The sequence below is a fragment of the Paenibacillus silvae genome (assembly GCF_014639235.1).
GTDB lineage: Bacteria > Bacillota > Bacilli > Paenibacillales > Paenibacillaceae > Paenibacillus > Paenibacillus silvae.
In genome coordinates, this window is sequence record NZ_BMFU01000002.1 from 864,718 (window position 1) to 980,060 (window position 115,343).

Genomic DNA, 115,343 nt, shown 5'->3' on the forward strand with positions numbered 1-115,343 from the left:
ACATTTTCACACCCCGTTTGATATCGTGTTGAAGTTCCATGCAGCCTGCTTTAAAGTCACATGCCTTTCATGGATCACTTCAACTACTATACCATATGGATGTCAAGTGCATTACGTTTACACAAGCACTTTTGACATTCGGTACATCGATACGGCTGGTTTGTTGATTTCTCCAACCTTCTGGTATCCAAGACGTTCATACAGCTTGATTGCACCAGCGTTTTCCTTTTTGACGGTTAATGAAGATTTCGCAAAACCTTGCAGCTTCGCCTGCTTCTCCGCATGCCGGATTAACTCCGTGCCTACCCCAAGTCCCCTGCTCTCTGGCAGGGTAGCAATTGTACCGATATGATACTCGTCTTGCTCCCCTTCTTTCAATGTAACCATGGTATAGAACTCTTTGAAGTGACGCAGGTTGTAAGCAATCAGCTCCCATTTGTGCAGATCAAACAGCTGAGAGAACGTAGGCATCGCCAGCTTGTTCATTAGAGTTGTCGGATAACACATAATCATGCCCAGTGTTGTGCCGTCCCGCACAGCTTCATATGCATGCTCGTGACTGAAGCGATTATTCCGAGCCTTCCACAGCTTCTGAAATGTTCTATTAATGACAGCAGGCTCTCTTGATCCGGCCAAGGAAAATTTCATATAATCAAGAGCCATTTCAGTTAATTTACCTCCAACTTCTGACTCTGGGCTTGCTTTCAAAATGGCGGTTTGCGGGTTTGCTTTTACAATATTGGTTTTGCTCATAGCTCTCACTCCTGTAATCTTCTCTTGGTATGGGTGTCTGTTATTTAGTTGACGCCAAGTCAGGCGTAATGCCTTCCACGATGACGTTTACCGCCTGGATCGATAAGCCTGTAAAATGTTCAACCTGCTCGATAACCTTATGCTGCAATTCTCTGCAAACTTCATGTACCTTGCTGCCGTAACGCATAACCACTCTGACATTAATCTCTACACGGTCGTCTACTCTTCGAATGGCGATTCCATTCTGAAGGCTGCGACCACTCCATATTTTGCTGATGCTTTCAACCAATCCGGCAGACATCGAAGAAATCTCACGGGTAGCACTGGTTATTTTGCCGACCATTTTGGAGATAACCTCATCCGATATCTGGATATGACCTAATGTTTGTTGTATCAGCATGTGAATCGCCTCCAATTTTTTTTGATAGATAAAACTATCATTTAATTAAAATATATATCATCCAAGAACGAATTACAACTTTTTCTGTAAAAAGAAAAAAAACCGCTGTAATTGCGGTTTTTGGTGTTCAATCTATGTTAGAAAATATATAGCCGGAGATTAATCCCACAAATTCATTCATGATCTGATGTGCTACAAATATGCTTTAAACCAGGCCTTCACCTGTTCAAAGCTGTCCATACGCAGCGAGGGTTTGCCGCTTTTGAGCAAGGAATGGTTGGAGTCTGGATAACGAATCAGTTTTGTTATTTTGCCATAACGCTTCAGTGTTGTATACAGCTCTTCAGCCTGAGCAATCGGCGTTCGATAATCCTGCTCACCATGCATAATTAACAACGGTGTTTCGATCTGATGTGCATGAGCCAGCGGAGAGCGAGACCACAGATAGGCTGCATGCTCTGCCGGATTGCCCCCGATTACACCTTCGACATAGGAAATGCCGATATCACTTGTTCCGTACATGGACAGCCAGTTGGAGATACAGCGCTGTGTAACAGCTGCCTTGAAGCGATGGGAATGAGCGATAATCCAGTTCGTCATGACGCCTCCATAACTGCCACCTGCCACACCCAAACGTAATTCATCAAGCTCATTATATGATGCAAGCGCATAATCCACGGCCTCCATCAAGTCCCGATAATCTCCACCAGCAAAGTCTCCACGGCATGCCCGGGCAAAATCCTGCCCGTATCCTATGCTTCCACGCGGGTTGACCCATAAAACGGCATATCCTTCTGCAAGCAGAGTCTGCATCTCATGGCTGTACGTTCCGGTATACATCGCGTGCGGACCTCCATGAATCTGTAGAATCAAAGGAAGCTTGCTCCCGGATCGTGAATCGGGTATAGCCAGCCACCCTTGAATCAGCCAACCGTCCGAGGATGAGAACTCAATTCTTTGAGGTACGTTAACCTGCCGTTTAGCCATAAATTCATCATTTCGGCGGGTGAGTCTGAACATTTGTCCTTTTTCGAGCTCTACGATGTATAACTCACTCGGGTGTGAATCCGTCAACGCCGCGATCACCAGTGTTTTCTCATCAGCAGATACCGTATATTGATATACATCCTTCTCACCTGCCGGAGTGACTGCTTCGCAGCGTCCGTCTGTATGCACTCGATATACATCCACATTGCCGTGATGCGTGCCCAGAACATATACACCCTGCTGCGGAAAAGATTGACTGATTCCCGGTGAAGGTGAAGCACTGGCCGATTTCATATCACTTAAAGCAGCATTGCCGATATGCATGTCCAATTCAGGTGCCATTAGCCTGGGTACCCCCCGTTGTACGGGAACGGTAAACAGTTGATTGTGACTTCCGCTTCCGTATTGACGGTCACTGGCAATAAGAATGAGCTGACTGCCATCCGGTGTAAACGAAAACTGGCTGATCTGAAGACTGGAATCTGTGACCTGGTATGGCTCTGCCTCCTTCCGTTCATTCATGGAGACAATATATACGTCCGAGTGGTACAGCAGATCCGGGTCCACATGCTCTTCTTGCGTTTGTTTGGAAATAAATGCGAGCTTCAGACTATCGGGAGACCATATCGGCATACTGACGCTCCAGCAGCCAGAGGTGATCTGTGTGATTTGCCCGCTGGCAATCTCGTAAACAAATAAATGGGTGTACTGACCATCCCACCAGCCCGATCCTTCAGCCTTTGGTGTCGTACGTTCATAGACCTTACCACGTAACACAGACGTCGGTGCAGCAGATAATGCAGCATTGGAGCTGTTCACCGCTTCATCGTCTTTGGATTGGGCTCTATGCCCAGCTGCATCGGATTGAATTTTACTGGTAAACGCAATATAACTCCCGTCGGGAGACCAGATGTAACTTATGATTTTACGTTCAGGAGATATGAGCATTACCGCTTCCGCCTCTCCTGTTGGAAGACACCACAGCCCCTTACCCGCCTCAGTCGAACGCAGGAAAGTCAGCGCGCCTCCATCTGGTGACCAGGCAGGGGACGAGTCTTTCGTGCCATCGGTCAAAGCTACATCTTCCGTTCCGTCCAGGGAAATTCCACGAATCTGCGTGTTATATTCATTCTTTACCTGATCAATCGTCTGTTCAACGTATGCAACCTGCCCGTTTATACTGATCACAGGCTGACTGATCCAGCGGTACTGATTCAGATCCTCCGGCATAATCTGGCTTTTTTTCATCACTCTGTCTCCCTTCCGTTTTATTTATGAGCAGACTCTGTTCGAGGATCAAGCACATCCCGCAGCCAATCACCGAGGAAAATAACGCCCAGCACGGTAAACGTAATCGCCAGTCCCGGAAAAGTCGCAACCCACCAGCTTGTGGCTACATACTGCCGCCCATCGCTTAACATGCCTCCCCAGGATACATCCGGCGGTTTGATTCCCAGTCCGAGAAAGCTGAGCGAAGCTTCCATAATAATGGTTGTGCCCACATTCATACCACAGATGACGATAAAGGATGATAATACGTTAGGCAAAATATGCTTTAATATGAGCCGTCCATTTTTGGCACCAATCGATCTCGCAGCGAATACGAAATCTCGCTCTTTGATACTGAGCACCTCACTTCGGACTACACGGGTGAAGGGAACCCAGTTCGTCACACCGATCACCAGGATTAATGTTGTCATTCCGGGGCCTGCAATTGCCATCACAACAAGCATGAACAGAATCGTCGGGATCGCCATAAACGCATCGCCTACCCGCATAATTATGGCATCCAGCCATTTTCCATAGAATCCTGAAATCAAGCCCAGAATCGCTCCAATTATGCCGGAGACAATCACTGCTCCCATTCCTACAATGAGCGATACACGTGCACCATACACGATACGGCTCCACATGTCTCTGCCCAGATTGTCGGTTCCCAGCCAGTATTCGGCTGTCCCGCCTTCTAGCCATGCAGGTGGTTTGAGCCGGTTGAGCGGACTGACTGCTGCCGGATCATGACTTGTAAGCAGAGGTGCGGCAATAGCAATCACAACAACCACCATTACCAGCACAGCACCGAATAATCCGGTCTTGCTAACCAGCAGCTGCTGCCAGATGGAACGAAAGCCAACAAATACACGTTTATGATTAGAATCATCGTTACTATGGTTGTTGCCCGGTTCTGCGCCCTGAATGGACATTTCATTGCTGTCTCTCATGGATCGCACCTCCTTCTAGTCATATTTGATACGCGGGTCTAGCAGTCTGTAAGACACGTCCGTCAGAATGTTGACAAGCACGACGATAAAAGCAATCACAAACACAGCCGCCTGCACGATAGCCATATCATGGGTATTAACTGCTACTACGAGCAGCTGGCCCAGACCCGGCCAAGAGAATACCGTCTCGGTAATCAGCGTACCTCCGATCAAACTGGTAAATTGAAGGCTCATAATGGTCACGACCGGAATCAGGCCGTTGCGAAAAGCATGTTTAACAATGACCGTCAAGCGGCCGAGCCCTTTGCTCCGTGCCGTGCGAACATAGTCCTGGTTCAGAATTTCAAGCATGCTGGAGCGAATCAATCGTGTCATCTGAGCGGCTAAACCAACGCCTAGAGTAAATGCGGGCAGAATCAGATGTGACAAGCCCCCGCGCCCCGAGACGGGCAGCACGCCAAGCATGACAGAGAATAGCAGAATCAGCATAATCCCCATCCAGAAGTTTGGCATCGCCTTGCCAATAACCGAAATGCCCGAAATGAGCAGGTCGGTAAACGTATTTCGTTTCACCGCAGAGATGACCCCCAGCGGCACAGCCATCAATACGGCAAAAAGCATGGCTGCCGCAGCCAGCTCAAAGCTGGCAGGCAGTCGCTCCAGCACCAGCTCAAGTGCAGGCTGATTGTATCGGAAAGATTGGCCGAAATCCCCCTGGATTGCATTGCCCAGAAACTTCACATATTGTGTATACAGAGGCTGATCCAGACCCAATGCCTGTGTTAAAACCGCCCGATCTTCCGCTGTAGCTGTCTCAGGCAGCATCAGCGCAACAGGATCACCTGTGACTCGAACCAGTATAAATACGATCAATGACACGATAAAAAGCACCGGAATAATCTGTAACAGAGATTTGAATACGTATTTGCCCACTTCCGGCTCACCTCCCTTTTCAAAAAAAGAACGGCAGGAACCAGTTCATCCAGTCCCTGCCGCTCACGGCTTACTCATGCAATGACAGGTGGTATAAGCCTGATGTTACTTTGCAGCAGGTGTAATTTCGTCAGCGTAGAACATTTCATCACTGCGCGGTGCAAAGTTCACTTTGTCATTGGTTCCATAGACGCCTTCCATCTGATACAGATACACAGCCGGACGCTCTTCGGCAAAAATCTGCTGTACCTGCTGGTACTGCTTCTCACGAGACTCAGGGTTCATGTTTACCAGAGCAGCTTGCAGCAGCTTCTCCACCTCCGGATTGTTGTAATCCGATTCACCTTTGGCTTCTTCCACCATGTAACGGTTGTAGTTGTTTGAAGCATCGAACAAGGAGTTACCAATACCAATCATGAAAATTTCCTTGAATGATTTGGAGCTGTAGCGCTCGCTGAATGCACTCGGCTCAAGCACGTCCAGATTGATTTTGAATCCGGCTTGATCCAGCATCGCGGCTACGACTTCAGCTTGCTCTTTATATTGGGAGGAGACCGAAATCGTCATCTCTGCTTGCCCTTCAGCATATCCCGCTTCCTTCAGGAGCTGCTTCGCCTTGTCCAGATCATACAATGATGTTTTGTACAATGACGGATCGGCACCGAAGTTGCCTGGTGTCACCGAAGTCCGGGTAACAATTCCTGCTCCGCCAGCAATGCTGTCCACAATGCCTTGTTTGTCAATCGCGAGGTCAATCGCTTCACGTACCTTAGGATCAGCGGTAATGCTGCCCTCGGTCTGGCGGAAAATCAGCTGAAGCACACGCTGAATCGGTGCTTTCACAATTTTCTTGCCTGCTTCGCCTTCGATACGAGCAATGTCTGTGGACGGAATCGAAGCTGCAACATCAACACCGCCAGCAAGCAATTCGGATACACGAGTAGATGCTTCAGGGATGACACGGAAAACAACTTCATTCCACTTCGGCTCACCGCCGAAGTATTTGTCATTTTTCACAAGCTCTACACGGTCGTCTTTGGTCCACTTACTGAACTTGTAAGGGCCTGTGCCTACCGGCTCTTTCAGAAACGCATCCATACCCTTGTCTGCAATATACTTTGCAGGCAGCATGCCAGCACCCATTTTGGACAACCGATTAAGAAGCAGCGGGTCTGGTCCTTCTGTGATGATGTCGACGGTATGCTCATCAACTGCTTTGACTTCAACGATGTTTTTGAAATAACTGTTTTGTTTCAACGTATTGTCTTTGGCTACACGCTCCAGCGTGAATTTCACATCCGCTGATGTGAACGGATCACCATTGTGGAAGGTTACGCCTTCACGCAGCTTGAATCTCCATGTCGTATCATTCACTTGCTCCCATGATGTGGCGAGCGCAGGTACTTTTTTCTGCTGGCTGTCGTTTTTGACCAGATAATCAAACACGTTCACAAGCACCGCTTCGCTGGCCGTATTGTTATTGTTGTGCGGATCGAAGCTTTCAATATCGGTTGCCGCTGCAATCGTTAATGTGCTGCTGGCTGTCGCTTCACTGCCGCTTCCCTCTGATGCCGTATTGTTCTCTGTACCTTTGCCGCTTCCTCCGCAGGCACTTAGCACCATCACCATTGCCAGCAAGGTAATCCACAGACCTGTCCATTGTCTTTTTCTCATTGTGATTCTTCCCCCTTAGAAGTCGTATTTCTTGCCAGATACTCAAGTGCTACAGCGGATAACAGGCCGACACCATAAGGCATAACCTTCTCATCCAGATCAAACATCGGATGGTGAAGCGGATATCGCGTGCGCTGCTCTTCGTTTCCCGAACCTAGTCGGAAGAACACACCCGGCACGTGCTCACAATAAAAAGCAAAATCTTCACCGCCTGTAGACGGCTTGATATAACTCCACCCCTTCTGTGCATTCACCTCGTCACAGACATCCGTCAAGAGATCAACCATGCCCAGATCATTGACTACAACCGGATAACCGTCACCATAGATCACTTCACATCCTGCGCCAAACGAACTGCATACACCGTTTACCACTTGTTTGATCAGATCAGGCATCCGTTCACGCAATTCAGGTGATAAGGTGCGTACAGTGCCCACCATTTCCACTTCCGGTGCGATCGCCGTTCCCATATAACCTCCGGTAATTTTACCTATGGTCACCACAACAGGTTCCAGCGGATCAACCATGCGGCTGGCTACATTTTGCAGTGCGGTAATGACTTGTGCCGATACGGCGATTGCATCGATGCCTTCATGAGGACGTGCCGCATGTCCCCCCTGACCATGAATTTTGATCACCAGCCGATCAGCCGATGCAAAGGCAACACCCTGACTCACACCTACGGTTCCTGTATCCTGACCAGGGGTCATATGCAAGCCCGCAATGGCATCCACCTTGGGATTCTCCAGCACTCCGTCCTGAATCATCGCTCTTGCACCAGCGAGACCTTCTTCGGCAGGCTGAAAAATAAATTTGATATTGCCCGACTTCGGTCTGCCAAGACTCGTAAGCAGTTCAGCTGCCCCCATCAAAATGGAGGTATGCGCATCATGACCACAAAGATGAGCCTTGCCCTGTACTGTCGAGCGGTATTCTACATGCTTCTGATCCTCAATCGGCAAAGCATCCATATCAGCCCGCAGTGCAAAGGTAGGTCCATCCGTCTCTCCGCGAAGCAGACCTGTCACACCTGTCTGTCCAACATGACGTGTTACCTCCAGTCCAAGCTGCTCCAGATGCTCGGCTACAATTGCTGAAGTACGATGCTCCTCATAACCAATCTCCGGGTGGCGATGCAAGTCTCTGCGCCAGGCACTTAACTTGGCTTGCAATGGCTGAGCAAGCTCTATTAATTCGGATTGTTTCATTAAACGTCATTCCTTTCCTTTTCCTCTGACTCAGACAACAGCCGTGCATAGATTGCATCCGCCGAGAACTCGATATGCCTTTTCATCGTTTCCCGAGACCGTATGCTGTCCCGAGACTTCAGCGCTTCAAGAATCTCCATATGTACCTCGTAGTTCACTGAACGAATTTGCTCATTATAAGGCATCAGATCCAGTGCCGGGTTAATCTTGGTACGAATCTGCCTCACAGCTCTCTCGCAGTATGGATTGCCAGAAGCTTTAGCTATGGTCAGATGGAATTTGACATCCAGTGCCCTGAACCACTCCCGCGTACAGTCCGGCTCAATACTTTGTTTCATATAGTCATGCAACAGCTCAAGCTCGCCTGCGGTGATCCGCTCAGCAGCCAGGAAAGCCGCTTCTGGCTCAATGATCGTCCGATATTCAAACACCTTGAGCATCTGCGCCCAATCGCGCTTGATCTCTTCTCTTGTACGTTTATGGGAGTTGGCCGTCAGCGGCAGGACAAATGTTCCACCTTTAGCCCCCACTCTCTTCTCGATTAATCCCTTATCCTCAAGTGCAGAGAGTGCTTCGCGTACGGTAATGCGGCTTACATCAAACATCTCGGCCAAATCCCGCTCGGCCGGGAGCTGCTCTTCACTCATCAGCTCTTTCAGAATGATAGCTTCCTCGAGCTGTTCCCGAATAAATTCACTAACCTTTTTCGTTGATACTTTTTCGAATCGAAAGGAGAATGGATTAGACATCTGAACACTCCCATCTGTTTATGGTCTAGACCTTATACCATTAATATAATTCCGACTAAACTGATATGCAATACTTTTTTTTCTAAAAAACAACATTTCTTTCGTTTCCTGCTCCAGAGTCAGTCCCTTCATGTCGAGAAACACTTGGTAAACAAAGAAAAAAGAGGCTCTGCCGCCAGGCAAAACCTCTTTATCATTAAAGTGTGAACTTTTGGTTAATCACTGACGGAATGATTTAATGTACCTGCTCGTCAGAGATGTATATCCATCTGCTAAGGTTCTTTGTTGGCAAAAGGTTTGAAATTCCTGGTCACAGCAAGCCGCTTGCTGCCTTCAAGATAGAACTGATCCTCCGCCCTCCAGGTATGACTTGCCTTGTTCTGCCTGCGAAGATACACATAGTTGTAAGGCGAGGTCGCATAAGCTTTGTATCCCCTCTTCCTGCATTGCCTGAGAAACGTTACATCCTCTCCAACCGAACGGTCGGTGAAGCGAACTCTTTTTAATACCTTTTTACGGAATAACAACGTTCCTCCTTGTACGAATTCCACAGGTTTGTTTTCCTCGCCAGGAGATCTTACCAGCAATGCTCGTGAAGCCTCCAGATAAACCAGACAAGAGTGCTTGCCCACAATATCACTTCCGGTTCGCCGGAGCGCATGCACCTGTTCTTCAAGATAGTAAGGAGAGTAATAGTCGTCATCATCCATTTTGGCTATCAGTGAAAAGCGGGCTCTGGTTATTCCGGCATTCAAACACTGCCCCAGCGAGACCCTCTCAGGTACCCGGTATACGTGAACATGAGTATATTTCCGTATCTTTTTCTGAACCACTCGCATGTCCATGCTGTCCAGATTCAAAATAATAATCAGTTCTTTCCCCTTATAACGCTGACGACTATAATTTTGCAGGATGTTATCGAGAAATTGCGGCCGATTGGTACAAACAACAATAGACACCGGATGAGAAAGCTGGCTGCTCAACGTATCCCCTCTTTCAGCTTGTTTTCCCTCATCCTATGTACACGCATCCTGCCCGGTATAGACTGCTTTCTCTACTTTTTAACAAAATGCACAAAAAAACCTCTTCCCTTGTGAAAAGGATAGAGGTTTGGGAGTTAAACGTATCAGTTATTAAATTTTAGTTATCAAAATAAACCGCTTTGCCTGTACGCGCAGACTCGTAGATGGCCTCCAGAATCTGGGAAACCACCAGCGCCTGTTTAGGGGTAACCACCGGCTCGATATCCTTGTCGATCGCTTCGATCCATCTTCGCATCTCGATGTCTGGTGCATTTTCTGAAGCTCCTTCATAAAAATCTACCCCGCCTGAGCTCAGCTCAATCCCGTTTGTGTACAGGCGGCTGAACTTCTCGCCATTAATACGGAGTCCGTTCTTCATATCCGCACCCGCTTCTGTACCGCTCAGGCTGCATTTGGCCTCATCCACATCCAGAGAGTTCAAGGCCCAGCTGGATTCCAGCATGATGGTTGCCCCGTTTTCCATCACAATCATGCCAAAAGCCGAATCCTCAACCGAGAATTTCTGAGGGTCCCACGGTCCCCACGCATTGGCTGCATTTTCTCTTTGGGAAAGCTCGTGATGTGTCGTGCCGAGCACCACTTTTGGCTGATAATTATTCATCATCCATAATGTCAAATCCAGTGCATGTGTTCCAATGTCAATCAACGGTCCGCCGCCCTGCTTCTCTTCATCCAGAAACACACCCCAGGTCGGCACGGCTCTTCTGCGAATGGCATGGGCTTTGGCAAAATAAATCGAACCAAGCTCACCTGCATCACACAGCTGCTTCAGATACAGACTGTCCTGACGGAAGCGGTTATTGTATCCGATGGTCAACTTTTTCCCCGTGCGTTCTGCGGCTTCCAGCATAAGCTGCGCTTCTGCTGCCGTCTTTGCCATCGGTTTTTCACACATGACATGTTTGCCTGCCTCAAGCGCTGCTATCGAAATCTCCGCATGGGAAATGTTCGGTGTCAGCACATGCACAATGTCCAGCGAAGCATCCTTCAGCAGCTCCTGATAATCCGTGTATATCTCTGCACCTTCGGAACCGTACTGTTTCCTGGCCTCCACTGCACGCTCCTCGACAATGTCACAGAAAGCAGCCAGTTCAACGTTATCCAGCTTGCTCAGGCTCGGCAAATGTTTGCCATTCGCAATCCCGCCACAGCCAATAATTCCAATGCGATATACTTTACTCATGCTAGTCACCCTCACTTTGGTATTGTTGTTTTATTTTATGAAAATGGTTGTTTTACTTCATGGAAATGGGTTGTTTCATTTTGCGAAAAGCCGACGGAGTCATCCCGAGCCGCTTGCGAAACACGGCATGCAGATAATTGGCGTTGTTAAAGCCGGAAGCCAGAGCAATCTGCTCAATAGAAGCATTGCTCTCCTGCAAATTATTGCACACTGCCCGCAAACGAATATCCTCCAGCACACGGCTGAATGGCATATCCGGCCGCACCTGATAGAAAATGCGCTGCAGCTGACGGCTGCTGATGTGCAGCTTCTCGGCGACATGCTCCAGCGTCACAGCCGAAGCGTGATTGGCTTCCATGTACTGCACGGCAAAATCATACCGATATGCCGTCATGTCCCGCACAGGTGCTTCAGCCCGGATACCACCGGTATCATATGCGCGAACAGTTTTAAGCAAAATGCTGACCACCAGCTGCTTGATCGAGGTATAATATCCGACCATTTTATGATCACATGCTTCATAGGCTTCAAGAAAACAGGTCATCGCACGATGATAGTCCTGAACAGGAATATGCGGAAGTGTTCTCAGCTTTTCAATGGTCTCCTCCGATTCGGCTGCTTCCCAAGGATCGACATACTCTCGCGGCTTGTGCATAATGTCCACGTGAAGACACAACTCATCCATGTCCTCTGCCGCATCTGCCTCCTGATAATGAACAACGCCAGGCCCGGTCAGATATAACATGCCTTCAGACAACGCATGAGTCTGATCATCAATAATCACCTTGCCTTTACCTCTGGGGATCAGATGGAATTCATATTCTGCATGGTTATGAAAATCAACTATACGTCCCGCTGGAAACGTTGTCAGATGGAAACGCAGCACACGAATTTCGTAATGTCCCCATACCACCGTAATATCAAGCCGCTCCAGCAGATCCTGCCGGTCAAGCATTTTCCCATACGGATACAGACTCAAGCTGCCTTCCTCCTTAACATTACTTAACACCGAGCCTTTTTTATATATATAAATAGAACTAAAGAAACGACATTATGCCGCTTAACGATCCATGATCGTCAAAGATCGCTGAATTGAGGCAAGATACCAGCCTTGGCAGGCTGTTTAAGTCGAAGAGGGAAGGCTAACGATCCCCATAGAGCTTATTTTCCCTGAATCAGGAACATTTGAATTCTAACGATCTCCAGGAAGCTTATTCCGTTCGAAATCCTGAAAAATGAGCCTGATCAAGCTGGTTTCAGCACAATAGCGTCTCTGGGGATCGTTAGAATTTTCCAAAGCCCGAATATGCCGAAATAAGGCTTCTCCTGATCGTTAGCGCTCGCAGTAGAGGGTGGCAGACTTGCACTTGCCACTTGCCATGAGCGATGGACGATATTTGACTAATATGCCTGGATTGATGAGCATATTGGAGTGGATTGTGTACATTCTTTAGTTCAACTTATCTATATAAGTCGAACTATTTATTAGCACGTTAACGAAGAGGACAGAAAAAACCTGAAAAAGCGGAGCTAAACGCTTTCTGAAAGAAAGCTACATCGGAAGCATAGGCTTAGCCTTTGTCACCGGATTTTCCCCATTTGAAAAAGGGAATCCAAAAAATCTGGGGAGAACCGCGACTCTCCAGGTTGTTCTGTCATCGGAGTAGATGGTGTAAAATTTTCACTTCAATTTATATTGCTGTCCAGCTCTACGAGAGCAATACGCCGCCCTTCCTTCGCTGAACGATTCGCCGCTTCCATCAGGCGGGTTAATTCCATCGCCATATCCATGTTTTCAGTGGCCTCAGTATCCTGCTGGATGTGAGATACCCATTGATTGAATGCGCTTTCCATACTTTCAGCAACAGGAAGCTCTGTCCATTCGTTATACTGCTTCTCCCCCTCTTTTGTGCGAATTAGCAATTTATCCTCAGGTGTGCCGTACAGCAGTGTCCCCTGTGTACCATGCACCTCAATAACAAACGGCGAATGACTGTTTACAAACCCGGCCTCCACTACGCCAATCGCTCCCGATGCCGTTGATAGTGTTGCTACCGCATTGTCCTCAACTTCTTTGCCTGTAATATATCCAAAGCTGGCGTTTACCTCTGTAATATCCTCATTCAGAAACAATCGGGTCAAGTACATCGGATGACAGCCCAGATCAATCAATGCTCCACCCTGGCAGTCCTGCAAACTGTAGAAATGCTGCGGCAGCCAGTCTGTAATTGCGCCATCATGAGACAACCGCACTCTGACATACGTAATTTGTCCGAGCAGCCCGCGTTCAAGCACCTCCTGAATCTTTGCTGTATAGCCAGCGTAGAGGCGTGGCAAAGATATGGTCATTTTCACCCGGTTAGCCTGAACCTCTCTCAGAATCATATTGGCTTCTGCTTGTGTAGCAGCAATAACTTTTTCCGTAAAAATATGTTTGCCTGCCTTGGCGGCAGCTGTAATAACCTCTTCATGCAGTCTTGTTGGTGCGTCTACGATCACTGCATCAATGTCATCCTGATCCAGCATATCGGCAAGTGACGCATAAAAAGGGACGTTCAGGCGGTCAGCCGCTTCCTGCCCACGCTTTGCATCTTCATCCCAAACGGCAGCCATAACCGTATCCTGATGCTCCTGTGCTTGTTTGATGTAATCCCATGCATGAACATGCCACAAGCTGATTTTACCTATACGAATGGTCACGAATGTCTTCCCTCCATAGTATATAATATTCTGACATTTATCTATAAGGTATCATATGATGCATCTATTTTTAATCGAAACTCACGACAAAAAATATATAATATTACGACACTCGTTTGTTTAAATGAAACTTATGGTGTATACACGCTATCCCATTCCCTTAATATATACAAGCAATTGCCAGATACCCTGATAATATAAAAAAGCCGCACATAGGCGGCTTCTCATATGGTCTAGCTCATCAAGCTTCTGGCAATTGAGATTACCGTTCAATGCCTTAACCCAGTTTAACGCAGTGGATAACCTTGTGTAACAATTTTATGCCCCGATACCGTCTGAGACATCTCTTCAAGTGTATCCTTCACTCGCTCAAGCACATCGCTCTCATATGCGGCAGTACACTCAAAACCTGTCTGCACCTTCAGCTCGGCTGGATCAGCAGTCAAGTTAAACCAGCGAGCAATAACATCGCCCGTTTCTTCTGCGATTTTGAAGGTGGAGAAAGCGAGTGTTGAACGTTCGCTGTTCCAGTCAAGCCACTGTTTGCAAGGCGGTAATGTCACTTCTTCTCCATTCATTCCGTCTACCGGCTGAGCTTCCTTCGCATACGTATGAGCAAGTGTTCCCAGCTGTACTGTCGTCCAAGGTATAGGGTACATATAGGCGCTTGCACAAGCGCCTGATTTCGCTGCATCTCCTGCAAACGGAATAATCGCATATTCCACCGATTGAGGGCCTTGGCATTGGGCTTCCGGCGTCTCAAATACACCCCAATCCCCCAGCTCGGATGAAGCACGAAGCAAAGTGACAGCAATGCTGCTTCCCGAAGAAGTCTGCAAAATCTCGTATTCATTCAGCCCTTTGTTCGCTGCCATCAGTCCTGTGCTTCCATCGGTCACATATACGAATGCCTGCTGGTGCTGCGCATTGCTGGGATTCACCCACTCCTTCGCCGGAGCGTTCGGACGTTTGGCGACTTCAAAGATGGAATCGGCATAATGACTATCGGTCACAAGGCCGAACGGGAACAGTGCACGCAGACGATGATCCGTAGCCTGATTATCAAAATCAGTTCTCACCTTGAGCAGATCGCTGCCAGCTTCCAGTGTATACGTGGTTGTGATCTTGAGGGGAACCGTCTGCTGAACACGCTGCGCCTTCCGCTCCGTAAACGGAACCATATAGCGCTTCTCCTGCTCGAACAGCTCATCTGCCCCGGCCGGAATGTTCCAATGCAGTACACTTTGGATAACAGCACGATACGGTGAATGCTGCACAAGACGGAGCTCAGCCTTGAGATGCTCCGTTGTAATCGCCTGCTCCCCTTCTGGCTGGCGGTACACATACTCGTTACCGATATCACCCGTATTTTCATAGGCATTCAGTCCAACATACTCCTTGCCGGACCGTTTATCCAGCAATGTGACCGTTCCGTTATCCTCTACAGTGACACGCAGATATTGATTTTCCATCACATTCCCTTCAGCTTGCACGGCGTGCACCGAATCGCTTTCCTGTTCCCTGGCTGGCACCAGACCATAGGTCTGATAACCCAGGGCGGGAACCTGCTTCGCCTGAAAAGTCACCTTGACCTTACGGGCCATATATGGCTGCCTGAAGCGGTCTTTTGGAAGCTCATAACCGAAGTGAACGCCGAGATCCACAATCTCTGCTTCATACAGATTGCCTTCTGAATCGACGATCTGATATGCTGGCAGCGCGGCTTCTTCAAGCGTGCGCGCAAGCGCCTGCGGATTCGGTCCTTCCGGGAAAAAGGCTTTATCTACAATAAGCTCCTGTTCAATGATGCCGTTTCTTGTCCACCCCGCTGTGTTCAGAACGGTGAACAGCACCGCATCCTCTCCCCAGGCCTCGTTCTGCTGCACATCAATGGATTCGCCAATCGCCTGAGCGGTCTGGGACACCAGCTTCTCTGCCAGCTGCCTGCTCTTGGCAAACCGGGTAACCATCTCGCGGTGCACCTCATCTACACTGCAGCCGCAGATGCTGTCATGCGGATGATTCTGCATAAGCATCTTCCAGGCATGGGTGAGCAGATGATGCGGATATGATTTTACCCCGGCAGCATGGGCCATGGCTGCAAGGGGCTCCGCTACCTTTTCCAATAACGTCTGACCTTGCTGGTTTAGCTGCTTCAGATATACCCGCGCAGAAGCTGTATTCACCAGTGTTCCCCATCCATCCGTATGCTGACTGCGAAGCTCCCCTTCGATGGTTGCCAGATTATCTGGTACGTGCCTTGATACCGCCTCAATATAATCATCAAAATTGGAATGTATAAATTTCACGTCAGGATAAAGCTCGGAAGCGGTACGAAGAGCCGCAGGCAGATCCGTCTGAATTGGCTGGTGATCACATCCGTTCATGAATAGCAGATGTGGTGTCGAAGCAAACTTTTCGGCATCCTGCAGATTTTTGTCCCAATACACTTTGGCCTGCTCCGGGTCCACAGGAACCTCCATTCCGTTGCAGTACCAGTTCGCAAACAGAATACCGAGCACCTCCGAGCCGTCCGGGGAACGCCAGATCATCTCTGAATACGGGGATTCATACGCTTCTGCATCCACAACTGCGTTGTTGAATCCGGTCGGCTTCACGCCGCGCCCGAAGATTGCATTCTGAATGTCTGCCTGCTGCAAAATCTGGGGAGCCTGTCCCATATTACCGAATGAATCGGGGAAATAACCGGTTTTGGAGATGACCCCGAAAGGTTTGGCATCCCGATGCCCGATAAGCAAATTTCTCAGATTGGCTTCACTGCTCGTCAGAAACTCATCCTGCAGGACATACCACGGTCCAAATTGAATGCGTCCCTCACGAATATAACGATCCAGTCTCTCCTGCTGATCCGGTCTCACCTGTAAATAATCCTCACGGATAATCGTCTGCCCATCCAGATGGAAATAACGATATTCCGGGTCCTGATCGAGTGTATCCAGCAGCTTGTCCATCAGTTCCACCAGCAGCACATGATGATGCTCATAAGGCATATACCATTCCCGATCCCAGTGAGTGTGTGAGATCAGATGGGCTGTTTTTTGGTTTGTCATCTGTTTTTCCTCCTATCCTTTTGTTGCTCCGCCCATGCTGAAACCTTTGGACATATAACGCTGGGAGAAGATATAAAGCACAACGGAAGGCATCGTGTATAACATCGAGAAAGCGGCAAGTCTGCCGTACTCTACCATGCCGTGGCTGCCGAAGAATTGATAGATCGTAACGGAAGCAGGCAATTTCTCCGGAGTCTGAAGCAGTATATACGGTACAAAAAAGTTGCCCCAGCTGCCTGAAAAGGTAAAGATGGCGATTGTTGCAATGCCTGGCAGCATCAATGGAGCGACAATACTGCGCAAGCCTCTCCAGACTGACGCACCGTCAATCCAGGCGGATTCCTCCAGATCAATCGGAACCGAATCCATGAAATTTTTCATCATCCAGATACCATAAGGAAGCGAGGAAGCCGCCAGAAACAGCATCGTCGCCAGGATGGAGTTCTGCATTTTGAAGAATAGAAACATCTGAAATACGGGAACCATCACCGCTGTAATCGGCAGGGCCGTCATAAACAGAATGGATAACAAAAAGCTTTTCTTAAACCTCATCTCGTAACGGGAAAGTGGATAAGCCGCCAGAACAGATACAGCCACCACAAGTACCGCCTGTCCTCCTGACAGAATCAGACCTACACCGAACGAGCGCAGATTGCTTTCATCACCAAGCACATCCTTGAAATTTTGCAGCGTCCAGGTTGCAGGCATCTTGATGCCTTGCTGTGCATTGGGATCAAAGGCCGCGAGAATAATCCAGAGCAGCGGCAGCAAGAAGCACAGGCCGAGGAAAACGAGAATGCCGTACTGTATTTTACGTTGCAGACCGTGTTTGACCATCATAAGCACACCTCCTTCATCGTTACACTTTCACTTTCATGGAACGGATATAGAACAGGCTTGCAACAATGCCGATAAACAGCAGCACAAGGGATATTGCCGTTCCGTAGCCAAATTGATAGTTTACAAACGCCTGATTATACATAAAAATAGGCAGGGTCTGTGTAGACGTGCCAGGGCCACCCCCGGTCATCGTATAGATCAGAGTAAAGACTCCGAGCGTCTGCAGTGTAACCAGCATCATGTTGGTCACGATAGAGCCTTTCACCATCGGAATGGTGATGTGGCGTATAATCTGAAATCCGGTGGAGCCGTCAATAATCGCGGCCTCTTCGACTTCTTTGGGAATATCATCCAGTGCCGACTGATATACCATCATGGAAAATGCCGTTCCGTGCCAGATGTTGGCGATAATGACACTGACCATCGGGAAGCTGAACAGCCAGGAGATTGGACTCACGCCGAACCAGCCCAGAATCTGATTCAAGGAGCCGTTATCACTGAAAAAAGCGACCATACAGAACGCCACAACAATCTCGGGCGTTACCCAGCCAGCGATAACGATAATGCCGATGATGCGGCGAAACGTTATATTTTTTTCCTTCATTAGCAGTGCAAGAATAAATCCGAGCACGACCTGACCGATGACCGCGGAGAAGATCAGAAATACAAGTGTACGCCACACGCTAATTCGAAAATCCGGGTCCTGAAACATGTTTACAAAGTTCTGGAATCCGACGAATTCCAGACTCTTGGCTGCTGCACCGGTCAAAGCCATATTGGTAAAAGCAAAACAGATCGTTAATACAATCGGCACGATAAAAAACACCAGCAGCAGTGTAACGGAAGGCATCAGAAACAGAAATGCTCCCGGGGCTTTTCTTTTCATACGTCACTCTCCATTCGAACCGGAAAAAGGGGAGTTGTTCGCTCCCCCTCCGACTATATTGCAAGTCATTACTTCTCTTCGATATGCTCTGCTCCAACTGCACGCGAGACATTATCCTTAAACTGCTTGATTGCATCTTCTGGTGTCAGTTTGCCTGAAGCGATGCTCTCCACAATGCTCTGCAACTGTGCAGATACCGCTGCATATTGATCGTTCGTTGGGCGGAAGTGAGCCACATTCAACAGCTCCTGTGCTTCCTTCGTATACGGACGATCCGTATACCCTGCCACTTCTGTTGAATCATTGCGTGAACTCAGGCTGCCTTCGGCTACGACACGTGCCGTTGCATTTTCTTTATTCATCAGGAACTCCATGAACTTCCAGGCTGCTTCCTTGTTTTTAGCCTGGGCAGGAATAGACCACGCCCAGCCTCCCGACATTGTTGTTGCTCCTGGCGCCTGACCATTCTGTGTCGGGAACGGTGCAAATCCGATTTTATCCTCTACATTCGGAATCGGAGCAGCGCCATTCTCCGCCCAGGTTGAACCAGCCCAGCTTCCGTCTACCGCCATCGCCAGCTTGCCCTGCGGAAATTGCTGCTGGAACGCTATGCTTCCTGCTTGTCCGTTAAGCGCCACTTGCATAGTAGGTCCTGTTTTATCCTTATTGAACACTTGATCAATGAATTTGAAGGAGTCCAGCAAGCCCGGGCTGTTCACAATCCATTTCTTCGCTGCATCGTCATATAAGGTGTCGGCCGTTCCATACAGCAGCATTTCGAGCGTCTGCATTGTAACGCCTTCACCGTTTGCTTTGCCTACAATGAGGTTCAGCGGTGTTACGCCTGGAAGCTTCTGCTTGATTGTACGTGCTGCTTCAAGAACCTCATCCCAGTTCGCCGGCTTGAAAGGAACAGGCAGTCCGGCCTGCTGAAACAGCTCTTTGTTATACCAGATGCCGCGTGTATCCGATGTCGCCGGAATGCCGTAAACTTTGCCATCTTCCCCGGTAACTCCGGCCTTGAGGTTATCAATGATCTTGCCGTTCCAGTCGGACCATCCCTTCACCTGCTCGTCCAAAGGCTGCAGATAACCTGCCGCTGCATCCGATTTAAGGATGGAAGTATCCTCCGCAATAACGTCAGGCGCTGTATCAGGCGACTTCATCTGTAATACCATTTTGGAGGTGTAGTCACCTTCGCTTGCAAGCACTGGCGCGATATTGATCTCAATGTCGGGATTGTCCTTCTCAAACTGCTCTACGAGTCCAGACTTGAAAAACTTCGTCAGTGTATCCTCCGACCCGGAGGAACGGAATGACACGGTCACTTGTTTTTTGCCATCGCTGGACGCACCCGTGGAAGAGCTGCCGCTTGAGCATGCGGTTGTCAGAATAAGCAAAGAAGTCATTACGGCTGCCACTGGCATTTTCATCGAAAATTTTCTCATGTCTCGGTCTCCCCTTGCCCGGAATTATCTGAATTCCGAACGATATGATATACTTGCAGGTCCTCTTCTCTCCGCTTTACAACTTCTCTTTTCGTCTATATGACAGTAATTCGACCAGTTCAGTTTCTAACGGTTATTTCTTGATGCGGAAACCGCAGTAATCCATCACAAGCTCGCTATATAACATGTTGGACCAGGAAAACCATGGGCGTGTATACTCATGCGGATCATTGGCCGAGAAGCCTTCATGTGTCAGTCCCGTACCCGCGTCTGTCTGCTGAATTAGCTCCAGCATATTCATCTTCTCCTGCATATCCCCAGAGGTTAACCCCTGCATGGATAATGCGATATGCCAGATATACCCTTCCGGGGTGTGCGGACTTCCTATACCGGAAGCAGCCGAGCCTTCATAGAAATACGGGTTCGCTTTGGACAAAATAAACCGGCGTGTGTTCTGATAGATCTCGTCATCCTCCGTAACGTAGCCGAGGTAGGGCAGAGACAGGAGACTCGGCACATTGGCATCATCCATCAGGTTGTAATTGCCTTGACCATCGGTTTCATAGGCGTAGATCATTCCATATTCGGGATGCTCCACAATTCCGTATTTTCGAATGCCCTCATCGATCTGTTCCGCAAGCTCCCGAGCTGTTTCAGCCATTTCATTGTCCTGCAGTACCTTCAGCGCAATCTCCTGCACGTATCGCAGTGCCACGACCGCAAACATATTGGATGGAATCAGATAACCATATTCACAACGGTCGTCACTTGGACGGAAACCGGACCAGGTCATGCCCGTGTACACAGTCTCTGTCCCGCGACCCTCTCGGGTCAGCGTGTCCGTCTCCGGTGCATCCAAACGCTGGAACGTATATGGAGAACGAGTATCATGATGCTGCTCCACCTGCCATAAAGCCATAATCCGGCTCACCGCCTCGCGGAACATCTCATTAAACTGATCGATTCTGCCCGTGTTTCTCCAGAGCAGGTAACTGAGCTGAATCGGATACGCCAGGGAATCAATCTCATATTTTCGTTCCCAGATCCAGTCATTCATTTCCGTAAGGTCCGATTGATGTCCCTTGCCACTTTCTTTCTCGTTAAAAGCGTTTGCATAAGGGTCCAGCAAAATATACCTCAGCTGCCTTTTGACCAGACCGGCAATCATGTCAGACAGCTCCTGATCCTCGGAAGCCAAAATCAGATAGGGCCTGACCTGAGCGGCAGAATCCCTCAGCCACATCGCAGGAATATCCCCGGTAATGACAAAAGTCGTGCCGTCTTCCTTACGCTGAATTGTCGTTGTTAATGTATTGGTAAAGCAATTTCTGAACATCTCCACAAGCTTGGGATGATCCGGCAGGTGACCCTTTACTTTATTGATCATCTGCTGAATGGAAGGAGAAATATCCTGTTCTTTTCTCGTTGTCTCCATAGGTCCTCCTTTGTAAAACCAAATAATGAACCGCTTTCATTATCCTAAAACGAATTAAATATTATGTCAATATATTTATTTATATATCATCATGTTATTTAGTGAGAAATAAGTTAAATGGTATGTCAACTTTTGTAAATACAGGTAATCTGAACATATGCATCTTACTTTCCACTGCCATTTACGAGCACACAAAGCCTTACCCGGCTTGAATCTATACAACAAAAAGAGACCTTGTCACCAAGGCCTCCCATCACATCAAACATGTTATTTCGGTTCAAATACAGCATTATCCCTTACCCTGCTTGTTGATGTCCCCTTTACTAATGCAGCAGGCAGCGTGATGCGCCTCACACCCCCCGATTCCTGCCCCTGCATATGCTGCAGCACCATGTTAAACGCCTGTGCTCCCATTTCAAACTGGTTCTGCTTGAGATGCGTAATCCGGCTGTGTCTCTCCGTATGCGGACTGTCAAAACACAGGATAGACAGCTGCTCGGGCACACGCAAGCCAATCTGCTCCGCGGCCTCCAAAGCAAGTAAAGCAATGTCATACTCAGCTGCAAATACAGCGGTAATCTGCGGGTACTTCTTGAAATGTGCAGCCAGTGCCTGAACATCGCGAACCTTGGCTTCAGGGTCAAATTCACTAGGCAAGGATGACAGAATAGACTCTACCCACAGCTCGCGATTCACCAGCACACCCTGATCATTATGGGCTTCAATAAACCCTTCAATCCGTTCCTCAATCGTTGTCGTATTCACTGGAGGCTGCGTCAGAAAAGCGATGTGCTGATGTCCCAGTTCAAACAGATACGTCGTGCCTTCTCTCGCAGCTCCAACGTTGTCTGTGCTGACCGAAGATGCTGGAATGCCCTTTAAATATCGATCGATCATCACAAACGGAAACTTGCTAACGACCAGCTTCAAAATTTCGTCGCTGAAATACTCCCCCTGCGCCGGGAAAATAATCATACCATCTACCCCAAGCTCCAGCAGCTCACGAATGCACTGCTCCTCCTGCTCGGGTATACCAAAGGAACGCCTGAGCACCAAAAAGCTGTCATGCTGCCGCGAAGCCTCCTCCATACCGTACAACAGCTCCGTACCATACATATCGCTGAAATTGGTGATCACCAGACCGATAAGCAGCTTGCGATTCGGCTCTTTCCCGGTCGTCGGTGAAGCACTACGCCCAAGTCCATCCGGGGTTATAGCTGTATCCGCCACAAAAGAACCACGTCCAGGCTGCCGAACAATCAGCTGCTCATTCGCCAGCATCTCCAGCGCTTTCTTCGTCGTAATCCGGCTTACGCCAAACTCGTCACATAACTCTTTTTCCGATGGAACACGATCACCAACTTTATATTGCTGCAGCTGTATTCGTTCTCGCAACGATTCAAAGATCTGTTCATACATCGGCTTGGAAGCCGAGTCTTTCCCCAATACAAGCACCTCCATAAACACCTTAACTGCATAAGTCTTATATCCTAATATATCATGTTATATCATTAAAGTGAAGAAAGTTCAATATTATTGTATGTATGCGTACTTTTATTCTTGGAATAGCTTATTCACTTGAGCTCGATCTAAGTTGAGCTAAAGAATTTACACAGTCCACTCCGATGACAGAATAACCTTCCAATCGCTGTTATCCCCAGATTTTTTTGATTCCCTTTTTTAAAAGGGAAAATCCGGTGATAAAGGCGACCGCTTCGCTTTTTCAGGTTTTTTCTGTCCTCTCCGTTCACGTGTAAATGAATAGTTCAACTTATATATTTCCCATACCGTTCGGTTCAAATTCCATTGTTACTCTGAGTCTTGTGTTTGGGCTAAACTTAAATAACATTACTTTGTTAACACGTAAAACCAATGAAATTAAATCTGCACAAAACACTATTAGTGCAAATGCATCTGGAGGTACTGGTTGGGTAGGTGATTGTCGCAACAAAGAGTAGATAACCATTTTAAGATACTGTGTTGTATTCGTAAAACCTCATCGTTCCATTAAAAAACGGGCCCCCTATTTCCAGGGAGCCCGTTTAATGCTGCTGTAGCTATCCATCACCGATTCAAATTTTCAGCAGCGTGCTGCATCTTCTTCTTGCTCTGAACGTTCTCATGCACGCCGATTGGTTCAGGACTCCAAGCTGTCAGCAGCACGTGTATCTGACTTGGTATCCGCTGGTGCTGTCTCAGCCTCGCTGCCCGTTTCTTCTTCTACAGCAGGCGTCCCCTCTCCCGGTTCTATTCCTTGCGGGGCACTAACGAACAAACGCCCTGCTGCCTGAGTCTCGACTTTGTTTCCAGCTTCATCCTGCGCACGAATCACAATGATTCCGCCTTCAAGCACAAGTGATGAAGGTGCTGTATATGTGCCTGAGTACAATCCTGGCTCCGTTTCCACGAGCGGGACCTCCCCCGCAGCTTCCGCGTTCAGATTCAGCGGCAGCTGAATTCGGAATGAAGCTTGCAGTCCAGGCTTGCTTTTGAACGAAACGGTAACACTTTCTCCTGCTGTAATATTTACGTCCTCCGCAGGTGTAATATCTCTCAATTCCGGTACTTCCGTCTCAACGAATACGGTTCGTGTTACCGTTGTTTTATTTCCCGCAAGATCGGTTGCTGTAATGGTAATTACATTCTCGCCCTCATTCACCAATACCCGATGACTGAACTTTTTGTCTCTGTCCACTTGTACGGTCTGGCCATTTACGGTGACCTTGTCAAGGTAGGCTTCGACCACACTGCCTGTCACATGAACCACTTCGGTATTGATCCGGCTTCCTTCCGCGGGACTGACAATCGTCAGCTGCGGTTGGGTCTGATCGAGAATAAGGATTATCGGCAGCGACCGATCTGTTGCTTTGCCATCAATGATCGCTTCTGCTGTAATGACATTAACTCCTGCCTGCAGCTTCACTCCAGCTGAAAATTTGCCATTATTCACGGTTGTCGTTCCTGCGGCATTTTTGCCATTATAAAACTTGATCTGCGCCCCGGAAGCAGGAGATGTTCCCGAGATCGTATAAGTGGACTGATTCGTGTACGTATTCACTGGCTGCGTAAGCACCGGAGCATTGACCGGATATTTAACAACCGCACGAATCATGTAATTGCCCTCTTCAGCAGGTGATGCACTCCACGCACCACTTACACGCTGCCAGCTCCGAGCTGCATATTCACCATCTTCATCCGTCGCCAGACCAGGTGCGCTTGTACCTGCCAAGGTCTGGATATAGACAATGTAGAAATCACCTGTAACAACAATCGGGTCAGGGAACTCCACCGTAGTCCATTGATCATTACGCAGCGCGGTACCATCGAACGGACCGGCCAGCAATTGGCCTGGTGCTCCGGCTGCTCCTGTTGCATCATACACAGCATATTTGAAAGCTGTACCACCAGGTACAGGCCATTCTGTATTCCAGAATCGGAACGAGGCTCCTGTAACTTGTGCTGTCTCCATCTCAGGAGTCATGCGAACAGCCCAGGCATTATTAGCAGCATTGAATGCTCTTGCATTCTCGGCTGATCCGTCATCATAAGCAATTTCACCCGGGAAACCGATGAATGGCTTCAAGGCGATATCCTTCTCTGCTGTGCCGTTGCCAGGTACGGTTACCGTAACCTTTTGGCTGTAGTAATCTTTTGCGCGAACGGATAACGTATAATCTCCTTCCAGCAGCTGAAGCGCAAACCGCCCATCTGCTCCGGTACGAACCTCTGCTACGTTGGCATCTTCAATCACAAGCACCGAAGCGTCAGCTACAGGCTGTCCTGTGCGCTCATCCTTCACAATGCCTTTGACTTCCCCATAAGGGATTTCTTCCAGATTAAAGTTAGCCTTGGCCCCGCTGCCATCCGTGATCGTCACCGTTTTCGTTTGCGGATAGTACCCGTACGCTTCAGCCTTTAACGTATAATCTCCGGCAACATGTGTGAAGCTGTACTTGCCAGTGGACGAATCGGTTTTCACAGAACGCCCGGTTTCTAACACAGTAACGGTTGCGCTTGCCGGCAGACTCTGCGGCTGTACCGAGCCGGTTCCCGGTTTTTCAACCGCTGGCTCCTGAGCCTTGGTTTTGTTGAATTCCGCTTTATCTGTTCGTGTAATTTTGTACCACGGGTTCTCATAGGACGGTTTAGGCTTGTCGGTAGCGAGCACAACAGCATCATCCGCTGTCACAGCCTCCGTTGTTGCTCCCAGCACACGGAAATCATCAATAAACCAGCCTTGTCTCACAACACTGTTATCTGAGGTCAAGCGGAAACGGAATTGAACTTCATGTCCAGTCAAACCACTCAGCCCATAGAAAACAGGCGTCCACTGCTTTCCGTTGGTGCTATGGGAGAACTTGCCGAGCTCCGTCCAGGTTGTACCTCCATCCTTCGTTGCTTCGACATAACCGAAATCATACCCGCTCTCGATCTCATACCAGTGATTAAACGTCAGCGTTGCGCTGGATACATCCGTCAGATCAATAACTGGGGATACGAGTGAGTAGTTGGAGCCATTCTCATAGGTGTTATCCAGATCGGTCGCCCACACATTAGGCGGGGATACGGCACTCAGAGGGCCGGTTGACGGAACACCCCGCTCCCACTCATCCTTCGTTCCTGAATGTGTCCATCCATTGTCATCGTTCCCGTCAAACGAGTCGATATAGATGTCCTCAGGCACTTCCACCTGGATGGATACTTCATTGGATTTTTCACTTTCATTGCCGCTATAATCAAGCGCTGCTACGGTGTAATAATACGTTTTATCTGATGCTGTTGTCGTGTCAATATACGTTGTTTTTCTCACGACGCCTAGCGGCTCGGCATAAGAACCTGCCGTTTCAGAACGATAGATCACATAGGACTCCAGATCCTCATCTTGCGAGCCTGTCCAGTTCAGCGTAACGTTGCCCAGAATATCCGACGTTGCAGTAAGTGCTGAAGGCGCTTCAGGAGCGATATCGTCCAATTCCTGCACCTCAAAGTCATCAATATACCAGCCAGCCTTCTGTACAGAGCCATCGCTCGTCAGATTAAACTGGATAAACACCTGCTGACCGGCGTAAGGACGCAAATCGATATATTGTGTTTTCCACTCACCGCTTGCGCCTGTATAGCTAAGCAGCTCCTCAAAAACATAATCATTATCCTCGGAAGCTATATAGACCTTACCGAAGTCGAGATTGTTCTCCAGATCGTACCAATGCTTGAAGGTTAACAAAGCACCTTCAGGACTCTCGGTCAGGTCGATCGGCGGCGGAGTCAAGAAAGCATTGCTATTTGGCAGATATGTGCCCTGCAGATTCGTCGCAATGACCTTATCCCCGGAATAAGCCGCCCGCGGCCCGCTCACAGGTGCCCCCCATACCCAGGTGCTTCCTGTTCCCCCGGTAGTAAAACCAAGCTGATCCTCTTCAAAGTCCTGCAAATATCCAGGCTGTACACCGTTTGAGACAGCAACGTTGTATACTTCGCTTTCAAAACCGTTATTGCCATAATCATTCACGCGAATATAATATTCTACGCCCGCCGGCTCAATCAGAAAAGCAGGAATCGTAGCCGTATAAGTGCCATCCTTGCTATCTCCCTCAATCCGGTTCATCGGCAGATAAATGTATTGCTTCGTGCCTTTCGTTCTGGCAAAGGCTTCAACCGATACAACCGCAACATTATCTGTGACATGGGCCGTAAGCGGAATATCGAGACCCGTAAATGCGGAGTTCACTGGCGTATGCTGCAGCACCGGCTCCTCCAGATCATCTCCGGCAGTAACCACTCTTCCCGATACGGTACCGATTCCTTCAAGAACCGAACCAACAGCATCGAGCGCATTGATAATTCCATATCCGTAACCGTTGTTCGGGGATACTGGATACTGGCTGTCGGTTCGCGGTGTAGCTGTATCCATAATAATCTGCTCCAGCTGATCCACATTAAGCGAGTGGTTCGCTTGAAGCAGCAGTGCAGCAAGTGCCGTTGTATGCGGTCCTGCCATGGATGTGCCGTTCCATCCACCTTCATATGTACCTCCCGGCACGGACGAACGAATGTTCACACCAGGGGCGGATACCTCCGGTTTAATCTCATCATACGGGGATGGACCCAGCAATGAGAAGGAGGCCAGATTCCCGTTAATATCCGTTGCACCTGTAGCGAAGCTCTCAGGATAGTTTGCAGGGTTCGCTACCGAACCGGGCCCGCCCGGATTCGTCAAACGTACGTTGCCCGCAGAGAATTCAGGGAAAATCTGGGCATCACGCCAAGCCTGAACCATGGGACGAAACCATTCATCGAGACCAGCTCCACCGCCCCATGAATTGTTCACAACGTCTGGTGCGAGTTCGGGATGCAGATTGCCTTCAGCATCAACCGGTGCAATCAGCCACTGACCTCCATCGAGAATAATTGCATCCGTGGTCTCTGGATTGAAAATACGTACCCCGATCCACTTGGCACCCGGCGCAACCCCGATCTGGTTCGTTCCATCCACTTCAGAACCTACCATCGTTCCCATCGTGTGAGTTCCATGTCCATCTGCATCAGCAGGAAGTGCAGCGCCGCTGTGCGGATCATACCAGCTTAGCTCAGGATCAACAATATTGCCCGAAGCGTCCAGTCCGCGCCACTTGCTGCGCAGCGCCGGATGGGTGTAATCCACCCCGCTGTCCAGATTGGCAACAACGATGCCTGTTCCGTCAATGCCTCGTTCCCACACCGCAGGTGCATTGATATAGTCAATGTTCCATTCTACATTTTGCGTCTGCTTCTTCACCTTGGAGTCGGCTTCTTTGACCGCAGCGGACTCTGCAGCCGATTCCTTGACATCGTTGTCCTTGACCGCAGGCTCCTTCGCCGGGGATTGTGCCGCACCTTTCGATGAAGCAGCAGCCGAAGTCTGATTCTCAGGCTGCTTGCTGACTTCTGCCTTTTGCAGATAACGCGTTTCATTTGGCAGAATTTTCTCTACCTCTGGCAGCAGCGCGATTTGCTCCATCACTTCCTTGGTACTCGTAACCGCGAGAGAATTCACGATGAAATAGCTTTTATATTCTTTGACTTTGCCTGAACTTACTTCCTTATCGAGATAGTGTTCAATGGAATATTGTGTCCGTGAAGCCGTTTCGCGCAGTGAGCTAACCACGGAATTACGTACAGACAGCTTGGTTGCCGCAGGGGTTTCTTTGGCAATCGAAGCTTTCTGCATCGCTTGTTTGGATACAGCCGCGGTATCCACCTGCTCCTTCATTTTGACAAGATAGGTGACATATTCGCTGCCCTCGAATTCTTTGGTTAACTTCGCATTCACTTTGGAGGTTGAAACCTCGGCCAGACTGGACTTCATATCCTTGCTGGATGAGCTTCTGTCTTGTGCAGCAACCGGTTGAACAATTGAAAATGCAAGGAGAAGCGACAGTCCCATAGAGACGGGCTTACGTAATTTTTTTAACTTTATCAAACTTTTCCACTCCCTTTACCCGGTTTTGTCATTTGCTCTAGTACAGCTACCCTTCTCTGTGAATGAACACACACATGATGATTACACAGCAAATTGTCTGGAAATCATGTTCAGCATCTGATGTTGATGTCACATAAAGCCTCACCTCCTTTACAATTTCGGTTAAGGAAAATAAGGAACGCTAACACTTTTAATTGTCCAGCGGTCAAAAGCGGGTTGCAGAAAACGTATTAAATACGACAGCATGCAGATCGAAACGTCGGAGTCTCTTTGGCTTATGCAAGGTTCGTGAAAGGTGAATGGAGAGTCTGTAAGCATTCTGTTGGAGGATATTCAGGAGCGTTAGCAGAACGCTTGCCAAGAAGTGGTGAGTAAATCCGGGTAAACATAACGGGTTGGTTAGGCGAATACATCAACAATTACCTATAAAAGTTAAATTCCACTCTAAATTGGATTTTATTGGTATAGTATAGATTTAAAGATTGATATGCACAAGTACTTTCTTGAAAAAAATAGAAAATAAGTCTATATCATGCTTTCAATTACCTATTTTCAACAAGATTGAAGCCCGACACTTTCGCATATGCGAAAGATTTATAGACCTCCCCCTTTTAAGCTATGTCTGAATATCTATTATCTTTGGACCTGTGGAAACGAAAAAAAGACCAGCGTATCCGCCGATCCTCTTTATACTCAATATTCCAATATCCCTCTTGCCCTTAATCCAGCTCAATTTTGAACACAACCGGAGCACTGGACTTCACACCCGCTGCAGTAATGGTCAGTGCTTCTTCATTTCTCTCCCAATGCGGCTGCTCCTCATACCCAAGAATCTGAACCTGTTGAATGATCCCGTGAAAATGGGCAGAGCCTTCCTTCAGCGCTTTAATATGAACAACGCCGTTGTCAGGGTAAACCAGAACCGTTGCATACAGATAATGGTCTTTTACCGTAAAACGAATATCCTCACTCGTAAAAGCCTTTGTATCTCCATCCGTAAATTGCCCTTCCTTCACCTCTGTCGGTCCTTCGCCATAGGTACGCCAGAACGATGTATCATAGATCGCTTCGCCGTTGATATCCAGCCATTTACCGATGCTTAGCAAAATATCCTGATCCTCTTCAGGTATCGTTCCATCTGCTTTCGGACCAACATTCAACAGCAGACTTCCATTTTTAGATACGATATCCACGAGATCCCGTATAATCTCTTCAGCTGCTTTATAGTGATTATTTTCGGTATAACACCAGGAATTTCGCGCAACGGCCGTATCGGTTTGCCAAAAATAAGGCTTGAGCTCCGCGAACTGTCCTCGCTCCACATCGGGAACGGCTGTGCCAAACATGAATGCCTCATGCTTGTAGTTGATAGCAACGGGAATGCCCCATTCCTCGCCTTTGTTATAATAATACGCCGCAAATTTTTTGAGATATGGCTTGAAGGCAGCATTTTGAATCCACCAGTCAAAGTAAAAAATGCTTGGCTGATACTCATCCACCAGCTCGCAGCATCGAATGAGCCAGTCCTCCAGATACTCTTGCGAAGGCGGCGAGCCGTACAAGTCTTGATGATCCGGCTCCGGCATCGCCGGCCAGTAGAAATCTCCACGCTGCATCGGCTCCTGAATGTCGGATTCAAATTCTTTCCCGTGGGACATAAAGAACCAGTGCTCCGCCCGGTGTGAGGATACACAGAAGGTCAGTCCCTGCTTCTTATACGCCTCCTTCATTTCCCCAAGCAGATCCCGTTTGGGTCCCATTTCATATGTGTTATAGTGAGAGATAGAGCTCTTGTACATCTGGAAACCGTCATGGTGCTCTGCGACAGGCATAACGTATCTTGCACCTGCTTGTTTGAACAGGGTCGCCCATTCATCGGCATCAAACTTTTCTGCCTGGAACATTGGAATAAAGTCCTTATAACCAAAATCGCGATGTTTTCCATACGTTGCAAGATGGTGTTCATAGGCCTTGGACCCTTGTATATACATATTGCGTGAATACCACTCACTATCATAAGCCGGCACGGAATACACACCCCAATGGATGAAAATGCCGAATTTCGCTTTTTGATACCAATCAGGAACGCCAAATTGACGAAGTGAGGTCCAGTTATCCTTGAATTTACCGCTGGCAATGTTGGTCTCAATATGCTGTAAATATTCGTTTTTATTCATGTGCTGTTCTCATCCTTCCCTTATTGGCTACATCTGTATTGTAGTGTGACGGGATGGTGATGCGAATGCAGAACATTAACCATTAGATGGACGATAATAACCTTCAGGGAGAGGTGCTTATGCATCATCAAACGCTGCTTGCCAATTACTTATCCAACCTTCAGGTTGAACTGTTTATGGTGAACTACAACCTCTGTGGACCGGACTGGAAAGATCTCGACTATACGCCAGACTATAGCAAGTTGTACTGGATTTGCGAGGGTGAAGGCTGGCTCAGGATCGGTGATCAGGAGTACTACCCCAAGCCCGGGCAGCTCTTTCTGATGCCAGAGGGGGTGAAGCAGTCTTATTCCTCGATCAGTGATGAGCCTTTTCTCAAATACTGGTGTCATTTTTCGGCCAAGGTTGGAGGCATTAATCTGTTTCAGATTCTCAGGTTCCCGCATTTTGTAGAGGTGAATCAGCCTGCACTGTTCGAGGACACGTTCAAAAGCGTGCTGGCGTATGCGAATTCAGGCGAGGTTTATGCTCATATGATGGCCAAAAGCAAACTGACGGAACTGCTCTCCTATTACATCATGAGCCTCGATCTGGAGCAGATCACATATTTGAACGTGCCCGTAGTAGAAAAGCTTTCGACCGTGCTCACCTATATTGACACCAATATCGAAGATAACATGTCGGTTCAGGATTTGGCTCAGATGCTGCATATGCATCCGAACTATTTCATTCGTTTTTTCAAACAGCAGGTCGGCATGCCGCCTATACATTACATTACCAGCAAAAAAATAGATAAAGCCAAAGAGATGCTTCGCTGCACCTCTCTGACCATGACTCATATAGCCGATAATCTGGGATTCAGCGATTCTTATTACTTTTCGAGACAATTCAAGAAACATACCGGGTTGAATCCGACCGAATACCGCAAGCAAATGACAGTTAACACTGCTACGTGAAATAAAATGATTTTATTATACAAAAGCTTCCCATTCGTTTCAATTATGGATTAAACTGGAGAGGTATTCACTTTTCAAGAAAGGAGGTTAGGGTATGCGTAAAAAAATGCTGCTGCTCCTTGTGGCCATGTTTGTAGTCTCTTCGTTCTCCGCCGCCTTGGCTTCGGCTGCATCATCAGACAACGGATATAGTTTGCTCTCTGATCGAGAGACCGGAACCGTTAAACCTAGATGATTACTGCCCTGCAAAACCGATAACCATCTTGAGACATACATAACTTAGACAATCGTTACTGCTCTCAATTCAAATGAATGTAAAACAACCTCCTGAGGTCTGTTCAGGAGGTTGTTCAAAATGAACATAACTATTGCCATTCTCTCTTACGAAGATAGGACTCAAAAATGAATGTTCCAAAAGGAAGTAATCCTGCCGCTACCCCCATGATCCAGTTCGATGCCTTCCAACGTTTGACAAGTCCGAGATGTGCAAGTGCAATAAGATATAGTGGAAATAAAATACCGTGAATCATACCGAGAACGGCTACAGCTGAAGAGATATCAGCAAAATATTTCAGTGGCATGGCTATACATATGAGCAGCAGCAGTGATACTCCCTCCCATATTCCCGCAATTCTGAACCGGCCTGTTATTGTGTTCATTCGTTTTGTTCTCACCTTTCCGCAGCCTTGTTTGTGAAATATGTAACTTATAACATGACGCTTTACAACGCTGTATTACAACATACACAACGTATGTAAGCTCTTTCTAAGTATAAGGCATGACCTTGAATTCGTTTTACTTCAAATTTGAATAATTATTGAACTGACAGAATGCATTGAGCAAAGCCTCTTCGCTCTCGTTCCATGCTCTTATGTCGTTTTGCGTTCAATCAATCGATAATCCAGCGCTTTAGGCATCAGCTCGAGCTCCTCCTTGCCCAGCACTCTCCATAGATGGTAGAAAGCCTGCTTTGCTTGCTCTGCAATCGGATTATGAATCGTCGTTAATTCCAGCACGCATGACAATTCCGTATCATCAAAACCGACAATAGCAAGCTGTTCTGGAACCCGAATATGCTGTCTGCGCGCCTCGCTCAGAATGCCTATAGCTGCGTAATCATTGGAACATAGCACGGCCTGCGGCATCTCTCCCTGCTCCATCATGTGACGCAAGGCAGCTTCACCGTCTGAAGAAGTAAACACGGAATACTGATAAGCTTCTCTCCAAACGGGTAAACCGTGGCTGTTCATAAACGCTTCATAAGCTTCACGGCGACTATGTGTATTCAGACTGCCAATTCGACCAAACACATTGGCAATGCGAGTGTAACCTCTGGATACCAGGTGCTCCAGCGCGAGCCTGTACCCTTGAGCCTGATCCATCGCAACCGAGGGGATGTCGTCATTTGCCATCCGCTGCCACGATATAATCGGTCCATAATGCATATAACTCTTCAATTCACGCGGATCGTTAACACAGGTTACGATAAGCAGACCATCCACCCGTTTACTCCGCAAATCCTCAAAGGCTTGCATCTCCGTCTGTTTATCACTGCGGGACATGTACACAATGGTTTGAAAACCGTAGTCCATCGCCGTATCCATAAACTGGTTAATAAAGGTTAAACTAAGTTCGTCAATCATCGCCGTAACGATGCCAATCTGCTTGGTCTGTCCAGTAGACAGCGAAACTGCATTGCGATTCGGAATATAATCCAGTTCATTCATAATTTCGGTAATGATACGTCTCGCTTCATCGCTAACATGAGGTGAGCGGTTGATTACACGGGATACCGTCGCTCTGGAATAGCCGGAGCGCTTCATAATTTCATCAAATTTGGACATGCCGATGCTCCTTTTCTACCTACAAACTCCTATAACTAGTATGCCTGAACTGCGCTGCAAAAGTAAAACTTGACGTGTAACCCGTTACAACGTTTAAGCTTTTTCTGACAGGACGATTACACTTTTTTCGTCCAACAATGATCATTATGAAATGGAGCGATATACATGAGCAAATCATCAGTTCAAGCCTATTCATTTCCCGAAAATTTTCTTTGGGGCGGCGCTATTGCTGCAAACCAGGCAGAAGGTGCTTATAATCAGGGAGGCAAAGGCCTGTCCACACAAGACGTAGCTCCCAAAGGAGTTATGGGCCCAATTACGGAAGAACCTACAGCAGACAACATGAAGCTGATCGGCATTGATCTGTATCACCGTTACAAGGAAGATGTGAAGCTGTTTGCGGAGATGGGTTTCAAAGTATTCCGTACCTCTATCGCCTGGTCCCGTATTTTCCCGAAAGGTGACGAGCTGGAGCCGAATGAGGAAGGCTTGCAATTTTACGACAATCTGTTTGATGAATGTCTTAAATACGGCATTGAACCTCTTGTTACATTATCTCACTATGAGACACCTCTACATCTTGCTAAAGAGTACGACGGTTGGGTGAACCGGAAGATGATCGGGTTCTATGAGCGCTATGCGACGACCGTTTTTAATCGTTACAAAAACAAAGTGAAATACTGGCTTACGTTTAACGAGATCAACTCCATTCTTGAATTTCCGTTCATGAGCGGCGGGATTTATACCCCTAAGGAGAAGCTGAGCAAGCAGCACCTGTATCAGGCCATTCACCACGAGCTGGTGGCAAGTGCATCAGCCGTTAAGCTGTGTCATGAGATTATCCCGGATGCCCAGATCGGATGTATGATTTTAAGTATGCCAACCTACCCATTGACTCCGAACCCTGACGATGTGATCAAGGTTATGGAATATGAGCACAGCAACTATTTCTTTGGTGATATGCATGTGCGCGGCCGTTACCCTGGATATATGAAACGTTATTTCCGTGAGAACGGCATTGAAATTCATATGGAGCCAGGCGATCAGGAAACACTGCTCAGCACAGTGGATTTCATCTCCTTCAGCTATTACATGAGCACGTGTCAGACAGCCGATCCTGCCAAACAGATCGCTGGTGAAGGCAATCTGATCGGCGGTGTACCGAACCCGTACTTGCCTGCTAGTGAGTGGGGCTGGCAGATTGACCCGCAAGGACTGCGTTATGTCCTGAATATGTTCTATGACCGTTACCAGAAGCCGCTATTTATCGTTGAAAATGGTCTTGGCGCTGTCGACGAATTGATTACAGGTGCTGACGGCGAAAAAACCGTAGAGGACGACTACCGCATTCAATATCTGAACGACCATCTGGTTCAGGTTGGTGAAGCATTGGAAGACGGCGTGGATATCATGGGTTACACTTCATGGGGCTGTATTGATGTCGTAAGTGCCTCCTCCGCTCAATTGAAAAAGCGGTACGGCTTTATCTATGTTGACCGCCATGATGATGGCTCAGGCACGTTGGAGCGTTACCGCAAAAAATCCTTCCACTGGTACAAAGAGATTATCGCCAGCAATGGAAAAAGCCTGAAGCGTTAAGCTTCAAGGCTGAAGTTAGAGACCTTCTTACGGAAGCGAAGAGTCAGGAACAGCTGTGATAGCTCATTGTCACAGCAACCTTGACAACGTCTTCCGTTGGAGGGTCTTTTTTTCTATGCTAAATCAATCAGGCCACAGCATGAACATGTTTTTCTTTCATGTTGACTGCTACAAGGGCAGAACCAAGTCCGACACACACAAGGATTGAGCCAACCCATCCCGTATTCATAATGGAGGAGTGATCAATGACAAGCCCTCCGATATAGGTTCCCAGCGCGATCCCCGCGTGAGCAATACCTGAGTTGGTGCTAATCAGAATTTCCGAGGTTTCCGGTGACGTCTTGATGATCAGACTGTTCTGCACAGGAGTTACCGTCCAGCTCAGCGCTCCCCATATACTTAACAGCAGCAGAAAAGCAATCAAAGGCAGTCCGGTGCTAAACGGAATTACAGCCATACTGATCATGAAAGGAATGAGCACCATCACAATCGCTTTGGCTGGATGCAGACGATCCGATAACAGGCCACCCATTCCGCCTCCTGCAACAGCGGCAAGCCCAAACATCATGTAGATCAAGGTAATCGCCGTTGGACTGGCACCTATGGTCGCCTGAAGAAAGGGTGTGAAGTATGCATATAAAGTCAAATGGCCTGCCAATACAAGCAAAGTAGTGATATGAATAGCCAGCATTTTCGGATTCCATAACGCCTTGAGCTGATTTTGAAGGCTCACCGCTGGAGCAGGCTGTACACGATTCATCGCCACACCAATGGCTGCCATCACCAATACAGTCAGAATGGCAATCAGCATAAACACCTCGCGCCAGCCGAGTGCGTTGCCTACAAAGATGCCAATGGGCACACCAAGAATCAGTGATGCACTTCCTCCCATTGTAATTGTGCCAACCGCACGCCCTTTATACTCGGGTTCCACGATGCGGGAGGCTAACGTTAGAGATAGCACAAAAATCAGTGAGCCTGCTGCAGCTCCCAGCATTCGTCCAGCCATCAACATGTAAAAGTTCAGGCTAAAAGCAGAGATCAGATTACTGATCAGAAACACAAGCAGCGTGTACATATATACTTTTTTACGTTCGAAACGTGCCGTCACATTGAGCAGAATAGGAGCGGACAACGCATAGACCAGAGAAAAGATTGAAATTAAATATCCGGCCTTCGCCAGGGACAAATGCAGATCCGTTGCGATCAGGTCCAGAATGCCGCCCAGAATCAGTTCAACCGTGCCGACAACAAAGGCCGCAATTGCCAAAACATATACCTTTTTATTCATTGCTTCGAATCCCCCTAACAAGTTACAACTACGATAGTAACCTATAGAGAAAGAAAGATCAATGTATAATTTCAATCTTTTTAAAATACAAAGAAAAAAACTATTCTGCAAGAGAATAGTTTGCTAATAGATTAGTCTGGTGAGCAGGCGTTCAATTTCTTCATCCTGCAGCAGCTGTTCCCCGTATTTTTTCGTAATCTGTGTCAAGGCCACATCATGATAAAAATAATCGGTCATTGCTTTGACAATCGGCTTGGACATCGTTTTGATTGCTTTCCACGATTCATGTTCTACACCGGCAAACAGCAGATACGTGTGATCCACAATCAGCAGCTGTGAGGGCTCAGGGGCATCAAGCAGCGGGATCAGTGAATATTTGCGAGTGAGAGAGCTTTCCAGGCCGCCCACGGCAAGCACTTCTACATACACTCCCTGTCTCTCCTTCTGCTCCAGCAGCTCGCGGTATCTCTCCATCCTCTCGTTCCAGGCCAGAAAAAGAATCGACGAATCGGCCTCTTCAATGAGCTGCTCGATGTTTGAAGCGATGGAGGACTCGTCCTTTAATGTCCAGATATGTTCATCAGTGAACGTTCGCTTGATTTTGTATTGTTTCAAGGCTTCAATATCGTTATCAAAATCCGTCTTGATTTTATGAATGACGGTCTGCAGATCAACCGCCATATACAATTTCTTCTTTCCATCCATCGTTGTCAGCACGATGCCCTTATCTATTAACCGATTAAGCACTTCATAAATTTTGGCCTTGGGTACATTGGAGGCTGCTACAATCGTTGTTGCATCAAGCGGCTCGTCCTGCGCCATTATAGCCTCATAGACCTGACTTTCATATTGGGTAAAACCGAATTTTTGCAGCATATGCAGTTCAAGACGTCCCTTCTGTTTTTTTCTGTCCTCTCCGTTCATTTACACAATCCACTCCGATGACAGAACAACCTTCCAATCACTGTTATCCCCAGATTTTCTAGATTCCCTTTTCAAAGGGAAAAATCCGGTGATAAAGGTGAACGCTCCGCTTTTTCAGGTTTTTTCTGTCCTCTCCGTTCACGTGTAAATGAATGGTTCAACTTATCTAGTTTAATTTCCTCTGCGTTGGCTGTCCAGTTTGCCTGTGCACTCTCATAAAATGGCGTTCTCATGGTTATATTAGAACTGATTCACCTACTCGCTTTTTGGAAAGGAGCATACAACGGATGGAAAGCACCCAGGAATTTGTGAAAAAGGTTAATGAAAATGCAGAGAAGGCTCGCCACAACAAAAACAACGGCAAGGGAACACCGGGTGACAAGCTCCCGAACAAGCAGCATTCCACGAACAAATAAACATGTTGTAATCTTCATCCACGAAGTAACTTAAGTCAATTACCGTCTTCATTCAGACAAGATATGGTGCCTCTTCTTTGGTGAGTGTACCATATTTCTTGTCATTCCAAGACTACATTTCTTGTTTTTCCAATACAACGTACTACAAGCCCTATTCCTTATGATTTTGAGTAGTAAATGACCATGCTTAATTGGTTGCTGCCTGACCCTCTATTAATATATGCATGCGGCTGATCTGCCTTGAAACGAATCGAATCCCCTTGCCGCAGCATGTATTCTGCTTCCCCTACTTTGATAGTTACTTCCCCTTTATATACGGTGATGAATTCCTCAGCTCCTTCCACATGCGGCTCCGCACTCAACGATGCCTTCTCATCCATCTCCATCATGTACATTTCAGAACGTCTTCCCTCTTCAAATGAAAAATGTGGATAAATCCGAATGCGTCCCTCATCCTCTTGCAGGACTTTGATATCCTCCCTCATGAGAACCGTTGCATCGGACTTCGGTTCATCAATTAAGGTCGTGAATGATATCTTCAACCCGTTCGCAATCTTCCATACGGTTGCGATGGACGGATTGGATTCCCCCCGCTCAATCTGACCAAGCATTGTTTTGCTTATACCTGACAATTCCGCTACCTTGTCCAGACTGAGTTTTCTGTGTTCCCTGATTAGTTTGAGGTTCCGAGCCAAAATCAAATTTATATTTTCCATCAACAAACACCCCATTTACTCATTAACACACCACTTGTGCTTTATATAGCACATATTGTACAATTATAACAAACAAACGCTATAACGCACTTTTCGTACATTATAACATACATTTTCTATTCATCGAAGGAGGATACATGGATATCTTGGCTTTAATAACGTACGCCATCGTGGCTTCGTTTACACCGGGACCTAACAACATCATTTCCATGACACATGCAGGAAATCAGGGATTCAGAAGCACGTTTCCTTTTATTAGCGGAGTTGCTGGCGGATGCTTTCTGATCATGATACTGTGCAGTTATTTCAACCTTGCTCTTTATCAATATATTCCTAAGATCACGCCGCTCTTGAATGGTTTCGGATTTATTTACATGCTCTATCTGGCTTTCATAATCCTGAAGAAAAATACGTCTACTGAGCGTGAGGACATGAGCGAGCAAAGAAAGCATTTTTCCTTTTGGTCTGGATTCACCCTCCAGTTGATGAATCCCAAAGTCATCGTATACGGGCTTACAGCTTTATCGGTGTTTGTCCTGCCCCATACGCAGGCACAGCAGCAGTTCCTGCTATATTCAATTCTGCTCACATTGATTGGCATCAGTGCGAATCTTAGCTGGGCTTTGGGTGGACATTTGCTTCAGCCATTTCTGTTAAAACACGAACGTGCTTTTCATATCTGCATGAGCCTGCTATTAATCTGTACTGCGATTTCTTTGATAAAATAAAGCAAAAAGCGTTCACTCCTCTACGTGAGTTGAACGCTTTAACCATACTAATCCTTTGTCTGTCTCCACCAAGGCCCGGTGGTCGCCACCTGCTCGTTGACTACCACCGTCTCGCCAATTTTGGGAGTAGCTATGCTGACCTGAGCGGTCCGTGCCGCCCGGGTTACTCGCTCTGCCGGTTCATTCCAGGCATGATAAGCAAGCGTAAATGCTCCCCAATGTATTGGAATCAATAACTTACCGCCTACATCCAGGTGAGCTTGTACCGTTTCCTCAGGCATCATATGAATATTCGACCATCGCTTGTCATATTGGCCACATTCCATTAGTGTCAGATCAAACGGCCCATACTTGCTGCCGATTTCTTTGAAATGAGGTCCATATCCGCTGTCACCGCTGAAAAATACCTTTGTTCCCTCTCCAATAATAATCCATGAGCACCACAATGTTGAATTCCGGTCCAATAAACCTCTGCCCGAAAAATGACGAGCCGGCATACAGGCAAATGTTAAAGCCTTGAAGGTAAATTCATCTCCCCATTGATGCTCTGTAATCTGATCCGCAGGCACGCCCCACTTTACCAGCCTTTTGCGCACACCAAGTGGAACGATGAAACGTTTGGTTTTATTTTTCAGCCTGCGAATTGAAGCAGCATCAAGATGATCATAATGATCATGAGAGATCACGATGGCATCGAGTACAGGGAAGTCCTCGGGCTGCATTGGCAGCTCGCGACTGAAACGTCTCGTTCCGACCCAGGACACTGGTGAAGGGCGCTCACCCAGCATGGGGTCAAAGAGCAGGCGATGGCCCTCAATCTCAAGTAAAAAAGCCGAGTGGCCAAACCATGTCACCTGTGAAAGCTTGGAGAATTCCGAGGCTGAAGCTTGCAAATACCGCTCTACGGGTATGCTGCCAGACGGCCTCCGCTCCACATTTTTACGCAAGGAGTCCCGCAATATACTGGTTAATGACTTCATGTCCATACCGGCTGTCGTTGGAATCTGATTCTCATATTTTGTCATATGCAGCCCTTCCGATCTTTGTCATATGCAACGCTTTTGATCTTTGAGTTAAACGGCTTGCCGTGGAAAATCAATATTATAATTTCATATTAATTCATCGCGTGGCGATATTCAATTTTGTACAAAGCAGACGTTATCTGAGCAGTTAAGATAGAATTAAGACTCTGTTTCCACTCGTATAAGACAGGGGTTATATGATATAGAAAAACCAAGAGAGAGTGTGAGAGCATCCATGAGCAAAAAATGGCGCAAAAGACTAGTTAAATTTCTGATCGTTGATCTATCCCTGATTATTATTCTGTTAGGTTGCGGTTTGATCTATCAGCAGGTAGGTGCATCGCAAGACGAAAAATCATTTACACCCCCTGGCAAGCTGTATGAAATACATGGCAATAAGATGCATCTGTATACAGGTGGAGAAGGCGATGTAACTGTTGTTCTTGCCTCAGGCTGGGGAACGGCCAATCCTTATGTAGACTATTACCCTTTATATGAAAAGCTTGCCCCGAATGCAAAGTTTGCTGTATACGATCGCTTCGGATATGGCTATAGTGACAAAACGGATAAAAAGCGTGATGTGGATACGGTAGCTGATGAATTACATGAACTGCTGCAGGTTTCCGGGCAGAAGCCACCTTATGTGCTTGTCGCTCACTCCCTTGGCTCATTAGAGACGATTCGATTCGCACAGAAGTATCCCGATCTGGTCAAAGGCATCGTTATGATTGACGGCGGAAGTCCTGAATACTATGAAAATGATCTGGATAACCCGGCAGACACCATTGGTGGCTTCGGGAATCAATTCAGAATCAAAACGGGCCTGTTCCGATTGAGTATGCAAAGTCAACAAGTGGTTGATGCATCAAATGCCAACCGCAATGAGCTAAAACTAGTACCCGCCGATCTGAAAAAGGCCGATAAAACGGCGCTGCTGCTAAACTATGGCAATTCGGATACAATCGATGAGTTACGTGAAGCGAATGCGAATGCCAAAACCGTTATCGCTAATAAAAAGCCGCTGCCTTTCCCTCTTACGATTCTGACCGCAGATTATTTTGGCAAGACAGAACCGGATTGGGTCAAAACACAGGCGGAGTTCAAGTCCTGGTCCACCCAATTTAAACAAGTCAATGTCAAAGATACAGACCACTATATCCATCAATACCACCCCGACATTGTGGCAGATGAAATTTTGGAGGTCGTTAAGAAATAACCGATAGGGCGGTACATGGAACAACATTGTCATTTGAAAATATAGTTCCAGGCAGTAAGAAAAAGAGCGATGCCCCTTTCAAACCAGGGAACATCGCTCTTTTGCAATTATTCAATTTAGTGCATCGAGCTTTGTTGTTTCTCAACCGAGCCTACCTTTACTCTTTTTACAAATAATGCAATGAGTAAACCAATCAGGGCCAGAATCAGTGCAAAGACAAATGCGTTCTGGACACCTGACGTGAAACCAGCCAGCATGTTTTCCGGGCTCTGCGGATTATCCACACCCTTCAGGTAACGTGCTTGTCCTGCACTCAGAATACTTACGGCAACAGCTGTACCAATCGCACCAGAAACCTGCTGTAACGTATTCATAATTGCTGTACCATGCGGGTAGTATTGGCGCGGCAGCTGGTTCAGGCCGTTTGTTTGTGCAGGCATCATCACCATTGAGATACCAACCATCATAAAGACATGCATCATAATAATGTTGATCAGCGGAGTTGTAGGCTCAATGGTTGTATAGAGATACAACACAATGGCAACAACAGACATTCCGATGATAACCAGCCATCTTGGGCCAAACTTGTCAAACAAACGCCCCATGACTGGAGACAAAAATCCATTCAACAAGCTACCTGGAAGTAAAACCAGTCCTGCAGTAAGTGGTGTAACCGCCATTCCCTGCTGCAAATACATTGGCAAAACCAGCATGGACGACAGAATCATCATCATACAGATAAACACCAGCAGCAGCCCGATTGTAAACATCGGATATTTGAAGGCTCTCAGATCCATCACAGGCTCTTTCATGCTCAATTGACGGATGCTGAACAAAAGCAATGCGACAATACCAATGACCAGCGTGGCAATAACGACAGGACTGGTCCATCCTCCGCCAGCTTCTCCATGTCCTCCAGCACTGCTGAAGCCATAGACGATCCCACCAAAGCCGAGGGTAGACAGAACGATGGATAACACATCGATCTTGGGCTTGGTGAGCGTGGAAATGTTCGGCAAGAACAACAATCCACACACCAGAGAGATCAGGAAGAACGGCAAAGAAATCCAGAAAATCCAGTGCCAGCTCAGATTAGCGAGAATCAAACCTGATATACTCGGGCCGCTTGCTGGTGCAAACATAATGACAAGGCCGATCAGACCCATGGCCGCGCCACGTTTCTCAATCGGAAAAATCACTAATATGGTGTTAAACATCAGTGGCAGCAATAGCGCGGTTCCTACTGCTTGTAACACACGGGCTATTAACAGCACTTCAAAACTCGGTGCAAGTGCAGCAACCAATGTTCCAGCAATGGAAAACACAAGCGAGGTTGTAAACAGCTGTCTGGTCGTAAACCATTGCAGCAGCAACCCCGAAACCGGCACCAGAATACCAAGCACAAGCAGGTATCCTGTAGTTAACCATTGAATGGTCGTTGGGCCAACTTCAAGCAGACCCATCAGTGGTGTCAAAGCGACATTCAGAGCGGTCTCACCGAATAATCCTATGAACCCGCTCAGCAGCATGGCGAACAAAATCGGGAACACCTTATACTGCTGTGTTTCTTGTTGTTTCTCTCCTGTTCCTGCTTTCATGGAAGCTTCCACGATTCCATCCTCCTCAATCTTATCCAACGGTTTCTTTTCTCTCTTCTCATGAGATAATTTACTGTTTCTGTTCAGCATTCCTTGCTACGACTGACAAATAATCAGCGGCCGTTAGTAAAGGCTGTTTATCCTGATTGGTCAGACTGATAATCAATGCACCCTCCATCAGGGAAATCACAAGCAATGCTGTCTCACGAGCCTTCTCTTCAGCAATCCCGTCCAACATGAGATGTTTAGCAATAATGTCCTGCCACTCGGCAAATACGTTCTGCGAAGCGGTACGCAGCTGTTGACTGATACAGGAAGTCTCTACAGCAGCCCAAAAGCTGAAGGGCATAAATCCCGTATATCCCGAGGCTTCAGCTTCATTCGCCGTATCATATATGAATTGCTGGATACCTTCTGCAGTTGTCTCATGAGCCGCAAAGGTTTCTTCAAACTTTTGCATCATATGGGCATTAGCTGCTTGAATACATTCGTGAGCCAGTTCTTCCTTCCCCTGTGGAAAATAGTGATATAACGAACCTTTTGGCGTGTTACTCTCCTTAATGATCTGATTCAGACCGGTCGCATGATATCCTTGTGAAAAAAACAGTCTAGCTGCTGTGCCAACAATAAGATCTCTGGCATTCGACTTTTCACTCAAAGAAAGCCACTTCCTTCAATAAATTATAACAATCGGTCTATATAATTAAAATCGTTTAACGGCGACATGTCAATGTATTATTTCAAATTTTACAGAAAAATAACATCCTCTTTTCAAAAAGTGCAACAAAGGGTTCGGTGGCTCAGTGTCACTTTATGTAAAAACACATGTGAATACTTCTCGGGTGGCACCGAATACATATACATAAGACACTTCCATGCTGCATTTGCCAATTATATAAAAAGGAGGAGATATGCTTGGCTGTATTGCTAACAGGCCCGATTGACAACAATCCGGTTAATGGCGTCAGGCCTACGCAGACTGTATCAATCAAGATTGAAAATGAAAATCCTGTAACTACAGCCACCGTGCTAATACAAGGCTATGTACTGAGCGGAGTACGTACTTTGTATGTGAGTGAACAGATTACACTTTTACCGAATGCTGTAGTGACGCGCAGTTATTATGCTGACCTGAACAGTTTTGATTATGTCATTACCATAACAGGTCCAAGTCCTGAAGATGTCCTTGTTTCGTTCTGGGGCAAAAATAGTGCCGGAGCTCTGATTGCCGCCCATCGGCTTGTATACTCCGAATGGGCCGGTAGCGAGAACACGGCCGGAACTACAGGTGCGACTGGGGCTACAGGTGCCACGGGTGTGACGGGAACCACAGGTGCAGCAGGAATAACAGGTGCTACCGGTGCGACTGGTGTAACCGGTACAGCTGGTGCAACAGGTGTGACTGGCGTCACAGGGGTTACGGGCACAACTGGAAATACCGGAGTAACTGGTGCGACTGGTCCGACAGGAGCCACGGGTACAACGGGCCCGACTGGCTTTACAGGGACAACAGGTCCAACTGGTGATCCTGGAGTAACTGGTGCGACTGGTCTGACGGGAATTACCGGAGCCACTGGAAATACTGGAGCCACTGGAGACACTGGTCCTTCCGGTGGTCCAGAAGGCCCGACAGGCGCAACTGGGGATACTGGAGCTACGGGTGCGACAGGTGCTACGGGCGCTACAGGTGTAACAGGTGCTACTGGCGCAACTGGAGATATCGGTCCGACTGGAGACACTGGGCCTACAGGGGCAACGGGAATTACAGGTACAACAGGAGCCACGGGTGTAACGGGCGCAACCGGCATTACAGGCGCTACAGGTACGTTTGAACCTAATCCGTTTAATGTATATGTCTTGCAGGGAGCCGTTGGGGGAAATGGAACACAAGCCAGTCCGTTTGGAACAATTCAGCAAGGTGTAGCCGCGGTGTCACCAACAGGGACAGTTCATGTCCTCGGTGGAACATATCCGATTACATCAAACATTACAATTAATAAGGCCGGAGTAACTCTTAAGGGTTATCCTAGTACCATCATTCTTTTGCAGGCTGCTGTCATCCCGTTTACAATCATCGGAAGTGGAGTAACGGTAGACGGCTTCACAATGACAAGTGACAACCCGTATGCAGTCGAGTTCATTCAGCTGGGCGGTACCAATCATACCGTGAAAAACAATACAATATTCGGCCCTCCTCAAGCGGGTCCGTCTACTGGCTGGGTTGTCAATCGCGGACTGGTAACCCAGATTGGCAATATGACTGGACTCATCGTAAGAAACAATATTTTCTACTCTCTGCGACAGCCAGCTTATTTTAACCCGAATACAACCGGAGAGATCGTTGATAATGTCGTTTATAACACACGTGGCTTTGTCAACGATCAGGCCATTATGGTGTACTCCGGCAATTCCTGGGGAAGCCCCGAGAATGCAGTAGATATCGCTTTGCTGCCTGGAACCATCACAGGTCCTCCGTTTGACCCGATTACTGCGCTTAGCGCGAACAACAGTACAGCAACCATTCAGGATTCCAGATAACAATACATTCAACATGCCATATTGCAATATAAAATAGATAAAGACCGTCAGCATCATTCCCTTGCAAAATGACCAGCTGACGGTTTCCTTTGCGCTTTTATTGTGATATACCTTTGTTTTTTTGTGAAGTTACCTTTGTTTTTGTTCCCTTACTTTATAATCCGTGTATCTTCACTGGAGTCCCATCTTTCAAAATTCAACTCATTGTTTATGCTGACTGCAGTTAATGCACCTAACGAAGCTGCTGCGATCGCCTGATACATTTCGGATGCAGCATCTCCAGCACTGAAGACACCTGAAACTGACGTTTTGCCTTGTGTATCAACGATGATGGTGCCTATATCTGTCACCTCACATCCAAGTGCCTTGGGCACATCCGAGCCTGTCTGAAGCTTGGGCTGAAAGAAAATTCCCGAACAAGGAATTACGGTGCCATCGTTTAGTTTAACTGTACGAACCATCCCCTCTTCAGATACGATCGAATGCACAGGTGATTCATATACCTGAATTCCATGATGAGAAAGCTCAAGCATCTGTTCCTCCGGCAAAGTCCCGTCACTATTCGTACACATCACATAATCCTTCGTCCATCCTGCGATCAATTTGGCCATATGTAACACCTTGTCCGCACTGGCAATGATAACAAGCTTCTGATCCCGCAGCTCCCATCCATCGCAATACGGGCAGACAAATGCGCTTTTACCATAAACCTCTTTTAAACCGTCGATGCCAAGAGGCAGGTCTCTTTTACCAACAGCAAACAATATTTTTCGGGCATGATAGAGCTTGTCCTCCCCTGTTTTAACTACAAATGCTCCATCCTGCCCGTTGATCTCGATCACTGTATCTGATGTAAACTGCACGGAAGGATATGACTTGATTTCTTCTGCTGCATATGCGCGAAATTGTTGAGGACTAACGCCGTCTCTCGTCAAAAATCCATGAGTCTCCCGAGTAACCCAGTTACGGGGTTTCTGATTATCCAAGACAAGTACATGCTTTCTAGCTCGTCCTAGCACCAGTGCGGCGTTCAACCCTGCCGGTCCTCCTCCCACAATAATCACGTCGAATTGACTCTTAGTCATATCCATCCAAAAAACACCCTTTCCAGATATTTAATATCCTTAATTAAATCAAAAAGATAACCTTCTCTGCTTCATATTCATGTTGCATCAGAAGGTCTGTGAGATTTCTAATAGCATGGGATCATTCGATTGAAGGAAAGTAATGTTCTACCCTCCAAAACAAAACCATTAGAGATATCTTATATCTACAATACAACGTTAATATTATATTTGCAATATGTTTCTTCTATTTCTACAATGAATACATGACAATCTTATGAAAAAAACGCTCGTAGCACAGAATTGTTGTTTTAACAATTAAAAAAGATCTTGTTTTTAAATTGTTCACAATCAATTGACATTATTTTAAATACTAAAACGTTATACAAAGCACAATGTGATTTGAATGATATAATAGGTACATATTATATGAAGTTTAAACAAGTATATATATAGGAAGTGAGTATTTGAAAACATTGAATAATGAGTCGCAAACCAATATTAGCCTGGAGTACAACTCGATTCCGAAAGTATTTTTCGATACGATCAAAATCGGAATCATCAAATCCAATTTGATTGCCATGTTTGCAGGTTTAAGCTTAGCTTTATACGTATTTAATGCTTCTGTTCTTGCTAATATTGTTCCGATTGTACTATCTTTCCTGGGGTCTTCCCTCATTATCGGGGCAGCCGGGGTGTTCAACAACCTGTACGACCGGGACATTGATGCAATTATGGAGCGTACGAAAAAACGACCTACAGTAACCGGACGGGTAGATACCAAGTCAGGCTTGATTCTGGGGATTACCATCACGTTAATCGGGGCTGTCATGCTCTACATTGCTTCACCATCAGCTGCTGTGTTTGGTATTTTGGGATTGCTGCTGTATGTGTTCCCGTATACGATGTGGACGAAGCGCACAACGATCTACAATACCGAAGTTGGCAGTCTGTCAGGTGCAGTTCCACCACTGATCGGTTGGGCAGCCATTTCTCCAGAGCTTGGCCATTTTGAAATCTGGGCACTGGTTGTAACAATGTTATTATGGCAAATGCCTCACTTCTACGGTATCGCCATTCGCCGTTTTGATGAATACAAAGCGGCCGGCGTCCCTATGCTGCCTGTAGTGAAAGGCATTGGACGAACTTATGTGCAATCCAACGTATATCTTGTATTGCTGCTGCTTTCCAGCTTCCTGTTCTGGCCAATGAGTCCGTTTATCGCTATTGTAGCTTTTCTGGTGACTCTGACTTGGCTGATTCTGAGTGTGACTACTTTTGACCCGAAAGACACGAAGAAATGGTCCCAGCGTATGTTTATTTTCTCCATTAACCATATTACCATCATCTTCCTTGTGATCATTGCTTACTCTTTGATTGCTCAATTGATGAGATAAGAACAGGTACAACGTTTCAAAGGAATAAAACAACCGTACAGATGCATCGCCTGCAATCAGGCGTTATCTGTACGGTTGTTTTGTTTTATAGCTACCCCGCCTTCACTGGCATTTGTTCTCCCTGCCACAACAGCTGCATCTCTTCACTGCTCTCAAGCAGCTCATCCAGCGTTCCTTCGGCTTCGATTCGTCCATCCTTCATGACGATAATATGATCCGCTTTGCTTAACGCTGCTTTACGATGAGATACTGCAATACAAGTGACGTCCTTCTCCTGAAACAATCCATCCCACACCTGCTGCTCCGTTTCGACATCAAGTGCACTGGACAGATCATCGAAGATAAACAAATCTGCCTCCGTCATTAACATTCGTGCAGTAGCTGACCGCTGAATCTGCCCGCCTGATAACATCACACCTCTTGGTCCAACCGGGGTCTCCAATCCCTGATCCAGCTGCTGAATGTCTTGATCCAGAACCGAGAGACGAATCGCCTTATCCAGCGCCTGCTCTGTATTCCCCTGCTTGCCCTGCACAATATTTTCCCGTAATGAATCACTGAAAAGCCTTGGAACCTGAGGTGTATATGCGGCTCTTGGCGGCATTAGAAAAGTTGCCGGATCTACCTGCTCTCCATTCCAGACGATCTCGCCGTCTTGCTTGGGCAGTAGTCCGAGCAAGGTTCGAACAAGCGTTGATTTACCCGATCCGATCCGCCCGGTGATGACCAGGAACTGACCGCGTTTCAGCTTGAAATGAATGTCATGAATTCCGTTTGCAGATTGTGCATACCGATAACTTAGATGACTCACTTCAAGCTCACGGAACTTCTCGTTCATGTTTCTGTGTTCACTCAGCAGCTCTGGCGGATCTTCATACAGATAGATTTCCCTCTTCTCCATAATCTGATCCTCTTCACCTGGCCGAAATAATGTACGCATACGATCATACGATACCTTTAGCCTTTTATGCTGGAATACCATGTACCCGAACAGTGAAATACTAAAGCCAATGTTGACGAGATAACTGGTGAACAATGCAAAATCACCAACCGTGAAGTGACCTGCCTTCATCTCGGCCGCACACATCAGCAGAATAAGCCCGGTACAGATGCTTAACACATGCTGGTTGAGCGATTTCATCCACTGTTTGAACAGATTGTCTCGCAAGGCTGCCTGACGACGTTTTTCATTCAGTTCATTGAAACGTTCTGCCACATGGTCTTCGGCCTGACCAAGCTTGAGTGCCTGTACAGCCCCAAATGTTTCCGCAATAAAACTGGTAATACGCCCCGTAGCTTCCCGGTTCACTTGCGCATACTTCCTTGCACGGCTGCCTGACAGATTATTGAGCAGCGTCACGATCATAAGCGGCAGTACGGCAACCAGCGTAATCTTCCAGTTGATATTTGCCATGATGATAATGGACACAACTGCAAAAACGAGCCGTCCCCAAAAATCCACCCAGGATTCAACATATTCGACCACTTCATCCACATCATCACGAAAACGGCTCATCGCCTCTCCTGGCGAAGCAGGTAAATTCCGTCCTGGCCAGCGCATGATGCCCGCCAGCATATTGGTTCGCAAAATAGCTTGAATGTGATACATATAGGTTACCCAGGCATAAAACGCGACAAAAAACGTTCCCACCCGGGTTAATCGAAACAGTGCGATTACAATTAGAGGTACCGCAAGCCACATGTAGTCAGCCCGTCCTGTCACTGTCCGGTCAAAGAACCACTGCATGCAAAGTCCCATCGCAAGCGGTAGCGAATGAAACACACACCACAGCAAACCATTCATCAAAAATAAATAAGGCTTATAACGAAATAAACGTCCTATAAATCCTGTTACATTCATGCCAGCTCCTCCTCTCGGCCCGTCACCAGAAGGCGTGCATAATGAGAGGCCGGATCATTGGCCAGCTCCTGTCTTGCTCCGAATTCCAGCAGCTTGCCCTCACCCAGCACCATAATCTTATCCACCTTCTCCAGTGTGGCAAGCCGGTGCGCAATAATAATCCCTGTGGATTGCTTCATTAATTCATCAATAGCAGATTGAAGCATACTCTCCGTGGCAGCGTCCAGCCGCGAGGACGGCTCATCCAGAATTACCAGACTAGGCTCTGTGAGAAACACACGGGTTAGAGCGAACAGCTGCGCTTCTCCAGCGGATAAAGAAGCTCCTCCTGCGTTAAGATGCGTATCCAGCCCATCAGGCTGTGCATCAATCCAGTGATGCAGCCCCAACCGTCCTGTTGTTTGTTGAATCATTGCATCGGACACATCTGAATTAAACAAGGTCAGATTGTCACGCAGCGTTCCATCAAACAGCTGTACATCCTGTGTTACCATGCCAACTCTGCGATAGAGTGCCTGCATGGATAGTTTGGTAATGTCTGTTCCACCGATGCGAATCGTGCCCTGATCCAGATTGTACAGACGCAGCAATACGCGGCTAAGACTTGATTTACCACTTCCGGTACGGCCGATGATGCCCAGACGCTCTCCCGGTTTTACTTCAAACGTAATATTTTGAAGCACAGGTTTTTCTGCATTGTAACTGAAATGCACTTGATTGAATTCAAGCCCCAATGGACCTTCAGGAAGCTGTTCTTCTGTCCCCTCCTGAATATCGCTCCGCATCGACAACAGCTCTCGGGAACGAAGCATACCTGACTTTGCCTTCTGAAATTCCTGTACCTGATCGCCAAGCAGCTCGATGGGTTCATTCAGCATCTGACTGTATTGGTAGATCAGAAACAAGGTGCCCAGGCTGATCATGCCCTGTATGTAATAGTGCACTCCCAGCAGCAGCACCACAGTAACCGATATAATAAACATGATGACCGTTGTATTCCATGGAACTACTCGCAGCATCCATGCTTTTCGTCCTTTAAGAAAGACCGTACGCATCGTTCGGTAGAAGCGATTCATCACATAGGGCACATGTCCGTTGGCCTGTACATCCTCAATCCCCGCAATGCGCTCCTCAATCAAGCTGAACAAGGAGGCACTGGCGGCACGCTCATTTTTGGAAGACTCCACTCCTAGATTTCGGATAATAACCATGAACAGAATGGATAACAGGGTAAATACCGTCATAACGATCGCTATCGGCACATTAATGGAGAACATAAAACCCAGAATGCCTGCAAGCAGTACAAAGCTTCCGATAACCTGCACAATAAACATCGCGAAGAAATTCGAGATGCTGGTAACGTCACCATCTACACGCTCGATCATCTCGCCAGGTGTTTTTACATTATGAAAACGCATATCCAGCCTTAGACAGTGCTTGAGCAAATCTCCACGCATCCGGTTTGTAGCCCGCCAGGCAACATCATTGCCCAAATAACTTACAGCAATGGTAATGAGCTGGTTTGTAACAGCAATCAACAGAAAGAGTCCAGCCAACTTGATGAGATCACCCAGAATGCCTCCCCCTGCCGCAGTATCAATAAATCGCTGTATGATCTGTGGATTGAGCAGTTGAAGCCCTGTTGACGTAAGCAGCATAATCAGCAGCACGGCCAGCTTTCCTTTGACCGGCTTTAAATATTGCAGAAGCCACGCCATAGAACGTTTCTCCGTTTTGGGCATCGCCCTCACCCCTTAATTTGTTAGGTTCTAAACCTGTACTTTCTTTCGTGCTTTCCCTACGTTTGCTATGATGAATCATGCAGCAGTTTGCTATAATCCATCATGCCTTCTACGCTTACAAATAGTTTACTCTGAGTGACCATCGTACCCTCTCCCTTTCTTTTCATAAAATCAAGTCATTTAACAACCGTATTCGCATATTAAAGCTTCTTTATTCCTGCTCCTTTCCATGTGAAGGGTTTGACGGAATGAAAAAAAGCCATAGATGAATGAAGTTCATCTACAGCTTGATATGAATGAAAAGCCAGTCAGAACAGGCATATTCCGACTTCTTCTCTGCATCTCAATATGAATGAGCGTCCAGACAGGATTGCAAAAAGCTGGACTGTCCAAACGTGGTCAACACGCTACCTGAATCATGTCACGATGCTTCTGCATATTCAGTTATCGCGATGCGTACCTGTCGTGGCTGACCAATCATTCGATATCCCACCCGTTTCACATATTTGTTGTTTATTGTATTCGCTCATTCTTTATACGTCAACATAATTATTAACTGAATTGTTATTTACTTCATCCTTATGCCCCGATTTGGACAGTCTCGGTCTGCTGTTTTTCTCTCATGACAAGGCGTTTGTGCGCTATAAGTAAAAAAGGAATGCCCAATGCCGTACTCAGCGCAATCGGGATAAATACCGATAGTCCATTCGCCGCACCGAACTGGCTTAGCAGCAACCCACCAATGACCGGAGCGGCTACATTCCCGAAGTTGTTGAATCCGATAGTTCCAAAATAAGTGCCTTTGAATTCAGGCTTCGCTATCCGGTCAATCAGCATATCCATCATCGTAAACAGCAGCACTTCACCAACAGTAAACAGAATAACACTCACCATCATCAGTATGATCCCTTGGGCCATACCAAAGAGCAGAAGGCTCGCAGAGACAAGCAGATTACCCAGAATCAGCGGCACCAGCGGCGGTGCGTTGCGGAATGTGCGCACGAGCGGATACTGAACGACAAGCACGGTAACGGCATTGAGCGAAAGCATATACGAAAACATCAGGCTTCCATTTTCAAAAATGGGGCTTCTCGCCAAATACTGCGCAAGCGTGGAGCTAAAATGACCGTACCCCAGCACGCAAAAGGTAGTACCGATCAATACGGGCAGAAATACCCGATCCCGCCCCGTTGTCATGAGCGCTTCGCGCAGACGTGGTGCAGCAACCTCCTGATGTACAGGGAAATTGGCATGATGCAGCCTGAACTGCAGAAACAGGACTACACCGTACATGATATACACCAGACCCGAGATCACAAAGGGAAACGTTGATTCCGATGAACCGAGCTGAAATCCGATGAGCGGTCCGAACACTACCCCCAGATTAATGGCAGCATATCTCAGATTAAACACCAGCAGCTTGTTCTGCGGTGATGTAATATCAGATAAAAGTGCTCTGGACGTTGGTTCAAACACAGCTCGGCACAGTCCGTTTAACGTATTGGCAACAAAAAATACCCACAGATGTTCTGCTGCCGAGAATATAAAAAATACAGCGGCCCAACTGAATACCGATACCAGCATCACGATTTTACGGCCGATCCGGTCAGATATATATCCCCCATAGAAGCTGACCAGAACTCCGGCAAGCGAGCTTACGGCCACAGTGACACCCGTTTGAGTCGGGGTTGCTTCAAGCACACGGGTTAAATAGATGGACAGAAACGGAATACTCATCGACGTGACCAGTCGTCCAAACATCGTTCCAATAATAATCGTCCAGGCCAGAGGGTGAATTTGCTTTAAATATGACTGCATCTACATCTCTCCTATCATGCTGCTTTTCTCTATCTCTTTATCTAACGACGTTAAAAAGGGATGTATTCTCTCCTCTTCATAGGTATAATTGTATGAATAAAAGGGGGAAGTAAAAGTGTAAACATTTGTTGTCACTTTTCACCTTTATGAAGGAGCGGCGTTTATGGATACGATTTACACTCATTTTCTGAGACTAGCTGACGCTGAGCAGCTCGTGCTGAAGCTGAATGAACCTGTCCGCGTTACGATTGAAATGCTTTCCGATGTCCTGTGCTGCACACCTCGCAATGTCAAGTTCATTCTGCGCAAGCTGGAGGAGCAGCACTTTATTCACTGGCATCCAGGGCGTGGACGAGGTCATCATTCCGAATTAACGCTGCTGCGAAGCTTGAACGAGGCCTTGGAGGTTCATTTCACCGAGCTTCTATGCAAGGGCAAGCTAAAGGAAGCGATTGAGCTGATTGGAAGTGTCAGAATCGATGAAGTCCTGCGGGAAAAACTCATGCTCACACTGCATCAGCAGATGGGCTTCCACAGTCACTTGGAAACAGGGTCCGAACAGGATATTCTTCGCATGCTGAGATCACGCCAGCTCGGTGATCTGGACCCTGTTTCTGTGTATACAGCATTTGAGACGTATCTATTAGGTCAAGTTTGCAGTACGCTGATTACGTATGATGCGGATACAAACACCTTTCTGCCTGCGCTCGCCCATACTTGGGAATGCAGCAGCGACCATCGGGAATGGGTGTTTTATTTGCGGAAAGGCGTACGTTTCCACGACGGCCGTGTCATGACATCTCAAGATGTTCAGGCTTCCTTGAACCGATTGTTTGAGATAAACTGTTCTTCATTATGGCTGTATCGTGATATCGAGCGTGCAGAAACAGTTGGAGATTATGCTATTCGCTTTGTACTGAAGCAAACTAATCGCTTTTTCCTGCATTTGTTCAGCTGTATTCGTATGACTGTGCTCCCGGCTGATTATGATTCCAACAAGACACTGGTGGGCACAGGACCGTTTCAGATTACAGAAATGAGTGAAGAGGTCATTAAACTGACTGCTTTTGACAGCTACTATGGCATTCGTCCCCATCTGGATCAAGTTCACATCTGGTTTCTTCCAGAGCACGCTTCTTATGACGGTTATTACGATCTGCCCGGTGCCGATCATCTGAGTCTATCTCGAAGCAGCCCGGAGCAGCCCCAGTTCATTGACTATCCTGCTCTCGGATGCCAATATATGCTTTTTAATTTTCATGTGAAGGGCTGTCATCACCATCCTGCCTTTCGGCAAGCGATGCGCATCGTGTATGATTCGGTCACACTGGTGAACGATCTGGGTAAAAATCGCATTACACCAGCCAGCAGTTTCCTGCCCTGGCGAAGTGCTGCCGAGAACTGGAAAGCCAGAGCTCTGGATGAGGCCAAGGCATTACTGGAGCAAAGCGGTTATCAAGGTGAACCTTTCCTGTTATCTCACAAAAAGAATAAAGATGCCGATGTGGCGGAGTGGCTCCAGAAGCGTGCACGTCTGATCGGATTGAATATTGAGTTTGAACCCTTTGATGATTACCTTGATGTCGTGAAGGCTTCCCACGCCCCTTTAATTCTGAGAGAAGAAATACTTGAGGACGATTGGCAGTATGGGATGATCCATTTTTTTAAGAACAATGAAAATTGCTTACATCAATACCTGACTCCAGAGATTCAATCCATTCTGGATGATGTGCTGGCTCCCTTTCCTCAGCTTCCTCACGATGGGCGTACCGAGCTCCTGGAACGGGCTGAAGCCTTGCTAAGAGAGAATGGCTGGCTTTTAACCGGATGTCATATGAATAAAAAGGCCGAGCTGCATCAGAGCATCTATGGCATGCAAACGTCCGAATTCGGTTTTCTGGATATCTCCAAGTTATGGATTAAAAATCCGTAACATTTATCCGCCAGATATTCAGTCCCCGGCATCCGAAGGACAGAGAAGAGACTCCAGGTGAAAGACATCAAAAACCCTCGCTCCGCTGTAACGGGCGAGGGTTTTTGTTTATTTTTTATAATGTATTTCAATAGGTGGATATTAACGTTCGCGGCCGACAAGATAATCCAGCAGATGTTTGAGAAAAGGAATCGGCTTCGGCATCCGGCGCAAGGCATCAAATGCGAAGCAGTAGTGTTCCCACATCGCCTTCTGTGCTCCCTGTTCTCCCAGAATCGAAACAAAGGTGGAGTTGTTGTTCCGTTCATCCTGGCCTGCCGGTTTGCCAAGCACTCGTTGATCCCCTGTATGATCCAGAAGGTCATCCCTGATCTGAAAGGCGATCCCGGCGTGATACGCAAACGTCTTGAGCTCGGCAATCTCCTCGTCCTTCACTTGAGCCAGAATCGCGGGCATCACCAGAGCCGCCTCAAAGGCAATGCCTGTTTTGTAAAAACAGATTGCATTGAGTTCCTCCAGCGTGAGTATTTTCCCTCTTGAACCAAGATCCATGGCCTGCCCCATGCACATGTCCTCTGCTTTGACAGCAGAATATTGAATCAGCTTCAGTACAGCTTGCGCATCAAACTGATGTAACGACGACTGCTCCCGAATAGCTCGCTGGATCAGGAACAGACCCGTCAGCTCCGCAGTCGAGCTGTTATGAAGCTGATGAAGTGTTGAACGCCCTCTTCTAGTGGAAGCATTGTCCTGAGTGGGCAGATCATCAAATATAAGCGAGGCTGTATGCATGAATTCCATGGATCGTAACAGGGGCATGATGGACGACTCTGGCAGTCCGTACTGCTCCACACCCATCACCCAGGTCAGAATAGGACGCAGACGTTTACCGTCACCTTGCAAACTATAATTCGCCGCATCCATAAGCGCAGTCTTCATATCGGGTTCCTCAGCCGATTTGCTGATCTGCAGCTCAACGTTGATTCGTTCACGAACCGTTTGAATGGTATGCTGGAACGTTTCCTTCTGCTGCTTATGCCTGCTAAGCTGCTGAACCACTTCATCGCGTAACAATTTGTCCAGAAAATCTACATCATCCGCTTTGCGCACCATCTGCTGCACGATCTGATTGAGTTCCGGCTGTCCTGCTGCAAAAATACCCATAACCTCATCATATTTTGCCTGTCCGAGCCGTTCTCTACTGCGCTTCAGCCCGTTGATGGCACGATCCAGTATCACCTCGCGAGCCTTGGGACTGGACTCGTAGATATCATGAATCAAGTAGGAGATAACAGCCCAGTACAGTTCATACGGATTGATCAGATCAGGACGAAGATCACGATACTTCAAATAATACGTGTACGGGGTCACCGCTCCAGCCTGCAGATCATCAAACATATCGGCAAAATCATCCGCAAGCTGATTATATATCCCGTAGTGGAAGGTGCGCAGATCAAAGCCTTCATCTTCCGAAGCACTAAGAACGGAACGTACGATGAGCCGGGACGAGGCAGATTTAATGATAATTGGAATGTATAACTCCTCATTGGTATAGTGCGCATTAGTTATTTTTTTGCCGCGGTCAATCTCTTGGGAATGAAAGAAAACATAGGATTGTTCAAAAAAAGTCTGCTGCATCTCCACACGCTGGTAGCTCCGAATATACTCGAACGCCTCTCGAAGCTCAGCGTGGACATAACGAATCACTTCAAGCTGAGGTCCCTCCCATTCTTCAAGATCAGGCACAACTCCTGTAAGAAGCGCTTTCTGAATCATGGCGGAGTATTGCTCCTTTTGTTGTGCGTTCAACGCCTGAGAATCGAGAAGATCATCGACAAAAGGATACGTCAGCCCATAGGAGTATCCCAGCCGAATCGCAGCATCCAATCTCTCGATCCGTTCCTCTCTTGGCGTCTGCTCGGTCAACTCATCATACACGTGCAGCACAACACCCAAAATAATTTTGATCAGTTTGCGCTGTGCTTGAGCTGCATCCAGCTCCTCTGGAATGTTGGCCGCCACATGTTTTAATTTGTCCATCACCCAGATGACTGCTTCTTCCACATGTTCACGCTGCCCCCACCGGTACAGCGCCACAGGACTGATATAATCCGGCTGCTGGTGTTCACTTGCATTTCTCGTAAAATATTTTTGCGTGTCCTGGATCGTACCACGAATATTCTCTTGCGTTTTGGGCGAATCCAGCGCCTGGCCCAAGTCACGCATATAGATATAGGAGATGCTTCTATCAAGATAATCCTCCAGCTTGCCCGTCCCGTTTAACCAGTGAATGTATTTCTGAATGTCTCTGGAATTCGGTTTTCGTTTGCCAGGCAGCCAGTCTAACCAATTCAATCGCTGGATATGCTTCTTCTGCCACTCCTTGAAATCTTCCGCAAGTGTATTCATATGTGCATTCTTCAGCAGCCGCTGTGAGAGAGTTGTAAAATAGTGAGATGCTTTCTGCTCCGCAAGCCGATACGCTTCACCAGCAGCAGCATTAACATCCGCTTTTGCATTCGTACCAGCTTTATCGTCAGTCTCATCCATAAGTAAGTTGTTCATCGGTTGCATCCCTCAACTTCAGTTAAAGTTAAACATGGTCCGGTCATGTTCATATCCTATATACGGGGACACAGCCATTTGGTTACGCTAATTAAAGATGGAGGACCATACTTTAAATGCCGTTATAGCAATCAGAAGCAGCAGAGCGTACCTGAGGAATCGCACATTGATCATAGAACTCGCTCTGGACCCAAGCGAAGCACCAATCAGACTTCCAAGCACCGTATAAATAATCGGCTCTAGAGGAATGTCTCCAGCCGTAATTTTTCCAATAACACCGCCGATTGCAGAGATGAACACAATAGCGAGAGATGATGCAATGGTCGTCCGGACCGGGATTTGTAAAATGGTAAGCATAATCGGAATAAGCACAAATGCGCCCCCGGCCCCGACGATCCCTGATACAATGCCAACGGCAAATGAGCTGCTTGCTGCGATGATTTTATTAAATGACAATGCCTCGTTCGCATCCACGCTGCCCTTGCTGGGAATCAACATAAGTACAATAGCAATCACAGCGAGAATGCCGTAGACCAGGTGAATCATACGTTCATCCAGCAAACCTGAGATAAAAGCGCCAATCAGGCTGCCCGCCAGAATGCTGCTGCCCATAACCAGCACCAATCCAGAATGAATGACAGCCCCTCCCGCTGTACCCGCCTTGGCTTTCCTGCGAAATGCAAGTACACTTGCAAGGGAAGCAAAGAAAACCTGAAACATGCTGATCGCCGACACCTGCTGAGCTGTGAAAGGTTCCAGCCCAACCATCTCAGGCACGTATAGCAGCAGCGGGAAGTTGATAATCGCTCCCCCAATGCCGAGTAGTCCAGAGAAAAATGAACCGATCAGACCCAGTATAAACATGATGATAAACAGCAGAAGATCCATCGGTTAGACGCTTCCTTTCAGAGGATACTATAGCGAAATAAATGGTGAAAACATTAGAATAAAACGCCAAAATTGAAGCAGAAAAAAAGTATACATCACTCATTATTTCGGGTATAATACTTAAAACCAAGTAAATTAATCAGAAATGAGTGATTAAGCATGTTCAACGTGTTGAAGACACTTTTCGTCAATACCTGTCCTCGCTGTAACGAAAAATTACAAGCACATCACGATGCGCTATGCTCCGTCAAAACATGCACTCATTGTGACTACAAAGAAGAAAGCTACGGCTCGCTCGGTGTCCGTATCGTGTATGACAACACCACAAATGGATAAAACGAGACACATAATGACATTGTATCACGAACCGGGAAATTTCGGGATGATTCGACATTTTCAAAAGGCTTGTGATGTATGTCTTGTTATGTATGTATAGAAAAAAGGCACCGGATGCATACCTCCCGTGCCTTTTTATGTTTCATCACATTTATTTTGTTTTGAAGCTAAGAAAACCATCATCCACAGCTACCGTTGTGCCATTCATCGCACTCGCAGCATCACTGAACAAAAACGTAACTACACTTGCCACTTTTTCGGGCTGAATCAATTCTCCACGCATGTGCTGGGTTGCCAGTGCATCCTTCATCGCCTTGTCATTGCCTAATATCGGAGTTTCAATGAAGCCAGGCGCAACCCCGAGCACACGAATGCCGTGCTCAGCCAATTCCAGTGCTCCAGATTTGGACATCATGACCACCGCCGCCTTCGCAGCATTGTAGTTGAAGCTGCCCACAGCTGCCACACTTCCGTAGATCGAAGCCGTGTTCACAATCGTACCCTGCACATTCAGTTCTACCATTTTCTTCGCACCATAGTACATGCCGTAGTATACGCTGTGCTGATCCACATCAATAACTTTGTGATACGATTCCGGGTCCATCTCCAGAAACGGCTTTACAAGCCCGATGCCTGCATTATTGAAAATGCCATTAAATGTGCCATAAGTCTCCACAGTCCAGTCAATCAACGCTTTGATCTCGTCGCCTTTGGATACATCAACTTTATAAGCTCCGGCCTTACCGCCATTTGCTTCAATCTGAGCTGCAACCTGTTTGGCACCATCTTCGTTAAAATCCGCGACAACGATCGTCGCCCCTTGTGCAGCCAGCTGCAATGCTGTTTCTTTTCCGATCCCGCTTGCTCCACCCGTGATAATAAGGACTTTCCCTGTATGTTCGGACATAACATCGATCTCCTTTGCTGTATGAATTTGATGTAAAGTGAACAAAAGTTAGTTTATAACTTTTATATATTAAATCATACTAGTCTGTCTTTCTTTTGTCAAACCGTGAGCCTCGTCCATGATTTGTAGTTTTTCTTTTTAGGGAGTAAATATACAAGGAAAGACGAGCACTCGCTCCGCAAGCTTACTCGTCTTGTTGTATTTATCATTTAAACAAACTATTCACTTTGCAAACCGCTGAGCGGTTCCTTCAAGCTATTCATATTATTGATTAATTCTGGAATACCCGTCTTTTGCCAGTTCTCTGCGGTGAATCCCTGCTCTGCTATCGTTGTTTCGAATTGATTCTGAATGATGGTTGCACGTTAATGATACTTGCTTCCAGAACGCGAATGCAAATGTGTCTGCACACCACAGCATAACGATGTATAATAGATGAATCACACAATAAAGGGATGTCATCATATGCTTCAAGCCTTGAATCAACGCTTGAACCGCATCATGCCACTGATTACCCCCAGCAGTATCATCATTGGTGTACTATGCGGCAGTTATTTATCTTCGTACACGTTTTTGTCCCCCTGGCTGTTTGCTTTCATGACATTTGCAGGCAGTATCAGTCTAAGTGTACGAGATTTCGTAAATGTTCTAAAAAGGCCTCTGCCTTTGTTTATTTGCTTGCTGATCCTGCATCTGGCTATGCCGCTTGTCGCGTTAGGCACAGGTCATCTGGTATTTCCAACCGATGCCTACACGATTACCGGCCTTGTTCTCGCTGCGGTCATTCCCACTGGAATTAGCAGCTTTATTTGGGTGAGCATCTACCGGGGTAATATTGCACTTACGCTTTCTATTATTCTTATTGATACCTTGCTTGCTCCTTTTGTTGTGCCCGGTGTGTTGTCTCTACTTGTAGGTACAAGTGTTTCCCTGGATATCGGGGCCATGATGAGCAGTCTGTTCTGGATGATTGTGTTTCCGTCCCTTCTGGGAATGCTTCTGAATGAGTGGACCAAAGGTGGCATCGTTCCTGTCTGGGGGCCTCGGCTGAATCCGTTATCCAAGCTGTTCATGGCTTCTGTTGTGGCAATCAACGGCTCGGTTGTCGCACCATATCTGGCTGACTTCAACTTGAAACTGGCAGGTCTGGCTGTAATTATCGTCTTTCTTGCTTCCTTCGGTTATGCTTTGAGTTACTTCATTGCGAAGTGGCTTGGCTGGAATGAAGCGGACCAGGTTGCCCTTGTCTTTAATGGGGGGATGCGTAACATTAGCGCTGGAGCTGTACTCGCAGTCACTTATTTTCCACCGCCTGTTGCCGTTCCTGTTGTGCTTGGCATGGTATTCCAGCAGATGCTCGCTTCTCTTTCGGGCTACTTGCTTGGCCGACGTTCTCAGCTTTTGCGTAATACAGATAAAACTTCAGCAGCATGACCGTGCCATAATGATATTAGAAAACGCCGACCCAATGGGTTCGGCGTTTTTGATATTACTTCTGTTGCTATTAGAGCTATAAGTTAAGGTGTAACTTAGGTAAACCTTAATAGTTTAATCTTGAAATTTCTGAAGAGATGCCTAGAACGATAAGAATGATATAAAAAACGATTCCGATAAGTGCCCACATCAATGATGCTTTTGCAAAGTTTGCCTTGGATGGGTTCGAACCGCCGAAAGCCCAGACAAATAACATAATCAGGTTAACGAGCGGGATCATCATAAGAAACAATGTAAGCATCCAACTTCCAAAGCTAACAGACGGTATAGCTGGTTTTTTATGTATTGCTTGATTAGGAGCTGCTTGCATAAACTTGAGGTCCTCCTTTCTGTTTGTTTTTTGTAAAAGCTATGACTTGGTTTTTCCATTCAAAAAACACAGAATGAATTTCCATTAGTAAAAATACCCTATATTTCTGTAATTTTCAATGAAATATTTTCCATGTTTTCAATTCTGCGAATTCTTTTTTTCCTAAAGGATATAACCAACGAAAGAAGCCGACAAAATGTCGGCTTCTTTAACTAGCTGATATCGTTTATACCACAGCTTCAGGAAAGCTGATATGTTATTTCGGTTGGATATATCCTTCGGCTTTGAGCAATTCAGCGATCAGCACTGCACCGCCTGCCGCTCCGCGGAGCGTGTTGTGGGACAAACCAACGAATTTGTAATCATAGAGTGAATCTTCGCGCAGTCGGCCTGTGGATACACCCATTCCGCGTTCGATATCACGATCTAATTTCGTCTGTGGTCTGTTCTCTTCTTCAAAATACGTAATGAACTGTTTCGGTGCACTTGGCAGCGCCAGCTCCTGCGGACGACCTTTGAACTGAGACCAGCGCTCCAGGATTTCATCCTTGCTCGGCTTTTTCTCAAAGTTCACAAACACCGTCGCCAGATGCCCATCGGTTACCGGTACGCGAATACATTGTGTTGTAATGTGTGGTGCAGATGCTTTGACAATCTGGTTATTTTCTACACTTCCCCAGATGCGAAGCGGCTCCTGCTCACTTTTTTCTTCCTCGCCACCGATGTACGGAATAACATTATCCAGCATTTCAGGCCAATCGGTGAAGTTTTTGCCCGCACCAGAGATCGCTTGATACGTGGAAGCCACAACCTGTGTCGGATTAAACTCACGCAAAGCGTGCAGCGCTGGCACGTAACTCTGGATCGAGCAGTTCGGTTTTACCGCAATAAAACCGGTTGTTGTACCCAGACGTTTTCTTTGAGCCTCAATCACAGCCAGATGGCCCGGGTTAATCTCAGGAATAACCATCGGTACATCAGCTGTCCAGCGATGAGCCGAGTTATTGGATACAACAGGCGTGCCTGTTTTGGCGTAAGCCTCTTCCAGCGCCTGAATTTCATTTTTTTTCATATCCACTGCGCAGAAAATAAAATCAACCTGGCTCGCAAATGCTTCAACCTGGGATGCATCCTGCACGACAATATTTTTCACCGGCTCAGGAATCGGAACCGCAAGCTTCCATCTTCCCTGAACAGATTCTTCATACGTTTTACCTGCCGAATTGGCACTTGCTGAAATCGCGGTTACTTCAAACCATGGATGTTGATCCAGCAGGTCTACAAAGCGCTGACCCACCATTCCTGTTCCTCCGACAATACCGACTTTTAATTTTGCTGACATGGAATCATCATTTCCTTTCGGTTTAAGTTAGCTCATCTCTTGTTGTCATCGTACATGGGATACTGGAAGCATTCATTCCCCTATCATTCACACTATTCAGGCCAATCCAAAGCGTGTAATCACAGCTCTGAAAAACCAAAAAATCCCATCCCCAAGACAAAAGTCTCAGGGACGAGATTGAACACTCGTGGTACCACCCAGATTCGCAAATATGTCACCACATCTGCCTCTTCAAGTATGTGAAGGATGACAGTTTCATCCGTTTTATACTCTAGCTCTATAACAGGAGCGCCTGTCACACCATCCTCCAAGAAAGCGGATTCCGATGTGCTGCTCAGAGTCTTTATTCGATAAAAGTTTCTTTGCCCCTTTTCAGCTGCCGGAGCTCTCTGATGAAAGAATGATTTTTATCTACTCGTCTCGTCTTCGCATTTGATATTGCGATTATAATATCAAAGTTCCAGTACGGAAGTAAACAGTTTTTTTTAATTTGCTGTTATAGGATATATTACAAAAATGAAGTTAGTCATGATCGCAAGCAATTATAACTAAAAAGATAAAACCAAAATAGCCTCCGTACGGAATGTTTCCATCGAAGGCTGTTTATAGTTGACACTTGTTTCAAATATGAAGAAACATCATTCCACTTTTCCAGGATACTGAGGCTCATGCACGTCATCTGGCACCGTTTCATCAAAAACATCCTGACCCGGATAATCCCGTACTTCTCCCTCATGCAGCTCATGATTCTCATAATCGAAACGGTGTGCGGTTCTTTGATCCATCCGCCACGGGGAGCTCTTACCAAGAGATTCAGATAACAAGGATGAGCCGTAGGGGCCCTCCGGAAATTCCTCCAGAGTAATATCATTTCGCTGCGATTCCACGGTGGATACGTCCGTATACTCCTGCCTGTCCTCCTGCACAAACTTTTCCTTCATCATTCGCCCCTCCTGATCGTCTTGGGATGATCAACGCATCTTTATGATGAGCGAAACAGAAAGACCTTATGCATTTTTCGTGGAAAACACTGCGTTTCAAGTGCCGATTCATCACTGAATCTGCACCTTTATCCGCGCTGCTAGAACCATCGCATAGATACAAGCAGAGCAAAAACCAGCAGACCGATGATGCCTATTCGCGTATCCCGCCTGCTCCAGACCAGAAGAGAGGAACGAGCGCCAAGCGCAGCGTTTTCTCTCACCTTGCGCATCTCCATGGCAATGGTCATGTCCTCTGCACGCTGAAACAAGGCCATAAGCAGTGGAATGATCAAGGGCCCCAGATCGCGTATGCGTACGGTATTCGGCTTCAAAGCCGCTTTCCCGCGCGACCTTACAATCAGAGAAAACCGCTGCCACTCACTCCAGATCATTGGAATGAATCTGAAAATCAAAGAGACAGCCAGAGCAAACGAAGCGACAGGAAGTTTAATTTTCCGGCCATAGGCCAACACCCAGTTAAGACCCTCAACCATTCGTCCATAAGGTGTTGTTAACGAGAACCACAGGCTTGCCAGAGTTACGATGAACAGACGATAAAGGTTCAGCAGCGTGCCCTCGGCTTGAATCCATGAAAAGCCGAGCTGAATCCCACCTTCGCCCGTCGTTATCGTGCTGCCCGATAACGCTGTGGACAGGACAAAAAACAGAACGAGCGGCTTCATCAGCTTGATGCATCCCGTTAACATCTGACGGGGCAGCACAGCTAACGCACCTGCCACCGGAATCAAGGTTAAGGTCAGGCCAAGCCAGTCCTGCTGAAGCATCGCTGCTGTCACAAGCAGCACGTACAACACCCATTTTAGACGCGGATCGAGCGCGCTATATGCTTCGTTAGAAGGAACAGAAGCAGCAGTTGGTTGTTGAAATTGGGCAGAATCATCATAGTCAGGTATGGCTTCTGGCATTTCTTTCGTATCATGCATATGTTCAGCAGCTGCTGCCTTCTGCCCCCCTGAACGAATAATGGCTTCAGCCATCTCTTCTGCCGTCATCGCTGGATAAGGAAAAGCTATCCCGGCCGCTCGCAGCTGCTCTGCAAGGCGCATTGAAGGAGGTAAACCCATTCCAGCTTGCAGCAGCAGCTCAGGATGAGCGTGCAATTCCAGCGGAGTAACATCCGCAATCAAGCGACCTTCTTTTAACAAAAGCACTCGGTCTGCATACGGCAGAAACGTATCCAGATCATGTGTAGCAATAATTGCCGCACCACCTGACATGCGCTGTTTATCGAGGGAACCAAACAGCAGCTTCACGCTGTGTGCCTCAAGACCCGCGCTGGGTTCATCCAGCAGCATCCAGTCCGGTTTGGTTACTTCTCCAAGTGCAAGTCCCAGTCTTCGCTTCTCACCACCGCTGAGGGCAAAGGGCGAACGCTCCAGGTGAAAACGCCGTTCCCCCTGATCCCCACGAGGCGGGTCCCAATGCGCCAAAGAATCTTCAATCTGCTGCTCACAGTCGTCTTCATTCAAACGATAAGGGCGCAGCGAGTACAGCATCTCCCGCTTGATATCATGCGCAAACAATTGCTGCTCCGGAAATTGAAACACAAGCCCTGTCTGAAGTAGCACCGATTGAGGCACCCTCCCATCACGCCACATTGGTTCGCCTTCCAGCCGAATAACACCGGAATCCGGCGTTTTCAGACCAGCCATGGTCTGCAGCAGTGTTGTTTTGCCTGAGCCAGTACAGCCCAGGAGCAACGTAACCTCACCACGTCTCAGTGTGACTGTAATCTGATCCAGCAGTGTGCGGTTGTTCTCACCCGGGACTCGCACGCAAATATTTTTCAGCTCCATCACCAGCGCGCAACCTCCCTGGCCAGCTGCTCAGGCCTTAAAGGCGCAGCATGCTGCAGCTTCCCCTGCTGCTTCAAGATCAGGCATGTTTTGACCGTGAAAGGTGGCTCCAGTCCCAGCTGTTCACAAGGGGATTGCCCCCCTTTTTGCTGCAAGGCATCGCTTCGTGTACCGCTTTCTTCTGATACTCCTGCACCAGTTTCTTCTGATAGTCGTGTCCCGATTCCTTCTGATAGATGTTTCTCATTTCTTTTTAATAGATCTTTCTTGTTTCTTTCTGATAATGGATAAAAAAACGACATCGGTGTGCCGTCATAGACACATCGTCCTTTATTCATAGCCATGATTCGATCACTTAGCGTTGCTTCCTCCAGATGATGCGTAATCCAGATTACTGCTGTGCCATTGCTCGTCACGGTCTGAACAATATGCTCCAAGCGGTCTCTTGCATCAGGATCAAGCATAGCCGCAGGCTCATCCATAATCAGCACATCCGGCCTGGCTGCAAGTGCTGTTGCAATGTTAAGCAGTTGCTTCTGTCCACCGGATAACTGTGCAATGGCTGCAGTTGGCGGGTGATGAAGTCCGACAATTTGCAATGCTTCCCTTCTGCGGTTCTCCTTCTCCAGACGGGTTATATGTAAATGCGATAATGCAAAATGAAATTCTTCTTCAATCGTATCTCCCAGCACCTGTGCATCAGGCTGCTGTAATACCCCGCGAATGATCAGATTCTCCGGAACATTTCGTTCGCCACTGGACAAGGGCATGAAGCCCAGCAGTATGCCGGCAAGGGTGCTTTTTCCACTCCCGTTTGCACCGACGATACTTAACCATTCCCCTGCTTTGAGTGCAAGCGAGACCCCGTCCAGCGCCTTCTTCACCCCACTGCCCTCAACAGTGTAGTGTACACGTACGTCTTTTAATGAAATGATAGGCAGCTTATCTTGCATTTCAAAATTAGTCCTTTCGCAATTCGAATGAATATGATAATATGCTAATCGTTAACCGATAAAAATCATTTGGTTAACAATTATTCTATCAAAATCGAAAGGATTGTACAAACATGAAATTATCTTTGCGAGGCATCGTATTCAGTGCGCTCATGGCGGCCATTCTCGTTATTTTTGGATACATAAGCATTCCTCTCGGGTTCTCCCCTGTGCCGATTACGCTGCAAACGTTGGCAGTGATGTTAGCTGGCGGACTGCTTGGGCCGCTTTACGGATTTCTGAGCATTGCCCTGGTTGTTGTACTTACCGGTCTTGGTTTTCCTCTGCTGCATGGAACGGGTGGACTTGGCGTTCTGCTCGGGCCAACAGGAGGCTATGTAATTATATGGCCCTTTGCTGCCTTGCTTATCGGTCTGCTGCTCTCCAAAGTCCAGATTCGCGGATTCAAAGGGTTCTTGCTTGCATTTATCATCCTGGAAATATTCGGTTCCCTCTTCATTTATGTTACAGGTGTTCCTTGGTTAGCTTATCGCTTCAGCATGTCCTTATCGGATGCGATGATTCAAGGCTTCTATCCTTATATTATCGGTGATCTGATCAAAGCTGTTTTCGCTACGATCATCATCGCTCCTATTCGCATCGTGTACCCGCCTCAGCGCCTGACGAATCCTATGCATTCCAATGTTATTAAGATGAACTAGTTTCAATTAACCCACCTTCAGAATGTCACTGTCAGATCAGCACAGAAAACCGCCAAAGCGAGCCTTTGGCGGTTTTCTGTATTTTTATTAATTTATCTTTATTGAGCTTTCATTACTTTTATCTTTATCGAGCTTTCATCACTTTATCTTTATCCCATTTCCCTCGGCAGCTTAGGAACCGTAAATTTTCAGCAGCAGATCCTTGCTGCTCACCTGTCCTGAAGCTTGCGGAATGACATCATTGTAGTCCGCGGAGTTTGTTACGATGATAGGGGTTACCGTATGGTAACCTGCGGCTTTAATCTGCTCGATGTCGAATTCGAGCAACAGATCCCCCGCCTTCACCCGGTCACCTTCCTCGATGTAAGAGATAAAATGCTGCCCGTCCAGCTTGACCGTGTCCACACCTACATGTACCAGAATTTCGGCACCCGAATCGGAAACGACAGCAAGTGCATGTTTCTTCTTGAAAGCAACGGTTACTGTACCATCAAAGGGAGCCACTACACGACCTGTGGACGGCTCGATCGCAATTCCTTTTCCCATAGCCCCAGAAGCAAACGCCGGATCTGGAACTTCAGCCAAATCGACAATTGTACCTTCGATTGGACTTAATACTTCTTGATCTGATTTGGAGGCTGCTTGAGCCGATGGCTTGGAACCCTCTGTGCTTGATGCAGTCCCGGCCGTTTGACCTGCGTTTGCTTCTGTCTTCGTGTTCTCATCATCCACAGGGTCTTTGAAGCCCATGATATACGTCAGAACTGCAGAAACGATAAAGGACGCTGCGATACCCATAATCAGTCCAGGGAAGCCTTGCCCGCCCGGTCCGTAGAAGATTGGCAGTGTCAGCAGTCCCGGTGCACCCGAAGCGAATGCCTGTGTACCTGCCTGACCGATAATCGCACCCCCGACAGCACCACCGATAACACCAGCAATAAATGGACGTTTCAGCGGCAGCGTTACACCATAAATTGCCGGTTCAGTAATGCCGAACAACGCTGTAAGTGTAGAGGATCCGGCAAGAGTTTTCAGTTTTTTGTTTTTGGTTCTGAGCATAACCCCGAACGCTGCTCCCGTTTGAGCAAAGACCGAAGCCGTTGCTGCCGGTTTTACACCGTCCTTGCCGTATACAGCAATGTTGTTGATGAAAACAGGCACCAAGCCCCAGTGTACGCCGAAAATAACGAGCAGCTGCCAGCTTGCACCCATCACAGCTCCGGCGAGCAGTGGACTGAATCCAAATGCAGCCACCATTGCAGACGCAATGCCGTTACCTACATATACACCAAATGGTCCAAATACAAGCAGTGTGAGCGGAACCATAATGACAAGCAAAAATAAAGGGGTCACAAAGTTTTTAATACTATCATGAAGCAGCTTGTTAAAGAGCTTCTCCAGCTTGCTCATCACAATAACCGCCAGAATAATCGGTATAACGGTAGACGAATAGTTCATAAGCACAACGGGAATTCCGAAGAAGTCCGTAGGTGTGCCGTCTGTCTTCAGCTGAATAATTGTTGGATAGATTAATGCTCCGGCAATCGTTAATGCAACAAACATATTTCCCTGGAATTTACGCGCCGTTGTAACCGCTAACAGGAGCGGCAGGAAATAGAACAAGCTGTCTGCTGCTGCATACAGAATGATATAGGTCGTATCTGTTTTCTCGAGCCAACTCATATTGTTCGCGATCAAAAGCAAACCTTTTAATATACCGGCTCCAGCCATCACACCAAGCAGCGGTGCAAAAATACTCGATATGACGTCAATGATGCCGCCCAGGCCTTTCACCTTTTTGCTGCTCTTCTCTTTACTCGAAGAATCGTCCAGAATATGACTGATCTGACCGATGGCCTGATATACCTCAGGCACTTTATTCCCAACAACAACCTGGAATTGTCCGCCGTTCTCCTTAACGGCAATTACACCCTCTGTTTTCTCCAGACCCGCTTTGTCGGCCTTGGAATCATCCTTTAATACAAACCGCAGCCTTGTCGCACAGTGAACGAGTGACTCCACATTTTTTTCACCGCCGACCCGCGCAACAATCTCCTTGGCCAGTTTCTCTTGACTCATGACATGCCCTCCCACTTTTTGTCCAACAGGCACTTTACCGATTTTTTTGCACACAAAAAACCTAAGCCTTGCGCAGATGGACACAAAGGTTCCAACATGCACATGACTTAGGTTTTGCCTGCATAACCAGTAACAATCCCAGTTAAATCGTATTCAAATTCCTGTTATACACATAATATTATAATATAACCAATTATGTCAATGATTAATTGTTAGCGATTAACGACACGTTCAATGTGCACGGTCAGATACAATTTCTCCTCATTGGTCAGCTCATGATCGTATTCCTTGTAAACAAACATGGCTATTTTTTCTACACATGCAGCAGCCTCAGGATGCTTCTCCTTGATCATATCGTAGAAATGATCGTAATCTTTATCATAGTGTGTACCGTTCAGCACACGCTGCGAGAAAAATTTCAAATGTGTAATGAAGCGGAAGTAACTGAGCGACTCCTGATCAAATTCCATTTTAAAATGATACTTCGCGATATTAATAATCTGCTGGATAAACTTCGTCATATTCATCGTGGTAATGACTTCTTCATTCATCTCCGCATTGACGATATGCAACGCAATAAAGGCAGCTTCATCCGGTGGAAGTTCGATCTGCATGCGCTTGTTAATTTCTTCAATCGTACGCAGTCCCAGCCCGAATTCAGCCTTGTACAGCTGTTTGATCTCCCACATTAACGCATTTTTGATCTCGATGCCTTCATGATAACGCTCTATTGCGAAATTAATATGATCCGTCAAGGATACATAGATGTTCTCATTCAGCTTACGTCCAAGGCTGTCACGTGCGTGTGAGATCATCTCCTCTACGATTTCAACCAGTTCCATCGGAACCTCGCGCAGCAGCATTTTGAAGTTATCGGATGTCTGTTTGTTTTTCAATGCAAATACTTTCTGAATGCGGGTCTCGTCTACTTTATCTCCCGGCTTTTTCTTAAAGGCAATCCCACGTCCCATCACTACAAGCTCTGCCCCGTCGGCCTGATAGATGCTGATGACGTTGTTGTTGATAACCTTCGCTATTCTCAATTCAATCCCCCCGTCACGTTCCACTCTCTAGTCGCGCTGATATATCTATTCATGGGCATAACAAAAAAACCTGGAGCATCACAAAATAAACAAGACATGACCGTCTGCTTCTTTTGGTGCTCAGGTTTTGCCTACGTGTGATGTAGTAACAATCCCAGAAACGATATATTTGCGTCAAGTATACCTTGAACAGCAATCGATGTCAACGCTTTCAAGGAGCAGACATCAGGAAGTTACATGGATGCATGCAACTTCTGATGTTGAGAAAAACACGAATGCTTCTCCTTGCAGACTATTCGTCTCCAAGATTTGTGCCGCGGGAGGCAATAACATTTTTGTACCATTCGAAGCTTTTCTTTTTCAACCGGGTCATTTCTCCCTTGCCTTCGTTGTCCCGATCTACATAGATATAGCCGTAACGTTTTCTCATTTCGCCGGAAGATGCGCTGACGATGTCAATCGGCCCCCAGCTCGTATAACCAATAATGTTACAGCCGTCCTGAATGGCTTCACCCATCTCCGCAACATGGCGTTTCAAATAATCAATGCGGTATGAATCATCAATCTCTCCTTCAGCATTGATTTCATCATGAGCACCAAAACCGTTCTCTACTACAAACAGCGGTTTTTGATAGCGGTCATGAAGCTGGTTTGCCGTAATACGGAAACCTTTAGGATCAACCGTCCACCCCCACTCCGATTTTGTCAGGTATGGATTTGCTATGGAGCCGAACACGTTGCCACTCGTCATATTTTTGTTCACTTCAGGGTCAGTACTGGTTGTCCGACTTGAATAATAACTAAATCCGATATAGTCCACCGTATGGTTTTTCAAAATGTCCGCATCCTGCGGCTCCATTACGATATTCAGATGGTTGTCCTTAAAGAAACGTTTGGCATAACCCGGATATTCTCCGCGTGACTGCACATCAATGAAGAAGTAGGATTCACGATCCTTCTCCATTCCCTGGAAGACATCCTCCGGGTTACATGTATACGGATAGAAGCTTCCTGCAGCAAGCATACAACCAATCATGGCGTCCGGGATGATCTCATGACAAGCTTTAACGGCAAGCGCACTTGCAACCAGCTGGTGATGCGCCGCCTGATACTGGATTTCCTTGATGTTATCCCCATCGTTAAAGGCCAGTCCTGCTCCCAGGAATGGAAGATGAAGCAGCATGTTGATCTCGTTAAACGTCATCCAGTATTTCACCTTGTCTTTGTATCGGGCAAATACCGTTTTGGCATAGGTCTCAAACAGCGTCACCAATTCACGGCTTCTCCAGCTGCCGTATTTCTCAATCAGATGTACAGGCACATCAAAGTGGGCCAACGTGACAACCGGCTGGATGCCATGTTTCAACAGCTCGTCAAACAGGTCATCGTAAAATTTCAATCCTGCTTCATTCGGCTGCGCGTCCTCGCCTGTCGGAAAAATTCGTGCCCATGCAATGGACACACGTAAAGCTTTGAAGCCCATCTCTGCAAACAGAGCAATATCCTCACGGTATCTGTGGTAGAAATCAATGGCCTCATGGGATGGGTAGAACTCATTTTCAAGCGGTGTGAAGGCAGGAACATGACCTTTCATAATGTTTCTGCGCTTCTCTCCAGTTGGCAAAAGATCAACTATGCTCAGCCCTTTGCCATCCTCAAGGTATGCTCCTTCTGCCTGGTTGGCTGCAATTGCTCCTCCCCATAGAAAATGCTCAGGAAATTGAAATGTCGTCATCTGTATTCTCCTTTCAAATATATCATGCAATGATCCGCCCAGTCTCTGCCGTCCAGCTGAATCACTGGGTAAATAGAAAAAACCCGAACCAGCCTGCATACACTACGACGTGTATCACAAGCCAGCTCAGGTTATGCCCGTATTCGGTAACATTCCCAGACAACATTATGCGGATTGGGTAAAACTTTACCAAGAAACAGGAAATCTGTCAACAGCACAAGTCATAGTCTGACGGTGTAGTTCTTTTTTACAGACGATAAAAAGCTTCACAATTTTCACCGAAAATCTTCTGCTGCTCTGCTGCTGACAACGTATGAACATGCGTCTGAAGCAGATTAAACACTTGACTATAAGTGCCCGCTACTGTGCATACAGGCCAGTCTGAACCATACATGACCCGGTCTGTTCCAAATGCGTGCAGAACCGTATCGAGATAAGGCGTGAAATCTTCTTGTGTCCACGTATTCCAGTCTGCTTCAGTCACCATGCCGGACAATTTGCAATGTACATTCGGATGCACTGCAATTGCTTCCATAGCTTCTTTCCATGGAGTTTGAATACCGCCCTTGATATCAGGCTTAGCCAGATGATCAATGACAAAACGCTGCCTTGGGAACTTCTGTACCAGCTCTGCAGCATACGGAAGCTGTTCCTTGGATACGAGCAGATCATAAGCCAGATTATACTGCTCAAGAAGTGCAATTCCACGCTGGAAATCCTCTCGCAGTACAAACTTTACATCCGGCTCATCCTGAATGACATGACGTACACCTTTCAGCCAAGGGTTAGCCGCAACTTTTTCCAGCTGGACAGCAGCTTCTTCCGAGCACAGATCCACCCATCCGACAACCCCTCGAATGAACTCATGTTGATCCGCCAGCTCCAGCAGCCACTCGGTTTCTTCCAGACTTTGACGGGCTTGTACAGCCACGCAGCCTTTTATTCCGGCCTCCGTAAGAATGGGCTCCAGATCTTCCGGCAGAAATGATCGTTTAATCACACGCATCTCTTCACCAATCCACCCGTAATCACGGATATTGTAATTCCAGAAATGTTGATGTGCATCCAGCTTCATCGTATGTACCCTCCTCATGTATCTCGCGCCGTTGTAATATGCCATGCCTTATCTAAATATAAATCATATTCTACGTGCAAGCACTAATTAATAAATGATTTTTAGTCCAATTATTATGGTATTTTCCCCCAAATAACTATGGTATATTTACTCTTCAGAAAACGCTTTCAACATTATTTCAAGCATTCAAAGATTAAAGGAGATGGTTTAATGCCAAAAAATCGAAAGTCTATTCTCTCGCTTGCTGTGGCGGCCGCCTTGGTTATGTCGTTGCTCTCCAGCACTATGACCGCTGCTGCTGCAGACCATCCAGACCCTGCTGATACACCAGCCACTATGAGTAAAATGCAAGCCTATGTTAACGCGATGGAGCCTGGCTGGAATCTGGGCAATTCACTCGATGCTGTCGGTGAAGATGAAACAGCCTGGGGAAACCCCCGCATTACAGAGGAACTGATACAATCCATTGCTGATGAAGGGTACAACAGTATTCGAATTCCTGTTACCTGGGAAGCGCACATTGGTAGCGGGCCCGACTACGTCATTGATACCGCTTATATCAATCGGGTTCAGGAGGTCGTGGGCTGGGCGCTAGACGCTGACCTCTATGTTATGATCAATCTGCACCATGACTCCTGGCGCTGGATTAGTTACATGGAGAATGATTATGATAACGTTCTTGCACGGTATAACGCCATTTGGACCCAGATTGCAGACAAATTCAAGGATGCTCCGGATAAGCTCATGTTTGAAAGTGTCAATGAACCTCGTTTCTCCGAAGGTGGAACTACCAATGCAGCTGCAGAATATCGCATGCTCGATACATTAAATACTTCTTTTCACCACATCGTAAGAAATTCAGGTGGACATAACGATACTCGCCCACTCGTCCTGCCTACGATGCATACGTCATCTGCACAGCCGGATCTGGACGCCTTGAATCAGACGATTCAGGATCTTGATGACCCCAACCTCATCGCTACGGTTCATTATTACGGATTTTGGCCGTTCAGCGTAAATATCGCTGGATTCACCACATTTAACGAAGAAGTGCAAAAGGATGTGACGGACACATTCGACCGGGTATACAACGCCTTCACAGCCAAAGGTATTCCCGTTATTATCGGTGAGTACGGCCTGCTTGGATTTGACCAGCATACCGGAGTTATCGAACAAGGCGAGAAATTGAAATTTTTTGAATTCGTTGCCCATTACTCACGTCAAAAACAGATGACAACCATGCTGTGGGACAACGGTCAACACTTTGAACGCATAAGTTTTACCTGGTCCGATCAACAGCTGTTTGACATGATGCGCGCCGGCTGGAGCGGACGCTCCTCCACCGCAGAGACAGATCAAATCTATCTGAAGCAGCATGAACCTGTCCAGGATGTCAAAATCTCGCTCCATTTGAACGACAATCGCTTCTTTTCACTGAAAAATGGCAAGACACCACTTGTCAGGGGAAAAGATTATACGATTAGAAACGGTGTACTCACTTTAAAATCAAGTCTACTCTCCAGGTTAACGTCAACCGACGAGCTCGGTGTGAACGCCAGGCTGACTGCCGGCTTCAGCCAGGGTGCAGACTGGGAACTGAATGTTATTCAATACAACACACCTGTGTTTAATGACGCAGCGGGCACTACCAGCGCCTTCGCCATTCCCGTCACTTTCGGCGGAGATCAACTCGCAACGATGGAAGCGACCTACGCGAACGGCGAGAACGCCGGACCTCAGAACTGGACATCGTTCAAGGAATTCGCTTATACATTCAGCCCGGATTATGAGCGTCATGTTATTGAACTGAAACCTAACTTTTTCAAAGAAACGAAAGATGGCGAAATTCATCTCAAGTTCCATTTCTGGAGTGGAGATGTGATTGACTATACAATCACGAAAAAAGGCGAGCAGGTTACAGGTACCTCCTCCTGATCCGGCCTGACTATAACGTTCTGCCCAGAGCATTGCCTCTGACAGAACGTTTTTGCAATTTTGCATGGAGACAATAAATCAGTGAATAACGTATAACGTACAAGTCAACCTTCATACCTTTACATGAATGAGAATGGAGGGGGACTTTGACATGTTTAAACGTGTGGATCGTCTTGCGATTGAATTGCCCATATCCAACAATCCGGACCCTAACGGTGCCAGTGCGGTACAGGAGCTGTTAGGCGGAAAATTCGGAGAAATGTCAACGCTTAACAATTACATGTACCAGTCATTTAACTTCAGAGGCAGATCCAAGCTGCGTCCGTTCTACGATATTGTCGCCAGTATTACAGCCGAAGAGTTCGGCCACGTCGAGCTTGTGGCCAACACCATTAATCTGATGCTTGAAGGCTCGACGTCTCCAGGTGCACCAGACACTACACCGCTCCGAATAGGGAAGGATGCACGCATGACCTCCCATTTTATTGAATCCGCGCAAACAGCACTGCCCTATGATTCCATGGGAAGACCTTGGGATGGTTCGAATGTGTTCAGCAGCGGCAATCTGATTCTTGATCTGCTGCATAACTTTTTTCTGGAGTGCGGGGCAAGAACACACAAAATGAGAGTTTATGAGATGACTGATAACAATACCGCTCGTGAGATGACTGGTTATCTGCTTGTGCGCGGCGGCGTACATATTCTTGCCTATGCCAAAGCGCTGGAGATTGCAACAGGGGTAGACGTGACCAAGCTGATTCCGATCCCCAATCTGGACAACAAAGCCTTTGATACCACACGCAAATGGGAAGCGATGGGTGAGCAGCGCCGGTTGTATACGTTCAGTGACAAGGATTATCAGCAGATCGCCCAAATATGGAAAGGCACACATCCGACCGACGGCGGTAAGCTGGAGGCTTTCGCGGGTTTGCCTGGTTACGGAGGGCCCATCCCCGAGCTGCCTGACCTGCCGGAGGAATTCGCGCCCGGTATATCCCCGGAGGATTTTCTACAGATCGCAGAACGCCTGAAACGAAATGCAGGACTCTAACTGACAAAGAAAAGGAAAACGACCGGAGCATACCTCCAATCGTTTTCCTTATTTCTATTGTATCTCAGCTACGACTGATGGATTGATGCAATTCTTAAGTATGATGTTTCCAATTACAATCGAAATCGCAAGATTGTTATTGCCGCTCAGTAAACTCTACGACGAGCACCCTTTTCCTATTTGCGTTAACATGTCCTCTTGATACCGCTCTCACCGAAGAGATCAAGTCGTTGCCGTTCGGGATCAGGACAGGTGTAATCAGCGGCAGGCCGGCATTCTGAATTATATCTCTGTCAAATTCAATTAATAGCTGTCCCTCAAGCACAGAATCTCCGCTTTTCACATGAGTAACAAAGCCATTACCTTTCAGTCCAACTGTATTAATGCCAATATGAATCAATAGCTGGATTCCTGTGGCATGCTCTAAAATAACAGCATGTTTGCTTTTATCCATAACATGGGCTACAACTCCGTCAAACGGAGCATACACCTTGCCATCAGAAGGGTGAATGGCTATGCCCTCCCCCATATGTTTTTCCGAAAATGCAGGGTCAGGCACTTGCTCCAGATCAACAACAGTTCCATGCATGGGCGAGGCAATCTCCAGCTGTTTAACGTTGGGACGAGATGCGGGAATAGCCGATGGCAATGTCGTTTCAGATGGGATTGCTTGGTTTTCAACCGGAGAATCGTTACCCGTAGCCTCCTCCTCTGTAGCGGGTTGATCTTTATAACCAAAGAACCAGGTCAGCGCAAAAGCAATGGCCATCGCTGTGACATTCGCTACGATATACAGAGGCAGCTGACTATTCAGGTACAGCAGAGTTCCCGGAATGACCGTGACAGCCATGCCTGTTCCTTGCAGATGGAATAATGATGCGATAAAACCGCCCACTGCGCCCCCGATCAGACCCATAACAAACGGTTTCATATATCGCAGATTTACACCAAAAATCGCTGGTTCCGTAATCCCGAGAAAAGCAGATAAGGAAGACGGCAGAGCAAGCGCTTTGAGCTTCATATTTTTTGTCTTCAGACCAACAGCAAGACATGCCGCTCCTTGCGCAGCCATAGCACACGTAATAATTGCGTTGAACGGGTTAAATCCCGTTTTCTCCAGTAGTTGAATTTCCAAGAAGTTAAAGATATGATGTACACCCGTAACCACAATAATCTGATGCAAAAATCCGATAATAATGCCTGCTATGCCGAAAGGCAAATCGAGCACGGCTGTTGTGCCATGCAGCACCCATTCTTCAAGCGAATGAAATACAGGACCAATCGCAAACAGTCCGAGTGTAATCATAACCGTTAGCGTAATAAATGGCGTCAGAATCAGATCCAGTGCCTCAGGTACACGCCTGCGCAGCATCTTTTCGAACTTGGCACCGATCAAACCTACGAAAAATGCTGGCAGTACCGAGCCCTGATATCCTACAACGGGGATAAATCCGAACATCTGCAGGGGCTGTACCGAACCATCGGCTACAGCATATGCGTTCGGCAGCGCTGGATTCACCAGCATCAGGCCGAGCACGATCCCGAGAACCGGGCTTCCCCCGAATACGCGGAATGCAGACCAGGCTACAAGTGCAGGCAAGAAGGCAAAGGCTGTATCCGTAAGAATCTGCGTAAAAAGCAGGAAGTTTGGCGATATATCATCAGGCGTTGCACCGAACCAGGCCAGAATTTCATTTTGCGTGAGCAAACCGCGCAAGCCCATGAACAGCCCGGTTGCGACAAGCACGGGAATGATCGGAACAAACACGTCACCAAACGTGCGAATAGCACGCTGGAATGCATTGCCTTCCTTTTTCCCCTGACTCTTCACATCTTCCTTCGATGTTCCTTCGATGCCAAGCTTCTCAACCTCTTCGAAGATGCGATTCACTGTGCCTGTACCGAAGATGATCTGATACTGCCCGGAATTGAAAAAAGCACCTTTGACTTTGTCGATATTCTCGACCTTCTTCTGATCAATCTGCTGTTTATCTTTCACCATAATGCGAAGCCGTGTTGCACAGTGTGCAAACGAAGCAATATTATGCTTTCCGCCGATCGCTTCAATAACTTCCTGCGCAATACGCTGATTGTCGGACATACTGTCTCATTCCTCTCCGTTCGTCTAATAATTCCACTTCATTGCTGTGAAATCGGCACTTCCGCCGTATGCAAAAAATCGAATAGCTATACTGTCACGACTTGGAAAAATCCGGCTGGTGAACACCTCTTGTCCGTCGTTGACGAATAGCTCAACCGAGGATGAATCAACAAACATCCGCAGTTTAATGACATCTGCCTCCAACGCACATTGACGAATTGTTCCATTGGCTTCGGACAGAGCTGCTCCCGATTGACTGCGATCCAATTTAAGTTTGTGCTGCAAACAATCATACTGAATGACCGTTTTTTCCGTGGCGCTCGCCCGGAATTCGATACCAGCATGTTCTGCACCCTTCAGATTAATCTCACATTCAAGCTCATACGTGATGCCATGAAAATTCACGACTGTCTTACACTCATCGTTCAGGGTAAGCTTCGCTTCGATACCCTGTTTATCTCTGCGAAGCTGTTCCATTTCCGCAACAGGCCGCTGGATGAGCTTGTTACCTTGAACGGACAGTTCCCGCGGTATCGTTAAGCAGTGTGCCCAGCCACTGTCATCGGTGGGATACACGAGATCAGGAAGCCCCATCCACGCAACCAAAATTCGTCTGCCATCCGGCGAATGCATCGTTTGTGGAGCATAGAAATCAAAACCACGGTCCAGCTCTTGAAATGGGATATGATTAAAGGCTCTCGTTTCCAGGTTCAAGGGCTCGCCCAGAAGGTATCCGGATTGATAAATGTTCTGGAATTGATCTCCTGCAGCCTGAATGCCTTGTGGTGAGAAGATCAGCACCCCTAGCCCATCCAGTTCCATGTAGTCCGGGCATTCCCACATGTAGCCAAAGGAAGGCAATGCTGTAATGATCTCACCGAGAAACTGCCAATGTTTCAAATCCGCGGAGCGATAGAGCACTGTACAACCCGTCTCATTCGTACGCTGGGCTCCTATGACACAATAATAAGCATCCCCATGCAGCCATACCTTGGGATCTCGGAAATGCTCGGTATATCCAGGGGGCACTTCAGGAATGACCGGCTGCTCGTATTTGGTGACTACATGCTGCTCATCCATAACCGCCAAGCACTGATACGGATGTCTGATCCAATTTTCATCACGGGTATTGCCCGTGTAGATCAGGTTCAACCTGCCGTCCTTCTCAACCGCACTGCCTGAATATGCTCCATGAGAGTCATACGGGCTTCCTGGTTCAATTGCAATGCCGATATTCTCCCAATGGACCAAATTGCGTGAGCGTGTATGATACCAATATTTCATCCCGTGTTCTGTACCGAGAGGAAACCATTGATAAAAAAGGTGATAATAACCCTCGTAATAAGAAAATCCGTTAGGATCATTAAGCAGGCCCGTGACAGGCTGAATATGATAACCTTGTCTCCAGGGACATGCTGCAATCTGCTTCTCAAGCTTTGCTAATTCTCCCGGCTCGGCCTGATCAATCCGTCTATAGAGCTGTGCTCTAGTCATTTTCATAAGTCCTCTCAATCTCCATTCATGCTGCAAAATCATAAGTCCCCCCAGAGGAACCGGTTCCAATATAAACAAAAAAATAATTCCATGCCCCCGCTTTCCGCTATCCTTTGTTTTCGTTTCAAAGTCAAACAATGGATTGGAACCGGTTCGATGGAATTATCATAAAGGATCATTTTATATTTTGTCAACGCTTTCTCGGGAAATCAGCTCAACATCCAGGATCGTCTTCTGCCTTACGCTCTGCCCTTCTACAAGCTGACTAATGTGGGCTGCGGCAAGCATTCCTGCCTGCAAATAATGATATTTTACGGTGGTCAGTGTTGGATGAATCATCTCCGTAATATCATAGTCCCCGAACCCCGTTACCGATAAATGCTGCGGAATAGAAATGTTCAGGGAAAATGCCGTTTTCATCACACCCATTGCAATATTGTCTGTTGCCGCCACAATTAGCGTGGGCATGCTTGCTTCCAGAATGGTCTGTGCTGTAACAACTGCTTCTGACATCTTAAAGCTGGTCTCGTAATATCTGACCTTACAGTCGCTGCACTCGGCTACAGCGCGTTGAAATCCGCGTTTGCGATGAATACCTACAGCCTGGTCTCTCTCGCTAACTCCAAGGTACACAATATCCCGGTGTCCCCGTTCAATTACGTGTTTCCCCATGACATAACCCGCCTGATCATCATTATGAATCAGACTGTGCAGCAGTTCATGCTGCTGTCCCACAAGCAATACGGGAATTTGAATGTCCTCAATAGCTTTCAGATGAGCATCGGTGATCTCAGCAGCCAGCAGAATAATTCCTGACACCTTTTGTCTGGCAAAATCATAAATGGCATCAATTTCGCGCTGCATATCCTGACTCGTATTGGCAATAAGCATCTGATATTGGAGCCCTCTTAGCTCCTCATCAATGCCAATCAACGTCTGGGAGGTTGCATACGAATCCAGACGTGGAACAACCGTGCCGATAATGCTTGTCTTTTTCGCTTTAAGACTGCGCGCAAATGTATTGGGAACATAATTATATTGTTTAATGATACGCTCTATTTTCTGACGGGTATTCTCACTAACCGAGCCGCCGTTCAGGAAACGCGACACCGTGCTCTTCGCCACACCCGCCATCTGAGCAATATCGGCAATGGTTTTATTCATAAAGAAACTCCTCTGTGTCTAAATAAGTTACACTAAAGATAATTTACACGGGCACTTCGATGACAGAATAACCTTCCAATCGCTGTTATCCCCAGATTTTTTTGAGTTCCTTCTTCAATGGGAAAATCCGATGATAAAGGCGACCGCTCAGCTTTTACAGGTTTTTTCTGTCCTCTCCGTTTCTGTGTAAATGATTAGTCCAACTTATTTATAAAATCGTTCGTCTAAGTATTATACCGCGAATTATAGTCCTCAGCGAACATATCAACATAAACTTTCCACACCAAAAAGCCCGGCACCCGCAGAGATTCACACAGAAAGTGTGTTCCAATGCGTACCGGGCTTGGTTATGTTGTCAAACTTCAATGATAATCGGCAGGATCATCGGTCTGCGCTTCGTTTGCGCGTAAATATAATGACCGATCTCGTCCTTCAGCTTGCGTTTGATCACATTCCACTGATTCACGCCAGCCCCCGTCAATTCCTCTATCCGGCTGACAACCCGCTCATGAAGCTCTTTCATGAATTGCTCCGAATCCTTCACAAACACAAATCCTCTTGAAATAATCTCGGGGGGAGCGACCATCTGCTTCTCTGTTTTACTGAGAGTGGTGACGATGACCAGCATACCGTCCGACGACAGCTGTCTGCGGTCCCTGAGTACAATATTGCCCACGTCACCGATCAGCAGCCCGTCAACCAGACTGTTGCCTGATGGAATCTTGGGACCTGATGAAGCGATCCCCTCCCTGTACTCCACCATATCTCCATTGTTCACAATGAAGACATGACTTGGCTCAATACCGACAGATTCAGCAAGAAGCCTGTGCTGATACAGCATACGGAACTCGCCATGAATCGGGACCAGATAATCCGGTTTCATCAAGGTGAGCATCAGCTTCAACTCCTCCTGACTGCCGTGCCCTGACACATGCATGCCCGCTGCTCCGCTGGAGCCATAGATAACACGTGCTCCCAGTACGTACAGGTTATCAATCACATGGGCCAGATTTCGTTCATTCCCTGGAATAGCTCCCGCAGCAATAATCACGGTATCTCCGGATTCAATGCTGACTTGTGGATGCTTGCCAGCAGCTAGACGGGACAATGCCGCCATCGCTTCACCCTGGCTTCCCGTACATAACACAACGACCTGCTCGCGTGGGAATTGTCCTGAATCAGCTGCCTCAATTAAAAGTCCGTCTGGAACATCGAGATATCCCAGTTCACTTGCCACACTCACCACGTTAATCATACTTCGTCCCAGCAGCGCCAGCTTGCGTCCGGTCTGAAAGGCGGCGTTCACAATCTGCTGTACTCTGCTGATATTCGAAGCAAAGGTAGAGATGAATACTTTTTGCTTGGCCCGAATAAACGCATCGAGAATGTGATCTCCGACTACACGCTCCGAAGGGGTGAAGCCTGGTCTTTCCGCATTGGTGCTCTCCGACAGCAGCACGTGCACCCCCTGCTTGCCAATCTCGGCCATCCGATGCAAGTCAGGAAACGGACCGTTCACAGGAGACATGTCAAATTTAAAATCCCCGGTATGTACCACATTTCCCGCAGGTGTCTGAAAAAAAATCCCCAGACAATCCGGAATGCTGTGACTCGTTGCAAAGAATGAAACCTCCATGCTGCCCAGTGCCAGTCGAGAATTCGCATCAATGGTATGCAGGTCTGTCTGGCGCAGCAGGTTGTGCTCTCTCAGCTTCAATTCGATCAGACCACGTGTCAGTCTGGAAGCGTACACAGGAATATTCATTTGTTTTAACAGGTAAGGTATCCCGCCGATATGGTCTTCATGTCCGTGTGTAACAACCAGAGCCCTCACTTTATCGACATTTTCGAGCAGATACGTTACATCCGGAATGATCAGATCAATCCCCGGCATCGTCTCGTCAGGGAATTTGGAACCGCAGTCAATGACAATAATGTCCTGATCGTACTGGATCAAATACATGTTTTTTCCGATTTCGTTCACGCCGCCAAGTGCAGCAATATACAGCTTGTTATGTGCGAGCTTCAAAATGCATCCATCCTCCTAACATCACGTTTCTCCATTCTTGTCTCCGTTTCTTGTCTATCCCTAGTATGGAAAGAAACGCTTTGGTTATGCACAAGTAAGTATGTATGCCAAAAAACCACATACGGAAATATTCATTCCGCAGTAGCTCATTCACAGAATAACTCTCTTTTTAAATTCCAATATATTACTTTTTTTGTCCCAGTAATGATATAATGATTACAAAATAAGGGGGGTGAATATATGAAAAAGAAATTGACTCTACTCGGAATAATTGCTGTCTTGACTCTTTCAATGTCCTCGCTTATCTCAGCAGCACCTTCTGATCCAGTAGGTCCTCAATGGACTTGCCCGCTTCCGCATAAGGCTTGCCCAGAACCTTATTAATAAATTTTTGAACTTAGCTGGCTAGGATTACTAGCCAGCTATTCTATTTCAGCTTTGATGTTGATCTCCGCTGTCCTTCTTACAAAAAGGGGTACTTCAATCGTATAACCGAGTTTACCAGCACTTTACCTTGACTGAAGTATGTCCTGTTCATACGATTTGACTTCCTTGATCCACTGTTCACGAACAGGCACACCCTGCTGGGCACAATAATAATCCCACACCGCACCAAACGGATAAGATTTGAACTCTTCCGTAAGCGCAAGGCGTGTCGTATAATCGCCCTCCAGCTCCGCCTGTTTCAGTGCATCCACCGGCTCCAGCATCGCCCGCAGCAGGGCTTTGATCGTATTGCGCGTACCGACAACCCATGCCGCTACACGGTTAATGCTGGCATCAAAGAAGTCCAGTCCGATGTGTGTCGTACCCAGCAGCTCATGACGTACCAGCTCACGGGCAATTTCAAGCAATTCATCGTCCATGATCACGACATGGTCGCTATCCCAGCGCATCGGCCGGCTGACATGCAGCAGAATGCCACTCGTAAATAAAGCCAAAGAGGACAGCTTGCCTGATATCACTTCTGTTGGATGAAAATGCCCTGCATCCAGGCATATTAGAGTGTTATTTTGCAAACCGTAGCCCATATAGAACTCATGTGAGCCTACAACATAAGCCTCTGAACCAAGGCCAAACAGCTTGCTCTCAACTGCATCCAGATTGTGCTCCGGATTCAGCGGTTCTGCAAATACTTCGTCCAGTGATTCCTTCAGACGTTTGCGCGGTGACATGCGGTCTACCGGGTTATCCTTGAAGCCGTCCGGTATCCAGACATTGGTTACACAGGTTTGGCCCAATTGTTCACCGAAGTATGCGCCGATTTTCCGTGAAGCTTTACAATGATTGATCCAGAATTTGCGGATCTCCGGGTCAGGGTGACTGAGCGTGAAGCCATCGCTTGATTTTTCATGGGAAAAACAAGTCGGGTTAAAGTCCAGTCCAATTCCGTGCTCTTTCGCCCACTTTACCCAGTTCTCGTAATGCCTCGGCTCGATCTGGTCCAGCTCCACCTGTTCGTCTGTGTCGGCGTAGATCGCGTGCAGATTCACTTTATGTTTACCCGGAATGAGTGCAAAAGCCTGCTCCAGGTCGGCACGAAGCTCCGCAGGCGTTGTTGCTGCACCCGGATATTGCCCCGTAACAGATATGCCGCCAGTCAACTCCCCTTCCTGGTTCAGAAAACCTTTGACATCGTCTCCTTGCCAGCAGTGCACGGAGACTTTAATATCTGCCAGCTTGCTCAGCACATCATCTGTATTGATGCCATGCTGTGCATATAAAGCCTTTGCCGCTTGATACGCTTGTTCCACCTGATTATGCATTCGTCAAACCTCCCTTAACGTGTAAATGCTGCCGGTACACCACCATCAATGGTCAGCATGCAACCTGTCGTTTTCTCTGATTTCGATGAAGCGAAGAAGGCAATACCTTCTGCGATATCTCTCGGGTAGATATTAACGAGCAGCGTTGTGCGTTTCCGATAATATTCTTCCAATTGATCCGGCTCAATGCCATATGCAGCGGCCCGTTCGTTTCTCCATGATCCGTTCCAGATTGCTGAACCTTGTAAAATCGCATCCGGTAGAATCGTGTTGACACGAATGCCGTATTCACCGCCTTCTGCTGCAATGCAGCGTGCCAGATGTGCTTCAAGCGCTTTGGCCGAGCTGTAAGCAGAAGCACTTTTTCCTGCATATACCGAGTTTTTGGAGCCGATGAAGACCATGCTGCCACCGATGCCCTGTTCCTTCATCAGTTTGAACGCCTCGCGAGCAACCAGGAAATAACCGGTACCCAGCACGCTGATGTTCAGGTTCCATTCCTTGAGTGACGTTTCGTCAAAAGGACTGGACGTAGCAAGACCCGCGTTGTTCACAATGATGTCTACACCGCCGTATTGCAAAGCGGTTTCAGCATATGCAGCCTGTACTGCTTCCTCATCCGTAACGTCCATTTTGAGTGCAAATGCACGATTGGCACCATATTGATCGTTAATTTCCTGTGCGACCTTCCGGGCCCCCTCCAAATTAAGATCTGCAAGCACTACATGTGCACCTTCCGAGACCAGTTTGCGTGCTGTTTCACTGCCTATACCGCCTGCGCCACCCGTAATAAACGCCACCTTACGTGAAAACTCTGTCTCTGCCGGAGCCAGAGACAATTTGTACAGCTCCAGCGGCCAGTACTCCACATTGTAAGATTCGTTGGCACTGAGCGAAACAAATTGACCAAGGCTCGTCGCTCCGCGCATAACCGCTATTGCCCGATGGTACAATGCACCGCTTACTTGAGACAGCGCCCAGCTCTTGCCTGTGTTAATCATACCTACACCTGGAATGAGAATAACGCGAGGAGCCGCTTCAAACATCACGTCGCCTTCGTTTTTGTTCTCTTCAAAATATTGCTTGTACTGCTCCTTGTACGCAGCGATGCCTTCTGCAAGTTTCACTTTCAGTCCATCGATATCATCTGCATTCGGCGCCCAGTCAATAAAGAGGGGTACCACTTTGGTATGCACCAGATGATCCGGGCAGGCTGCACCCACTTGGGACAATTGAGCCGAATCCGCTCCACCTGCAAAAGCAAGCACGTCATCCTGATCGTCAAAAGACAAAATCATCTTTTTGCTGTCCGACACCGCTCCGCGAATGACAGGCATTACCCTTGCTGCAATCCGACGACGTGTTTCTGCCGGAAGTGCCGGATGTTTAACGCCGCCAAACAGCTCAGCTTCATTCACACGTGCCTCAATAAAGGCTTCCGCTTCATTAATAATTTTGATCGTCTGTGCGTAACAAGCCTCAGAGGTTTCACCCCATGTGACCAGACCGTGCTTCTCCATAAGTACAAGCTCGGCATTCGGATTGGCGAATACGCTTTCAGCAATCATCTTGGAGAGTGTGAACCCCGGACGGACATAAGGAACCCATACAAAGCGATCACCGTATATTTCACGTGCCAGCTCTTTTCCATTATCTGCACAGCATAAGCTGATGATTGCATCCGGGTGAGTGTGGTCTACATGTTTGTATGGAAGGAACGCATGCAGCAGCGTTTCAATGGAGGCACGCGGATGTTTGGCATCAATCATGCAATGTCCAAGGTATTCCACCATCTCTTCATCAGACATCGAGTCACGCTCCATAAGAGGGCCGATATCCTCAAGGGCCAGTCCGGTAAAATGCTTGGCTTCCATAGACGCCAGATCTGAGCCGCTTCCCTTCACGTACATCACTTCGACATCACGGCCGCGAAAATCCTTCACCATTGTTTTGACAGAGGTATTGCCGCCGTAAATATTGCACACCCGGCGATCCGTTCCGATCAGATTGGAACGATAAACCAACTGCTCAAGTCTTGTTTTTTTCTCAGCTGCCTGTGCTTCATTCCATAAACTCTGTACCATTTGTTCCCCTCCGATAATGTTTGTTTTCTTCCTTATTCGAGTGTATCATCTTTGTTTTATTTTGAAAACAAAAATTTTAATCCACAAACGGAAATATTCAAAGAAATAAACAAAATCAAAATCAAACTCACTGTTCCAACCGATAGTGTGTAAAACAACAAACAGGACAAAGCACCGTAACCTCTGCCTTGTCCTGTTCTATGTGAGTAGAATTTACTTTCATTTCGCCCCATTCGAATGACGTACTTAGAATATTCCTGCTTTTTGGGACGTATTTTTGATTCCGTATGTGTCGTTAACTACCGTATTACCGTAACTGGTCAAACTGCCGTTTGGACCCGTAGCCAGATCAAGATATTCCAGACCGGAGCTATTGCCATACCACGACCAAGCCAGCCACCCTACTCCCTTCTCCTGCCCATATCTCATAATTGCATATTCATCCACATCACCATTAGTGTGATAACCACCGAACTCACCAATAATCAACGCAAGCCCTTTATTGAGTACATTTTCCATGTTTGTTTTGACTGTAGCTGCATCCTTGCCTGCATATTCATACATGTGTATGGAAAATACCGTATTTTTCATCGGATCAGCTGAAAATACACTTTGACCATAATCCACAATCGATTGCGGATATTGTCCCCAGCCTGCCGCATCAACAATCAGTGTATTTTTAATTCCTGCGTTTCTGAGCTTTGGAATGGCTTTTTTATACCCCTCTGCCCATGCATTGCCGTTCCAGGTTCCATACCATTCATTTGCAATATTTACGATGACCCGATCCTCTTTGCCGATTAAAGCCTCTTTAATGCTGATCCAGTAATTTACTGCGGCATCCAGGGAATTATAATCATCCTTGCCAGTTGCATCATGAACTTCAAGCACAGCAATCATCTTATTCTGATTGACCACATTAATAATGTTTTTAACCGAATTCAAATCATCCTTGGTATATAACACTCCGTTGGACAGAACGATTCGTACCGTATTGGCTCCAGTTTTGGCTATCGCAGGAATAGCTGTGTTCAGATCATTTTTGAACCAGGAATGTCCGTGATTCACTCCCCTCATGACAAAAGGTTTGCCCGTCGAATCATACAATTTGTTTCCACTGACATAGAAGCCAGATGCAGCAGATACCTTAGGTGCCCCGCTTGCCAGGGACATGAGCATGAGAGCAGCAATCAAAGCAAAGATTGTACATTTTTTCAGTTGCAGCATTCGTTTACAACCTCCTGTTATTTTTTTATTTTGATTCACTTTGTAATAACAAAGGAACTAAAACCGACAAGGCACAAGTCGCCATGAAATGTAGACACGACTTGAAAGTCTGTAAAGCCCAATCCAGTGTTTTTTTAAACTAAAACACCCTAAAAATAAACTTATCGTTAAAGTAATAAATACATCATAAAATGATCGCGCTTACAAATCAAACATTTTTTACATTTTCAGGTTATTCAAACATCAAAAAGACCTCTACTCCATGAAATTGTTCAACATAGGCCTGATTCACATAATGCTCGGTCGTTCCCTTCCGAAGAGGTGTGATCAAAAGCCGCAGGGCATGACTATGAAGCAGATGCCGTGATTGTTTCAGACCGATTTTCCACGGCTGTCCATACTGAATATGATCCGTTAACAGCTGCCGATGAATGTACGCCGCGGCGACATCACCCTCGTAATCGACCTCCACAAACAGATCATTAACCTTTTCAGGCCAGCACGTATCTATGTTTAAATAGGCTGCATGTTCTTTCTCATAATCAATCTGAACCCGCGGCTCATAAGGCGATACCTGTAATGTATATGTCGTAAATATAGGTTGAAGTGATTCACACAGGGTGGCATATGCAGATGCTGATGCACGCTCTGGTGCAGGATAGATGCTTGCCTTAATCTCGCTTTGCCCAGCGGAGGTACAGATCAACTGTTCATTATGAACGTGCAGATGGCTGCTGCTGATCACTAATCTTTTTTCTCCACCTAGTTCAAAAAGAAAGGATCGCAGCGCTTCCTCACGCGTCAGCGTCATGATGCGAATGATGTGTCCTTCCAGCGTAGTTACGCTGAGTTCATGATGCTGGTGAAGCCGTAAGACTCTCCTTGAGTATTCTGACCTCTGCTTTCCTTCAATCGTCCCGGCTGTACAGGCTTATCCTCGGCATCCAGTGTAAAGCGAATGATACTCCAGGACTTGACGTAAAAGAAGGATATGCATCGTTTATCGGATCGTTCATCGAATCGTTCAGCTCCCCTTTGCCTTGATGGATTAATACAAGTTAAACTAAAAATCTTTATATATAAGACAGCCCTTTTGTTATCAGCATGAACGCCTGCTGATGGTTGATGTTGATCGCCAGCACCTGATGCAGCTCCTGTGCTGCTTCATTTTTTTGGTTCAGTCCGAGCAGGCCCAATGCCCGCATGTAATGACAATGCACTTTATTCCGCTGATGCAGATCGTCGTCAAATACGAGAAAGTCCGGCAATGATACTGCAAAATAGTCCATCTGAATATGATCGTGCACATGCCGCTCCGCATAATCCATCAGTTTATGAAATCGCCTTCTGGCTTCCTTGACATCGTTTCGCTTCAGCCACGCAAGTCCCTGATAAAACATCGACTCAGGCGGCTGATCATTGTAAAACATCGCACTCGAGGGTTCGTTCAATCCGGTTGATGCCCTGCGGAAGCTCAATTCCGCAGCCGCTGTCTGCTGCAGCTGTTCATATGCACAGCCCAGATAATAATGAAGTGCATTGTCTGCACTGCCCTCCAGCTTGCCTTCTCCCAGATTTTCCGGGTAAATCTGCGCTTGGTGCAATAATTGGATGGCCTCCTCCGGCTGTCTCTGTTCTATGAACTGCTTTGCCAGCTCTGTGAGAGCGATAACATACTGTCCGGTGACCTTGCCTTCTCCCCCCTCCCATGGGTGAAACCGCCACATCTGCAGCGCCCTCCATGCCTCCTGATGAAAACCCAACATATTTAGTAACGTAACCCATTCGATATAGAGATCATCTCGTTGGTGCACGAGCGGCATGTGGGCTTCAAGCTGGCGCATTCGCTGTTCTGGCGCACAGGACATCTTCTTCTGCAATTGATCCAGTTCATAAAATACACGGGCATCCTGCGAATCCAACCGAAACGCTTTCTCCAGCGAAGACAGGGCAAGCTCAGGCTGATGCATTTTGTTGTAATATGCCAAAGCCAGATTCCGATGTGCTGTTGGAAAGGCTGGGTCTATGCTGCAGGAACGCTCCCAGTGACGAATGGCATCCTCATAACGTTTGTGGTCATACAACCCGTTGCCTGTATAATAGTGGGCACGCGCGTCTCCGGGATCTGCTGCCAGCGCATCCTGCAGAATCATCAGCTCAAATGGCGTATTTGGAAAACAATATGTTGTCGGTGCAGCACTTGCCAGCTGCTGACATTCCAATGCTCTTTCCCGTTGATGCAGCTGACGATACACGTAGGCCTGAGCATAACCAAGCATAGGATAGGATTCAACCAACTGTGTTTCGGCAACATCAAGCAAGGTGATCGCTTCTTCCCACATACCGCACTCCGCATAATCCGCAGTGATGTGAAGATAATTGTGGACATCCCCCCGCATAATTTGCAGGAAATAATCCATGCCCCGTTTGGCCCGATCGGATTGACTACTCTGACTGCTATGATTGCTTTGATTGTTCTGTTGACTTGAATTGCTTTGGTTACTCTCGTTAGACTCACGCACAAGTTCTGCTTGAAGATGATCGGCAGGCCAAGCTTTGGATAAAAAAACCATCTCGCAGGCCGTTCCGTATTCCATCGGGTCCAGCTCCAGCGTTTCTGATGCATATATGTTTGCTTGTGTGTGACGCTCCAGTTTTCGCAGCAAAGCTGTTTTTAGATGACGTGCTTTATAATTTCTGCTGTTGCGAGTCAGCGCAAGTTCGACATGCTCCAGCGCCTGAATATACTGCTTCTGGGCTGTATCCATCTGGGCCAACGTATAATATCCGATATCCTGAAACTGTGCAGACCAGACCGCTTTGTACAATGCCTCGTAGGCCTCACTCTGCCTTCCTTGAAGTTTCAGACTTACCCCCAGCTGATAATAAGCTTCGCTATCGTATGGGTTAGTATTTTTCCAGGTAAGCGACTGAACCGCTTGTCTGAAATGCTTCTCGGCAAGCTGATACAAACCTCTGCGGACCTGCAACGTACCGTATGCAATATTTAGACGAATGTCCTTATAGTCGCGCTTCAGTCCTTCCAAATAATAAGCTTCCGGTTCATACGTAGCATGCCGATACTGCTCCAGATGAAGACCTGCCAGATACAGCTGTTCGATGCTATGAATCTCGGAGGGTAAGGGCAGAGGTTCCGCCGGATCGGGAATTTCGTGAATGCTGGGCTTTGCCGGCTGATAAAATACCAGAACCTCTCCATCCTTTGTAAGCACGTGCGCCTTTAATTGATGCCATTCTTCCTCGCCACTCCACGGAAAAGTGCCTGTATAAGATTGAACTGGAGAGAGATCACATATGTCCTGCAAATAAGTTGCTGTAGCCCCCTTTACTTCAATACGGGCCTGCTCGTACACACTCGTTGCATAGATCAGAATCCTCGTGCTGCCGCTTGTCTCATCCATCTCCAGATTTAGCGCTGCATCAATCGTTGCATTTTTCACTACACCTGCATCTTTATACGGCATAAAATATTGCGTAAATGATTTCGTCTCATACGGCTGCAGCCACGTAAAATCAGGCTGATTATCGGTGTAAACACCTGTCATTAATTCAATATACGGCCCATCCTCATCCGTCAGCTGCCGATCCCACGCTTTGCCAAAATCCCCGTTTCCCCACGTCCACTGCTTCTTGCCCGGAGAAATATGGTGATTGGCGACATGTAATAGTCCAGCCTTTACACTGTGATCATAACCGCCTACAAAATTGTAATCCGACTTGTAAGCCATATAAGACGTAGGAACAGGGATGTTCTTATAACGTGATATGTCTACCCCTTCTGAATAATCCATCTTGTAATACGTGCCTGTAGCGATCGGAAAACGGGAAACGTCGCGTTTGCCATGATCCAGCACCGCATGAACATCAGGTGGAAATACCGATTGCGTGTGATCATTCACAGCTACAGCCGGATTCGCCCACCACAGGAAAGTCTGGGGTTCATTTGTTCGGTTGTAGACCTGGGCATGGATTTCGAGATAAGCTTTCCCCGGATGCAAAGTAAAACCGGTTGTCACCTTGGTGCCGTACATCCGATCAATCTCGCCCACCCATACCGTGGCACTTCCATCATCGTTATCACCAAACGTGCAATCAACCGGGCCAAATGTGTTCGGGCGATGATGCTGCGGCCAGTTAAATTCAATTCCGCCCGATATCCACGGACCTGCAAGCCCTACAAGCGCAGGTTTGATGACACGGTTGTAATAGACAAAATCATATTGATTCGTCAGATCCAGTGCACGATAGATTCGACCGCCAAGCTCTGGCATGATCTCGATACGAATATATTCGTTTTCAATAATAATCAGACGATACGATTTGGGCTTCGACTCATCCTCAATCCGATCAATGACGGGATATGGGTACACTTTGCCCGAGCTGCCCTGATAGATTCGTTTTTCCAGAAACATCGGATTTTTATCCGGCTTGCCTGTATCGTAGGTTGCAATGTCTCTCTGCTCTTCCCATACCCGAACCTTTAGCCCTGCTGAAGCCTGTTCCAATTTCGCTCACTCCTTGCCTCGTAATACGTTGATCATACGCTGGCACCAGCAAGTGTAACATTGACATTCAGCGGTTCTTCATGGACGATCTTCGGATTGTTACGCTCCACAGACAAAGAGAGCACCCTTCACTGCAAGATGCAGTGACAAGGTACTCTCTTCTTTACAAGCGATATTGATGGAATCAGCCCTGATGCAATTTCTATTGGGGGCCATGTTTATTTACGTCTTGCAAAATCTACAAATATAAACTTGTCCGGCCGATGCCGTGACTCGGTATACTGGAACTGGCTGGTGTCCTCAAGATAGACCTGGCTTCTGACAACAACAACATTATGAAAGCCTTCCAGATCCAGCAGTTCCCTGTCCTCAGCCGTCGGTTCCTCCACCAGAATTTCTTTTTTGGCATAGGAGATCGATAACCCCAGTCCCTGCTCAATATATTCATAGATGGAATCTTGGCAGATATCCTCGTCAAGCCCGGGGATTAAACGCTGGCTGATGTAATCCTTGTCCAGAATAACCTGCTCCCCGTCCACCTTACGAACACGATTAATCTGCCAGACTTGCTGCTGCTGAGCAAAGCCCGTCTTCTGGCTCAACGCCTGATCCACCGCTTGTTCTCTGAAAAGTTTAACAACGGTTTGCGCACGGTGTCCCATCTTCTGCGCCAATTCTTTAAAGCTGACCAGGCCTGATACGGGAAAATCAATTTTACGTATGTCAAGAACAATGGAGCCTTTCCCCTGAATCTTCTGAATATAACCTTCCTCATACAGCATCTTGAGCGCCTTACGTATCGTCTCTCTGGATGTTTGGTATCGTTCTGACAGCTCCAGCTCCGATTGAAGCAGTGTGCCCGCCTCAATCTCTCCATTCCGAATACGTTCCGCAATATCTTCGTATATTCGGATAAATTTATTGTTCATTTTTCATCACCATAGCTCATTACCCTTTTTATCATATTGGCAACCTGTAATCTCGTTCAATGACTCCTATTTCTCATTTCTGATTTTGACCAAGGCTTCTTCAAGAACACCTATGACTCTATCACACCATTGATCAAACTCAGGATCAGCAATCTGCAATTCAGGGTGCTCCAAAATGTGCTTGATTGTGCTGCGAATCCCTTGATCCGCCCTCGTAGTTGCTACAAATTCAGGCACGAGCCGTTTCAGCTTGCTGTTGTCAAATACAACCGTATTGGCTTTATCTCCAAGCAAACTGCCCCGCAAGTCCAAATCGCTGCTGGCCGCTAAAAACTCGGAAGGCACATGAACGGTATGCAGCTTGACGCCAAGCGTGCCCGCAATAATCTCATGAATCTGGTTCCAGGTGACAGACTCATCCGAGGTGATATGTACAGCTTCACCGATCGCATGAATGTTGCCCATCAATCCGATAAAACCTTTGGCAAAATCGGTATTATGTGTAATCGTCCATAACGAGGTGCCGTCACCGTGAATGATTACCGGTTTATTTTCCAGCATACGCTTGAGGACCTGCCAGCTGCCCTTCGCACCATGCACGCCAAGCGGCACCGATTGGTTGCCATACGTATGACTTGGACGAACAATCGTAACAGGAAAACCTTCGTCCCGGTACAATTTCAACAGATAGTCTTCACATGCAATTTTGTTTCGGGAATATTCCCAGAATGGATTGCTTAAAGGTGTGCCTTCGGTGATTCTGTAGTCAGATAACGGTGTTTGATATGCCGATGCAGAGCTGATGAAGATGAACTGCCTGGTTTTGCCTTTGAACAAACGATAGTCTCTCTCCAGTTGGGAGGGTACAAAAGCAATAAAGTCTGCCACAACATCAAATTCAAGCTCGGCAATCAGCTCGGCTACACGACTCTCATCATTAATGTCAGCCTGAAGGACCCGGACCTCTGCGGGCAATTCATCGTTATGGTTCCCGCGGTTGATCAAATACAGTTCGCAGCCCTGCTTCGCAAGCATCTCTGTAATCGCCGTGCTTATGGTGCCTGTGCCTCCAATAAATAGCGCTTTCATCTCTGCACCTCCAGATCAATTTGCATCCACGTTCATGATAGCATGCACGACAAAAAGGAGCAAAGTCCGTTAGAACGAACTCTGCTCCTGTTATACAAATTATATCACCTTGATTGTTCCGTAAATCATATACATACCGCAGTGAAGTTCGTATTCTCCCGGCTTGACGTTCTGATCCACCGTGTAATAATTGTCTCCCTTTTGCATATACAGGTCCATACCTAATTTCTCTGCAGCAACCGATTTGACGTGTGTCACGCTCCGAGTCAGAATGAAATTGATTTTCGTAGGCACCCCGGATTTTACCTCAATGACATTAGGCTCGAATCCATCGTTGCTTACGTTAACATCAATAACTTCATATCCTTTCAAATCCTCTGGTGTCTCGGCTTGAGCAGTCACTGCTTTGCCTGATCCCGGGGATACGTCTTTACCCATGAAATATACAAAAAATGATCCAAGCAGGGCAACTACGGCTACACCCAAAGTTAATAAAGGCCATGCTTTCTTAAACCAGCTATTCATATGAACACTCCTTATTGCATTGTCCCATCTTCATTTGTGAGGTGGATGGATGTACTTTACAAGCATACCCCATTCACTGCTTAATGAAAATGACCCCTCCGGGCTATTCCCTGACTAACCTGTGAACAAAATGAGAAAAGACCTGATTTCTCAGGCCTTGTATGACATTATGCATGGACAGCAGGTTCCAGCAACTCACTCAGGAATATAAAGGACGGCTCTGGCTCTGGCTTCGTCTCATTCGCATTTTATACAATTCTGGCAGAGCGACACCGATTAATACGATGATCACACCGATCCACTGCAATCCACTCACATGCTCATGCAGAACAATTGAGGATAACAGCACCGCAACCGGAAGCTCCACCGCGCCCAGAATGCCAGCCATATCTCCACCGATATGCGGCACTCCAATTGCAAACAGAACAGGTGGGATAAATGCGCCGAAGAATCCCAGCAGCAATCCGAACACAAGCAGCTGACTCCAGATCAAGCCGTTGAAGAGGAAGGTCGGCGGGAACAGAATACATAACAGGATCAAACCGCCTGTAACCATCCAGGCACTGCGAAATGCCGGGTGTGCAGAAGGAACGGCTTTACCGCTAAAGAGCACAAACAAGGAATAACTGACCGCAGCCATTAGGCCAAGAGCAATACCAAGGCCGCTGAACTCACCAAGCCCCTGCTCCAGAAAACCTGCTGCTAGCAATGTGCCGCCAAACAAAATGAGCAGTGTCAGAAACGTCACTTTATCCGGACGCTGACGTTTGCTGATCGCCTGAATCAGTACACTGATCCACGTAAATTGAAAGAGCAGAATGATTGCTAATGAAGCAGGTATATAACGCAACGATTGATAATAAACGAGACCGGTAATTACGGTTGGTGTACCTGCCGCCATCAGCAGCAGACGCTGCTTCCAGGTCAAACGTGCAAACACGGTTGAAGCGGACGCTGACGCAGTTTTTCCGTTATGCTGTACACCGCGCTTGCTTCTGCGTCCAGCTCTGAAGCGAGTGTATAATGCCAGCATCCAGGACAGAATAAAGCCGGTAATCAGTTGGGTGCCCACCACTTCGCCAAGCTGGTACCCTTGACCATAAGCGAGCACAACAATCGTGGACAGGATACCGTAGCTCATCGCTCCTGCCAGGACAGACAAATAATATTTCATGATTCAATAAACCTCCTGATAATCCAAAAATACGTACCGAATTCGGGTTTAAGTAAGGTCACAATGATCTATCTGGCAAATTGTCAAATGCAAAAAATCCTAACTCCGTGCAAGGAATACGTTGATTCCCTGGCATCGTAGTTAGGAAGTATAGGCTTCCCGTAGAGACCCTCGCCCTGTGTACACTTTTGGCCTGCGAGGTTATACGAAATGAAATATGCAATTTGAGATATCATTCATGTGACGACTTTTCATATATTACATGTGGAGTGAGCTTGTGTCAACCCCATTTCAATTTTAATTCAAATCCCATTCCAGTGTAGTCTGCAGCCCTGCTTGTAACCCTTCCAGATCCAGTCCGTCCACGGCAAAAGCTTCCCGAATCAAGGATGGTGCGATAAACTCGTCATACTTGCCAAGATAAGGCGCTTCGTCCTCCGCTAACAATGCAGAAGCGTCTTGTGCCATACGGCATTCACTCATCATCTCGGCTAACAACGTTCGTTCATCCACTTTACCCGAAACGACAAAATAATATGGCTCCATCGGCACGACCGAACGCAAAGCCAGCCTTTCCGACAGATTATGCTTCATCAGCCGCTCCAGTGTACGGAACGCCTTGCTGCCTACCCACGGCAATACATACATGGAATCCCCGCCTGCCGGTATGACAACCTGCTTGAGCAAGCCGCTCTCGCGTGCAAGGCGTCTTGCCCGTTCCAGTCGATTGACGGCTTGGGGTGACAGATAAGGGTAGATGACCGAATCGGACAGCACCTCACGCATTTTTTGAACAACAGCGGTATGAATATCTCCCCCTGCCCCGAGCCACAGCGTATCGACCTTGCCTTTGGCCGGCTTCACATACACAGCCTTATGCTTGTGGTCCACCTCTTCGACCTTCCACAGCTTGCCTGCAAGCGAGAAGCAGTAACCCGGCGGCGGAACCGTTGTAATGGACCCGATCTCCTCCGAGCCGTTCAGCACTTTATGCTCTTCATCATCCTTAAACACGGCATAGAAGCGATAGTTGTTCACAATCTTTTCACCTGTGAGTCCGATAATCAGCGTCTGCTCCTCGGTCCACTGCAGATGGTCTGTTTTAATCAGATAATTGAGGAAGGTTTGATATTGATCGGGTGTAATCTCTGAAAATGGTGCCAGGCTGAGAATGGCTGCGGCAATTTCTCCGGGTTCCGCTTCCCCCATGCTTTTCAGCATACTCATGGTCTGGTGATACAGGACACCAATCGGCATCCTTCGAGCCTCCAGCGGCTCTACCCATTTGGTTCTGACATACAGCTCAATGACAGCAATGGCGCGCATTAACGTCCATGGCATACGAGCAGGAAGCTGCGCCTCCTCGTCCTCTTCCTCGGGGCAGACAAAAAGCATCTCCGATGCCATGTCATCACGCCTCCCTGATCGTCCAAGCCGCTGTACAAAGCTCGATGCGCTGTATGGTGCCCCCAGCTGAACCACCCGCTCCAGTTCTCCCAGATCGATCCCGAGTTCAAGCGTCACTGTCGCTGCTGCAACAGCCGGACCTGCACCCGTGCGCAGTGCCGCTTCCGTTTCTTCTCTCAGCATGGCCGAGATGCTTCCATGGTGAACATGAAACACATCCCGCTCCTCTCTTCGCGCAGCGACACGGCGCATCTCCAGAATCGTCAATTCCGCATCGGTGCGGCTGTTGGTGAAGATCAGCGCTTTTTTACGATGTGTGCTCTCGTATATAAAGTCATAATAGGCTTTGCGTGCATGATGCAGCTGCTCTGCCTGTTCCTCGTTCTGTGCATCCGGGAATGAAAAATGCTCCACCCGCAGCCTCAGCTTGCGCCCGCCGGGTGAAGATACAACATCCACGCCTTGCCGTGTTCCCGCAGCCAGCCAAGCGGTAGCTGTATCATAATCACTCAATGTGGCCGACAGCCCTACTCTTCGCGGGGCACAGCCAGCCATACGTTCAATTCGCGCCAGCTGACTCAGCACCTGAATGCCCCGATCTGCTCCCATAAAGGCATGTACCTCATCAATGATGACATAACGCAGATCGTGGAAGAGGGCAGGGATGGCATTCGGCCGATTCATTAGCAAGCCCTCCAGCGACTCGGGTGTAATCTGCAGCACCCCTGACGGATTTTTCATCAGCTTGGTTTTCTCCGCCTGAGGAACATCCCCATGCCAATGCCAGACCGGAATATGACCTTCGGACAACAGGTCCTTCAGACGTTCAAACTGGTCATTAATCAGTGCTTTCAAGGGGCCAATATAGAGAATTCCCACCGACTTGGAGGGCTGGTCGTACAACTCCGTTAATGCAGGAAAAAAGGCAGCCTCCGTCTTGCCAGAAGCCGTACCTGCCGCAATCAGCATATGATGTGAGGTATGAAAGCAAATATTGCACGCCTCAATCTGGGCAGGACGCAGGGCTTCCCATCTTTTTTTATATATAAACTCCTGCACAAACGGGGCCAGTCTGTAGAATGGATTGTCACTCATAGCTCGAACTCCGCCAGAAAATCATCCACGTCATCCCCTTCGGTTGAACCCGCTTTTCCCTGTATTGAGGCTTTGGCCTGTGCTGTTCGCTCACCGAGCAGCTGCTCATACGTCACTTCCGGATTCTGATGCAGCGTATGCAGCACATCCATAAAGTCACGCACCACTTCCCGTGTTGTCAAAAGCTCATCTGCTCCCAGGCGATTCACCGCCATTTGCATAAAATCAACTAATTGTTCATCGCTCAAGCTCGCTGTATACGCAAAATGAAGCGCATGGATCTGGCGCAGCTTCTGCAATAAAATCAAAATCTCTTCATGCGACAGCATCGCCAGCTTGATGATAGGCCCGGTATAATTCGCATACGCACTGGCGGCATAACGACCGTCAACAAGTCTCGAACGAAGGGCTTCGTAGCTGTATAAGCCGCGACGTTCATCCTCCACAAACTGAGGTGTGCCCCCCACAAAAATACCCAGATGCTCTGCTTTTCCCTGCATCGTATCGTTAAACATGGTCAGCAGCTTCTCGTAATTGCTTTGGCGTGATACGCTATTTGTAATTTTATACAGGTTCACTGCTTCGTCGATGAAAAGCAGCAGTCCTTTGTAACCGATACGTGCCGTAAATTCAGACCACAATTTGAAGTAGTCATACCAGTTATCGTCATCAATAATGACGCCGACAGACAGCTCCTTTTTCGCCTCCGTTTTGGTCGCATATTCCCCCCGAAGCCAGCGGAGTGCTGACTGCTTCTGGTCATCGTCCTCATGTTTGTAACCATTCCAGTACGCTGCCAGCACCTTTGCAAAATCAAAACCGTGAACCAGATTCTGCATCTCACCTGTCACCATATAAATCTGCTTTTCGACCTCTAATGCCAGGGCAGGGTCATCCGGGCGCAAATTCAGGGCATTCATTGTCGTCTGCTGCAAACCTGCAATCCATTTTTGCAAAATAGGCTCCAGCGCGCCGCCATCCGGGCGTGTGCGGGTGGATAGACGTGTCATCAGTTCACGATACGTGGCCAGTCCCTGACCTTTTGTGCCGACAAGCCTGCGTTCCGGGGATAAATCCGCATCCGCAACAACAAATTCACGATCCATCGCATAGTTGCGAATCATCTGTAAAAGAAAGCTTTTACCGCTGCCATATCGGCCTGTAATCAGCTTGAACGCAGCACCGCCTTCGGCGATATTTTCCAAATCTCGCAGGATCGCCTCCACTTCCGGCTTACGTCCCACAGCAATCTGCTCCAGCCCGATTCGTGGAACAACCCCTGCCGTTAAAGAGTTAACAAGTGCAGTGGTCAAGCGTCTGGGAATTTTCATTGCCGACTGTCCATTTTCCGAAAAATTCAGGTTGCCCGTTTTATGTTCTGTCACAGTTAACACCTCTTCACATGTTCAAATACATCCATATATTCAGGAGCAATCCGATCTCCGTCTATGAGCAGATCACCAATCGTCTCCATTGCAATATCATTGATTTCATCCAGTAAAAGCGCGGGCATTGTGCCGATTTCATTCGCCAGACGCATCAGCTCAGCATCTACATGATCACCAAGCAGCACTTGAACAGCCTTCACATGCCGCGTCTCCAGCTGCCCGGCAAAATCATGCCATTCTTGCTGCAAGCTGGCTGAAGCGGACTCGTCCCATTGCAGTTCAATCTTCGCTGAAGATGCATCTTCCCGCAGGAACTGCACTTCTGACTCTACAGAGGATTTTGCTTCGAGCAGTTCGTTCATCTCTGCTGTTTGATTTGAGGTTGTGGTAGTGGCTGCTGCGCTAGCTTGTTCACGGCTTGGGCCATCTTGTTGCTCTGTGAACCGCGGCGCTGCAGGCATCTTCTCTTGGTCTGGTTCAATCATTTCAGACTCGACAGGAACCTCGGAAGCAGCAGAATCAAACACGGATTGCTCGGTTTCCTCAATCGTCAGTGCCTTGCGTACATACTCGCTGTCCTCCTGTAAGGAGGCTAGCTTTGCCGTATCAATCTGAATTACGGGTGCTGGTGCTGTCTCCGTTTGTTCGAGCGCATATGCCTTCTCTATATACCGCTCAATCACACGGGCAAGCTCAGGTTCCAAGGTTTTGCCACGCAATCGACCTCTGAAACCCAACAGCTCTCGAAGCTTATTCTCCGTACAGCGATAGATTCGGGTTAACCGCTGCACAAAATCCTTCTGTTCACCCAGTGGAAAATAAGTAAACGAAACGGACCTGCCGTAGATGGACTCGTCATACACCGCTTTGCGAAACAGCGTACGCTCCATCGTTTGCTCAGCCCCCGGGCTTAACTCAGGCAGCAGTCCATGCTGCTGCGTTCGCTTAATATAGGAATGCGCTACAGCCATGACTTGGGGAATGTATCGTTCCATCACTGCTTTGCCGCCATCCCGATAAAACGTGTTAAGCGAGATATCATAATCATAATATCGCTGCAGCATCTCCAGCGTAAGATCGGAAGCATTTTCTTCCATAATCCGCTGTAATTCCTTATCCAGCAACGGTGCAGGCAAATAACCGCCAGCGAGCAGCATGACCTCATGCAGCCGCGGCTGAAGCTCGTGCACGAGCACAAAATCGACGATCCACTCCTGCATATACGCATCTAACTGAGGCAGCCGTTCACGATAATTAATCCACAGCCGCTTTAATTGCTCGTAGCCCTGCTCGGGATGCAGCCAGCCTATGCCATTGATCAATTCATAGATATGCACAAACAGATACGAGAGATCGACATCAAGGTAATTTCCCTGCCGCACCTCTGTTCTCCAGTACCAATACCAACGGAGCTGCGCATCATTCATCACGCCATAAGTCGGCCAGTAGCTCATAAAGGGAGCGGGATAGGTCTCTTCCCCCGTTGCCTCTGCAAGCCTTCTTGCTTCTTCCACAAATCGCTTCTCCGAGGACAAAACAGCGCCAGTCTGTATGTATGCTTCACGACCATGGTTCGCCAGGGAAGAGCGATCGGGGATGCGAACGGACGCAGGCTCTATATCTTCACTTATATCTATTTCCATGAATTCCAGCTGTTCAGAATGATCTCTCATCGGAATGGAACCCACCTCTTTCACAACAAAATACGAACACGTGTATCCATACGCATCATTATAACACTTGTCTGTCCTCTGTGCGCAGCAAATTGATACATTCTTTTCACATCAAAAAAGAAGGCAGGTCTGCCCTCTTTTCCATGACTGATCCACCCTCTTATGTTACAGGCGACATATGCATTTTTCTTGATATTCCGTGCGGTTTTCTCGCTTATTGTTAAGTATTAATCCACTGATCCAGCAGGCGAAACGTCTCCGAAGCCGTGTGCACGACGTTATCATGCTCTTCGGGTTTCTGAATGCTTGCCTGAAGTAACTGCATAAACTCGCTCCATCTTGCTCGCGTCTCCGTGCCATAGGCATTGAAGTATTGCAGTCCGCGATCTGCTTCAATCGGTAAAAATTGCGTCAAACGTTTGGTCAGAATTTGCCCTCCATTCGTTGAGCCTTCAATGACATACATATACCCGAACAGTCGTGCCGGGGTGGATATATCGGGAAGCTCCGTGCAGCGTGGAAGCTGGCTGATCTGCTCCTCGTTTGCTCCAAGATGAAGCAAATCCTGCTCAATCAAGCTTGCTTTACCTCTCACGGCCATATCTAACCCTGTTCCTGCCCAGAACGGCTGCCTAACAGCCTGCTCCTCCAGCGGCTTCAGGAATCCGTAAAATTTCTCAAGGTATTCTTTATATTGGTCCATCGTTATCGTGCGATCCATCATTGCTTTTGCGTAAGCATTCTGTTCCACTTGTCTATGGTAATGTGCTGTCTCCTGTTTCAGACACTCCATAATAGTAGCTGCTGTCATATTGAGGCTCCCCTTTCCTACTGTGATTCTATACCGCTTGAACTATGGATTCGGAGTTATGGAGTTAGACTTGATTAATCTAGAACTCTATCGTAAGTATACTTTCTCTCGTACTGGAAAACTACATAAGTTGAACTAAAGATTTTACATACATCAGTCCGATGACAGAATGACCTGGAGCGTAGCGGTTATCCCCAGATTTTTTCGATTCCTTTTTCCAAAGTAACATAACTACGAATCAGATTAGCTGATATATCACTGGTTTTTATATGTAAAAATGGTACACTAACGCTATATCCTTATATTGAAGGAAGGAAGCTGACGCATATGAAGGATCAATTCTCACCCGAGAAATCCAAAGAACTTCAGGTACAAGAGGTTATACTGCATCTCACACAAGACATTACACTGCCCGAAAACACGGTAGACCAGCTCATTACAGGATCAGCAGATCAAGTCATTACGGGTATTGTTGTAACATTCATGCCCACACAGCATGTCATCGAACAGGCCATTCAGCAGGGAGCCAACCTGATCATTGCGCATGAATCCCCTTTTTACAACCATCATAGTGCTACAGATTGGCTTGCAACGGACCCCGTTTATACGTACAAAAGAAACATGATTGATCAAGCCGGCATTGCGATCTTTCGCTGCCATGATATTATTCATCGCTACAACCCGGATGGAATTACGGAAGGTCTTATATTCGATCTTGGGTGGAATACATATGTGAGTCAGCGTACATCAGAGACGGATGTTGTTACATTTCCCGAGGAAACGACCGTTCGCGCTGTCGCGCAGCAGTTGAAGGAGCATCTTGGCTTAGAATATGTTCGCATTGCGGGAGGTCCTGAAACCGTTTGCAGACGTGCGGCTGTCCTGGTTGGATTCCGTGGCAACGGACATGTCACGATTCCTCTAGTGCAGAACAAGCATATTGATCTGATTATTGCAGGCGAAGGATTTGAGTGGGAGACACCTGAATATATTCGTGATGCGATGCAGCAGGGCACATCGAAAGCTCTGATCATGGTGGGTCATGCCGAGAGTGAGGCACCAGGAATGAAGCTGCTCGCGGACAGACTGGCGGCGGCGTTTCCAGCGGTTGAGGTTTCTTTTGTACAGGAACGACCGGTGTTTGAGGTGATATGATATAAACGTACAGCCCTCGACAGCGTTTTTGTTCTAACGATCTCAGATGAGCTTATTTGGGGGATTCAGTGCCTTTTGGAATTGTAACGATTCCCAGGAGCCTTATTTTGCTGAAAACACATAATATACGCATAATTCATCATCGAATTGCTCAAATAAGCTTTCCTCGGATCGTTAGAATATAAAACGGTATAATATCGCCAAAATAGCGTTTCTGGGGAGCGTTAGAATTTGCTGCTTCGGAATCCTCTCCTCCTCATCCACATACGTCTCCCTTGCTCCCCTGCCTCGAAGCTGGATTATCTCGCTTACATTCTCACTTCGGTTCCCCTTCTCCTCCTTATTGGTTTAACGCATACATACTCACATCTCACATTCTTCCCTCATAAATACTCTCACCTTACCTATACTCAATTCTTAGTGATATACTCACTCACTTACTTTTACTTACTTTCTTTCAATATTTATACTCACTATCTCAGTCGTTCCTCTTACCTAGTTATTTGCATAGTTGCTTGCCCAGTTACTTACTTACTTACTTACTTACTTACTTACTTAAAGTTGCACCCAATTACTTACACGTACTCACATTCTCATCCTCTCTGATGCTATCCCCCTTGCTCACCCACTTTCTCCTCCTAATCTACTTACTTCCTTCACCACTAACCTGCTGTCACTACCTTCACTGCTAACCTGTTGTCAATTCCTTTGTTTGCTCCTTCTTTGCATCACCTCTTCCCCAACTCACATTTTGTATTTTCTAATCTAGCTCACGTTCCCCTTTCTCATGCTGCCCCCTATCGTAAACCAGTTCACTTTCCATTTCAGCGATCAAACTTTTCCTCTCACAAGACCTAGCTTTCCAGCTGCTCTAAAGCTGCCCTCCTCGCATCCCCGCTCACTCTTCCTCATTTTGTTTTGCATCTACACTCACACTACCGACACTTAGCATTAGCTCCCCTCTGTCTCCCTATATCGCTATCTATTTTGCTCTCCCTTATTTCCACTCATTCCTTATTCGCATGAACTCATACATAATCCATCCTTCCCTTATACTTACTCCCCTGACCACTGTCAGCTATTTCAACGTGCATTGCTTCATCCCACCATTTCGCATACACATCTCACCTTTCGTCTGGATTTTGCCAGGGCTTTATTGTACGCTCAATGCTGTGAATTTCAGATTCAGGACATTTGTCCTTGGCGAAAATGATGAATTTGTCTTTTAATAGAAGTCGAAGTCATGCAACGAAGGAGCGTACGAAGTAGGATGAGAGGAATTATATTTGCCATACTGGGCGGAGCCTGTATTACACTGCAAGGGGTTGCGAACGCCAGAATCAGTACAGATATTGGTACATGGCAAGCCGCAACCATTACCCAATTGACAGGTTTTATCCTTGCAGCCATCATTTTGATGTTTGTGCAAGATACCAATCTGCAGGGAATTAAACAGGTCAAACCGATGTATCTTGCTGGCGGAGCATTCGGAGCCGTCATTATTTTCAGCGAAGTCACAGCGATTCAGCAGATCGGCGTGACCTTCACCATCTCGGCGCTGCTGATCGCACAATTGTTTTTGACGTTTTTGATCGACAGCAATGGATGGTTTGGCGTACTTAAGCAAAAGATGAAACTGCCGCAATTCATTGGCATTGCGTTAATGATCACCGGTGTCATCATTATGAAGCTGTAAATCCGAAGGAACGCAGGGGTGAAACCATATGGAAGAAACTCATAATTCACAACAAATCATGCACTATTTGCAGCAATATCAACTGGAGACGGTCTTTCACGAGAACCTGCGTCCACATATGACCATTTGTCAATTTGATAAATGCGAGCTGATTTGCCGCGAGGGCGAAGCCTCTGAATACTTATATGTACTGGTTGAGGGAAAAATCAAAATTTTCACCACCTCCCCGCAGGACAAAACACTGGTGCTCTGTTTCAAAACACCACTCGAAGTGGTCGGAGATATCGAATACGTTCGTGAAAGCAACACGGTGAACACCGTTCAAGCGGTGTCGCCTGTTGTTATGCTGCGCATTCATTACCGCTGGCTCACCGAGCTTGCCAGTGATTATGCACCTTTACTGCAATTTTTGTTAAAAATCATCTCACACAAGTTTTACATTGATTCGAACTTCTCCAATTTTAATCTGATGTACCCGGTGGAGGTCCGTTTAGCCAGCTATTTGCTTTCGATCTCAACGGATGAAGGCGGCACGGTCATACATGAGGAACTGGATGCCTTTAACCTGACGGACATAGCCAACCTGATCGGAACCAGCTATCGACACTTGAATCGGGTGATACAGAAACTCTGTTCAGATGGGTATATTGAACGGCATCAAGGATTGATTCAGATCAAAAATCGTGCTGGCCTGCGTAACATTGCGGGTCACAACATTTATGAATAAGGAGTCTGACTATACGTATGATCATCACTGGAGTTTTACTTGCACTTCTGGCAGGTTCCCTGGTAAGTCTGCAAACCATATTTAATAGTAAAGTCAATGAACGCACAGGGTCATGGTCCACCACAACGCTGGTGCTGTTTACGGGATTTATCGCTTCTTTTCTGATCTCCCTGCTTGTTGAAGGGAAAAATACATTCAGTCTGCAGCATATGCAGCCGTGGTACTGGCTCAGCGGTGCAATCGGCGTTGGTGTTGTGTTCTGCCTTGTACAAGGCATGAAGCTGCTTGGCCCGACCTATGCGATATCCATCGTGTTAACCTCTCAGCTGAGCTTTGCCTTATTGTTTGATTCCATGGGCTGGCTTGGCCTTGAGCCGATTCCGTTCTCCTGGAACCAGCTGCTCGGTGTACTCGTCATTGTAGGCGGCATTGTGCTGTTCAAGTTTGGCGGGCTGAAAAAGGAATCGTCCGATTCATCGGATAAGTCACCTCATACAGTACCGAGTAAATCTTGAGAATAACACAAAAAGAGTGCCTGACCGATCCCGCTGAAAGGATTGGAAGGCACTCTTTTTATTTGTATTACAATATACGTAAGGCTGTAAAGTCTCGTCGCTTATACAAACTCTACGTTATGATACACCTGCTGCACATCTTCCAGGTCTTCAAGCGCGTCGATCAGCTTCTCGAACTGAACTTGTGCGTCGGCAGGCAGTTCAATGTGGTTCTGCGCCAGCATCGTCAGCTCGGCCACCGTGAACTCCGTCACGCCAGCAGCCTTGAAGGCTTCCTGTACGGCATGGAATTGATCCGGCTCAGCGTATACGATGACCGCTTCATCCTCATCCACGATGTCGCGAACGTCTACATCTGCTTCCAGCATGATCTCCAGCACTTCCTCAGCGTTTTTTCCTTCCACGCCAATCACAGCTGTCGGATCAAACATGTACGCAACAGAACCGCTGACACCCATGTTGCCTCCGTTTTTGTTAAAGGCCGAACGTACTTCAGGTGCTGTACGGTTTACGTTATTGGTAAGAGCGTCCACGATGACCATAGCACCGTTCGGTCCAAAGCCTTCGTAACGCAGCTCCTCATAGTTCTCGTCCCCGCTGCCTTTCGCTTTTTCCATAGCACGGTCAATGATCGCTTTAGGTACATTATACGTTTTGGCGCGCTCCAGAACGACCTTGAGCGCACGGTTTGCTTCCGGGTCCGGTTCGCCCTTCTTGGCCGCTACATAGATCTCAACGCCGAATTTGGCGTAGACCCGGCTGGTGTTTGCATCTTTTGAAGCTTTCTTTTCCTTAATATTATTCCACTTACGACCCATATCGTTTCCGCTCACTTTCAACATGTAATCTGCTTTCTACTTTGTTATTATATCTTGTTGTGTCCGGTTCAACAAGTTCACTGCCACGAAATAATGGGAATACTTACTGTAATTATCCCACCCCTTAAGCGTCCTGACGAAACAAAAAGCACTCCGTATAGGAATGCTTTGTTCAGGTAACATTCGGTTACGCGTGGAACTGTCTACCGTCCAGCACTTCAGGTACATAACCCGCACGGATAACAAAGTCTCCGAAATGCTCACCTTCATTACGCTCTTTGGCATATTGATTAATCATCGGCGTCAGAATCTCCAGAATCTCAGCTTCACCGATATTTTCACGATACAGCTTGTTCAGACGATGGCCTGTGAAGCTGCCACCCAGATAGAAATTGTACTTGCCCGGAGCTTTCCCGATAAAAGCAATCTCTGCCAGCATCGGTCTGGCACAACCATTCGGGCAGCCCGTCATGCGAATGACGATCTCTTCATCTCGCAGCCCTGCTTCATCCAGCACAGGCTCAAGCTTGTCAATCAGAGAAGGCAAGTATCTCTCGGACTCAGCCATAGCAAGACCGCACGTCGGGAGTGCAACACAAGCCATAGAGCTTCTGCGCAGCGCAGAATAATGAGCACCATCTGTGAGATGATATTGTTGAATCAACGCTTCGATCTTTTTCTTTTTCTGGCTGCTAATATTGCCAATAATCAGGTTCTGGTTTGCCGTCAAACGAAAATCACCGGTGTGTATTTTGGCAATTTCACGCAAACCCGTCATAAGCGGATAACCGTCCACATCCTTGACTCGACCATTCTGAATAAACAGTGTGTAGTGCCATTTGCCGTTACTGCCCTTCACCCAGCCATAGCGATCTCCGTTATGCTCAAAATGATACGGACGTGCCGCTTCCAGATTCCAGCCCAAACGGCTGGTCAGTTCATCGGTAAACCATTCCAGACCGCGGTCATCCACTGTATATTTGAAACGCGCATGCTTGCGGACCGCACGATCCCCGTAGTCACGCTGAATCATCACCGTTTTTTCTGCCACATCAATCATCTGCTCTGGTGTGCAGAAGCCGATCACCTTGGATACCTGAGGATACGTTTTCGAATCCCCATGCGTCATGCCCATGCCTCCACCGACCGATACGTTGAAACCTTGCAGCTTGCCATTCTCCACAATCGCAATAAATCCTAGATCCTGTGAGAATACATCCACATCATTGGAAGGAGGCACCGCAATGCCGATCTTGAACTTACGCGGCAGATACACTTTGCCATAGATCGGTTCAACCTCTTCATCGGATTCCTGGGAGTCGATCACTTTTTCTCCGTCCAGCCACAGCTCATGATAAGCACGAGTACGAGGGTCAAGGTGGTTGCTCACCTGGCAAGCCCATTCGTACACTTCAGCATGAACTTCGGACTGGTTCGGATTCGGGTTGCACATCACGTTACGGTTCACGTCTCCGCATGCAGCCAATGTGCTGAGCAGAGAATCGTTCACTTCACGAATTGTATTTTTGAGGTCCCATTTCAATACACCATGAAGCTGGAACGATTGACGTGTGGTCAGACGAATGGTCTGATTCGCATATTTATGAGCTACACGGTCCATCATCAGCCACTGCTCGGGTGTAACAATCCCGCCGGAAGCTCTTACACGCAGCATGAACTGGTAAGCAGGCTCCAGCTTGGATTTGTTGCGCTCGTTACGCAGATCACGGTCATCCTGCATATAACTGCCATGGTGTTTCATCAGACGGTTGTCGTCTTCTGGAATGGAGCCGGTAATGCGATCAGCCAGCGTCTCGGTGAGACTGCCGCGCAGGTAATTACTTTTGATCTTTATATCTTCCACATCGCTGTTTGTGCGCTGCGGGTTAAGTAAATTGTTATAAGCCATGCTGCTTTCTCCTCTCGTTTCTGCAGAAAATACTTCTTTGGCTCAGCCGGGAATTAATACACGTCCCGCTGATAACGTTTCTCCTGCTGCAAACGCGTCATGTAGTCCACTGCCTGCTCAGGTGACAAGCCGCCTTCCTGCTGTAGAATGGAGATCAGTGCTGCATGCACATCATGAGCCATTTTTTTCTCATCGCCGCAGATGTATATGCTTGCGCCTTCCTGAATCCATTGATACAATTCCTTGCTATGTTCCAGCATACGGTGCTGTACATATACTTTCTGTTCTGTATCACGTGAGAAGGCCACATCCATCTTGGTCAGCACGCCGTCTTTGAGCCAGCGCTGCCACTCCGTCTGGTACAGGAAATCTGTAGAGAAATGCTGATCCCCATAGAACAGCCATGTTTTGCCCTCTGCACCGATCTCCTCCCGTTCACCAAGGAAAGCTCGGAACGGGGCCACCCCTGTCCCGGGTCCAACCATAATAATCGGGGTGTCCGGGTTCTCAGGAAGCTTGAAGTTTGGATTATGCTGAATATAAACAGGTAGGGTATCCCCTGCTTCAATTCGTTCAGCCAGATGTACAGAGCATACCCCGTAACGTTCTCTGCCACGCGCTGCATACCGCACGGTTCGTACAGTCAGATGAACCTCATCCGGAAAAGCTTTGGAGCTGCTTGCAATGGAGTACAGACGTGCCGGAATTTTACGCAGCACCGCCAGAAACGGAGTCGCAGCAATACCTTTCAAAGAGTAATCCTGAACCAGATCCAGCAGATCAGAGCTGTTCATGACGTTTCGGAATGCAGCGTCATCTGCCAGCAGCGCCGCCAACCCGCTCTCCGGACTCAGCTTGGCAAGCTGCTCCACCACTGGTTTGGTTACTGCTGTAATTTCGTAATGACGCAGCAAGGCTTCATAGACAGACAACTGGTCCCCATTTTTGTTAATAGTCACACGTTCGTCTGCGTTCCAGCCCATAGCTGCAATCAATTCGTCAACAAGACGCGGATGATTCTCCGGGAAAACCCCCAGGCTGTCACCTGGCTCATAATCCAGATTAGACCCTTCCAGAGACAGCTCAATATGACGTGTCTCGCGGTCTGATCCACGGCCATTCAGGTTCAGATTTTCTAATACCTCTGCCTTGAACGGATTTGTACGGTTGAATTCGGATTCCCCACTGCTTACCGCAGCGGTGACAGCTTCACTGGTTACCGTTCCCCCAGCAACAGGTGTGCTGCTGAGCGAAGCCAGGACATCATTCATCCACTCCGCAGCCGGCTCATCAAAATCAACATCACAATCAACCCGAGGAACCAGCGCTGTAGCGCCCAATTCCTGAAGACGTTTGTCAAAATCTTTACCTGTCTGGCAGAAAAACTCATATGAAGTATCTCCAAGTGCCAGAATGGAATAACGAAGCCCCTCAAGCTTAGGTGCTCGTTTGCTATTCAGGAACTCATGGAAGGAAATCGCATTATCCGGCGGTTCCCCTTCACCATGTGTGCTGACTACAATCAGGAGATTTTCAATTTTTTTCAGTCCGTTCGGCTTGAAATCCCCCATAGATGACAGAGTCACCTGCAGCCCTTGTTCCTCCAGCTTTTTAGCAAGCTTCTTCGAAAGTCCAATCGAATTACCTGTCTGAGAGCCGTATAGTACCGTAACCTCACGTGATACGGCCGGAGCACTTACAGTTGCTGCTGCCCCTGTTGCATTTTGCCCGTTCAACCCAACCAAACCTGTCGGTGCTGCTGCTACCGCTCCTGCTTGAAATGCGGCAATATATCCGCCAAGCCACAGTCTTTGTCCGTCCGTTAATGTAGGAATAAGACGATTGAGCAATTCTACCTGCTCTTGATTAAAAGGACTATTTGTCACTTGAAGTTCCACCATCTGCCACCTCACGCACTGCTTCAATTTTAATTCCTACTAAAATGATCATATTAATTTCTTCTTTCAACCTAACACACCGGGGGATAAGGGTCAATTTCAATGATTTTATACCATTTATCAGTTTCTCTAATAAAGGAACAAAACGCGCTAATTTAGTGGTTTCACATATGGCAGCCTTTATTTCTATACTGACAGCAATGAATATAACAAAGAAGCCTGCTTCAACCTGAAGCTCAGGCCAAAGCAAGCTTTTGTCTAGTTTAACGGGTACATCATAAATGAAACTGCGTCGATACGAAATAGCAGCATCGATATAAAATAATAGATCGATACATCGTCACTTTTTCCAGACAAGCTTGCTCATCATGGCGTAGAGCAGTGCGGCAGATTCAGCCCGATTTGCTTCAGCCAGTGGTTTGACTTCACCATTATAACCACTTACGATGCCCAGCTGTACGAGTGTTGATATGCTTTCTCTCGCATAAGCACGTATCTTGCCTTCATCTTTGAATTGAGCAAGCTCACCAGCGGCACTCTGTTGTGTTCCTTCATTAATGATTCCTCCTGCTTCAAGTGCTCTCACCGTTAAGACCATCATTTCCTGACGGGTGATCGCAGATTCAGGCAGAAAACGTCCATTCCCGGCTCCATCTGTAATACCAAGGGATCGTGCCACATTAACCGCAGTATAGTATGGCGATTGCTCGGTTACATCCTTAAACGGATCAGCAGCTTCTGCTCTTAGTCCTAACGAAGACACAAGCCACTGTACAAATTGTGCACGTGTCATTTCCTGTTTCGGATGCAGCTGCGTGATTCCCTCGCGATCTGTTGCATCAAGCACACCTCGAACAGCGAGTGCCTCCAACGCTTTCTGTGCCCAAGGTACATCCGTCAGATCAGCAAATGGCGCTTCACTAGACACAACAACATACGTACCAGTCAAAGAAGAAGATGAATCGGAAAAAACAACCTCACCCCGTTTTTCATCAAAAAAGCTTTGTGGCAGTGGTGTTATCTCACCGTTCGGCCCAATCTGCACTGCAATAACTTTATCTGCGGCGATCTCTTTCAATGGAACATACGGTAATTGCAGTGATATCTTGTGATTCGGCATGAATACTTTATCGTTCACCTTGAGCTCAAGCTGTACGCCCTGCGCTGTACCCAAGCGATCCGCAGCAGCTTGTGGCAGTGCAGTATGAACAAATCTCACAGCAATTGTGCCGTCTTTGGCTCCACCTTTACCAAGCAAGTCAGCAGGAAGCTCAACTGCCCCTATCTCTGATACGATACGGAATATATCGGATGTTTTCAGATCCAGCAATGATGAGACTGGCAGCGTCATCTCATAAGCGGACGCTTTCGGAGCCGCCTCCAGATTAAATTCAACCAGACGTGTGCCTTCTCCCGTAAGCGGGGCAGCTTTCACTGCAGCTTCAATAACAGCGGAGTCCACCTTGGACTGTGCAGTGCCCTTGGCATCCACGGATGGCTGCAGCTCTACGATCGCGCGATCCGCACCTGTCTGAGGAGAAGCAGGTGATGGCCCAGTACCGGTGTTACCGTTCCCTGTTTGGCCGCCGTTACTGCCCGGATTTGAAGAACCGTTTCCACTCGTACCGCCTGAGCTATTCCCCGTTCCGCTGCCAGAACCGCCCCCGGAATTGCCTCCTGATCCTCCGCCTGAGTTACCTCCTGGATCAGAGCCGCCAGGTAATGTGGTACGTGCGGGCACTTTAATAGATAATGGAATCGTTAGTGCCTTGCTTCCATCCGAGGCACGTGTAATCTCCAATTCAATGCGCACTGTCGTTTCAATGGCTGGAAGAATAATCGTACCATCCAGCTTTATGATCGATGGTACAGTGCTGGAATGAATGGATGCTGTGAAACCTTGCGGCAGCACAGGCAGCTTTATTTTGGTAGAAGCAGTTGTTGGCTGTTCAAGGGTTGTTATAGCTGAAGCCACCTCCGCAGCAGACTGCAGGGTTGTTGTTACGGAATACGCATCAGACAGCCCTTTAAGTGAAACACCTGCCTCGTCCAGTGCCTCGACTTTATAATAGTATGTCGTATCTTCAGTCAGCCCGGAATCTGTGTACTCCTGAAGTGCGCCGGAATAGATCGCCTCATAGGAACCCTGCTCCTGATCTGAGCGATAGAGCTTATAGCTTGCTGCGCCTGAAAGTACATCCCATGCGAGCGTTACAGTGGTAGAAGTAGCAGAAACACTGTGCAAGCCGCCGTTGCCGTATACGGGAGCTGTTTGATCAGGCTTTACAATCATGATCCAGCTAATCAACGGGTCCTGAGAGGCCGTGTTGCGCACTGTGATGTCAATTTTGCCGCCCGTTACCTCTATGCCTTTATGTGCTCTGACACTGGCAGGAATATACGTAACTGCCCCTGTATTGGTACCGTTAATCAGAAAATCCGCGCGGCGTGAACTGTTTGTCCACGGATCATTAAATCCCGCGTATACATCATATACACCATTGGGAACATCAAAATTGTAAGTCAGATCCTTGCCTTTGGGCGAGTTGCTAACATTACCTCCGTTTAAATAACGCACAGTCGAGAAAATATCTCCCCCGCTTGAGCCGGAAGGTAATGCATCCGCACTCACGTAACCCCATGACCGCCCTTCTGCCGGAGCATACATCTGATCCACCACTCCCGGATGAACCAGCGTATCTGTCATGTAATCACTCATCAGTTTGTAATCCGCTGTCTCATAACCACCACTGTTCACAAAATATAAGGTGTTGTCAGGGATGACATAGACACGAACCGCCTGCGTTTTGTTGTTATACTCAGGTGTCGTGATCTGCAACGTGAGCGGACCCGGCTTGGCAAAATCCTCAGCAGTCATCGCCCGATGATTAATCGTCCATACCGCTGGCGTTGACACCAACTGATCACCATCACGAACCTTCACGGTAGAAGGCAGGGCTGGAACTTCGCCAAGCTTCACCGCCTCTGGCAGCTTATCCACAATATCTACCTTACCCATCGAATTCAGCAGATCGGGAGTCCAACTGTCATACCACTTGATCGCAATATCCGACCCGATGCCAAATTCAATTGGCAAAAAC

At 47.3% G+C, this 115,343-nt stretch carries 83 protein-coding genes and 1 other annotated feature (2 of these 84 only partly in view); of the genes, 17 read left to right on the forward strand and 66 right to left on the reverse strand.

Annotated elements, in window-relative coordinates; genetic code table 11:
• The 21 genes from IEW26_RS09775 to IEW26_RS09875 form a co-directional block, all read right to left on the reverse strand.
• Positions 1-4: the start of a pentapeptide repeat-containing protein gene (locus tag IEW26_RS09775; RefSeq protein WP_188592422.1), read on the reverse strand. Its footprint begins 602 nt before the window's first position; only the first 4 of its 606 coding nucleotides appear in the window; it begins with the start codon at positions 2-4; the stop codon falls past the left edge of the window.
• Between the two features lie 113 nt (positions 5-117).
• A complete protein-coding gene (locus tag IEW26_RS09780) occupies positions 118-753 on the reverse strand; it encodes a GNAT family N-acetyltransferase (protein WP_188592229.1) in 636 nt (211 codons plus the stop codon).
• 40 nt (positions 754-793) lie between these two features.
• Positions 794-1,153, reverse strand: a complete 360-nt coding sequence (locus tag IEW26_RS09785; RefSeq protein ID WP_188592230.1) for an Asp23/Gls24 family envelope stress response protein — start codon at positions 1,151-1,153, stop codon at positions 794-796.
• A 192-nt stretch (positions 1,154-1,345) separates the two neighbouring features.
• Positions 1,346-3,388, reverse strand: a complete 2,043-nt coding sequence (locus IEW26_RS09790; protein ID WP_188592231.1) for a S9 family peptidase — start codon at positions 3,386-3,388, stop codon at positions 1,346-1,348.
• A gap of 20 nt (positions 3,389-3,408) precedes the next feature.
• Complete coding sequence (locus IEW26_RS09795; protein ID WP_188592232.1) at positions 3,409-4,359, reverse strand: ABC transporter permease; 951 nt, start codon at positions 4,357-4,359, stop codon at positions 3,409-3,411.
• Positions 4,360-4,374: 15 nt separating this feature from the next.
• Complete coding sequence (locus IEW26_RS09800; RefSeq protein WP_145402442.1) at positions 4,375-5,292, reverse strand: ABC transporter permease; 918 nt, start codon at positions 5,290-5,292, stop codon at positions 4,375-4,377.
• Between the two features lie 105 nt (positions 5,293-5,397).
• Entirely contained in the window at positions 5,398-6,966 is a 1,569-nt protein-coding gene (locus IEW26_RS09805; protein WP_188592233.1) for an ABC transporter substrate-binding protein, read from the reverse strand.
• On the reverse strand, positions 6,963-8,174 hold the full coding sequence (locus IEW26_RS09810; RefSeq protein ID WP_188592234.1) for a M20 metallopeptidase family protein: 1,212 nt from the start codon (positions 8,172-8,174) through the stop codon (positions 6,963-6,965). Before IEW26_RS09810 ends, IEW26_RS09805 begins: the two co-directional genes overlap by 4 nt.
• A complete protein-coding gene (locus IEW26_RS09815) occupies positions 8,174-8,923 on the reverse strand; it encodes a FadR/GntR family transcriptional regulator (RefSeq protein WP_188592235.1) in 750 nt (249 codons plus the stop codon). Before IEW26_RS09815 ends, IEW26_RS09810 begins: the two co-directional genes overlap by 1 nt.
• A 272-nt stretch (positions 8,924-9,195) precedes the next feature.
• Complete coding sequence (locus IEW26_RS09820; RefSeq protein ID WP_188592236.1) at positions 9,196-9,906, reverse strand: glycosyltransferase family 2 protein; 711 nt, start codon at positions 9,904-9,906, stop codon at positions 9,196-9,198.
• Positions 9,907-10,063: 157 nt separating this feature from the next.
• Positions 10,064-11,149, reverse strand: coding sequence for a Gfo/Idh/MocA family protein (locus IEW26_RS09825; protein ID WP_188592237.1), 1,086 nt, complete (start codon positions 11,147-11,149; stop codon positions 10,064-10,066).
• A 52-nt stretch (positions 11,150-11,201) separates the two neighbouring features.
• Positions 11,202-12,128 (reverse strand): AraC family transcriptional regulator, encoded by a 927-nt coding sequence (locus IEW26_RS09830; protein ID WP_229729764.1) that lies wholly within the window; start codon positions 12,126-12,128, stop codon positions 11,202-11,204.
• A gap of 707 nt (positions 12,129-12,835) precedes the next feature.
• A complete protein-coding gene (locus IEW26_RS09835; protein ID WP_188592238.1) occupies positions 12,836-13,849 on the reverse strand; it encodes a Gfo/Idh/MocA family protein in 1,014 nt (337 codons plus the stop codon).
• 287 nt (positions 13,850-14,136) lie between these two features.
• Positions 14,137-16,920: an alpha-mannosidase gene (locus tag IEW26_RS09840; RefSeq protein WP_188592239.1), complete on the reverse strand. Its 2,784-nt coding sequence runs from the start codon at positions 16,918-16,920 to the stop codon at positions 14,137-14,139.
• A gap of 12 nt (positions 16,921-16,932) precedes the next feature.
• Complete coding sequence (locus tag IEW26_RS09845) at positions 16,933-17,757, reverse strand: carbohydrate ABC transporter permease (RefSeq protein ID WP_188592424.1); 825 nt, start codon at positions 17,755-17,757, stop codon at positions 16,933-16,935.
• Positions 17,758-17,779: 22 nt separating this feature from the next.
• On the reverse strand, positions 17,780-18,646 hold the full coding sequence (locus IEW26_RS09850) for a carbohydrate ABC transporter permease (protein ID WP_111273408.1): 867 nt from the start codon (positions 18,644-18,646) through the stop codon (positions 17,780-17,782).
• Positions 18,647-18,714: 68 nt separating this feature from the next.
• Positions 18,715-20,094, reverse strand: coding sequence for an extracellular solute-binding protein (locus IEW26_RS09855; RefSeq protein ID WP_188592240.1), 1,380 nt, complete (start codon positions 20,092-20,094; stop codon positions 18,715-18,717).
• Between the two features lie 133 nt (positions 20,095-20,227).
• Complete coding sequence (locus tag IEW26_RS09860; RefSeq protein ID WP_188592241.1) at positions 20,228-21,529, reverse strand: glycoside hydrolase family 125 protein; 1,302 nt, start codon at positions 21,527-21,529, stop codon at positions 20,228-20,230.
• Positions 21,530-21,796: 267 nt separating this feature from the next.
• A complete protein-coding gene (locus IEW26_RS09865) occupies positions 21,797-22,984 on the reverse strand; it encodes a GntR family transcriptional regulator (protein WP_308423452.1) in 1,188 nt (395 codons plus the stop codon).
• A 682-nt stretch (positions 22,985-23,666) separates the two neighbouring features.
• Entirely contained in the window at positions 23,667-28,988 is a 5,322-nt protein-coding gene (locus IEW26_RS09870; RefSeq protein WP_188592243.1) for a S8 family peptidase, read from the reverse strand.
• Positions 28,989-29,707: 719 nt separating this feature from the next.
• Positions 29,708-31,165, reverse strand: coding sequence for an alpha-L-fucosidase (locus IEW26_RS09875; protein ID WP_188592244.1), 1,458 nt, complete (start codon positions 31,163-31,165; stop codon positions 29,708-29,710).
• 119 nt (positions 31,166-31,284) lie between these two features.
• Between IEW26_RS09875 and IEW26_RS09880 the strand changes: the two genes are divergently transcribed.
• Positions 31,285-32,121, forward strand: coding sequence for an AraC family transcriptional regulator (locus IEW26_RS09880; protein WP_188592245.1), 837 nt, complete (start codon positions 31,285-31,287; stop codon positions 32,119-32,121).
• Between the two features lie 94 nt (positions 32,122-32,215).
• The gene (locus IEW26_RS09885) at positions 32,216-32,356 is read left to right on the forward strand and encodes a hypothetical protein (protein ID WP_188592246.1); all 141 of its coding nucleotides are present in this window, start codon (positions 32,216-32,218) and stop codon (positions 32,354-32,356) included.
• Between the two features lie 130 nt (positions 32,357-32,486).
• Here the strand turns inward: IEW26_RS09885 and IEW26_RS09890 are convergent, their stop codons facing one another.
• Both IEW26_RS09890 and IEW26_RS09895 read right to left on the reverse strand, forming a co-directional pair.
• Positions 32,487-32,780 (reverse strand): DUF3817 domain-containing protein, encoded by a 294-nt coding sequence (locus tag IEW26_RS09890; RefSeq protein WP_188592247.1) that lies wholly within the window; start codon positions 32,778-32,780, stop codon positions 32,487-32,489.
• A 210-nt stretch (positions 32,781-32,990) separates the two neighbouring features.
• Entirely contained in the window at positions 32,991-33,965 is a 975-nt protein-coding gene (locus IEW26_RS09895; RefSeq protein ID WP_188592248.1) for a LacI family DNA-binding transcriptional regulator, read from the reverse strand.
• Positions 33,966-34,130: 165 nt separating this feature from the next.
• On the opposite strand from IEW26_RS09895, the gene IEW26_RS09900 reads away from it, so the two are divergent.
• On the forward strand, positions 34,131-35,564 hold the full coding sequence (locus IEW26_RS09900; protein ID WP_188592249.1) for a glycoside hydrolase family 1 protein: 1,434 nt from the start codon (positions 34,131-34,133) through the stop codon (positions 35,562-35,564).
• 127 nt (positions 35,565-35,691) lie between these two features.
• On the opposite strand, the gene IEW26_RS09905 is transcribed toward IEW26_RS09900, so the two are convergent.
• Together IEW26_RS09905 and IEW26_RS09910 are read right to left on the reverse strand one after the other, a co-directional pair.
• Positions 35,692-36,855, reverse strand: coding sequence for an MFS transporter (locus IEW26_RS09905; protein WP_188592250.1), 1,164 nt, complete (start codon positions 36,853-36,855; stop codon positions 35,692-35,694).
• A 123-nt stretch (positions 36,856-36,978) separates the two neighbouring features.
• Entirely contained in the window at positions 36,979-37,731 is a 753-nt protein-coding gene (locus tag IEW26_RS09910; protein WP_188592425.1) for a TrmB family transcriptional regulator, read from the reverse strand.
• 335 nt (positions 37,732-38,066) lie between these two features.
• Between IEW26_RS09910 and IEW26_RS09915 the strand changes: the two genes are divergently transcribed.
• The gene (locus IEW26_RS09915; RefSeq protein WP_090924048.1) at positions 38,067-38,195 is read left to right on the forward strand and encodes a DUF4023 family protein; all 129 of its coding nucleotides are present in this window, start codon (positions 38,067-38,069) and stop codon (positions 38,193-38,195) included.
• A 158-nt stretch (positions 38,196-38,353) separates the two neighbouring features.
• Here the strand turns inward: IEW26_RS09915 and IEW26_RS09920 are convergent, their stop codons facing one another.
• Positions 38,354-38,911, reverse strand: a complete 558-nt coding sequence (locus tag IEW26_RS09920) for a helix-turn-helix domain-containing protein (RefSeq protein WP_188592251.1) — start codon at positions 38,909-38,911, stop codon at positions 38,354-38,356.
• 137 nt (positions 38,912-39,048) lie between these two features.
• On the opposite strand from IEW26_RS09920, the gene IEW26_RS09925 reads away from it, so the two are divergent.
• Positions 39,049-39,639, forward strand: coding sequence for a LysE family transporter (locus tag IEW26_RS09925; RefSeq protein WP_188592252.1), 591 nt, complete (start codon positions 39,049-39,051; stop codon positions 39,637-39,639).
• A 47-nt stretch (positions 39,640-39,686) separates the two neighbouring features.
• Here IEW26_RS09925 and IEW26_RS09930 read toward each other — a convergent pair whose 3' ends face one another.
• Positions 39,687-40,664, reverse strand: coding sequence for an MBL fold metallo-hydrolase (locus IEW26_RS09930; RefSeq protein WP_188592253.1), 978 nt, complete (start codon positions 40,662-40,664; stop codon positions 39,687-39,689).
• A gap of 232 nt (positions 40,665-40,896) precedes the next feature.
• Between IEW26_RS09930 and IEW26_RS09935 the strand changes: the two genes are divergently transcribed.
• Positions 40,897-41,877, forward strand: a complete 981-nt coding sequence (locus tag IEW26_RS09935) for an alpha/beta hydrolase (RefSeq protein ID WP_188592254.1) — start codon at positions 40,897-40,899, stop codon at positions 41,875-41,877.
• Positions 41,878-41,993: 116 nt separating this feature from the next.
• Here IEW26_RS09935 and IEW26_RS09940 read toward each other — a convergent pair whose 3' ends face one another.
• On the reverse strand, positions 41,994-43,475 hold the full coding sequence (locus tag IEW26_RS09940; protein WP_188592426.1) for a DHA2 family efflux MFS transporter permease subunit: 1,482 nt from the start codon (positions 43,473-43,475) through the stop codon (positions 41,994-41,996).
• Between the two features lie 70 nt (positions 43,476-43,545).
• The gene (locus IEW26_RS09945; protein ID WP_188592255.1) at positions 43,546-44,133 is read right to left on the reverse strand and encodes a TetR/AcrR family transcriptional regulator; all 588 of its coding nucleotides are present in this window, start codon (positions 44,131-44,133) and stop codon (positions 43,546-43,548) included.
• Between the two features lie 257 nt (positions 44,134-44,390).
• Here IEW26_RS09945 and IEW26_RS09950 point away from each other — a divergent pair, with 257 nt between their 5' ends.
• On the forward strand, positions 44,391-46,013 hold the full coding sequence (locus tag IEW26_RS09950; protein WP_188592256.1) for a collagen-like triple helix repeat-containing protein: 1,623 nt from the start codon (positions 44,391-44,393) through the stop codon (positions 46,011-46,013).
• Between the two features lie 149 nt (positions 46,014-46,162).
• Here IEW26_RS09950 and IEW26_RS09955 read toward each other — a convergent pair whose 3' ends face one another.
• Positions 46,163-47,098 (reverse strand): NAD(P)/FAD-dependent oxidoreductase, encoded by a 936-nt coding sequence (locus IEW26_RS09955; protein WP_188592427.1) that lies wholly within the window; start codon positions 47,096-47,098, stop codon positions 46,163-46,165.
• 446 nt (positions 47,099-47,544) lie between these two features.
• On the opposite strand from IEW26_RS09955, the gene cyoE reads away from it, so the two are divergent.
• The gene (cyoE, locus tag IEW26_RS09960; RefSeq protein ID WP_229729765.1) at positions 47,545-48,474 is read left to right on the forward strand and encodes a heme o synthase; all 930 of its coding nucleotides are present in this window, start codon (positions 47,545-47,547) and stop codon (positions 48,472-48,474) included.
• Between the two features lie 91 nt (positions 48,475-48,565).
• Here the strand turns inward: cyoE and IEW26_RS09965 are convergent, their stop codons facing one another.
• The 3 genes from IEW26_RS09965 to IEW26_RS09975 all read right to left on the reverse strand — a co-directional run bounded on the left by IEW26_RS09965 (position 48,566) and on the right by IEW26_RS09975 (position 53,895).
• Positions 48,566-50,335, reverse strand: a complete 1,770-nt coding sequence (locus IEW26_RS09965) for an ABC transporter ATP-binding protein (RefSeq protein WP_188592257.1) — start codon at positions 50,333-50,335, stop codon at positions 48,566-48,568.
• Positions 50,332-52,077: an ABC transporter ATP-binding protein gene (locus IEW26_RS09970; protein WP_188592258.1), complete on the reverse strand. Its 1,746-nt coding sequence runs from the start codon at positions 52,075-52,077 to the stop codon at positions 50,332-50,334. Before IEW26_RS09970 ends, IEW26_RS09965 begins: the two co-directional genes overlap by 4 nt.
• 579 nt (positions 52,078-52,656) lie before the next feature.
• Positions 52,657-53,895 carry an MDR family MFS transporter gene (locus tag IEW26_RS09975; RefSeq protein WP_188592259.1) on the reverse strand — a complete coding sequence of 413 codons (1,239 nt, stop codon included), beginning with the start codon at positions 53,893-53,895 and terminating at the stop codon, positions 52,657-52,659.
• A 163-nt stretch (positions 53,896-54,058) separates the two neighbouring features.
• On the opposite strand from IEW26_RS09975, the gene IEW26_RS09980 reads away from it, so the two are divergent.
• A complete protein-coding gene (locus tag IEW26_RS09980) occupies positions 54,059-55,828 on the forward strand; it encodes an ABC transporter substrate-binding protein (protein WP_188592260.1) in 1,770 nt (589 codons plus the stop codon).
• Positions 55,829-55,969: 141 nt separating this feature from the next.
• Here the strand turns inward: IEW26_RS09980 and IEW26_RS09985 are convergent, their stop codons facing one another.
• The 3 genes from IEW26_RS09985 to IEW26_RS09995 all read right to left on the reverse strand — a co-directional run bounded on the left by IEW26_RS09985 (position 55,970) and on the right by IEW26_RS09995 (position 60,524).
• Positions 55,970-58,378: a polyprenyl synthetase family protein gene (locus IEW26_RS09985; protein ID WP_188592429.1), complete on the reverse strand. Its 2,409-nt coding sequence runs from the start codon at positions 58,376-58,378 to the stop codon at positions 55,970-55,972.
• A gap of 102 nt (positions 58,379-58,480) precedes the next feature.
• Positions 58,481-59,281 carry a sulfite exporter TauE/SafE family protein gene (locus tag IEW26_RS09990; RefSeq protein ID WP_188592261.1) on the reverse strand — a complete coding sequence of 267 codons (801 nt, stop codon included), beginning with the start codon at positions 59,279-59,281 and terminating at the stop codon, positions 58,481-58,483.
• 487 nt (positions 59,282-59,768) lie between these two features.
• Entirely contained in the window at positions 59,769-60,524 is a 756-nt protein-coding gene (locus tag IEW26_RS09995; protein ID WP_145402488.1) for an SDR family NAD(P)-dependent oxidoreductase, read from the reverse strand.
• Positions 60,525-60,989: 465 nt separating this feature from the next.
• On the opposite strand from IEW26_RS09995, the gene IEW26_RS10000 reads away from it, so the two are divergent.
• A complete protein-coding gene (locus IEW26_RS10000) occupies positions 60,990-61,958 on the forward strand; it encodes a bile acid:sodium symporter family protein (protein ID WP_188592262.1) in 969 nt (322 codons plus the stop codon).
• Positions 61,959-62,064: 106 nt separating this feature from the next.
• On the opposite strand, the gene IEW26_RS10005 is transcribed toward IEW26_RS10000, so the two are convergent.
• The 5 genes from IEW26_RS10005 to IEW26_RS10025 form a co-directional block, all read right to left on the reverse strand.
• Entirely contained in the window at positions 62,065-62,328 is a 264-nt protein-coding gene (locus IEW26_RS10005; protein WP_229729767.1) for a hypothetical protein, read from the reverse strand.
• Positions 62,329-62,584: 256 nt separating this feature from the next.
• The gene (asd, locus tag IEW26_RS10010; RefSeq protein ID WP_188592263.1) at positions 62,585-63,670 is read right to left on the reverse strand and encodes an aspartate-semialdehyde dehydrogenase; all 1,086 of its coding nucleotides are present in this window, start codon (positions 63,668-63,670) and stop codon (positions 62,585-62,587) included.
• A 164-nt stretch (positions 63,671-63,834) separates the two neighbouring features.
• Positions 63,835-64,106, reverse strand: a binding site (T-box leader).
• A gap of 202 nt (positions 64,107-64,308) precedes the next feature.
• Positions 64,309-64,611 (reverse strand): hypothetical protein, encoded by a 303-nt coding sequence (locus IEW26_RS10015; RefSeq protein ID WP_145403723.1) that lies wholly within the window; start codon positions 64,609-64,611, stop codon positions 64,309-64,311.
• A 140-nt stretch (positions 64,612-64,751) separates the two neighbouring features.
• Positions 64,752-66,470 carry an ATP-binding cassette domain-containing protein gene (locus IEW26_RS10020; protein ID WP_229729800.1) on the reverse strand — a complete coding sequence of 573 codons (1,719 nt, stop codon included), beginning with the start codon at positions 66,468-66,470 and terminating at the stop codon, positions 64,752-64,754.
• Entirely contained in the window at positions 66,470-67,423 is a 954-nt protein-coding gene (locus IEW26_RS10025) for an energy-coupling factor ABC transporter ATP-binding protein (protein ID WP_188592265.1), read from the reverse strand. Before IEW26_RS10025 ends, IEW26_RS10020 begins: the two co-directional genes overlap by 1 nt.
• Positions 67,424-67,536: 113 nt before the next feature.
• On the opposite strand from IEW26_RS10025, the gene IEW26_RS10030 reads away from it, so the two are divergent.
• Entirely contained in the window at positions 67,537-68,124 is a 588-nt protein-coding gene (locus IEW26_RS10030) for a biotin transporter BioY (RefSeq protein WP_188592266.1), read from the forward strand.
• 171 nt (positions 68,125-68,295) lie between these two features.
• On the opposite strand, the gene IEW26_RS10035 is transcribed toward IEW26_RS10030, so the two are convergent.
• The 4 genes from IEW26_RS10035 to IEW26_RS10050 all read right to left on the reverse strand — a co-directional run bounded on the left by IEW26_RS10035 (position 68,296) and on the right by IEW26_RS10050 (position 74,056).
• Positions 68,296-70,203 carry a beta-glucoside-specific PTS transporter subunit IIABC gene (locus IEW26_RS10035; RefSeq protein WP_188592267.1) on the reverse strand — a complete coding sequence of 636 codons (1,908 nt, stop codon included), beginning with the start codon at positions 70,201-70,203 and terminating at the stop codon, positions 68,296-68,298.
• 212 nt (positions 70,204-70,415) lie between these two features.
• Complete coding sequence (gene licT / locus IEW26_RS10040) at positions 70,416-71,246, reverse strand: BglG family transcription antiterminator LicT (RefSeq protein WP_188592268.1); 831 nt, start codon at positions 71,244-71,246, stop codon at positions 70,416-70,418.
• Between the two features lie 292 nt (positions 71,247-71,538).
• On the reverse strand, positions 71,539-72,981 hold the full coding sequence (locus IEW26_RS10045) for a 6-phospho-beta-glucosidase (protein WP_188592269.1): 1,443 nt from the start codon (positions 72,979-72,981) through the stop codon (positions 71,539-71,541).
• 247 nt (positions 72,982-73,228) lie between these two features.
• Positions 73,229-74,056 carry an amidohydrolase family protein gene (locus IEW26_RS10050; protein ID WP_188592270.1) on the reverse strand — a complete coding sequence of 276 codons (828 nt, stop codon included), beginning with the start codon at positions 74,054-74,056 and terminating at the stop codon, positions 73,229-73,231.
• A 210-nt stretch (positions 74,057-74,266) separates the two neighbouring features.
• On the opposite strand from IEW26_RS10050, the gene IEW26_RS10055 reads away from it, so the two are divergent.
• Both IEW26_RS10055 and IEW26_RS10060 read left to right on the forward strand, forming a co-directional pair.
• On the forward strand, positions 74,267-75,991 hold the full coding sequence (locus IEW26_RS10055; RefSeq protein ID WP_188592271.1) for a cellulase family glycosylhydrolase: 1,725 nt from the start codon (positions 74,267-74,269) through the stop codon (positions 75,989-75,991).
• Positions 75,992-76,142: 151 nt separating this feature from the next.
• Positions 76,143-77,042 carry a manganese catalase family protein gene (locus tag IEW26_RS10060; protein ID WP_145402498.1) on the forward strand — a complete coding sequence of 300 codons (900 nt, stop codon included), beginning with the start codon at positions 76,143-76,145 and terminating at the stop codon, positions 77,040-77,042.
• 136 nt (positions 77,043-77,178) lie between these two features.
• Here the strand turns inward: IEW26_RS10060 and IEW26_RS10065 are convergent, their stop codons facing one another.
• From IEW26_RS10065 to IEW26_RS10145, 17 genes are all read right to left on the reverse strand, one after another.
• On the reverse strand, positions 77,179-79,143 hold the full coding sequence (locus IEW26_RS10065; RefSeq protein WP_188592272.1) for a sucrose-specific PTS transporter subunit IIBC: 1,965 nt from the start codon (positions 79,141-79,143) through the stop codon (positions 77,179-77,181).
• A 24-nt stretch (positions 79,144-79,167) separates the two neighbouring features.
• Complete coding sequence (locus IEW26_RS10070) at positions 79,168-80,643, reverse strand: glycoside hydrolase family 32 protein (protein ID WP_188592273.1); 1,476 nt, start codon at positions 80,641-80,643, stop codon at positions 79,168-79,170.
• Between the two features lie 174 nt (positions 80,644-80,817).
• Positions 80,818-81,801, reverse strand: coding sequence for a LacI family DNA-binding transcriptional regulator (locus IEW26_RS10075; RefSeq protein WP_188592274.1), 984 nt, complete (start codon positions 81,799-81,801; stop codon positions 80,818-80,820).
• Between the two features lie 355 nt (positions 81,802-82,156).
• Positions 82,157-83,830, reverse strand: coding sequence for a ribonuclease J (locus tag IEW26_RS10080; protein WP_188592275.1), 1,674 nt, complete (start codon positions 83,828-83,830; stop codon positions 82,157-82,159).
• A gap of 509 nt (positions 83,831-84,339) precedes the next feature.
• A complete protein-coding gene (gene rhaA, locus IEW26_RS10085) occupies positions 84,340-85,596 on the reverse strand; it encodes an L-rhamnose isomerase (RefSeq protein ID WP_188592276.1) in 1,257 nt (418 codons plus the stop codon).
• Positions 85,597-85,610: 14 nt separating this feature from the next.
• Positions 85,611-87,680 (reverse strand): bifunctional aldolase/short-chain dehydrogenase, encoded by a 2,070-nt coding sequence (locus IEW26_RS10090; protein WP_188592277.1) that lies wholly within the window; start codon positions 87,678-87,680, stop codon positions 85,611-85,613.
• A gap of 246 nt (positions 87,681-87,926) precedes the next feature.
• Positions 87,927-88,859, reverse strand: a complete 933-nt coding sequence (locus IEW26_RS10095) for a glycoside hydrolase family 5 protein (RefSeq protein ID WP_229729801.1) — start codon at positions 88,857-88,859, stop codon at positions 87,927-87,929.
• 280 nt (positions 88,860-89,139) lie between these two features.
• On the reverse strand, positions 89,140-89,718 hold the full coding sequence (locus IEW26_RS10100) for a hypothetical protein (protein ID WP_188592279.1): 579 nt from the start codon (positions 89,716-89,718) through the stop codon (positions 89,140-89,142).
• 262 nt (positions 89,719-89,980) lie between these two features.
• Positions 89,981-93,433: a DUF5107 domain-containing protein gene (locus IEW26_RS10105; protein WP_229729768.1), complete on the reverse strand. Its 3,453-nt coding sequence runs from the start codon at positions 93,431-93,433 to the stop codon at positions 89,981-89,983.
• A gap of 218 nt (positions 93,434-93,651) precedes the next feature.
• Positions 93,652-94,362, reverse strand: coding sequence for a trehalose operon repressor (gene treR / locus IEW26_RS10110; RefSeq protein WP_145402507.1), 711 nt, complete (start codon positions 94,360-94,362; stop codon positions 93,652-93,654).
• A gap of 66 nt (positions 94,363-94,428) precedes the next feature.
• Entirely contained in the window at positions 94,429-95,451 is a 1,023-nt protein-coding gene (locus IEW26_RS10115) for an SDR family oxidoreductase (protein WP_188592280.1), read from the reverse strand.
• 99 nt (positions 95,452-95,550) lie between these two features.
• Positions 95,551-95,976 carry a cupredoxin domain-containing protein gene (locus IEW26_RS10120; RefSeq protein WP_111272825.1) on the reverse strand — a complete coding sequence of 142 codons (426 nt, stop codon included), beginning with the start codon at positions 95,974-95,976 and terminating at the stop codon, positions 95,551-95,553.
• A gap of 199 nt (positions 95,977-96,175) precedes the next feature.
• Positions 96,176-97,150, reverse strand: a complete 975-nt coding sequence (locus IEW26_RS10125; protein WP_145402509.1) for an EamA family transporter — start codon at positions 97,148-97,150, stop codon at positions 96,176-96,178.
• A 297-nt stretch (positions 97,151-97,447) separates the two neighbouring features.
• Complete coding sequence (locus IEW26_RS10130) at positions 97,448-99,652, reverse strand: DEAD/DEAH box helicase (RefSeq protein WP_145402510.1); 2,205 nt, start codon at positions 99,650-99,652, stop codon at positions 97,448-97,450.
• Positions 99,649-100,983 carry an ATP-binding protein gene (locus tag IEW26_RS10135; protein WP_188592432.1) on the reverse strand — a complete coding sequence of 445 codons (1,335 nt, stop codon included), beginning with the start codon at positions 100,981-100,983 and terminating at the stop codon, positions 99,649-99,651. The genes IEW26_RS10130 and IEW26_RS10135 overlap by 4 nt, the downstream gene beginning before the upstream one ends.
• Before the next feature lie 56 nt (positions 100,984-101,039).
• On the reverse strand, positions 101,040-102,713 hold the full coding sequence (locus IEW26_RS10140) for a TerB N-terminal domain-containing protein (RefSeq protein ID WP_188592281.1): 1,674 nt from the start codon (positions 102,711-102,713) through the stop codon (positions 101,040-101,042).
• Between the two features lie 220 nt (positions 102,714-102,933).
• Positions 102,934-103,524 (reverse strand): biliverdin-producing heme oxygenase, encoded by a 591-nt coding sequence (locus IEW26_RS10145; protein WP_188592282.1) that lies wholly within the window; start codon positions 103,522-103,524, stop codon positions 102,934-102,936.
• A 327-nt stretch (positions 103,525-103,851) separates the two neighbouring features.
• Here IEW26_RS10145 and IEW26_RS10150 point away from each other — a divergent pair, with 327 nt between their 5' ends.
• The 4 genes from IEW26_RS10150 (at position 103,852) to IEW26_RS10165 (ending at position 107,617) form a co-directional block, all read left to right on the forward strand.
• Positions 103,852-104,679: a Nif3-like dinuclear metal center hexameric protein gene (locus IEW26_RS10150; RefSeq protein ID WP_188592283.1), complete on the forward strand. Its 828-nt coding sequence runs from the start codon at positions 103,852-103,854 to the stop codon at positions 104,677-104,679.
• Between the two features lie 1,270 nt (positions 104,680-105,949).
• Positions 105,950-106,375 (forward strand): DMT family transporter, encoded by a 426-nt coding sequence (locus IEW26_RS10155; RefSeq protein ID WP_145402514.1) that lies wholly within the window; start codon positions 105,950-105,952, stop codon positions 106,373-106,375.
• 28 nt (positions 106,376-106,403) lie between these two features.
• Positions 106,404-107,102 carry a Crp/Fnr family transcriptional regulator gene (locus tag IEW26_RS10160; protein ID WP_188592284.1) on the forward strand — a complete coding sequence of 233 codons (699 nt, stop codon included), beginning with the start codon at positions 106,404-106,406 and terminating at the stop codon, positions 107,100-107,102.
• Positions 107,103-107,119: 17 nt separating this feature from the next.
• Positions 107,120-107,617 (forward strand): DMT family transporter, encoded by a 498-nt coding sequence (locus IEW26_RS10165; RefSeq protein ID WP_253298888.1) that lies wholly within the window; start codon positions 107,120-107,122, stop codon positions 107,615-107,617.
• A gap of 101 nt (positions 107,618-107,718) precedes the next feature.
• Here the strand turns inward: IEW26_RS10165 and IEW26_RS10170 are convergent, their stop codons facing one another.
• The 4 genes from IEW26_RS10170 to IEW26_RS10190 all read right to left on the reverse strand — a co-directional run.
• Entirely contained in the window at positions 107,719-108,435 is a 717-nt protein-coding gene (locus IEW26_RS10170) for a YebC/PmpR family DNA-binding transcriptional regulator (RefSeq protein ID WP_145403727.1), read from the reverse strand.
• 187 nt (positions 108,436-108,622) lie between these two features.
• The gene (gene cysI / locus IEW26_RS10175; protein WP_188592285.1) at positions 108,623-110,344 is read right to left on the reverse strand and encodes an assimilatory sulfite reductase (NADPH) hemoprotein subunit; all 1,722 of its coding nucleotides are present in this window, start codon (positions 110,342-110,344) and stop codon (positions 108,623-108,625) included.
• A 53-nt stretch (positions 110,345-110,397) separates the two neighbouring features.
• Positions 110,398-112,242: an assimilatory sulfite reductase (NADPH) flavoprotein subunit gene (locus IEW26_RS10180; protein WP_188592286.1), complete on the reverse strand. Its 1,845-nt coding sequence runs from the start codon at positions 112,240-112,242 to the stop codon at positions 110,398-110,400.
• 340 nt (positions 112,243-112,582) lie between these two features.
• A protein-coding gene (locus IEW26_RS10190) for a fibronectin type III domain-containing protein (protein ID WP_188592288.1) crosses the window boundary here: on the reverse strand, positions 112,583-115,343 show its 3' portion. The gene runs 2,528 nt beyond the window's last position; the window shows 2,761 of its 5,289 coding nt (coding positions 2,529-5,289); the start codon falls outside the window, past its right edge; it ends in the stop codon at positions 112,583-112,585.

What these genes read in the sequence shown, in the direction of transcription:
- IEW26_RS09780 (WP_188592229.1), bottom strand. Translation starts at nt 753, where the DNA reads ATGAGCAAAACCAATATTGTAAAAGCAAACCCGCAAACCGCCATTTTG.
- IEW26_RS09785 (WP_188592230.1), bottom strand. Translation starts at nt 1,153, where the DNA reads ATGCTGATACAACAAACATTAGGTCATATCCAGATATCGGATGAGGTT.
- IEW26_RS09790 (WP_188592231.1), bottom strand. Translation starts at nt 3,388, where the DNA reads ATGAAAAAAAGCCAGATTATGCCGGAGGATCTGAATCAGTACCGCTGG.
- IEW26_RS09795 (WP_188592232.1), bottom strand. Translation starts at nt 4,359, where the DNA reads ATGAGAGACAGCAATGAAATGTCCATTCAGGGCGCAGAACCGGGCAAC.
- IEW26_RS09805 (WP_188592233.1), bottom strand. Translation starts at nt 6,966, where the DNA reads ATGAGAAAAAGACAATGGACAGGTCTGTGGATTACCTTGCTGGCAATG.
- IEW26_RS09810 (WP_188592234.1), bottom strand. Translation starts at nt 8,174, where the DNA reads ATGAAACAATCCGAATTAATAGAGCTTGCTCAGCCATTGCAAGCCAAG.
- IEW26_RS09815 (WP_188592235.1), bottom strand. Translation starts at nt 8,923, where the DNA reads ATGTCTAATCCATTCTCCTTTCGATTCGAAAAAGTATCAACGAAAAAG.
- IEW26_RS09825 (WP_188592237.1), bottom strand. Translation starts at nt 11,149, where the DNA reads ATGAGTAAAGTATATCGCATTGGAATTATTGGCTGTGGCGGGATTGCG.
- IEW26_RS09840 (WP_188592239.1), bottom strand. Translation starts at nt 16,920, where the DNA reads ATGACAAACCAAAAAACAGCCCATCTGATCTCACACACTCACTGGGAT.
- IEW26_RS09845 (WP_188592424.1), bottom strand. Translation starts at nt 17,757, where the DNA reads ATGGTCAAACACGGTCTGCAACGTAAAATACAGTACGGCATTCTCGTT.
- IEW26_RS09850 (WP_111273408.1), bottom strand. Translation starts at nt 18,646, where the DNA reads ATGAAAAGAAAAGCCCCGGGAGCATTTCTGTTTCTGATGCCTTCCGTT.
- IEW26_RS09855 (WP_188592240.1), bottom strand. Translation starts at nt 20,094, where the DNA reads ATGAGAAAATTTTCGATGAAAATGCCAGTGGCAGCCGTAATGACTTCT.
- IEW26_RS09860 (WP_188592241.1), bottom strand. Translation starts at nt 21,529, where the DNA reads ATGGAGACAACGAGAAAAGAACAGGATATTTCTCCTTCCATTCAGCAG.
- IEW26_RS09875 (WP_188592244.1), bottom strand. Translation starts at nt 31,165, where the DNA reads ATGAATAAAAACGAATATTTACAGCATATTGAGACCAACATTGCCAGC.
- IEW26_RS09880 (WP_188592245.1), top strand. Translation starts at nt 31,285, where the DNA reads ATGCATCATCAAACGCTGCTTGCCAATTACTTATCCAACCTTCAGGTT.
- IEW26_RS09885 (WP_188592246.1), top strand. Translation starts at nt 32,216, where the DNA reads ATGCGTAAAAAAATGCTGCTGCTCCTTGTGGCCATGTTTGTAGTCTCT.
- IEW26_RS09890 (WP_188592247.1), bottom strand. Translation starts at nt 32,780, where the DNA reads ATGAACACAATAACAGGCCGGTTCAGAATTGCGGGAATATGGGAGGGA.
- IEW26_RS09895 (WP_188592248.1), bottom strand. Translation starts at nt 33,965, where the DNA reads ATGTCCAAATTTGATGAAATTATGAAGCGCTCCGGCTATTCCAGAGCG.
- IEW26_RS09900 (WP_188592249.1), top strand. Translation starts at nt 34,131, where the DNA reads ATGAGCAAATCATCAGTTCAAGCCTATTCATTTCCCGAAAATTTTCTT.
- IEW26_RS09905 (WP_188592250.1), bottom strand. Translation starts at nt 36,855, where the DNA reads ATGAATAAAAAGGTATATGTTTTGGCAATTGCGGCCTTTGTTGTCGGC.
- IEW26_RS09910 (WP_188592425.1), bottom strand. Translation starts at nt 37,731, where the DNA reads ATGCTGCAAAAATTCGGTTTTACCCAATATGAAAGTCAGGTCTATGAG.
- IEW26_RS09915 (WP_090924048.1), top strand. Translation starts at nt 38,067, where the DNA reads ATGGAAAGCACCCAGGAATTTGTGAAAAAGGTTAATGAAAATGCAGAG.
- IEW26_RS09920 (WP_188592251.1), bottom strand. Translation starts at nt 38,911, where the DNA reads ATGGAAAATATAAATTTGATTTTGGCTCGGAACCTCAAACTAATCAGG.
- IEW26_RS09925 (WP_188592252.1), top strand. Translation starts at nt 39,049, where the DNA reads ATGGATATCTTGGCTTTAATAACGTACGCCATCGTGGCTTCGTTTACA.
- IEW26_RS09930 (WP_188592253.1), bottom strand. Translation starts at nt 40,664, where the DNA reads ATGACAAAATATGAGAATCAGATTCCAACGACAGCCGGTATGGACATG.
- IEW26_RS09935 (WP_188592254.1), top strand. Translation starts at nt 40,897, where the DNA reads ATGAGCAAAAAATGGCGCAAAAGACTAGTTAAATTTCTGATCGTTGAT.
- IEW26_RS09940 (WP_188592426.1), bottom strand. Translation starts at nt 43,475, where the DNA reads ATGAAAGCAGGAACAGGAGAGAAACAACAAGAAACACAGCAGTATAAG.
- IEW26_RS09955 (WP_188592427.1), bottom strand. Translation starts at nt 47,098, where the DNA reads ATGACTAAGAGTCAATTCGACGTGATTATTGTGGGAGGAGGACCGGCA.
- IEW26_RS09965 (WP_188592257.1), bottom strand. Translation starts at nt 50,335, where the DNA reads ATGAATGTAACAGGATTTATAGGACGTTTATTTCGTTATAAGCCTTAT.
- IEW26_RS09970 (WP_188592258.1), bottom strand. Translation starts at nt 52,077, where the DNA reads ATGCCCAAAACGGAGAAACGTTCTATGGCGTGGCTTCTGCAATATTTA.
- IEW26_RS09975 (WP_188592259.1), bottom strand. Translation starts at nt 53,895, where the DNA reads ATGCAGTCATATTTAAAGCAAATTCACCCTCTGGCCTGGACGATTATT.
- IEW26_RS09980 (WP_188592260.1), top strand. Translation starts at nt 54,059, where the DNA reads ATGGATACGATTTACACTCATTTTCTGAGACTAGCTGACGCTGAGCAG.
- IEW26_RS09985 (WP_188592429.1), bottom strand. Translation starts at nt 58,378, where the DNA reads ATGGATGAGACTGACGATAAAGCTGGTACGAATGCAAAAGCGGATGTT.
- IEW26_RS09990 (WP_188592261.1), bottom strand. Translation starts at nt 59,281, where the DNA reads ATGGATCTTCTGCTGTTTATCATCATGTTTATACTGGGTCTGATCGGT.
- IEW26_RS09995 (WP_145402488.1), bottom strand. Translation starts at nt 60,524, where the DNA reads ATGTCCGAACATACAGGGAAAGTCCTTATTATCACGGGTGGAGCAAGC.
- IEW26_RS10000 (WP_188592262.1), top strand. Translation starts at nt 60,990, where the DNA reads ATGCTTCAAGCCTTGAATCAACGCTTGAACCGCATCATGCCACTGATT.
- IEW26_RS10005 (WP_229729767.1), bottom strand. Translation starts at nt 62,328, where the DNA reads ATGCAAGCAGCTCCTAATCAAGCAATACATAAAAAACCAGCTATACCG.
- asd (WP_188592263.1), bottom strand. Translation starts at nt 63,670, where the DNA reads ATGTCAGCAAAATTAAAAGTCGGTATTGTCGGAGGAACAGGAATGGTG.
- IEW26_RS10015 (WP_145403723.1), bottom strand. Translation starts at nt 64,611, where the DNA reads ATGAAGGAAAAGTTTGTGCAGGAGGACAGGCAGGAGTATACGGACGTA.
- IEW26_RS10020 (WP_229729800.1), bottom strand. Translation starts at nt 66,470, where the DNA reads ATGGAGCTGAAAAATATTTGCGTGCGAGTCCCGGGTGAGAACAACCGC.
- IEW26_RS10025 (WP_188592265.1), bottom strand. Translation starts at nt 67,423, where the DNA reads ATGCAAGATAAGCTGCCTATCATTTCATTAAAAGACGTACGTGTACAC.
- IEW26_RS10030 (WP_188592266.1), top strand. Translation starts at nt 67,537, where the DNA reads ATGAAATTATCTTTGCGAGGCATCGTATTCAGTGCGCTCATGGCGGCC.
- IEW26_RS10035 (WP_188592267.1), bottom strand. Translation starts at nt 70,203, where the DNA reads ATGAGTCAAGAGAAACTGGCCAAGGAGATTGTTGCGCGGGTCGGCGGT.
- IEW26_RS10045 (WP_188592269.1), bottom strand. Translation starts at nt 72,981, where the DNA reads ATGACGACATTTCAATTTCCTGAGCATTTTCTATGGGGAGGAGCAATT.
- IEW26_RS10050 (WP_188592270.1), bottom strand. Translation starts at nt 74,056, where the DNA reads ATGAAGCTGGATGCACATCAACATTTCTGGAATTACAATATCCGTGAT.
- IEW26_RS10055 (WP_188592271.1), top strand. Translation starts at nt 74,267, where the DNA reads ATGCCAAAAAATCGAAAGTCTATTCTCTCGCTTGCTGTGGCGGCCGCC.
- IEW26_RS10060 (WP_145402498.1), top strand. Translation starts at nt 76,143, where the DNA reads ATGTTTAAACGTGTGGATCGTCTTGCGATTGAATTGCCCATATCCAAC.
- IEW26_RS10065 (WP_188592272.1), bottom strand. Translation starts at nt 79,143, where the DNA reads ATGTCCGACAATCAGCGTATTGCGCAGGAAGTTATTGAAGCGATCGGC.
- IEW26_RS10070 (WP_188592273.1), bottom strand. Translation starts at nt 80,643, where the DNA reads ATGAAAATGACTAGAGCACAGCTCTATAGACGGATTGATCAGGCCGAG.
- IEW26_RS10075 (WP_188592274.1), bottom strand. Translation starts at nt 81,801, where the DNA reads ATGAATAAAACCATTGCCGATATTGCTCAGATGGCGGGTGTGGCGAAG.
- rhaA (WP_188592276.1), bottom strand. Translation starts at nt 85,596, where the DNA reads ATGCATAATCAGGTGGAACAAGCGTATCAAGCGGCAAAGGCTTTATAT.
- IEW26_RS10090 (WP_188592277.1), bottom strand. Translation starts at nt 87,680, where the DNA reads ATGGTACAGAGTTTATGGAATGAAGCACAGGCAGCTGAGAAAAAAACA.
- IEW26_RS10095 (WP_229729801.1), bottom strand. Translation starts at nt 88,859, where the DNA reads ATGCTCATGTCCCTGGCAAGCGGGGCACCTAAGGTATCTGCTGCATCT.
- IEW26_RS10100 (WP_188592279.1), bottom strand. Translation starts at nt 89,718, where the DNA reads ATGACGCTGACGCGTGAGGAAGCGCTGCGATCCTTTCTTTTTGAACTA.
- treR (WP_145402507.1), bottom strand. Translation starts at nt 94,362, where the DNA reads ATGAACAATAAATTTATCCGAATATACGAAGATATTGCGGAACGTATT.
- IEW26_RS10115 (WP_188592280.1), bottom strand. Translation starts at nt 95,451, where the DNA reads ATGAAAGCGCTATTTATTGGAGGCACAGGCACCATAAGCACGGCGATT.
- IEW26_RS10120 (WP_111272825.1), bottom strand. Translation starts at nt 95,976, where the DNA reads ATGAATAGCTGGTTTAAGAAAGCATGGCCTTTATTAACTTTGGGTGTA.
- IEW26_RS10125 (WP_145402509.1), bottom strand. Translation starts at nt 97,150, where the DNA reads ATGAAATATTATTTGTCTGTCCTGGCAGGAGCGATGAGCTACGGTATC.
- IEW26_RS10130 (WP_145402510.1), bottom strand. Translation starts at nt 99,652, where the DNA reads ATGAGTGACAATCCATTCTACAGACTGGCCCCGTTTGTGCAGGAGTTT.
- IEW26_RS10135 (WP_188592432.1), bottom strand. Translation starts at nt 100,983, where the DNA reads ATGAAAATTCCCAGACGCTTGACCACTGCACTTGTTAACTCTTTAACG.
- IEW26_RS10140 (WP_188592281.1), bottom strand. Translation starts at nt 102,713, where the DNA reads ATGAGAGATCATTCTGAACAGCTGGAATTCATGGAAATAGATATAAGT.
- IEW26_RS10145 (WP_188592282.1), bottom strand. Translation starts at nt 103,524, where the DNA reads ATGACAGCAGCTACTATTATGGAGTGTCTGAAACAGGAGACAGCACAT.
- IEW26_RS10150 (WP_188592283.1), top strand. Translation starts at nt 103,852, where the DNA reads ATGAAGGATCAATTCTCACCCGAGAAATCCAAAGAACTTCAGGTACAA.
- IEW26_RS10155 (WP_145402514.1), top strand. Translation starts at nt 105,950, where the DNA reads ATGAGAGGAATTATATTTGCCATACTGGGCGGAGCCTGTATTACACTG.
- IEW26_RS10160 (WP_188592284.1), top strand. Translation starts at nt 106,404, where the DNA reads ATGGAAGAAACTCATAATTCACAACAAATCATGCACTATTTGCAGCAA.
- IEW26_RS10165 (WP_253298888.1), top strand. Translation starts at nt 107,120, where the DNA reads ATGATCATCACTGGAGTTTTACTTGCACTTCTGGCAGGTTCCCTGGTA.
- IEW26_RS10170 (WP_145403727.1), bottom strand. Translation starts at nt 108,435, where the DNA reads ATGGGTCGTAAGTGGAATAATATTAAGGAAAAGAAAGCTTCAAAAGAT.
- cysI (WP_188592285.1), bottom strand. Translation starts at nt 110,344, where the DNA reads ATGGCTTATAACAATTTACTTAACCCGCAGCGCACAAACAGCGATGTG.